Raw genomic sequence first — 115,343 nt, forward strand, 5'->3', positions numbered from 1 at the left:
TGTCTATCAGTGTCGGCGTATTGGCTAACTGTTTCAGCACGGTACCGCGCGTGGGATCCAGCAACGCCAGCTCGCCTTTTGGCAGTGCTGCTAACTTCGCTGAGTTCAAACCGTCTTTTTCCACCACAGGCAATTGGTTGGCTTGCTGCCGCGCGCTGTCCCATTCCAGATAGCCTTGTCCGTTGACCAGACCCATATTGCCCAGCCGCACAACAGTCTGGTTTGAGACAACGCCCTCAGCATCACGCACACTGACCGACTCGGCACGGATGTCGCCACTGTTTTTCAGCTCGTCTCGCATGCCCTGCCAGAAAGCTGTCAATGTCGGCAGTGAAGGAAGGGATTTCGCATCTGAGATAGCTTCAAGCGCGGTATCCATGTCCGCCTGGTTTATGGTTGCCGGTGCATTAAAGCGCTCTGCATTGATTTCGCGCCCTGCCTGACGTACCACACCAAACACCTCTCCCAGACTGCCAGCCTCCAGCCGGAGGGTTTCCTCCAGCTCAGCCAATGTTTTCTCGTTGTCACTGAACATCTGGTTCAGTTGTTCTGCCTCTGCTTCCAACGCCTGTTGCTGTGCCTTGAGCTCAGACAAACGGGCTTTCAACACCTGTTCGGTCTGGGTGAACGTTGCCTCACGCACAATGTTGTGCTGCGCTGATTCAGATTGCGCAGCCTTGGTCTTAGACACCAAATCTGCGTTCACGGGTAATGCTGTCAGTAAAGATAGAGAAATCGCCAGGGGAAAAAATGACCTCATGTTCATTGTGCGACCTCCCCGCTCATTGAAATAGACAAGGGAAGTGCCATCAGTGTCGGCGGCTGTTTTTTATTGGCGACGTCATACGCCTGCTGTAATGCCTCATGCGAATGCTCGTCAATGGCTGACCACTGGTCTGTCGGCTGGTCATAGAACCAGAATTGCTCACCATTCAGGCTCCTGGCGACCAATGACAGACGGCCAAGGTGGAGAATATCCACATCCCGCTCAACACCATCAAGAGCCAGTGTTTCCTGATACGTACTCAGCTTGGCACCGTAATCCAGTTCGATTTGATACGCTTCAAGTATCCGCCGGAATTTCTCAGCATCCGCTACATCTGCACGGGTCATCAGGATTTTCAGGCTGTCAATCCGCGCCTGACGCTGTGCCCGTTTAATAGGAAGATCGGTTTCCACCCAGACTGAGAGGTCATCAATCATGCGGTACATCAGAGGCACAATCCCCTGCCGCGTTTGTGCAATCTCCGCGAGTTGCTGTTTCAGACTTGCCTGTTCTTGCTGCTGACTCTGCACCAGAGATTGGAGGTGACTACGGTAAAGCGTAAGGTTTTCAATTTCACGCACTAACCGCTCAATATCAGCTTTGGTGATTTGCGATTGCTCGTCACTGGCATCAATACGCTGTTGCGATACCGCAGCGGCGGTAACCGTTTGCGTTTCTATCGTTGCGGCTTTATCGATATCTGTCGCGTGAACAAACAAAGGCAGACTTAATAAGGTAGCCATACCATAGCGCTTAACAGCATTCATGAAATTGCGTCTCTCTGAAGCATTTACATTGTAAAATAGAACACACTTTCGTGGTTATTGGCACAGGTAGCTGATTGTCATTAACGCTACGCATTATGCCAACACCCTGTGTATTAACTGAACGATCTGACCGTGTCATAAACAGTTTTGGTTTCTTCCCACAACGCGTGTCGCGGTATAGAAATATTAATCAGTTTGTTGACGCCTGCGACCAGAAGGCTGGTTTCATCAATCGCACAGGTTTGTGGCAATACGACGATCACTGGCAAGTCGGTCGCCACCCGCAACCGTTTTACATCCGTCAAACATGGTAAGACACCTTCACCAGCAAGGAGGATAAGATCGAAATGTGCTTGTCTCAACGCCCTTTCTGCCTGTTTAACATGCAACACCCGCGTGACGTTGCAACCGTAGTCTGAAAGGGTGCTTTTTATCCATCCGCAAGGAGAAGTCACTGTCTCGATAAGCAGTAGCTCACGCATTGACTCTAACACCAATAATGATATTGATTCTCATTACTATCTCATAGCTCATGCATTGAACACAACTGCATTTATGAATGTAAATACGCCCGGGCATGTGAGCTTCCAGCTTTGAAAAAGAGCCATTACCGGTTTTTAGATCCTTGTATCATATTCTCTTTCTTTATGACGTTGAAATTATTGCCATGTCCATGCTCAGAATCTGCACAATAAATCTTGATAAATCAGTAGAATATCAATGTTACCGATTGGTTGACCTTGCTGGCATCTGTGAAGACATCCGTTTTCGCCTTACCCTGTCAATGTGTCGCTAACTGCAACAAAGATGAAATATGAACAGGCACTTTTCGCGCCCGTTTTTCATTGAACCGCCTCCTGTATTGTGGCAAAGTCGCTGCTGTCTTCATCCAATCACTCGTTAATCATGATCCATCAACCAAACAACCCGTTACATGGCGTCAAACTAGAACAGATCATCCATGCGCTTGTGGCACATTATGGCTGGCAATCGCTGGGTAACCAAATTGCGATTAACTGTTTTCGCAGTGACCCTTCGGTGAAATCCAGCCTGAAATTCCTGCGCAAAACGCCTTGGGCGAGAGAAAAAGTTGAGCAACTCTATCTCGATACGTTTTGCGAAAAGCCAAACACAGAAAAAACGGATCCGTGGGCGAGTGCCTTAAAAAAAATTCGGGACTGAACGCCTCTTTATGACCCAAACTGCCTAACTGCAAAGGCGGTTTGGGGCCTGCTCCCAGCCTTTCCTCCAATATGCTTCTAACAAGGGATTCAGCACCTAACATTTTCATCGGTTGTCGCACTGCGTATTCCGGCCGGATCTGAACAGTAATTCCGGAAACACTTGAACACCTATTCTGGAATCATTTGAACTCTGATTCCGGATTTATTTAGTACAGTTTTGTGCTCATTTCCGGAATCGGTGTTCAAGTACACCGGAATTTTCTCAACGCATTGAAATAACAATTAATTTGATAACTTAACCACTGACTTTTCGTTGGCGAGTGAGGGGTAGGTTTGAAAAGGATCACAATGCGTAAAATCAGAGAGGTTTTAAGGCTGCATTTCTCGGCAGGATTGAGTATCCGAGAGATCCACCGCAGCACCAAAGTCAGTGTCGGTAGTATTCAAACACTGCTCAGCAAAGCCAAGAGCATGAACTTATCCTGGCCACTGCCGGGTGAACTGGATGATGCGCAGTTGGCCCGCTGCTTTTATCCGCAAGCCGATACCCGCCATGCCAAGCGATTCCAAGAGCCGGATTGGGCAGACTTACGTAAGCAACTAAGCCGTAAGGGCGTGACGAAGCTGCTGTTGTGGGAGGAATACACTCAGCAATACCCCAACCGCTGTTACAGTTATTCCCAGTTCTGCGACCGCTATCTGCACTGGCTGAAGAAACAGCGCCGCTCCATGCGTCAGCATCACCGGGCAGGTGACGTCTTGTTCGTCGATTACGCAGGGCAAACCATGCCTGTTGTGAATCCACAGACTGGCGAGATCCGGCACGCCCAAATCTTCGTGGCGGCCATGGGAGCGAGCAGCTATTACTTCGCCGAAGCGACCTGGACGCAAGGTATACAAGACTGGCTGGGCAGCCACGTTCGGGCCTTTGACTATCTCGGTGGCGTCCCCACTATGGTGGTGCCGGACAACTTAAAAAGTGCCGTCACCAAAGCCTGTAAAAGCGACCCAGATATCAACCCGGCCTATCAGCAACTGGCGGCTCACTATGATACGGCCATCGTGCCGGCCAGACCGTATAAGCCGAAGGATAAAGCCAAGGCCGAAGTGGGTGTACAAATCATTGAGCGCTGGATATTAGCCCGGCTTCGCCATCACACTTTCTTCTCACTGTATGAGCTGAATCAGTGCATCAGCGCGTTACTGATAGAAGTAAACAGTAAGCCCTTCAAACAAATGGCTGGAACCCGTCAGCAGTGGTTCGACGAACTGGATAAACCCGCCTTAAAACCGCTACCGTGTCATGCCTATGAATACACTGACATCCGCCAGGCTAAAGTGAACATTGATTACCATGTGCAGTATGAGAGCCATCTTTACTCAGTACCGCATCAACTGGTTGGTGAGCGGGTTGAGCTTCACGCGAAGCCGCGCTTAGTGCAAATCTACTTCCAGGGTAAATGCGTTGCCAGCCACCCCCGTAATGACCGCTACGGGTTTACCACTACACCGCAGCACATGCCTGTACAGCACCAGCATTACCACAAAGTCAGTGAGGGCAGTCTGATGAACTGGGCGAAGGACATCGGCGATGACGTGCTTGTCTGGGTAAAAGCGCAGCTTAAACGCAAACCGCATCCACAGCAGGCGTTCCGCGTCTGTCTGGGCGCATTGCGATTAGCCAGCCAGTATCCACCGCAGCGGCTCAATACCGCCTGTAAACTGGCTAATCAACATCAGCTCTATCGCCTGCAACAGCTCAAAGACATCTTAAACAGTAATCAGGACAAGCTCATCAGTGAATCCAGCCAGGAAACACTGACACTCCCTCAGCACCACGAAAATATCCGTGGCCCACAGAGCTTCCATTAAGGAGAAAACCCATGGTAAACACCACACTCTCCCAACTGCACCAACTCAAACTGAGTGGCATGGCAAAAGCATTGAGCCAGCAACTCGAACAACCGGGCCAGTATCAGGACCTCTGCTTCGCTGAGCGGCTGCAACTGCTGGCCGACCAGGAAATCCATGAACGGGATAACCGTAAACAACAGCGCCTGCTCAGACAGGCCCAACTAAAACTTGCGGCAACCGCCCAGGACATCGATTATCAGCACCCGCGCGGCCTGCAAAAAAGTGTCATGACAGGGTTGCTTCAATGCGACTGGCTACAGCGGCAGCAAAACCTGTTACTGACCGGGCCATGCGGCACCGGGAAAACCTATATCGCCTGTGCGCTTGCTAACACCGCCTGCCTGAAAGGCTACACGGTGAAATACTACCGGGTGAGTCGTCTGCTCATGGAACTCACCCAGGCCAAAGCCGATGGCACTTACAGCAAGAAGCTGAAAAGCCTGGCTAAACTCAACCTGCTCATCCTGGACGACTGGGGACTAGAACCGCTAAAAGCCGCGCAGCGCAACGACCTGATGGAGATCATGGATGACCGCCATGGCAGTAGCTCAACCCTCCTCATCAGCCAACTCCCCACCGACCAATGGTATCAATCCATCGGTGATAACACGTTGGCCGATGCCATCCTCGATCGCCTGATGCACAATGCACACCGGATAAAACTGAAAGGAGAGTCAATGAGGAAAATACTGGCGACCGTTGACGCCACTTGAACACTTAAGTTAAAAATCGGTTAGCCAACGATGCGTTGATCTGAGGTGTTCAAATAAAACCGGAATGGCTGTTCAAGTAAATCGGAATACGCAGTCGCACGAATGATTTAGTGAATTTCAGTGTCGTCTAAGACAATTTGCTAATCTTTTATGTGTCGGCATGCGGCCCCATTTCACTCAATACATTGTGGTTAGGCGTCTTCTTGCAGCCCAATCAGGCGTGAATTTAGCAGCATCCGTTTGACCAGGGGTTGACAGTTTATCGTTCAGATAATCGTAACAAGGATTCAACTATGAGATTGAACATCCGATTTTTCGCGCTCATTACTGCCATCATTAGCCAGTTTTCAACAGCACAGGAAGAAATAGTTCAAGTACAAAGCCAATATGATGTACGAACCACCGCAAACCGCCTTATAGCAGCAGTAAGAGTACAGGGTTTGAATGTCATTAGCCGCATTGATCATGGTGAGAAGATGCAGGAAAAAGGCAAAGACTTTCACCTCGCCGAAATGGTGATTTTCGATTATCCCAAACAGGGAACGCCGTTAATCTCATGCAGCCAAACAACGAAGATTGAACTGCCACATAAAGCCCTTATCTGGGAAGATGACGAAAGAAATGTCTGGCTGGAGTACAATAATCCCGCCGACGTAGCAGAACACCATAGACTGGACAAGTGCGATTTCGAAATCAAGAAAGTGGAAAAGACCCTGGCGTCTCTGGCAACACTGGCCACACAACCAACGCCCCAAAAGTAATGACTCATTCCAATCATTCATTCAACAAAAAACCCCGCAGGCTCTCGCACGCGGGGTTTTCTCTTTAACGTCTTAAGAATTACTTCTTAGCGTTACGTTCTTTAACTTCTGCGATAACTTTCTCAGCAACGTTTGCTGGGCAAGGTGCGTAGTGTGAGAACTCCATAGAGAACTGACCACGACCAGAAGTCATCGTACGCAGGGTACCGATGTAACCGAACATTTCAGACAGTGGTACGTCACCCTTGATGCGAACACCTGTTACGCCTGCTTGCTGGTCTTTGATCATACCACGACGACGGTTCAGGTCACCAATTACGTCACCTACATGATCTTCTGGTGTGAACACGTCAACTTTCATGATTGGCTCAAGAAGTTGTGGACCCGCTTTAGGCATAGATTGACGGAACGCACCTTTCGCTGCGATTTCAAATGCGATTGCTGATGAGTCAACAGCGTGGAACGCACCATCAAACAGCTCAATTTCAACATCCAGCGTTGGGAAGCCAGCCAGAACACCGCTTTCCATCATGCCAGCGAAGCCTTTCTCTATTGCTGGCCAGAATTCCTTAGGAACGTTACCACCAACAACAGTAGAAGAGAACTTGAAGCCTGAACCTGGTTCACCTGGCTTGATGCGGTAATCGATCTTACCAAACTGACCAGAACCACCAGACTGTTTCTTGTGCGTGTAACTGTCTTCAACTGCCTGAGTAATTGTTTCGCGGTAAGCAACCTGCGGAGCACCAACAGTCAGCTCAACACCGTGAGTACGCTTCAGGATGTCAACTTTGATATCCAGGTGCAGCTCACCCATACCTTTCAGGATGGTTTCGCCAGAATCTTCGTCAGTTTCCACTTGGAAAGATGGATCTTCTGCAACCATTTTACCCAGTGCAACACCCAGTTTCTCAGATGCGCCTTTGTCTTTAGGCGTAACAGCGATAGAGATTACTGGATCTGGGAAGATCATTGGTTCCAGCGTACATTCATTCTTAGGATCACACAGGGTGTGACCAGTCTGAACGTTCTTCATGCCCACAACCGCGATGATGTCACCTGCTTGTGCAGAGTCGATCTCGGTACGGTCGTTTGCGTGCATCTCAACCATACGGCCGATACGCTCAGTTTTACCGGTTGCACTGTTCAGAACAGTGTCACCTTTCTTCATCTTACCTGAGTAGATACGGATGAAGGTCAGTGCACCGAAACGGTCGTCCATGATCTTGAACGCCAGCGCGCGCAGAGGTTCGTCTGGAGAAACCGTTGCCACTTCACCTGTTGGTTCACCAGTCTCTGGGTTAGTCAGAGGCTGAGGATCAACTTCAGTTGGCGCAGGCAGATAGTCAACAACGCCATCTAGAACCAGTTGCATACCTTTGTTTTTGTACGCAGAACCACAGTAGGTTGGGAAGAATGCCAGGTCGCGGGTACCTTTACGGATACAACGCTTGATGTCTTCAACAGAAGGCTCTTCACCTTCCATGTATGCCATCATCAGGTCGTCATCCTGCTCAACCGCAGTTTCGATCAGCATTTCACGGTATTCTTCAACTTTTTCTACCATGTCTGCTGGAACATCTTTGATTTCGTAGTTTTCTGGCAGACCTGAGTCATCCCAAACGTACGCTTGACGGTTCAGGATATCAACAACACCAACAAAATCTTCTTCAATACCGATTGGCAGAGTCATTATCAATGGTGTCGCGCCCAGCACGTTCTTCACTTGCTCACAAACGCGATAGAAGTCTGCACCCATACGGTCCAGTTTGTTTACGAAGATCAGACGAGATACGCGAGATTCGTCTGCGTAGCGCCAGTTGGTCTCAGACTGAGGTTCAACGCCACCAGAACCACAGAATACACCGATACCGCCGTCCAGTACTTTAAGAGAACGATAAACTTCGATCGTGAAGTCAACGTGTCCAGGGGTGTCGATGATGTTCAGGCGGTGATCCTTCCAGAAACAGGTCGTTGCTGCTGACTGGATGGTAATACCACGCTCAGCTTCCTGCTCCATGAAGTCAGTCGTTGTTGAACCGTCGTGAGTGTCGCCGATTTTGTGGATTTTACCGGTCAGCTTCAGGATACGCTCGGTAGAGGTAGTCTTACCCGCGTCAACGTGAGCAAAAATACCGATGTTTCTGTATTTAGTTAGATCTGTCATTGTTCGTCTCTATAAACAATTACTGGCTTATATCAGGGCGGGGAGTATAGCAGGCGTTGTCGCTTAAAGAAACATGTAGAACACCGTGTTATTAGATAAGTTTTCTCTAATAGCTTTTTAGACACATTTCTGCACATTTTGATGCGACTTTTTCTTCACAGCTACCATCCACATCCCACGTTATGTGTCCCTCATAACAGTTTGATTCGACCAACCTAAGACAGTGCGAAAATCCTGATCTTTATGCTGGCTCAGTGACACCGGAGTAGGATAGACCCGATCGCATGACAAAGTTTGGCTTTTATCACCATACCCCAACGATACTTTTCTAACCATGCAGCGTGGGGAATGCTGCTGCGCTGGCAGGCTTAAGCTGGCGCCAGTCGCTGGTGTTGGACTGAAACGTCATCCTCAAACTTCCTGGAAGATATTGAACGTCAACGTATTGCTGTATTTTTCTTTTTTTGCCTTGTACATAGCTTCATCCGCTTTTTTCATCAGTTCATCCAGTTTCCTGCCGTGTTCAGGAAACAGTGCCACACCGACACTGAGCTTGATAGAAATAGGCTCCCCATGAAACAGGATTGGGCTATCGATAATGGCCCGGATCCGTGACACGGCTGTATCCACATTGCCGTTGTCACCCAGCAGATTCAGCCAGACTATAAACTCATCACCACCCAACCTGGCAACAAGATCCGTCGCCCGTACCACCTGTCTCAGTCTGTCAGCCACCGCATTCAACAGCAAATCTCCGGCTTCGTGGCCAAAGGTGTCATTCACCGCTTTAAAGTCATTGAGATCGATAAACAGCAATGCAGCGTGATTCCCAGATACTTCAGCCCGTGTCATCGCCAGGGTCACCTGAGATTCAAACGCCCGGCGGTTCAATAAGCCTGTCAGACCATCAGTATTGGCAACGCGCCTCAATTCGTCATGCTGCGCTTTCAATTGCCGGGTCTGTTCATCAACTTCCCGCTGCAATGCATCACGCGACACCATGGTTTCGCTCAGTTTCAGCTTCATGTCGGAAAGCTCTCCGGCAATGATTTGCAGTTCATCGTCATATTTGGCTTTCACCTCACCATCCAATGCCCCTTGCTGAACTTTTCGAATACCGGCAATCAGCGTATTCAGTCCCCCTTGCAGGCGATGCCTGAAAAGCAACATCAAAAAAACCAGACTTAAAGAAAGCAGCACCATCACCACGCCAGCCCATATGGTTAACTGCGCCTGTATTTCGTTTACATGCGCCTGAACCCGCTGGTGCAAAACTAAAACCTCTTCAGACATCGAGAGCAGGATCATATTCAGGCGGGAAGCGATCAGACGATGGCTCGGATCTGATGATGGGTGTTCAGATTGCGAAAGATTGTTCTCCGCCAACATCAGTAAGCGGTCAACGGCTTTTTGCATGTGGCGTAAATTAGGCACAGCACCTTGTGATACATCCGAAAGCGTGTTTGCTTCTAGCGTGTTGCGAAGTTGCTGGCTGGCCCGTCGGCCTTCAGTCAGCGAGGTTTCATCACCTTGTTGCTGCAACAACCATAGCCGGCTGCGTAAAACATCAATCGAGGTTTGCACGTTCATAATGCTATTCAACTGGCCCCTGGCTTCATTCTGGGCGCGGCTTTGATAAACCTGCAGCACCAAAATCGTGGCAGAAAGCACAAGGCTGGAGATAACCAGAACAGAGAGAAGTCGATTTAATGTCATTCAGAAGCCCTTACGGTGACGACTGGAGCAACGACGCTGAAGGAAGCAGCGGCGAATGAACAAACAACCCCCGGTAATCGGGCATCACATCCTTTGACACTTTGCCGGACGCAATGGCCCAGTTAGCCTGCATACTCAGGCTCAGGTACATTGCATCACTGAGAGAGAGCCTGAATGTATAATCAGGCCAGAGCGCCGTGAGTTGCTCATTAGGCAAGTTGAGGAAGCCAGCCACAATCTCTCGGGCCCGTTCGGGTTCACGGTGTATAAACTGATTAGCCAAATCTAGGGCATCAACAAGGTTATCTATCGTTTTGCTGGGGATTGTTATGTTCCCCTGATCATCGTTACGGTGAACCAGCAAAAAATGCAGGTTGTTGATTCCTTGAGTATCGAAGTGAAACACTCGTCCAGGATAATCACGGGATAAGGTATAACCGTAAGGCTCCCAAACTGAAATATAGTCAACCTTCTGGTTGAACAAGGCATTACCCAATTGTTGGGGCTGATACGCCACCTTCTCAACATATTGAGTATCGAGTCCCTCCATTTTCAAGTACGCATCCACAAAAAACTCACTCGCGCTGCTTTCTACAACACCAACCCGGCTGTTTTCAACGGCGGAAAGGGGGAGGGATTGTCGCTGTGCCAACGACATGATTTTGATGTCATTATCCGATTCAGCAAAACTTGCAAGCACCCCGAAGTCCTCTCTTTCAAACCGAGAAAACATCGCGACTGAATCTGATGTTGTCGCCAAATCGGCATCTCCCCGTAGCAGCATATTCATGCAGTTCACCCCACCATGGGCCAGGATAAGTTTAATGTTCAACCCTTGACCGACAAAGTAACCTTTTTCCTGGGCGATAATGAGAGGAGCAGATAATGGTGTGTTAGATGTCGCGATACGCAACGCTGGAGACGGGGCAGCCATTTTTCCTGTCTCCAATGAAACAATACCCACAACCAGCAGTGCAATAGCAATAAAAGCAACTGTTAATTTCATCAACAATTTGTCCATCTTTTTAGACAAGTATAGATTGCTTTCAAAAACTGGCAGGCTCAATACTGCGTCACATTTACAGAGTGGCCTTCACAGAGGGGGACGCAATACAATGCAGGGACTCGCTCAGGCCATCCGTTTTCATAGGAACGTCGTAAAGGTCTGGTGACATCGTTTTGGAAAAGAAAGTGACGTTGAGACCGTGATAAGAGGGGCGGTATCTTCGCTCATGACATAGCACGCTCATGACATAAAAAAGAAGAAAAGCGCATTTCAGCGTCTTGCCTGTGCAGATTACAACGATGATTTTTCTTGCCTCCGGCCTGACTTTGCCGGTTTTGTGTTTTCACCTTGAAGGTATGGGGGAAAATCTGCCAGCGAATTCAACACCACGCCAAGTGTAGAACAGCGGATATCTACCCCATAGATATAGCCATAGCTGACAGAAACGACTGGGCAACCTGCAGCCCTCGCAGAAATTGACGAGTATCACGGCTCTCATGTTCTCCCTCTTACAGCGACAATAAAGCCTGCAAAGCAGGCCAAAGTAAAAGACTCACAATGGCAGTAGAACACTGTCGGTATTACTCATCAAACAACCTGAATCCTGCATCTTCAGGTTGTTTTGGGTATATTCAGCGTCCGGATCACGGATGCATGACCATCGATAGGAAAAGGGTCGACACACTTGTCAGTATCAGCGTAAATATCGCCAACCTCTTTCCAATACGTACCACAAAGAGAAACCATGTAATAGCGATCGTTTTTAATGTCAGCAATCAGTCCGCGGCTGAAATTTATCAGTTCGCAGTGAACATCGTGAATAAATTCGCTTCGCAGTGCTTGTCTGCCGGTTATCTCAGTAATGTCACGCCTCGTGAGCCAAATGTTCGAATGTGTGTCAAAGCGATCCATTAACCAGGCCGCAAACTCTTTGGCACTTTTCATAACGTCCTCCTTTCCAACAGGATTGAAGCCCAAAGCCTATGGCATAACTAAAGGATAATTTGCTCCCCATCATGACATGTACCATTCATGCAACATCACCTATAAAGATTCACGACAACTACATAAGATATTGATTTATCTGTTGAGTCTCTCCCTCACATCCCCGAAGGCTCATCGGCATCCTGACCCTTTGGCTATTTTTCATCTACAGTTTATTACTCGGCTTCCAGCCCCCAAGGCAAGTTGGAAACCACACCGCTTTCCTGCCCTACCATCGGCACTGCATTGGCCCCTTTCCAGTCCAGCAACATGATAGCAAGCACATTACGGTGTTCACCTTTTGCCAGATCGGTGCTGCCAGAGACCGACGGCACCATGCCTTTTTCACGATCAATCACTTGCTGGATGATTGTCTGGCTTCTCGCTACCACAGGATCATCATCCAATCCGGCTAACAGAAAAGTAATGCCAATTTCCGCTATCACATCTTCTTTGGAACGTGCCGCAATAGTCTCGAAGTTGTCGCGGAAATAATCATAAATCCACTGGAAGTCTGTCTCTTTGACGGGCTTTCTGTAGTATTCCGAGGCTGCCAGAATGATATGCGTCATTCCATACAGTTTATTGTTGTACTGCTGGGTAGACAGCAATGCATCTTTGCTGTCCGGATACGTGGCTTTGAACGCCTTTTCGAATGCAGCTGTATGATCTTTCTCGCCCAGTTGTTTGAGCCAGTAAACCTGATTGGCCAGCTGCGCCGCCCACGCACGGATCATTTGGGGATCCGTAACATAAGATTCAAAATCATACCAACTGAGGATTTCACGGAGCTTTTCATCTTTGACGTGCTCCACGCCATACTCGTTTGCCCGCGCCATGCTGCTGATAAGCCCGGCCCCCAGCACCAGATATTCTTCCCGTCCGAGGGCAGCTGCATGACGAAGCGCATCTCGTTCTGAATCGCCGGAACCATAAAACCTGAGCTGCGCTTTTCCCATCTCAAGCACATCCTCTGGCGTTTCAATCTTTTCTGCATATTCATTCAACCGACTGGCTACGCGGGCCAGGTCAGTCCAAACAGCGGCTTTGTATTTTTCATCCTGCGTTTGGCGATACATACGAAGGCCATAGTGTCCCAGCTGGTAAGCAGAAAGTTCGGCAAGATTGCTGTCATAGGTGTGTTTGATCATCGCAGCATCTTGCTTTTCCGTCACAGGTATTGCATATGCCCCCAGTAACAAGGCGACACTTAGCATACCAACCACAATGTTAACAATTTGTTTTTTCAATTTATTTTCTCTTTTCTTTTACCTTGCCATGTGCATCCTTCTTGGCCGGAAAACACAGGTTAATACGTCTGTGATACTTATCCCTATATATGGGGATACACTAATGTCCTTACGTCATTAAACAACCAAGGCACTGCAAAGTTTCCTGACATGACGGGGCTGTTGATGTGACCAATACGGCAGATCTCATAAGCCTCGGTATAACAATTCCAACACATTGATCCAGGTCAATTTACTTTAAGACTCCTTTCTCAGTCCGTTTCTATACTGGTTGCATATCAAACTGTTCAAGGGATGCCACCATGACCATAAAAAGGAATGAGGCTGGGTTTTTAGCCCGCGTTTACTCTGTCACCTACCAATTAAAAGCGATCGTCGTACTGGTTGCACTGACACTTTGTTTTATCGGCTATAAGGGCATATCCGGTATGAATTCAGCCGCAGACTCGCTGAATGATCTTTATTCTCAGGGCATGCAACACGCCATTCGTGCTGGCAATATTCTGGATAAATTAGGCGATGCGCGTAGCCATTTACTGCTTGCCATGCAGCACGATCCTGCCACGAAGTTTGCAACTCTCCACAATCACCCCATTGACTTTCACTATGCACAAGTCAATGAGTCATTGGATCGTCTGCACTACATTGTTGATAAAGAAATCCTATCTTCCGAACTGAGCGATGTGGAACGCCGGGCAGTAGGCCGAATGGTCGAGGTATTGGACAATATTACAAACAAAGGCTTTACTCCCACAGTCAATGCGCTGAAAGCCGGTCAGTTTGAGGCCGCCAACCTTATTTTGCTCAATACGATTAACCCACTTTTTAGCGATATATCCACCGAAGCAGAAGCATTCCTCAAGTTGCAAATCCAAGATGGGCGGGAAAATCACCAAGCAGCGCTGTCCACTGTCAACCACTTTCTCTGGGTTGTCAGCAGCACTATCGTCTTGTCTCTCATCGCGCTTGGCGCGCTGTTCTCTAAAATCATCCTCCGCATGAACAAAGCGATCTCAGAGCTGGAATCAACTTCTGAATCAATCACCCGGGGAGACCTGACCCGTCGGGTTGATCTCGATGGTAAGGATGAATTCGCCCGTATTGCCGAATATGTGAACCGATTGGTACACAACTTCCAGGCGGTAGTGAAGGCTACCCTGGATTCCACAGGGCAAATTGCCAACTCTGCGTCAGAAAGTGCCGTTGTCACCAACCAGACGCAAAAAAACGTGCTGGACCAACAGGCGCAAACCCAGATGATTGCCGCAGCCATTCACCAGTTCACTGCTACCGTGCATGAAGTAGCCAATAACACCGCTTCTGCGGCCACTGCATCACAACAAGCGGATGCTGCTGCATCAGAAGGGCAACAGGTTGTGCTCAAGAGCATCGAAATGATTGAGCACTTGTCACAGGATCTCGACATCACCGTGAACTCGATGCAGGCACTGCAAAAACACACCGACGCCATCGGCAGTGTGGTAGACACTATTCAGGACATCTCAGAGCAAACTAACCTGCTAGCACTAAACGCGGCGATTGAAGCGGCGCGTGCTGGCGACCAAGGCCGCGGTTTTGCCGTCGTGGCTGACGAGGTACGCTCACTGGCACAACGTACCCAATCCTCTACCATCGAAATACAACGTACAATCCAGCAGCTTCAGGATGGCAGCCGGGATGCAATGTCACGGATGGAGAAAGGAAATGAACAAGCGCAGGAAACAGTGAAAATGGCCCAGGAAGCAGGCGAAGCGCTGACCCGAATATTACAGAGCGTGGATGAAATCAGCGCCATGAATACCCAAATTGCAACAGCAGCTGAACAACAAAGTTCCGTCACGGAAGAGATCAATAAGAACATTACAGTCATTAGCAGTATCTCAGATCAAACGGCGACAGGTGCAGAACAGAGCCGGCTCGCGGCAACCTCATTGCAGACATTGTCCGACGATATGAAATCGCAAATCCAAAAATACACGGTATGAGCGATTAAGACAGGAAAAAGAAACCACCCGCGCTGAACCTGTATTCGTAGGGAGAAAGTGTTCAGGCGGGTGCTCGCCAAATTTCGACGAAACCTCCTTTGCGCAACTGGGCAATATCGCCATGGCAAAGGAGTTATCAGCAAACAAAAGGCAGTGGATAGCTGATAGTTAAAAACACCCAACGCATAGTGCTATTGAGATGCGCATTATTTATGACACAAAAAAAGTGTGATCGACAAGATCTCGTTTTTTTGTGCGGCACACTTCTAACTCGCCCTCGCCTTTTTCCAGCGTTCTGCGACCTGCTCCCCTGAATAGGTGCCTGAGCCTACATCACGCGGTCACCAAAAACCGAAATAATGATGACAAAATCAATTAATCGCAATCAAGCGCTCACTACTAAATGAGTCAGTACTTATAATTGAGCCCTAACGCTGCTCAAGACTGAAAAATTGAACGATGACAAAAAAGATAATTCTTGATACCGACCCAGGGATTGATGATGCAATGGCTATCCTGTTTGCCGAGGCCAGCCCAGAGATTGATTTAGTTGGCCTGACAACGGTTTACGGGAACGCCGACATCGACACCAGCACCCGCAATGCCCTGTACCTAAAACAACGTTTTGGCTTTCAGTGCGATGTCGCCAAAGGGGCCGACAAACCACTGAAACGGCCACCGGTAGACGCCAGCTCTGCTGTACATGGCGAGAATGGCTTTGGTGATGTTGTCATTGATGCACCGACCATTACCACCGATCCCCGTCCCGCTTATCAATACATCATAGACACCATAAAAGCATCGCCAGGTGACATCACCCTGGTTGCTGTTGGCCCCCTCACCAACCTGGCACTGGCACTGGAACACGCACCGGAAATTACCGGGCTGGTGAAAGAAGTGGTGATCATGGGTGGGGCGTTTGGTACTCATGGCCACATCGGAAACGTGACCCCGTATGCCGAAGCCAATATTCATGATGACCCACACGCAGCCGATATTGTATTGACTGCTCATTGGCCCGTAACAGTGATCGGTCTGGATGTGACCGAAGAGTGCCTTTTCTCTCTCGATTACATCGATACATTGCGCGATACCTGTGGTGATGTCGGTGAGTTTATCTGGAATATCAGCCGCTTTTATCTTGATTTTTATAAGCAGCGCTTAAATATAAGTGGCTGTTATGTACACGATCCTTCCGCCATTGCTTATGTGATCAATCCCAGTTTATTTGAACTGCGCAAAGGTCCGATCCGCGTTGTGTGCGAAGGGCCAGCTGAAGGGCTGACCTTGCAAAAGTACCAGGATACGAAACACAAAACCGATGACTGGGCGGACTATCCGCCACAGAATGTAGCGGTGAAAGTGAATGATCAAGCGCTGTTAGATATGTATCTCGACGCCATCTCTCGCTACACCGACTGACCTGTCTGGCTGCGGCTGCATTTCCGCTCGCAATAATGCAGCCATGTTGAAAGTACCTTTAAGGAAAGTACCGCGGCACGCCCATGCCGCGGTCATTAACAGTCAGTATCCGCTTGGATTCTCCCGCTGCCAACGCCATGTATCTGCGGCCATTTCGGCCACGGTACGTGTCGCTTTCCAGCCAAGCTCTTTTTCTGCTTTTTCTGTGCTCGCCCAACATTCAGCAATATCACCCGGCCTGCGTGGACAGATTTGATACGGAATCTCTTTCCCGCATGCTTCACCAAATGCTTTCACCATTTCCAGCACACTTGAGCCTTTGCCAGTGCCGAGGTTGAAAACATGCAATCCCTGTTTATCGCCAACGGCTTTCAACGCGGCAATGTGGCCATCAGCCAAATCCATCACATGAATATAATCACGCACGCCCGTGCCATCCGGTGTAGGGTAATCGTTACCAAACACAGAAAGCTGTTCGCGTCGTCCCACAGCGACTTGCGCAATAAATGGCATCAGGTTGTTTGGGATACCTTTAGGGTCTTCCCCCATGGTACCTGATGGGTGCGCCCCAACCGGATTGAAATAACGAAGCAGTGTAATACTCCATTCAGGCGATGCGGTGACCAGATCAGCCAGGCAACGCTCAACCATATATTTGCTGGTGCCATAAGGATTGGTTGTTCCCCCGACCGGGCTTTGCTCGGTGATGGGTACCGTATCCGGATCGCCATAAACCGTTGCGGAAGAACTGAATACCAAAGTAGACACCTTCGCGCGCTGCATGGCACGCACAAGCACAAGAGTGCCATTCACATTGTTGTCGTAGTATTCGATTGGCTTTTCGACTGACTCCCCTACCGCTTTCAAACCCGCAAAATGGATCACAGCGTCGATCGGTTCTTGTTCGAACACACGATCCAGGAACATTTCGTCTCTCACGTCGCCTTGGTAAAAAACGGGCTTCACGCCCGTCAGCGAATAAATGCGATTCAGCACTTCTTCGCTGGCATTGCAGAGGTTGTCAACAATAACCGGCGTCATACCTGCTTCAATCATCTGCACACAGGTGTGACTGCCGATATAGCCCATTCCGCCGGTGACCAGCACTTTCATTAGATGTCCCTCATACCATTTTCTCAATGTGTTAGTACAAGGATTTTGCCTGAAATTGGCCTTAAATATCGACTTATTTGTGTGATCGCCGCACATCCCTTTGAGGAGGCATACTTTCCCAATCGCTATCACACTAAAAAGACATGACGAAAGTAGGTTGATATGTTGAAAACGTGGATGACCGCACTGCTGGTATTGCCTTAATAAATTAAGCAAAATGAACGATCAAATAACACTCTGCCCAAAGGCACTCAGCACAAGAGACACCGCCCGTTCAGCGGAGATATTGCCTTTGTCCAAAAAGGGATTGAGTTCGACCAAATCCATCGATGTCATCAGTTTGGTTTCGGCACATTTTTCCAGTAACAGGTGCGCTTCACGATACGTCACACCACCGGGTACCAATGTCCCAGAGCCCGGCATAACATCAGGATCACATCCATCCACATCAAAGCTGACATGAAAGCCCACTGTGTTTTTGGTCACAATGTCGATCACTTCATCCGCCACCTTGCTCATACCCAGCTCATCAATGTCACGCATGCTATAGACTTTCACGCCCGATTGTTTAATCAGCGCTTTCTCTTTTTCATCGATGTCCCTGACCCCCACCAGCGCTACGTTTTCAGGTCGAATTTTTGGGGTTGCACTCAGAATACTGGTGAAATCTTGGTCGCCGTATCCCAGCAAGTGAGAAAGTGGCATGCCATGGATATTGCCTGAAGGAGAAATTCCGGGAATGTTCATATCTGCATGGGCATCAAACCAAACCAGTCCCAGTTGTTGGTTTTGTTGCTGATAATAATCGGCAATACCTGAAACAGAGCCAATCGCAAGGGAGTGATCCCCGCCCACGACCATAGGGATATGGCCTTGTTGAAGCGCATCCCTTGTCGCCACCGCCAACTCGCGACAAACCTGAAGGATTTCGCGTCGAAAGCGCATGTTTCCTTCGGTTTCTGTCGATCTGGACGCTCTGGAAGGCACCGCCACATCCACCTCATCTGCGATTCGGTAACCTAATTTTTTCAGTTTCTCTCCCAGTCTTGCAATACGGACAGCAGAAACGCCCCCATCTGTTCCTCTGCGTGATGCACCCAAATCAACGGGCACCCCGATGATCTTGATTGATGTAGATTGTCCATTTTCTTTCATAAAAGAGATCCTCGAAGCGATCGCATTAGTATGAGGAGCTTTTTCATCACTCCTTCGTAGCATTTTTGATTCCCGGCACTGAAGGCTTTCTGGCATTCTAAACCCCACCAACACAGAAACATTTATTTAACACAATCCTGTCCTGAATATAAACATGTGGATAGAAAGAAAGCGAAAAAGTCAGAAATTAGAAAGAGTTTGCAGGGGAAAAAATGCCTCTATTCGTCCGGATTCTTATCCTCGGTACTGTTAACCACCGGAAAATAGCGACACACTATTCCAAGTGGAGGGTTTGAAAGAGTCTAGGCTTTCCGGCAGTCCCGTCTTTGCACCATATTGATTGCGGCCCGAATTTTGATATGCATGCAAAATACCATCACTCACCGCCAACCAAGGACAGAATCCATGAAAAAGACTGCAATATTACTTTCTACATTTGCCACGGCCCCGGCTGTTCAGGCGGCGGGAGAAACCTATATTCTGAACGGCAATATTTACACCAAACAAAACTCTTGGATTGCAGAAGCGGGCGCGGCGATAACCAATGATTTATACAAAGAGCAAAAACACTCAGTTGTGCCATTTATTAATTTTGGTTATCACGGTGAAGATATTAATATTGATTTCAGCGGCATAAACTACCGTTTCTACAAGACAACCAATGAAACCATCAATCTCGGCGCATACCTAACAAGTGCAGGCATCAGCTATGATCATAGCACTTCAGACTTTCTAAAAGGGATGGATGACAGGCACTTGAGTGTGGATCTGGGCCTTAACGCAGATTTTCATTTGAATGACGGCGTGGTATCGACCTATTTCCAACATGATATCTCCGGCACCTACCAAGGCTATCTGGCTGGCGTGGAATATTTTCATATGTTGTCTGTTGGCATTGCTGATCTGGTTCCCTACGCGGGCGTGACATTCCAGAGTAAAGACTTTATCGATTACTATTTTGGCGTTCAACCCTATGAGGCCCGGGTTAATCGACCAAAATATAGCGGCAGCAGCAGCATCTCATATGATCTTGGTTACAAGCTTATCTACCCTATCAATCAAAGATGGAACCTAACTCAATCAGCCCAGTACACACGGATAGGTGATGAGTCGGCAGATTCTCCCATTGTGGACAGTGCCAACCAATGGCTGGTGGGTGCAGCGGTTTCTTACCACTTCTGATCACAACCGTCTCATTCTGATCGTAACAGCCTGACATCAAGATCAGACGTTATGCTTTTCCTTTTACCCTCTCAACAACTGCTTCAGCCAGGATCTGCGCCGCATCAAAAACCGGAAGCGTCGATGTCAGTTTATCTGAAATGACCGAAAGCTCTGTGCAGGCAATCAACAAACACCCTGCCCCTTGCTCCTTGAGATTGACCGCAGCATCATTGAAATCAGCAATCATTTCATCCGTTTGCGTCTTCGCTTTTACCGCTTTAATCAGCGCCATTACCTTTTGCTGAAAGATGTATTCAGGAAACACCGGTGTTATCCCAAAGCCTTCCATTGCCGGGGAATAAAGCTGTGTCATCTGCACTGCCGTTGATGCCAACAGTCCCACTTTTTTAACGTCAGGGTGACGCTGATAAATGGTATCGGCAGCCAGCTCCAGAAGGTTCAGGACAGGCACCGCCACCGCCTTTTCCACATCCGGATAAAACTTATGGGCGGTATTGCATGGTATCACCAGAAAATCTGCCCCGCCCTTTGCCAATCCCTGTGCCATTTTCGCCATGTACGGGCCGGGACTTTCGCCCGTTCCTTCAATCAGGGCTTTGATGCGCGAAGGCACTTTAGGATCGTTGTCCACCAGCATACGGATATGGTCAACATCATCGTTTGCTGGGGTGGCAGCAATGACCCGCTGCATCAAATCCACCGTTGCTTCCGGCCCCATCCCACCGAGAATGCCGACCGTCAATTCCTTCTGACTCATTCGCTAATACCCTATTAAGTTTGGTAACCAAAGCACAGTTTGTGGGAAGTAACTCATCAGGAACACCACCAGTATTTCCACCAGCACAAACGGCAGGGCTTTCACGGAAATTTCCTCTATCGTGACCTTGGCGATACTCGAACTGATAAACATGTTTTCACCCAACGGCGGCGTTGAGAATCCAATTTCGCAGCAACATACCAGCACCACACCAAAATGGATTGGATCAACACCAAACTGCACCATCACCGGCAACAGCACAGGCGTGACAATCATGATGGTAGCCAGTGTTTCCATAAACATGCCAATCAGGATCAGAAACAGGATCACCACCAGCCAAATCAGGGCGAGATTGTCTGTCATCGCCAACATGGCATTGGCAATCATGATCGGAGTGTCGTTTTCCACCAGAATACGGCCAAAGGCAGTCGCGGCGAACATAATGATAAGGACACGTCCGGTCAGCCAGGTGGTGGAACTGAGTGACTCCTTAAGCCCATCCAGCGTCAGTTCTTTATAGATAAACTTACCCACCAGCAGAGTGTAAAAGACGGACACCACTGCGGCTTCTGTCGGGGTAAACAGGCCTGAATAAATCCCGCCAAGGATCACGATAGGTGCCAGAATCGCCCAGATGCCATCAATGCACGCCGCTTTCAGCTCGCCGGGTTCATGGCTTTCAACACCGACATAGCCGTTTTTCTTGCTGATGATATAGTTCACCACCATCAGGCCGCCCGCCAGCATAATGCCGGGGATCACGCCTGCGATAAACAGTGAACCGATTGACTCACTGGCCGTAACGCCATAGATCACCATCGGAATACTGGGCGGTATCACCACGCCCAGACCGCCCGAGGACGCTGTCAGTGCGGCGGCATAGCCTTTGTTGTAGCCTTTGTCAGCAAGCGCAGGGATCATCAACATACCAACAGCAGCTGTGGTTGCGGGCCCCGAGCCAGAAATCGCACCAAAGAACATACTGGCGAGAATGGCCGAAAAACCCAGTCCCCCAGCCATAGGGCCCGCCATCAGTTCGGCAATATGCACCAAACGGCGGGAAATGCCAGACGCCTGCATCAACGCGCCGGAAAGAATAAACGCGGGCAGCGCCATAATGGGAAAAGAATCGACAGCATTCCATGCGGTTTGCACCAGCGATACGTAATCGTCGCCAGAAAGCAGGTACACCAGCATGGCAGAGCCACCAAGGGCGATCACGATGGGTGCGCCAATCAGCAAAAGACCGAAAAAAGAACTGAACAATACGAGGGATGCCGCCATGGCAAACTCCTTTTCGTTTCAAGCGACACTCCGTGTCACTTAGACCTTGGTTTCTTCTATCTCAATGTCATCAACATCTTTAAATTTCACACCCTTAACCAGTTTGAGGTAATTCACCTGCAGGATACGGATAGAAGTGAGCGTGAAAGAAATAGGAAAAATGAAGTAGAGAATAGCCATCGACCAATCCAGTGCCGGAGAAAGGAATGGAAACTCCATCAGGCTTTCGATGACGTCAATACTTTTGATTGTCATCAGGGTGTTGAAAGCAACCCAAAGCATATCGGCAACAAATTCGATGCCGTAACGCATTTTCTCCGGCAACAGTTTGAGGTGAAACGTTACCCTGTTATGTGCCGACAGCCTTGCTGCATACGATGCGCCAAGAAACACAAACCAGACAAACGCAAAACGGGATAACTCTTCACTCCAGGGAATACCGTAATTAAACACGACACGCAGAATAACCTGAATAAACAACAGGGTAACAAACAGGCAGAGCAATGCCTGACAGGCATAACTTTCAAATTCATCAAGCGTTAACAGGATTTTTCGCATACTGAGATCCTTCACTGTAAACATCTGCGCGCCATCCGGTGCGCAAGAAGGGCTGGCACCCGAAGGCACCAGCACTCAGCATTACTGCATTTTGTTCAACACGTTATCGAAGGCTTCTTTGCCGCCAATATCGTCATAGAACGCTGGCCAGACTTTCTCTTTCGCCAGTTTGATCCATTTGTCTTCATCTTCCAGCGTGAACACCTCTACACCATTGGCAATCATGTTCTGCTTGGCGTTTTCCGCTTCCGTCATCTGGAACACCAGCGCATATTGCTGCGCTTCCAGACCCGCACGGCGCAAGATCTCCTGCTGCTCTTCATTCAGTTTGCTCATGGTGCGGTTACCAATCAGTAAAGGCTGCAGAGAATACTGGTGATGGACTTCTGTCAGATAAGGCTGTACTTCGTAGAACTTCATCGTGTTGTTCACGATGTAAGGGTTATCCTGACCATCAACCACTTTTTGTTGCAGTGCAGTAAAGGTTTCTGTCCACGCCATCGCGATAGGGTTGGCACCAAAGGTTTCCCATGACTTTAGCATGATGGAGTTTTGCGGCACGCGGATTTTAAGACCTTTCACATCGGCGAGGTTTTTCACCGGACGTTTGGAGTTAGTGAGATGGCGGAAGTTAGAGTAAGTCCACCCCAGAATGTTCATGCCCGCTTCGTCTTTCGCCAGAGTATTCCAGTAATCACCCAGTTCGCCGGTAGTGATTTTCACGGCATCAGACGAATTGGTGATGAGGTAAGGCATGGTCAGCGCGCCCAGTTTTTTCGAAAATGGCGTGACGTTACCGATACCGACCAGCGCCATGTCCAGCGAGCCGAGACGGGCGTTTTGCACCATTTCGGTTTCGCTGCCCAGTGCGCCGCCCGGATACAGTTTCACTTTAATGTCGCCTTCTGAGTAATACTCAACCAGTTCTTTAAAGCGCGTTGCGTAAGCCCCCTGATCGGAATCAATCGGATCACCCATACCGACTTTCATGGTTTTCGCTCCTGCCAGCACAGGCAGTGCTAAACAGGAAATCGCCAGATACTTTGCCACTTGGTTGAACGTCATATCCTTCTACCTCTTTGTTGAATTACATCCGTGAATTTCAGCGCCTAGGCGCTCTTTAGGGGATAGCCGAGCCCTTCCAGTACCTCAGTGATCACCGAAGCAATCAGGGCACCGTCAGACTCCTCAAACGTCAGTGGGATGCGCATGTCCAATAGCGCGCCCAGCACACGTTCGGTTTGGGGAAGTTCACCGGGCGAATCGAGATACGCCCAATGATCATACTTACTGCTGTAACCGGAAGGTGATACATCACCGAGCCACTTCATGGTCACGCCGCGTTGTTCACATTCCCGGATAAGCGTTGGAAAATCGGCTTTCGCTAATTGCGGCAACGCAAACTGGATAGAACTGCCGACAAACTGTTCTGCATCGGGACGAACCGTTAAACGTATGCCGAGGACCTCTGTCAGCGCAGATTCAAACGCGCGATAGAGTGCGTTCCAGCGTTCACATTGTTGGTCCAGTGACGAGAGTTGCGGGCGGAGAATCGCCGCGCGCAGGTTGTCCATTCTCCCACTGTAGTTGGGCGTTGCCGTTGCGATTTCTTTAAAGGTGTCCAGCGGCGGCAGGGTTGGGTGGCGATCAAACAGCATGTAGGAGCCTGAGTAGATGATCGCCTTTGCCATCACTTCGTCATCACTGGTCACCAGAAAGCCACCTTCGCCCGAGTTGATATGCTTGTAGGTCTGGGTGCTGAAACAGGAAACCCGCCCGAACGTACCGCTCTTCTTGCCGTTCCAGCTGGCCCCCATGGTGTGGGCACAATCTTCAATCACCACGATGCCTCTGTCGTTGCACAGTGCCATCAGGGCATCCATATCAACAAGATGGCCACGCATGTGGGAAAGGAGCAGAAAGCGCGCACCTGACATGGCCGCTTTATCTGCAAGGTCAGCCAAATCAATGGTCAGATCGTCCGTGGTTTCAACCAGAACCGGCTTCCCTCCCGCGTTATTAATCGCTCCCGGCACCGGTGCAAGGGTAAAGGCGTTACAAAGCACTGCATCACCCGGTTTCACGCCCGCACAAAGCAGCGCAATGTAGAGCGCATAACCGCCAGAAGCACAACTCAGGCAATACTTCATGCCAAGGTACTGGGCGAACTGCACATCCAGCAAATCCGCCTCACTCGGCTCACCATGCAAGGTGTTGTAACGGTGCAGACGGCCTGTCCGCATGACATCCACGGCGCTTTCGATAGCCTGTTCCGGTATCGGTAACTGCTGTGTAAATGGTTTGGTAAACCGCTTCATTCTGCTTTCCTTCACAATCCGTGTGAGTGTCTGACCATCAGTCATACCGCTTCTGGTGATAAACCTCGAAATCCCATTCGGTGTCAGGGAAGTACTTGGTCAGTCGCCAGTCACAGGCACGGGCATGCCCTTCCATTCCTTCAGTACGGGATATACGGGATCCTGCGGTGCTGAATGTCAGGCTGGCGTCGCGATCCAGTTCCTGAGTGGTCAGAATTTTGAGGAATTTCTGCATATTCAGGCCACCGCTGTATCTCGCCGCTTTTTTGGTTGGCAGGATATGATTAGTGCCGGAGCACTTGTCACCGTGTGTGACTGTGCTGCCTTCACCAAGAAACAGCGAACCATAGTTGCGAAGGCGTCCTTTCCACCATGCAAGGTCTTCAGCCTGAACCTGAACATGTTCACAGGCCCATTCATCGCTGACCTGCGCGGCTTCTTCGCGATCTTCACAGACGATAACCACACCATAATCACGCCATGCCGCTTCACACACATCAGCGTTTGGCATATCGGCAATCACACTTGGCATCAGTTCGATGACTTTTTCACCGAGTGCCTTGCTGGTTGTGAATAACCAGACCGGCGAATTTGGCCCATGTTCCGCCTGAGATACCAAATCAACCGCGATGGTCATCGGATCGGCCGTGTCATCGGCAATCACCGCAGACTCTGTCGGGCCCGCAAACACATCAATGCCGACTTCACCAAACAGCAAACGCTTGGCTTCCGCAACGTACGCATTGCCCGGCCCCACAAGAATGTCGGCCTGTTTTCCGGTAAAAAGCCCGAAGGCCATTGTCGCAATGGCATGGACACCGCCCATTTCAAGAATGATGTCTGCGCCAGCCAGATCCATGGCATACACCACCGCCGGATTGATGCTGTCACCACGGGGTGGCGAACAGGCAATAACAGTAGGAACACCCGCTGCTTTTGCTGTGGCGACACTCATCAATGCCGACGCAGCATGCGCATAACGTCCACCCGGTACATAACAGCCGGCACAATCAACGGGAATCACACGCTGGCTGAGCTTCACGCCAGCTTCGGTTTCGATTTCAAACTCCGTCAGGCTGGCACGCTGCGCTTCGGCAAAACGGCGTACCTGACGGTGGGCGAAATCAATGTCGTCTTTTACCTGTTGGGGCACGGAAGCAATTAACGCGGCTTTCTTTTCCTCTGACAAAATGAAGTCACCCTGCCAGTTATCGAACTGCTTGGCGTATTCTTCTACCGCGGCTGTACCATCGCGGCGGATGTGGGCAAGGATCTCTTTCACCACCTGTTGAATACGTTCATCTTCGGTTTGCACATCGGCTTCACGCGCAGCACGCTTGAGGTATTCCATCTCGTTATCTCCCTTCAATCCCTTGATAGGCGTTCAGCGGGTATTAGCAGTAGCTTTCGAAATCAAATGCATCACGATAACCGGGCAATGCCTGAGCACCACCGGTGTGCAGGAATACGATGTTGTCGCAGTCGTTGAATTCCCCCTTGCGGATCAGGTCAATAAGGCCCGCCGCGCCCTTACCGGAATAGACCGGATCAAGCAGGATTCCTTCGTAACGGGCGAAAAGCTCAATCGCTTCAAGCGTGCTGTCAGCCGGAATACCGTAGCCTTCGCCGACGTAATCACAGTTAGCCCGCACATCTTCACGCTTGACCGCTCCCGGAATACCCAGCAGTTCACAGGTTTTTTCAGCCAGGTTAAACACGTTACCTTCCTGCTGTGGCTGCGGAACACGAACGCCCACACCCAGCAGGGGAATTTGACTGTTCGTTGCAATAAGCCCTGTCACCAGACCCGCCTGCGTACCCGCCGAACCGGTGGCGTGAACCAGATGATCGATTTTCAGGCCCATCTCGTTGGCCTGATTCACCAGCTCCAGCGCACAGTTCGCATAACCCAACGCACCAATGGCATTCGAGCCACCGCCCGGAATGATGTATGGCTTTTTGCCCTCAGCACGCAGAGTAGCCGCGACATCTTCCATGGCGGCATTCATGTCTGTACCACCCGGATATTTGCTGAGTGATGCACCAAACAACTGATCCAACATCACGTTGCCGTTGTGCACGTAGTCTGGGTCGTCAGAGCCGGTACGGTCTTCCAGAAGGATGTAACACGCCAGCCCGCACTTCGCAGCAATCGCTGCGGTCTGGCGGCCATGGTTAGTCTGGGTCGCACCCTGAGTGATGATGGTATCAGCGCCTTGCTGAAGGGCATAAGCCATCAGAAATTCAAGTTTACGGGTTTTATTACCGCCACCGGCTAGACCGGTGCAATCGTCCCGTTTGATCCAGATAGTCGGGCCACCCAGCGCTTCAGAAAGACGCGTAAGAGGCTCAAGAGGAGTTGGCAAGTGTGCGAAGCGTAATCTTGGAAAGCGTGATAGGTGCATGTCATCGTCCCTAATATTTCTGAAAAGTAAAAAGATTATTGCAAATTCAGACTGTGAGACATTTTTCGTGCGCGCCAATACTTATATTGTAGGGATACCGGTTACTTTTCGGCATACCGTTTTTGAAGGGACACTAAAAGGCTGTATTTATGGAATTAAAGTGGTTAAAAGATTTCATCGCACTCAGTGATTTCGGAAGTTTCTCCAAAGCAGCAGACGCACGCTTTGTGACGCAACCCGCATTTAGCCGGCGCATCCGCTCACTGGAAAACTGGCTTGGCGTGGCATTGGTGAACCGGGACAGTCTGCCCACCACCCTCACCAACGAAGGCAGAAGCTTTGTTGACGAAGCACAGCGTTTGTGTCATGAAATGGAAGATATACGCACCCGCCTGCAATCACAAAAGAGTGGACGGTCACTGGTTTTTCTGGCGCAACATTCCACTGCAGTTTCTTTTTTCCCGGCGTGGATAAATACCCTTGGACCGCTGGTTGGCGACACGCTGGTAAAACTTGTGCCCGGCAACGTGCATGCCTTGAACGAGTCCTTTCTGGCAGGCGCTGGGGATTTTATGCTGACCTTTGGCTCACAGACCATCGAGAGCCCGCAACTGAAACGAAACAGCCAGTGTATACAGGTAGGCACAGACACCCTGGTTCCGGTCTCAGCCCCGGATGACAAGGGATATCCCCTGCACCATTTCAAAGAAGGAAAACCTTGCCGGTTGTTGGCATACCCGGAAGAAACCTACCTTGGCAATCTGATCAAACAATCAGCGATCGCCAATATTCCCAGCCATTACCGTTTTGACATTGTCTGTGAAAATGAAATGGCAGAGGGATTGAAAGCTATGGCGAAACAGGGGTTTGGTGCCACATGGCTCCCGTCCAGTCTGATCAAACAGGAACTGGCAGAGCAAAAGCTGGTGATACTGAATGCACCCTTCCCTTCCCTCGATTTACGCATTCTGCCTTACCGCAACCGCCACAGTTCAAAACCTGAAACCGAGCAGTTCTGGGATTACCTGATGGAGTTATACGGGCAGGAGTAGGCGTTTATCAGGGCGAAACGAAACCGCCTGAAGGGTAGCACCCAAGCAAGGCTTTCCCTTGTAGACAACACGGGTATTTTGTGCCACTTTTCAAAAACGTTCCGGCCTGTTCTTACATCACTTGAGGAGACAGGTCTGGCTATCACAAAATGAGCGATCACGGATGTTTGTTTTATTAGATGGCGGTATGGGCAGGGAGCTTCAGCGCATTGGCGCCCCCTTTTCCCAACCCTTATGGAGTGCACAGGCACTGATTGAAGCGCCGGAATTTGTTTATCAGGCGCACCAGAACTTTATTGATGCGGGGTGCGATGTCATCACGGTAAACAGCTATGCCTGTGTGCCCTTCCACCTGGGTGAACAACGTTACACCGAGCAGGGCTTTACTCTGGCAGAACGTGCCGCACAAATTGCTCGCCGGGCTCGCCGACGACAGCGAGCAGGAAGTGAAAGTTGCAGGCTGTATTCCTCCCGCTTTAGGTTCTTACCGTCCAGATCTATTCAATGCCAGACAGGCAAAGCCTATCCTCCAGACCCTTGTTGAAGCACAGGTCGGGTATTGTGATTTCTGGCTGGCAGAAACCATCAGTTCTATCGAAGAATTCCAGACTATCCATGGCGTGCTGAAAACGACTAATCAGCCTGCGTACTATGCGTTTTCCCTGATGGATACCGAAGTCGACCAACCCCGACTCCGCTCCGGGGAGTCCGTCATTGATGCCATTCATGCCGTCTGTAAAGCTGGGGTTGATGGCGTGCTGTTTAACTGCTCGCAGCCGGAAGTCATGCTGGATGCCATTGGCGTATCAAAAGGCATTATTGATGATGAAGGCAAAGCCATTTCCCTTGGTGCATACGCCAACGGGTTTACGGTGATTCATCAGGATCATGAAGCCAATGATGCACTCACGACCATGCGGGATTTACCCGCTGACGAGTACGCGGCCTTTGTGCGGGCATGGCTGGATGCAGGCTCGAACATTGTCGGCGGTTGCTGCGCCATATTCCCTGAGCACATCGCGTATCTGGATGCGCTCCGCAAACATCCCAAAAACGACAGGTAATTGTATCCAAGCAGCCTGAAGATACAGGATTTCGCGTCACTTCTTCGCCGGTCTGCGTTTCGCCGCAGCGGGTGATCCTTTTCTTTTTTCCACCGGCGCTTTCCCTGCATCCATGTTCGCTTTGGGACTTCCTGGCGAGCGGGGTTTAGGCTTATCGTCCGATTTTGGCGGCGTTGGCGCTTCAATCAATTTCTCCAGCCGTTCGATTTCCGCCCGTTGTTTCTTCTCCCTCGCTATGGCTTCGTCCATTTTTTTATTGAACGCAGCGCGTTGCTCCAACTCGGCGATCCGGCTTTCCACACTGGCTTTTTTCTTTGCCGCTTCTGTTTTTGTTTTCAGCTGCGGATTTTTCACTGTGTCAGGTTGAGCTGCCTTTTCCATTTCGCTGATGAGCGAAAGGTGTTTTTTCAGGATGGTGCTTGCCTTTGCCATGGTTTCGCTCCTTGGTTATGCCTGTGAATTAAAGCCAGATTCAGGTACTGGGAATTCGGGGTGGTTAACGATTGAACCGCGCACCACATTGCCAATAAATGGCCCTTCCATGCCGTTAAAATCAAAAGATGGCAGAAAGAAGGTACCGGATTTCACGTGGTTGCCCATCACTGATGCCTGACTGCCGTTCAGGATCACTGTCGCGCCGTTGGCAATGATGTCGTCATTGCTACCGACATGTTCAATAAAGTTATTGTTGAAAAGAACCCGTTCAAAGCGCAGTCGGATATTGTCGTTAATCCGTCGGGAGAGGATTTCAACCAGAGTATCTGCACCCCGACCGAGAAATTTGTTGTCGGCAACCTGACAGGCATAACCGAGCAGCACAAACCGTCTGTCGCTAAACGGGAAAGAGAACTCCATCAATCCCTGCATCAGCAAAGCGCGGTCCTCTAACACCCGCTCGCGGGTCAGTAAATCAGAATATGAAACCAGATTGCTTTCCACACGGGCTTCCAACACAAATAATGTGCCAATCCCGACGGTGCGCTGCGGGTTTATTCCTTCATCCATACCTACGCCGGTATTCAAGACTTCGTTGGATTCGATGTGGCATTCGCCCAAATGGAACACACTCATGATGGAAGAGGCAAAAACTCCCGATCCAGAAACGCCAACATGGTTCAGGCGGTTGCCAACAATGCCGACCCGTGCAAGGCAAAGCAGGGTAACAATGCCGCCATGGGTGCAGTTGTAAATTTGGTTGTTGGTGATATCAACACGCAAGCATTGCATGCAGGCAATGGCCACCGCATCGTCACGAATTTGGTTGCTGCTGATTTGCACGTCTTCACACTCACTGGCAAACACCGCCAGCGTCACTCCCACCATATTGTTATTTTCTATGCTGACCAGAGTACATTCTGCTGCCGACACAGCCAGCTCTATTCCCCTGTCGCCAGAAATGTCATTGTTATCAATCCGAAGCCCAGCCACTTTTTCGGCGATCACTCCCCCGCTGCAACCGTTGATCCAGTTTTGGGCGGCGGTGATGCCACCGGTAAACATCTCTTCATCGCCACCAACCAGAATGGCAACCTGAGTTTCAATCTGCGCTTCTGTTTCTATCCGGTTACGTTCAATCAAGGTGCCTGTTCCACGCACCATCACACCTGTGCTCTCTTCTGCCAGCAACAGGATCTGGTTTTCGGACACGGTGCCAAAGGCACAATTGCATTCCACGGCAATTGCCTCAAGGTCACTGGGTGTGCGCCGTAATGTAATGCGGTTGCCTTTCACTTCACTGTGTGACGCCGTTGAAAACGCCGCGCCGGAAGGCTGGTTATTGATCACCACACCACGGGCAAATCCATCAATATCATTGTCGAGAACCCTCGCCCGGCCAGCCATTCTGGTCACTGCCACTCCCACCAGCCCCGGCAGCTGTTCCGCATTAAAATTCATCACATTATTGTTAATGGTCAGGTCTTCGCCACCATCGCCAATCCAGACGCCTATGGGTGAGCCTTCCAGCTTGCAATGGCTGACCCTAACCCGCTGGCAGTCAAACTGCCCTACCGCCGGATTATCAATCGATTGCACGCTGCCATCGAGCGCCTGCACCCGGCAATCTTCAACCCGGCTGTCCTCAACGGCCCTGAGAACAATAATCCCGGCAGGCTTTTCAATCGAACCCCGGTTCAGGATGGTAAGTGTTGACAGATGAATGCCAGTGAGGGGACTGCTATCGTCAGATCTCACCACGATGGCCGATTCGCCGGAAAGATTCCTGATTTGCGCACCGTGGCTTTCACCATGCAGGGTCACATTCGGATAGCGGATACGCAGTGGCCGGCGAATCGTATGCATACCCACTTTCAGGCACACACAGCCACCAAACTGGGGAGAAAGGCTGTCCAGCGCGGTTTGGATATCTTCACCGGGGCGGACAACCACGGTGCAGCATCCGGCAGTTCCGATGGGATCACGACAATCCTGAAATACAGGTTCAACAAACTCGCCCCCGGACACATCCACTATCGCCAGTCGGCTGTAATGATGATGAAAAGCGTGCGGCGGCGCGTCAGTCAGTGTTTCAACCGAACTGTTGGCGTAACGGGTAACAAAGCTCCAGTTATCGCTGACGTGGTATTCACCCGTGCCGTCTTTGAGGGAGATGGCGGCCTCTACACCGTCTTCCAGCGCAATGAATATCCCCTCTGGCGCCGGGATCAAACCGTCACTTCCGGGTGCATCCAGATTGACGATCTCATTGCCATCGGTATCAAGCACCACACCAGACTGGTCCCAACGGCGCAATATCGGGTGGAGAGACTGATTGGCTGCGGTAGATGCAGGCTCAAGGATGATTTCCCCCACATTCAAGGGAGCCGTCAATTCTATCTGGTTTTTCGCATCGTACACTTTCTGGATTTTCACCATGGTGCCGGGGTTGCCTTCCAGCACCCGCACATCATCAGTGATCTCAACCCAGTCACCATCGTTGAACCGCATGTAATCATCTTTGGCTACCTGATCCAAAGTCAGCATATTGTTCGCAGGTCGGGCAAGAATTCTGCCTGCAAATGCACCATTGACTCGCGACCACTTAAGCAGCGGTACGCCATCTTCGTTCACGTCATGTACCGCGACCATATAAGTGCGGTTTTGGCATGTTGCAAAAACAAGATATCGTCTGCCTTTCACTGGGAAGGCGCAAAAAAGCACGCTTGTTTTAAACCCGGCTTTTCATAGTGTTAATTCCGATGTAATCGTTCTTACTGACAGACCGATTTTTTTGACAAAAAATATGTAACCACACATTAATTGAACAGATTTCAATACACAAAAAACACAATCATAGACAGAAAGGCAGCCTCTCTGGTTTTAGATATTCATTGCCCTCTCACAAGGAAAAGCGCAGAATAGCGCTCCCTATCCCATTTTCGGCATATTTGCCGATTATCGCCCTTATAGGGCAATCACTTATCGAGAAATTAATTTATGGGTTTTACCGAGCTAGGCCTTTCTGCGCCAATCCTTCGTGCTATTCAGGAAAAAGGCTACGACACACCTTCCCCTATCCAGATGCAGGCGATTCCTGCCGTGTTGGAAGGCAAGGATGTCATGGCTGCCGCGCAGACAGGTACCGGTAAAACGGCAGGCTTTGTACTGCCGATTTTAGAACGCTTGAGTAACGGCGGCCGCACCCGCCCTAACCATGTGCGCGCACTCATCCTGACACCCACCCGTGAGCTGGCGGCACAAATTCATGAAAATGTGGTGGTGTATAGCCGTCACCTCCCCCTGCGCTCAAGCGTGGTTTTTGGTGGTGTCAAAATTAATCCGCAGATGATGGCGCTGAGAAAAGGAACTGACATTCTGGTCGCAACGCCGGGCCGCCTGCTGGATTTGTATCAGCAGAACGCAGTGAGGTTCTCACAACTGGACGTTCTGGTGTTGGACGAAGCCGATCGCATGCTGGACATGGGCTTTTTCCGAGACATTAAAAAGATTCTGGATTTGCTGCCGAAAAACCGTCAGAACCTGCTGTTCTCTGCCACGTTTTCGGATGAGATCCGAAATCTGGCGAAGGGTCTGGTTAACAATCCGGTAGAAATCTCCGTCACTCCGGCCAACTCAACGGCACGCACCGTTGAGCAATGCATTTACCCGGCAGACAAGAAAAAGAAACCGGCGATGCTTTCCACGCTGATCAAAGACGGTGACTGGAAGCAGGTTTTGGTCTTTACCCGCACCAAGCATGGCGCCAACAAGCTTGCGCGCTTCCTCAACGAGGAAGGCATCACAGCAGCGCCTATTCACGGTAACAAAAGCCAGAGTGCGCGTACCAAAGCGCTGGCTGATTTTAAAACCGGAGATGTGCGTGTTCTGGTCGCGACCGACATTGCCGCCCGTGGTATCGATATTCCCCAGCTTCCACAGGTGGTGAATTTTGAAATCCCCCATGTGGCAGAAGATTATGTGCACCGCATTGGCCGTACCGGTCGTGCTGGTGAACCCGGTAAAGCGATTTCTTTAGTGTGTGCAGATGAAGCTGACGATCTGTTTGGTATTGAGCGCCTGATCCAGCAACTGCTGCCCCGTCAGGAACTGGCAGGTTTCAAACCGGCTAATCCCCTGCCGGAGAAAGCGTTGGATACGCGCCCCATCAAACCAAAAAAGCCAAAGAAAGCCAAAAAACCACAACCGAAAAACGGTGAACGGGGCCAAGGAAACAAACCAACCACTAACAAGCCAACACCTAGACGAAAACCCGGTGCGGGCAAGTACCGCGAGCGTGACGCTGGCTAACCTTACATCCATCAGGATCCGGCGGGTGATACGCCTGCCTGGTTCAAAACCGCTGGGAAGACCCGCTGTCCGGCATCACTGACAGTTCCATAAACTCACAAAATGCTTTAACCGCACTGCTGCGTTCACGCTTTCTGGACCAGACCACACCAACATCCATGGCAGGCACATGATCTGCAAGGGGACGCACTTCTACTCGTCTTCCTTCCAGTGACCAAGGGCGATACACCATATCTGACAGTATGGTGATGCCATAATCATTTGCCACCAGGCTACGTACCGACTCAACAGACGTCGTCCTGAAGACAGTGTTTGGCTGATATGGTGTTTGGTTCCAGTACCGCTGGGCCGTATTGCTTGCCTCATCAACGGTTAACATGATGTAAGGATATTGGGCGACATCGTGCAAGGTCACCATTTTTCTTTCGAGAAGAGGGTGACTGGAACTTAGCCACAACCGACGCTGCGAGCTCAACAAGGTCTGGAAACTGATATCTTCCTGGTTGAGCAGGTTAGATGTCAGCATAAAAGCCACGTCAAACTCTCCTGACACCACACCTTCCTCAATATTGCTCCGGGTCGCCTCCACCAGCTTCACATTCACATTGGGATAGCTGCGCTGAAAGCGGGTCAGGTAGGGTGGCACAAAATATCCCGCCAGCGTGTAGGACATCGACAGCGTGATCGTACCTGATACCTGGTTGGCGCGGCGGTGTGACAGCAGCATCGCTTCTTCCAGCTCCTTCACGATGTGTGTGGCATGCTGATAAAACTGCTCATCGCCAACCGGGGTGAGATAGCGGTGCGTATTATCCGTGCGGCTAAGGAAATGGGGATCCATACCGTGCAGGTTTACAGTGAAGCGGATAAAGACTCCCTTGCTGTGATGCTTGCCGATGACGCCATTTGTATTGGTGCGCCCATGGCCAGCCAATCTTACCTTTGTGGCGACAAAGTTATTCAGGCAGCAAAGGCGTCTGGCGCCGATGCGATTCATCCCGGCTACGGGTTTCTCTCTGAAAACGCCCGCTTCTCCGATGACGTGCGCGCTGCAGACATCATCTTTGTTGGCCCTTCAGGCCAAACCATGACCAAGATGGCGGACAAAGCCCGTGCCCGTGAAACCGCCGTGGCGGCAGGTGTGCCTGTGGTTCCCGGCAATGCGCCTGCCGCGAATCCTGACGCGGCGCTCAAGCAGGCCAGACAAATCGGTTTCCCGGTGATGATCAAAGCCTCGGCGGGTGGTGGAGGCCGCGGTATCCGGGTGATTGAGGAAGAAAGCGAGTTCTTAACCCAATACCATCAGGCCTCGGCCGAAGCGCAGTCTGCATTTGGTGACGGTACACTTTATCTCGAGAAATTTATCCGCCAGTCCCGCCATGTTGAAGTGCAGATCCTCGCTGATGGCGAAAACGCGGTCCACCTGTTTGAACGCGAGTGTTCACTGCAACGCCGCCGCCAGAAAGTCTGGGAAGAAGCCCCCTGTGCCGTCTTGCCGGATCGGGTACGTGAAGCCATGTGCCAGTCTGCGGTGTCGCTGGCGAAAAGCGTTAATTACAAAGGTGCGGGCACCATTGAGTTTCTCTATGACGAGGAATCTGAATCCTTCTATTTCATCGAAATGAATACCCGCATTCAGGTCGAGCACCCCATTACGGAAGCCATCACAGGTGTCGACCTGATCAGAGAAATGATTCACATCGCGGCAGGCCAGCCCCTTTCTTTCAAACAGGAAGACATTCAGCGTCGCGGCCATGCTATACCCGTGATCATTGAAGATGCTTGATTTTCATCGGTATGAGGATCATGCTACGCCCCATGAAAGTGACTCTGACCTACAAGCAAAAACATGAACTCGAAAACCAGCACGATAAAACGCGTGATGGTCGAGTGCGTGACCGTATTAAAGCGGTACTGCTTGCTTCTGAAGGTTGGAGTACTGCCATGATTTCTCAAGCCTTGCGTATTCACGAAACCACCGTTCTCCGTCACCTTCACGATTACGCGCAGTCCGAGAAACTCAAACCTGAAAATGGTGGGTCCAGCAGTCGCTTATCGGCTTCACAGACGATGGCGCTCATCGAGCACTTAACAGAGGTGACCTATCACCATACTCACCAGATTGTTGCCTATGTTCTGGCGCAATTCGGCGTCTGCTATACCGTCGCTGGCATGAACAAGTGGCTGCATCACCACGGTTTTAGCTATAAAAAGCCTAAAGGTGTCCCTCACAGGTTTGATGAGGCTAAACAGCAAGAATTTGTCGAAGCCTACAAGGCACTTAAGTCCAGTTGCGGCAAAGAGGAAACTATCCTGTTCATGGATGCGGTTCATCCCACTCAGGCCACCAAACTCTCTCATGGCTGGATACGTACTGGGCAGGACAAAGCGATTGAAACCACGGGAAGCCGCAGTCGCCTCAACATTGTGGGGGCATTAAATCTCTCTGAGATTGGCCGCACTGTTATCGATAATTACGAGAGCATCAACAGCGAAAACATCGTTAGGTTTTTGTGCAAGCTGAGAGAAAGCTACCCACTGACGCATAAGCTCCACCTCATTCTGGATGGTGCAGGGTATCACCGAAGCGACTTAGTAAAAGACGCCGGCTTTGGAAAGTGATGAACGAGCAGGTAAGGAACAATGTCTACTTCAAAAGTAAACGGGATTTTGAAGCGGCTATTGGCCGATTTTTCACTGTGATCCTTCCACAAATCGCAGGCTCTTTAGCGTCTCGTATAAATGATAATTTTCAAGTGCTCAATCCTGCATCTTCAAGTTGAATGGGTATATTAACAAGGTATTTACCATGATCACTTTTCCTTCCAAAGACCTCGTCGAAAAGCAAACCACAAAATGGCTGGAAGACGTTGTCATTGGCTTGAACCTTTGCCCTTTTGCCGCAAAGCCACAACGCAACAAACAGATCAAAATCGAAGTGTGTGAAGCACAGGACGATCACGCGGTGATGGAATGTATCCTGACAGAGCTGACCCTGCTGGATAACAGCAACGCGGCAGAGCTAGAAACCACCATCGTAGTGACGCCCAACCACTTTCAGGATTTTGATGACTATAACCAGTTCCTGGATGTCGCAGATATGCTGATTGACCAGTTTGGCTGGCGTGGCACTTTTCAAATCGCGAGCTTTCACCCCGATTACTGTTTCGCTGACGCTTCTCCTGACGATGACAGTAACCTGACCAACCGCTCCCCTTTCCCTATGTTTCACCTCATACGGGAAGCCAGTATTGAGAAAGCACTGAAGCATTATGGCGGGAACGCGGAAGACATCCCCCAAATCAATATCGACCGCGTTTGTGGCTTATCTGCAGACCAGAAAAAAGTGCTGTTCCCTTACCTGTTCAGGGCGCACCCACACAGCTAAACCTTGCCAGCTCCTCACCGGAAAGGGTCAGCCTTAACACATCCCCCGGAGCAAGTTGCCCCACCCCTTTTGGTGTGCCGGTAAGCACAATATCCCCCGGCACCAGGGTAAAGTATTGGGTTAGGTGACAAATCAGCGCGACCACGGGGTTAATCATCAGCCGGGTATCCCCACGCTGGCGCGGCTCGCCATTAATGTCCAGGCCGTATTCTGTTGCGGCCAAATCAATATGCTTAAAGGGAACAAACGGGCTCTGCACACAACTGCCATCAAACGCTTTCGCTAGCTCCCATGGCAAGCCTTTTTCTTTCAGTTTATTTTGTGCTTCGCGACGGGTGAGATCCAGCGCCACTCCTATACCCGCAATGGCATCCAGCACCGCCTCGGGTTTGGCACAGGTCAGGGGCTTACCGATCAGCACAGACAGTTCGGCTTCATAGTGAATAGGCGCTAACCGCTCACTGAGCACAAGCGCTGAACCCGTACCTACGAAGGACGTAGCAGGTTTGATGAAAAGCACCGGCTCATCAGGGACAGGGTTATCGAGCTCTTTGGCATGTTCTGCATAGTTACGGCCAATACACACAGCCTTACCCGCCGTTAACCCGATTTTCGTCCCGTCTGTCCACACATGTGTATACATTTATTTCTCCTAACCCTTGGTAATATCGCTCACTGTAACAGACACTTAGCATAACCATAAAAAGCTAACCAAATTTAGGTAGCCGGACCTCTACCTCAACGCCTGCAAACCGGCTCCACAGATATTGTTGGGCCGCGTCTGGTTCCTCATCTGTGCAGCATGTTTCACTCCTGAAAAAACACGATCTTAGATGGATTTTTCCGCCTGTTCTTGCCATTTGGTAAGACCTCGCTTGCAATTTATTAAATGGCACGTTGTTGGATTTGTCGGTCAGGTTAAGGCTTAGAGTATCAATACTACTGTGAAGCCATTGACCGGAACCAAATGAATTCCTTTGATTTTGATGTCCCCGTTTCATGCGTGATCTTCGACTGTGATGGCACACTGGTCGACAGTGAAGTCTTGTCACACCAAGCCATCGTCGAGATATTTACACAATATGGCGTAACACTGGATTTGCAGGAGTGTCTGGACAATTTCCAGGGCGGAAAACTGGCAGATGTCCTCATCCAGACTTGTGAACGGTATGGGCTATTTATCTCTATTGATGAATTAGAGCGACTTTATCGCAAGAAATGCAAAGTCCTGTTCAGTGAGCATCTCAATCCGATTGAAGGTGTGCCGGAATTGCTCGACACGCTGAAAAAAGTAGGGATTGATATGTGTGTGGCTTCTAACGGCCCGGTCAGCAAAATGGCATTGTCACTTGAAATGACAGGCTTGCTGCACTACTTCCGCGATCATTTATACAGCGCCTTTGATGCTAACAGTTGGAAACCTGCGCCGGATTTGCTTCATTATACAGCGATGAATATGGCGGTATTAACGCAGGAATGTCTGTTTGTGGATGATACGGTATTGGGTGTACAGGCTGGCATCAATGCAGGTATGCGCACTGTCTATTTTAACCCTCTCCAGAAAGCACCGATTGATGACCCTTTAGTGATTTCAGTGTCCTCAATGAAAGAGCTGCAGGTGCTGATGGAACGTCTGCCCCTGTCTGACTGTTGGGCCTAGCTCCCCCGGAAACCGGATCTTGTATTGACAACGTCATGGATGGAGATTGTCAGCAGCTGTCACATAAGGATGCACAAAAAGGGACGCGATGCGTCCCTTTCAATGTGGCTTCTAAGCGTCAGGATTACGGCAGAGTTTTCAGGCTCTGCGCATAATCATCAAATTTCTGCATCACCGTCTCTTTGGCACCGCCCGTCATTTTACTCACCACAATGATAGAGATTGCAGCAAGGATAAAGCCAGGGACAATTTCATACAGATCAAAAATACCGCCAGTCAGTTGCTTCCAGACCACGACAGTCACACCACCGATGATCACCCCCGCCAGCGCACCATTACGATTCATGTCTTTCCAGAAAAGGCTCAACAACAAAGCCGGACCAAATGCCGCACCAAAACCTGCCCAGGCATACGAAACCAGACCCAGTACAGAACTTTCAGGGTTCATCGCCAGCATCAGTGCAATGATGGAAATACCAATCACGGCGAGACGGCCTACCATGACGACTTCTTTGGCTGTCGCATTGGGGCGGAACACTTGCTTGTAGAAATCTTCTGCCAGCGCAGAGGAAGAAACCAGCAGTTGGGAGTCTGCGGTACTCATGACTGCCGCCAGAATCGCTGCCAGCAGAATACCGGCAATCACTGGGTGGAAAACGGCATTCACCAAATACATAAAGATGGTTTCACCATCCGCCAGCTCACCACCCAAGTGTTGGTCAACATACAGAATGCCAACCAGGCCAATCAGGACTGCACCGGCCATTGAGACCGCACTCCAACCCACCGCGATACGACGTGCAGTGGTGATATCCGCATTGCTGCGGGTTGCCTGAAAACGAGCCAGAATATGCGGCTGGCCAAAATAGCCTAGCCCCCATGCGACCAGCGATAAAATAGCTACCGCCGTCAGCGGTTCACCGCTTACATCACGCCACAACGTCAAAAGTTCAGGGTTTTTGTTCTCCAGCGCACCCGTTAATCCGGTAAATGCACCATCCATTGTAGCAATGGGGACAATCATCAATGCCGCCGCCATCAGCAGCCCCTGCACCAAATCCGTCCATGATACCGCAAGAAAACCACCAAACAGGGTATACGACACCACACAAGCAGTGCCAATGATCACCGCAGTGGTGTATTCAATGCCAAATACCGTTTCAAACAGTTTACCGCCTGCCACCAAACCAGAGCTGGTGTAGAAAAGGAAGAACAGCAAAATGAAGAAGGCAGAAATTGTCTGGAGCAGCTTGGAATTGTCTTCAAAACGGCGGGACAGAAATTCCGGAATAGTCAGTGCATTATCAACCTCGATACTGTAAGTACGAAGACGCTTGGCGCAGACCAGCCAGTTTAAGTAAGTACCCACCAACAAACCACCGGCCAACCACAGGGATTCAACACCCGCAGCATAGGCATACCCCGGCAAACCCAGCAGCAGCCAGCCGCTCATGTCTGACGCACCGGCTGACAAAGCTGCTGGCCAGGGGCCCAATGAACGCCCGCCGAGGAAGTAGTCTTCAGAGTTGGATGTGCGCTTGTAGGCATACACGCCAATCGCAAGCATGAGAATCAGGTACACGATAAACGTGGCGCTGATTGCAAAGCTGTTTTCAATCATATTTTTTCCCTCAATAACAAGACACAAAAAGTGGGGCCAAAGGCCCCGTGTGCCTAATTCCGATTGATGAATACCCTCAAGAGCACCTACCCAATAGTCTTTGCCACGTAAGCAAAGCACCGATGGCGTTGTTCCGTCAGGTTACTTGGATTTAATGTTCTCCACTGCCAAGTTCCAGCAAGGTAGCATTGCCTCCTATCGCAGTGACGTTGATGGTTCTTGTCCGCTCGGTGATGAAGCGGAGCAAATAAGTTGGTGACGCGACCAAGGGCAGGAGTGCCGCGCTCTCTTCAGCGACAACCTGCACCAGAACCCCATCACGGGCCGCCAGTTTCCGGTTAATAGCAATCAGGTTTTCAGACGCTGCAACCGCAGCCACACCACTAATGGGTGCAATTTCAATGGCGTCGTTTTGCTGTGCCTCGTTCAACACACAGACCAGACGGTTTGGTGCGCCGGTTTTGATCAGATCGCCTATCAAAGCGTCAGTTTCATGGGCCAGCGTTTCCGGTACCGCCAGCATGACGCAGTTGCCAGCCACCAATGCAGCAGCCAGTTGACCGGCCAGAGATGTCACTGACAGGGACGCATCGCCGGTCACCAGGAACAATCCGCGGCCTGCGGTGTAAAGCACATTACTCTCCCCTGTCGGCCCCGGCATGTCATGGACATTTGCCAGTAAGGTTTCTGCCTGCGCCAGCTGGAAGCGGATCAGCGCCGCTGCCGGCTGGAACGCTTCCCCGCGCTGCGCGACGTTGTCCGCCCAGGTATCCAGCAACGCTTTGCGTGCCATCACTCCTAGACCATTCCACTCTTCCCACACCGCCAGACTCTGGGCTGCCAGATGATTGACCTCATTCATTGTCTGCTTTCCTTTTGCCATGCTCATGCCACTACCTCCTCTTTGGTGAACCGGTAGAGGTAGTGCGGACCGCCTGCTTTTGGCCCGGTGCCGGACAGTCCCTGCCCGCCAAACGGCTGGACACCAACGACTGCCCCCACCTGATCACGGTTGATGTAGCAATTACCAACCCTGGCACGGGCTTCGATATGGTGGTAGGTCGTTTCGTTACGGCTGTGTACACCCAGCGTCAAGCCAAAACCTGCGTTGTTGATGTCATCAATCACACTGTCGAGTTGGTCAGCGTGGTAACGCACCACATGCAGGATTGGTCCAAAGTGCTCTTCGGAAAGCTGGGAAATGCTGTCAATTTCAAACGCAACCGGTGCGATGTAAGTACCAACACGGGTTTCGCTGCGCATCGGCGCCTTGGCGATAAATTTGCTGGTTTTGAACAGTTCGTTGATATGGTTTTGCAGTTTCGCCTGCGCAGTTTCATCAATGACCGGGCCGACATCCGTCGAATGCAGGTACGGCAAACCAATACGCATTTCCGCCATCGCGCCCTTGATTAAGTTAATGATGCGATCGGCCACGTCTTCCTGTACATAAAGCACACGAAGCGCCGAACAGCGCTGCCCGGCGGATGCAAATGCAGAACGGAGGACGTCACGCACTACCTGTTCCGGGAGTGCGGTACTGTCAACAATCATGGCATTCTGACCACCGGTTTCGGCAATAAACGGTACCGGCAGGGCATCACGGGAGGCTAATGTGCGGTTAATGCGTTGCGCGGTGGGTGTCGAGCCGGTAAAAGCGACACCGGCGATGCTGTCATCACCGGTTAATAGGCTGCCAATGTCTGCACCGCTGCCCGGTAACAGTTGGATAACACCCGCGGGAATACTGGTTTCAAGCAACAGCTCAATGGTACGGAACGCAATCAGGGATGTTTGTTCTGCCGGCTTGGCAACCACGGTATTCCCGGTAACCAATGCGGCGGCAACCTGACCGATAAAAATCGCCAGCGGGAAGTTCCACGGACTGATACAGGTGAAAACGCCCCGCCCTTCACGGCGCAGCGTGACGCGCTGGTCATCAAAGCGGGTAAAAGTTTGCAGATCGTTCTCAATTTTTTCAGCCTGCAGTGGGTAATAACGCAGGAAATCAACCGCTTCACGCACTTCATCAATGCTGTCGTGAATGGTCTTGCCCGCTTCACGGTGACAAAGCGCCACCAGCTCACCTAGGTTCTCTTCCAGCTTGTCTGCCAGCTTAAGTAAGTACTCACCGCGTTTCCTGGCAGACAATACCCGCCATGCATCAACATTATCCGATGCCACTTTTAATGCAGTTTTCGCCTGTTCCTGTGTCGTCCAGTTTAGCTCCCCCACTTTCAGGCGGTGATCATAAGGTGCAACAACAGTGTGCTGGCTGCCGGTAAAGCGCTCACCATTGATGATCGGCCCCGCCTGCCAGATCGTTTCCATAAACGCCTGTACTTTGGCGTGATAAACCTGCCATTCACTTTCAATATCCACCGCTACACCTTTTGAATTGGTGCGCTCTTCACCGAAAATGGCTTCCGGCATCGGAATACGTGCATTGTGCAGGGTTGGGCGTGATGTCAGGGTATCGACCGGATGCTGGGTCAGGTCGCTGACCGGGCAGGCAGCGTCGACAAGACGGTGGACAAATGAACTGTTGGCACCGTTTTCAAGCAGGCGACGCACCAGATAAGGCAGCAGGTCTTTATGACTACCCACCGGCGCGTAAATACGTACGGGCTGACTAAACATGTCTTTGGCGTGGTTATAAAGCGCATCACCCATGCCATGCAAGCGCTGGAATTCATAGTTGTCGTGGCAGGCCATGGCTTTTACAGCAGACACCGTGTGAGCATTGTGGCTGGCAAACTGCGGATAGATCAGGCCGTTGACGTGTTCTGAAAGAAGAAAACGGGCACAGGCAAGGTACGCTACGTCAGTCCCCTCTTTACGGGTATAAACAGGATAACCGGGTAATCCTCCCTGCTGCGCAAGTTTGATTTCACTGTCCCAGTACGCGCCTTTGACCAGCCGCATCGGGATAACCGTGCTGTTTTCTTTTGCCAGTGCCGCCAGCCAGACAATCACTGGCAACGCGCGCTTGGAGTACGCCTGCACCACTAAACCAAACTGCCCCCACCCTTTGATGTCTTCATGGGTAAACAACTTTTCAAAAAGCTTAAGGGAGAGTTCAAGGCGGTCTGCTTCTTCCGCATCAATGGTGATCACGACGTTCAGTTCCCGGGCCCGTTTTAAAAGGCGCAGCACAATATTGAACAGCTCATCCATAACGCGATCTTCGTTCGCTACTTCATAGCGGGGATGCAGGGCAGACAGCTTGATAGACACAGAAGGGGAAGGCCCTGTACCGATATTAAGTTGCGTTGAGACGATTTCGATCGCCTGCATGTAGTCGTCGAAGTATTTTTTTGCATCCTGCATGGTCAACGCAGCTTCACCCAGCATATCGAACGAATAGGTAAACCCTTTCTTACGCTGCGATTCACCGTTTTTCAGTGCTTCATTGATTGAACGGCCCAGCACAAACTGGTGCCCCATGACTTTCATTGCCTGATGCATTGCCTGGCGGATCACCGGTTCAGACATCTTATTGACCAGACGGTTTAGCACCCTGACTGAGCTACCTTCCTTGCGTTCATCGATGCTCACCACTTTCCCGGTCAATAACAATCCCCAGGTTGAGGCATTCACAAACAGAGAATCAGAGTTTTTCAGGTGGGCTTTCCAATCCGCCACCGAGAGTTTATCGCGGATCAGTGCGTCTGCCGTTCTGGCATCAGGAATTCGCATTAATGCTTCTGCCAGACACATCAGCAAAATCCCTTCGCGGGTATCCAGGCTGTATTCCAGCAGCAAGGCATCAATCATCTGTACTGCGGTTTTATCGGCGCGAACGCGCTCAATCAACTCTGCCGCTTCACGCTCAGTCACTGCACGTTCCTGATCCGTTGGGGTGGCGAGCGGTAACAGTGATTCCAATAACGCACTTTCGTCCACGCAGTAGTGGGCAGAAATATGCGGCCACAGAGCAGACACCGGTTGCTCAAGGTAGCTTGGCACCAGTACATCGGTCGCTTTGAACATAAGCAAATTCCTCTCTCCATTAACCACGAGGCAGTGGCATATGTTACTAATATGTTAGATTAACGACCGATTCTAGGTATGAGGTGGCAGGGCGTCTTTCAAAACCCTGCGGCATTATTGCAAAAAACTCCGATGATTAACAAACAGAGAACCGAGATTGGCATACAACCTTAACATTTTTTGCCTCAGTTAATGGTTCAGATCAGTGCTGTTGCCGAAAACGGGAAGGAGAAATCCCGACATATCGGGTAAACGCAGTGGTAAAACCGCTTTGGGATGAAAAACCACAACTATCAGAGACCTGGGCAAGGTTCAGTTCACTGGCGACCAAAAGATCCTGTGCCAGTTCAAACCGTTTCTTCAACACATATTGATGTGGCGTCATACCCATCTGCGCTTTAAACAGTTGATGGAACTGGCTTTCCGCCAAAAAAACTGAACCCGCCAGTTGCGCCACCGTGATCTTGCGGCTGATATGCTGGCGGATGTAAAGATCGATAATATCCATGTTAAGGCGGTGCCCATGGCGACGTGGTGCAACTTGCTCTCGGAAGTGACGCGCCATTACACACAGTAACGTATCCGCACAAGCACGTCCCAATACGGCATCATCCGGGTTGGCAACCATTTCTGCAGTCAATGCTTTCACCAGTGTCTGGGCCTGGCTGTCCAGCTGAAAGTAAGCGTCGCGGGAAAAAAGACGCTCGACTTTCTCCTTCATGCTGGGCTCACCATGCAAAACAGATTCAGGCAAATTGATCACCAGAATTTCATTCTGGCCAACACCGGAAAACGCATGGAGCTCAGACTCAGAAACCAAGCATCCCTGCCCCGGCCCGACAAGACTGCCACGTCCGGAAAGTTCGAACTCTGTCTGGCCTTGCAACCCGATCACCACTTGTCTGTACTCGTGCGCATGCAGCGAAGGGTGATTGGGTAACACAATAACCTGCGAATGCTTTAACTCGGATGCCATAGTTAACAATGATATCAATGAAATTGGTGCCATTGTGCCACGCAAACACAAAATCCGAGAATAAAAAGTGTATCGGAAAGATGATCAAGAGAGGGCTAAACTACGGAACATGTCATTTCGACTTCAAAACTGTGCAAGATCTCAACAAACACAGACTTGCTCCTAGGCTGAAATTCTGCATTCACTAGGCTCCCGTTCATTACATTTACTGTAACTTCATGTTTTAAAACAATTGTCTCCCTTCCACTTCCGGATGCACATCATCGCTTCTTACTTGATCATGCTTTCGATGAAACCCGTGATTGATCTTTCCATGATCATCGTTCCGATGCAAAAGATCCTCTTTGTTTCAAAGCAATTGATACCTTGTTCGTATTATTACCTGCAAATTAACCCAACCGTCAAAATAATGACGAGCTGTAATTAAAGGTGTCAATAATACGTTATTTTTATCGAGTAACCACTTTTACTACAAAATATTTTCTAAAACAGAGAAAGCAGCTAAAATTTATTGAGTTATCAATCAAATGATATACGTTGAATAATGACGATAAACGTCAAATAATTAGTATTATAAGCAAGATAATTGGCATTTACGTGTTAATCTAGCAAACTGGGACAAAGCAAATAAATACCGAGTTTGTCATGACGTTGCAAACTGTATAAATATCTTGGCACAAGGCCGGTGTTTATGATTTCTGAAAATAAGCAAGGGACATATGAAAAGTAATCGCATCACCGCGTTGGTACTCGCGTTATCGCCGATACTTCTTAGTAGTCAATCGCTTGCCAATGAAGCCAATGCTGCAACTGACGATCCTGTCATTGCACTGGAACAGAAGCTAGCCGATAAACGAAGTGAAATTAGCGTTCACGCTGAAAACCTCCAAACGCAACGAAATAAGCTGGATGCTTTATTATCAGAGCGTGAAACGCTGGCAACCAAAGCCATTGAGTTAGAGAAAAAGCGGAACATGGCACAAGAACGCCTAGATGAACAATTCCGCCGCTTACTCGACAATCCAGACATCGACCTTACCCAATATAAAGATGATTACCAAGCTGCCTGGAATGCAGTGAAAGAAAATCAGTCTATCTCACTGGAAAATGATCAGGCTATTGCTGAGCAGCAACGTATTGTAGAAGGCGAGAATCGCCAGAAACAACAGTTGGTGAGTGTACTGGAAAACCTGCAAGAAGCAAAAAAAGAGGCACGAGTTAAACGCCTTCGTCAGGAGCTGACGTTTGCAGACACCATTGAAGTGGTACACACCATTACCTGTAGTGACTCGATGACGCTGGCTGCTTGTGCAAACCAGGGTAAAACCCTGACGATGCAAAAAGCGGTAAATACCTTCCAATCCCAGATCCTGGATAAAGTCACCGAGTCAACCACGGCGAAACTGCATGCCAACCGTGTATCATTCAACATTCATGTGATGAACAGCAACATCGTTGACAGTGGCTTTAGCGGCAGCAATCGTTACATCACCCGTATGCAGGCGGAAATGCGCAGTAAGCCTGATGAGAACGCAGCATGTAAATTGCTGGATTTCGCAGAGCGTTATTGTGTCGACAACTCTTTTAATGCAGCCAAAGCAGCACCTAAACAAAAAGCTAAACGCTGGGTAAACGTAAAAATACGCTCCAACCGTTATGAAGACAATGTCACCATCAACGGCGTAACTTACGGTTCAACACCGGTTGAAATTATGTTACCAGCAGGTCAGCACCAATTAACGGTTGAAAAACACGGCTTTGAGCCATACAGCCGCCAGATGTACATGAATAAAGACTCGGTTATCTGGGCAAACCTTCGTGAACAGGAGAACCGCCCAAAGCCGGGAAAGCAATTCGCTGACAAACTTGCTAATAACCGTCAGGCCCCTCAAATGGTGGTGATTGGCGCAGGTCAGTACCGAGTAGGATTTGAAGCAAAAAAACCTGTCATGGTCAACCAACCCTATTCTATTGCTGCAACGCCGGTAACAGTGAAGCAATTTAGCGAGTTTGTCGCGGCAACCGGTTACGTGACTGATGCGGAAGAAGGCCAAGGCTGTATATCACTGATCAATGGCGAACCTAAACAATTGCTGAACCACCACTGGCGCAACCCTGGTTTTAAACAGTCTGACAATGCACCAGTGGTATGTATCACTAAAGACGATGCTCAGGCTTATTCCAAATGGCTGAGTACCCAAACGGGCTTTGATTACACCCTGCCTACCGAAGTACAGTGGGAAGTCGCTGCCCGTGCAGGTAGCGAGTCTGATTTTTGGTGGGGAAACGACATCGGTGTCGGCAATGCAAATACCGGCTGGAGCGGTACTGCCTGGTCAAACAAAAGCACCTCACCCGTCGCCAGCTTTCCTGCAAACCCTTATGGTATCTATGACACCGCAGGAAATGTCTGGGAGTGGGCAGAAAGCCAGACACCTGTAGCACGTGGCGGTGCCTGGAGTTTCTCTCCCAGCAGTGCACGTGTGGCCGAACGCCTTGAACTACAATCGGACCTCAGCGCCAATTATCTCGGCTTCCGCGTCGTCCGAAATATCTAGACTTACGCCTTTGCTTATCCCTAAAAGCCCGCTTTGCGGGTTTTTTCATACCTATAACAGCGTCCTTTATCACCATGGTGGCAAAAAACCCGGTCATGCAGGGAAAACGCGAGCGAGTTCGCTTTTAACAAACAAAATTGTCAATTAACACTGAACTAGTGCATTTCCCCCCTGCCCGAATTTCTAGTCTCTGGTTATAGTGGGGCCTGAACAGTGTGTATTGCAATATACCTCTGTTTAATCACTGATAATTTACCTCGGTGACACCATCCGGTGCTGTGTTACTACCCTCAGATACAGCATCAGGTGGCCTCTTCTACACGTCGTACAGGAAACTACTCTATACGAGTGAGATCTTGTTTTCACCGGCTCCTGAGTGAGCCGGTTTTTTTTCATATCCTTGCATAAGGTCCCCACAAACTGATGAAAAAAACCATCACCAAAAATCAACTTACCCTAGTATATCCCTATGATTAATATGCTTTTAATCTCATATTAGTTTACTTACAATACAATGTAATTTAAGTATCGTATCGCCACAGAAATGAATCATATATCCCTCCCGCCCCCTATATTGATCTCCCTGTTTGAACAATTGCCAGGCTGCTGGGGATGTAAAGATACCGAATCACGTTTTGTTTACCTCAACTACGCCTATGCCAAACTGCTTGGCGCCCAAACCCCAGAAGAACTCATCGGTAAATCCGATGAACATATGCCGGGAAAACTGGCTGAATACGCGATACAGTTCCGTCAGCAGGACAAAAGGGTGATGGAAAGTGGCCGGTATATGCGGGTGCTCAATATCCACCCCTATCCCGATGGACGTTGGCAGGCACATGTGTTTACGAAAGTACCTTGGTATGGAGAGAAAGGGGAAGTATTGGGAACGATCTTTCATGGTCAGCCCCTGGATCAAAACCCGCTGCTCGAAGTCGGTCAGTGGATATGTAAAGCAGCAGGGACATTTTCAGCGATGCCTTTCATCACCGACGGGGAAAAAGGAGAAATATCACTTTCACCCCGCGAGTCAGAGGTGTTGTTTTTCCATCTCTTTGGCAAGAAACCCCAATTTATCGCCCATGCACTGGGTGTGTCAGTAAAAACCGTAGAAAACCATTTCGCCAATCTCCGTATCAAGCTCGGAGCAGCAACAAAAACGGAACTGGTTGATAAGGCGCTGGAAAGCGGTGTTGGCTGCAAGATACCGGCTTCCCTACTTAAACAGCAACTTACCCTGATCTTGTCAGACTAACGCCTGCAGGGACAAAGACAAAAAAGCAGCGCACGAACCGCTGCTTATCTTGTCCAGCCAGATGCCATTCAAGGTGCCAGACGTTCGATATCCCATTTGCCGTTTTGTTCATTCTGGAATACAAATCGGTCATGCAGACGGTGCTCACCACCTTGCCAGAATTCAAACGTGTCAGGCTTAACGCGAAAGCCTCCCCAGAACGTCGGCACAGGTACTTCCCCTTTATCAAACTGCTGCTTCAATTCCATATATTTACTTTCCAGCGCTGAACGTGCGGTAATCCGTTCACTCTGGCGGCTCGCCCATGCGGCAAGCTGGCTTTCTTTGGGGCGGGACAGGAAGTATTTTATCACTTCCATTTTACTAAGCTTTTCCGCTTTACCTGTAATGTGCACCTGACGCTCCAGTGAGTGCCAGGGGAAATGAAGACTGACACAGGCATTATGGGCAAGTTGTCTGGCCTTACGGCTCCCCAGATTGGTGTAAAAAACAAACCCATCATTATCGACGTGCTTTAACAACACGATGCGCTGAAAAGGCTGGCCTTTTTCATCCACCGTCGCTACCGTCATCGCGGTGGGGTCTGGCAGCTTTGCCTCAATGGCTTGTTTGAGCCAATGTTCAAAGAATTGAACCGGGTTTTCAGGCAGGTCTTTGCGTCTCAAACCGCCTTGGTTATATTCTCTGCGAATATCATACAAATCCATTGTGGTGCTCCGAATACGTTTTTACGCCATTGTGATGTGGCGTGCGTCTTTTCTCAAGCGAATTTCCAGACTCTAGGAACGGTTGCTGTGATACGCATCAATCGGTTATGTCTGAATGCTATCCCGGATCAGCACGATACCTTTTAACAGGGAAGCTATGCGCCGACGTCATTTTGTTTTAACTGTCACCGCTATCGGTCTGTTGCTGACAACCCTGATCACGACCTTTACTTACTCTTCGGTTGAACAACGGCTTACCGCAGACATTGAATCAGATGTCTACCAATTGCAGGAAAAGCTTTCCGCAGAACTTGGCCGCTACAGTGAAATTCCTGTGGTGCTCTCTGCCGACCCCCGTCTCAAACGCCTTTTACGCGTGCCGGAAAGTGAGCGGTTACAGCAAGAAACTAACCAGCTTTTAGTGAACTGGAATACCCGTCTGAACAGCGATGTCTTGTACTTGATGGACAAAAATGGGCTTACCCTCGCAGCCAGTAATGCCGATGATCCACAAAGCTTTGCTGGTCACAGCTACCATTATCGTCCGTACTTCCAGCAAGCAATGGAAGGGAAAAAAGGACGTTACTACGCATTGGGGGTAGTGTCTGATAAACGGGGTTATTACTTTTCCTACCCGGTGTGGGATGACAACGCGATTTCTGGGGTACTGGCTTTAAAAGTGGATCTGTCGATCATCGACCGTATCTGGGATCAACAAACGTTCGACTACCTGATTGCCGATCCACTTGGTGTGGTGTTTTACAGCTCACGAGATGAATGGCTCTACCAGTCGCTCTCTATTCTCTCAGACCTTCAAAAAGACACCATCCGTGCATCCCGTCGCTATGGCGATTCCTCGCTAAGCAGCCTGACTGCATACCGTTCGCTGGATGCGATCGAATCGCAGGAAGCCCTTGACCTTGGATTATCGGACAAGGGCCGGGAGCATATGCTGGTCTCCAACACCGATTTGGAGGATGCTGGCTGGCGTATTTACGGCTTTACCCCTACTCGGCAGGCATGGCCAGTGGTGGTGCAATCTATGCTACTTTTTGCCACATTTTATGCCCTGCTGGTGTTGGTGATCACAGCATGGCTACAAACCTTGAAAACCCAGCGCAAACTGGCACGCCTGAATGATGAACTTGAGCAGAAAGTGGCCTCCCGCACTGCCAGCCTTGAAGACACCAACACCAAACTGCGCCAGAGTATCCAGCAATATGAAGAAACGCAAAAAGCACTTCGCCAAACAGAAAGTGAACTGATACAGGCGGCTAAGCTCGCTATGCTTGGCGAGCTCTCTGCCAGCATCAACCATGAAATTAACCAGCCGTTAGCAGCAATGCGGACCTATACCGAAAACAGCATTAAGTTGATGGAGAAGGAACGATATGACGCTGTCAGCGCAAACCTGACCACCCTCAATGACCTCATTAGCATGATTGCCGATATTGTCGCACGGTTTAAAATCTTTGCCAGAAAACAGAACCTCGAAGGTAAAACCCGGGCATCCGTCGATGACGCAATCACCGCGTCTTTGAAACTGTCGGCTGCCAGCTTTATCAAGAAAGGGATTCAGGTCGCCTGCTACATGCCCGAAAAAGGCTTGGTGGTTAACATCGATACGGTACAGCTTGAACAGGTGATCCTCAACCTTCTCAACAACGCCGCACAAGCAGTAGCCAATACCCCGTCCCCTGAGATTGGCATCAAGGTAGAAACCTTCCTCGACCGCGTCTCTATCCATGTCTGGGATAACGGCCCGGGGATTGATAACGATACCAAAAAGCAGATATTTTCGCCCTTCTACACCACCAAAAAAGAAGGCCTGGGATTAGGTCTGACCATTTGCCGCCGGATTGTGGAAGGGTTCGACGGCAGCCTTCAAATCAGTGACCACTCAACAGGCGGTGCTGAATTCACTGTCACGCTAAAACGCCTTTACAATGGAGATATCTCACAATGATGCCTGAAATCTGGATCATTGACGACGAACGCACTATCCGGGATGCGCTGAGCCAGACCCTTGATATTGAAGGCTTTCAATCCCGCGCTTTTGCATCCGCGATAGACGCGCTGGATCAGCTCAGCAATGCCTTTGAGGGCGTTATTATTTCAGATATCAACATGCCGCAAATGGACGGCATGACTTTTTTACAAAAGGCGCTGGTCGTGGATCCTGAACTTTCCATTGTGATGCTGACCGGTCATGGCGACATTTCGACCGCCGTCACCGCAATACGACAGGGCGCATACGATTTTTTAGAAAAGCCCTTCTCGACAGACAACCTTCTTGACGTTCTCAGACGCGGTGTGGAAAAGCGGCAGCTAGTGATGGAAAACCGTGAACTGAAGCGCCAGCTTGAAACCCAAAGTGCTCCGGGGCCGCGTATTCTGGGCAATGCTGACGCTGTAAAACAGCTCAGGCGTACTCTGTTTCATCTCAAAGATCTGAATGATGATGTCCTGTTTCAAGGTGAACGTGGAACAGGCAAAGAAATGGCAGCCCGCTTTCTCCACGATCAAGGCTCCCGACAGGATGAACCTTTCGTCGCCATCAAGTGCCGTCGAGTCCCTGAAGCCCTCATCGCGATGGAACTGTTTGGCTCCGAGCAGCACACCTATGCCTCTTTACCCAGTTACAAAAACAGCAAGATTGCTGCAGCAGGGAAAGGCACATTGTTTATTGATGGCATTGAAGCACTCCCCCCGGCAGTGCAAGAAAAGCTAGCTACACTGATTGGAACAGAAAACCGCCCCAGAATTATTGCCTCAACACGGGTGGATTTGGCCGCCAGTGTCCGTCTTGGCCGCTTTGACTGCGCGCTTTACCAAGCGCTGTCTGGAACGACACTCTTGTTTCCCCCGCTGCGGGAGCGCAATGACGATGTGATCACCTTGTGCCAGAATTTCGTTCGCACCACCGCATCACGATTTGGTGTTGCTCCCCCCGTGATGAACAAAGATCACAAAGAAAGACTACTACAGCATCCTTGGAAAGGTAATATCCGTGAGCTTCGCGCCTATGCCGAGCGATGGGTACTGATGGGTGAACAAAGCCTGACCGGTGACGATGGTGAATCCCACGAAAAAAACCACGATACCTTAGCTGAACGGATCCAAAAGGTAGAAAGGGCCATTCTGTTTGATGCGCTCAACCGCCACAATGGCATGTTAAAGGAAGTACAGGCAGAATTGGGGCTCGCCCGAAAGACCCTGTATGAAAAACTAAAAAAACACCATTTAGATAAAGAAAGTTTCAAAGGGTAGCCATCCAGCTTCTTCTTCCTCCCTCCGGCGCTGAAGCGCATTGAAAACGGGCCAAATCACTTTTTGAGTTGTTGGCACCACATTTTTATACGTTTTGCTTCAGCGCTGCTTTACCGTCAACCCGCATCACACCTAACCGCCAGAATAATCACGGTTTCTCTTTCTTGAGAAACAGGCGCTGGCTCACCCTTATACACTGCTTCCGATTAGTGAAAATCTCATAGATAAACTACTCTTTTATTTGAGGCTGTACCCATTTTTTCCTGCAACCTCTTTTGTCTGACTTTTATTTTTCAATCGGCATAACAATTAACAATGATAAAAACCAATAAACCGAGCTCAACACTGCCCGCCAGTGAGCACCTTGATTATATCGATGATAAAACTGCTGCACTGCTGCTCTCTACGCCGAAAAGCGCCCGGATCCTGCTGTGGGTGATAGCCCTGTTCATCATAGTAACTGCGGTTTGGGCTGCCTTTGCTGAGCTCGACAAGGTCACGGTAGGCCAGGGAAAAGTTATCCCTTCATCCCAATTACAGGTCGTTCAAAATCTTGAGGGGGGTCTGATCAAGAAACTTCTCGTACATGAAGGCGATACCGTAGAAGAAGGCCAGCAATTGCTGCTGATAGATGACACCATGTTCCGCTCTGATTTCCGTGAACGGGTACAGGAACTGACCAGTCTGCAGGGCGATGCAGTCAAACTCCAATCACTGGTAGAGTCTGTGGTAGTCAACCCAGAAACCGGCGTGGGAAACTGGCAAGAGGCCGTAACCATTCAACGCAATGAACTGGTCTTTACGCCGGAATTCCAAGAGGAACACCGCGCAGTGGTCGCTCGCCAGCGCGCTGAGTACCGAGACAAACTCAACAACCTGCAAAACCAGCTCTCTGTCACCGCCCAGCAAATCCGCCAAAAAGAACAGGAGCTTATCGAGGTGGAGGCAAGAGTTCAAAACCTTCGCCAGAGTTATAGGTTTGCCCATGAGGAATATAGCATCACCAAACCCCTAGCTGATGAGGGCGTGGTGCCACAGATTGACCTGCTCAAACTACAGCGTCAGGTTAACGATACCCAGCGAGAACTTTCTTCCGCCGAGCTTTCCCTTCCTTCTATCACTTCCTCGCTGCAAGAGGTGGTATTCAAACACATCGATGTGGCCCTGAAGTTCCGAGCTGAGCAGCAAGAACGCCTCAGTGATGTCGAAGACAAACTGTTGGCCATGACAGAAACCCGCGTCACGCTGGCAGACCGTGTAGAGCGTACTGTCGTTGTCAGTCCGGTAAACGGCACCATCAAAAAACTGCACGTCAATACGGTAGGGGGCGTTATCCAGCCGGGAATGGATCTGGTCGAAATTGTGCCGAGTGAAGACAACCTGCTCATTGAGGCAAAAATTGCTCCACAGGACATCGCTTTCCTGCGCCCTGGTCTTGAAGCCATCGTCAAGTTCAGTGCCTATGATTTTACGGTATATGGCGGCCTGACAGGCATTCTGGAAACCATCAGTGCCGATACTATTCAGGACGAAGAAGGAAATAGCTTCTATCTTGTAAAAATACGCACCGAATCCAACAACTTGGGTGAAGGAGAGGAACTGCCGATTATTCCGGGAATGACGGCATCCACCGACATCATTACCGGAAAGCGGAGTGTATTAGATTATTTGTTAAAACCGATATTGCAGGCGCAAAAATCTGCACTCAGGGAATAAAGCACCCAATAAAAGCCACGTCATCAGGCTGAATATAAAAATAATGGCGCTCACTACAGCCTTTTAAAGGGGAAATGTGTTTTGAACTGGAAAAAGCTCTTAATCGCTTCAACAATAAGCTCACTTTGCACGCCAGCGTGGTCCATGTCTGTCGAACAGGCGGTAATGACAACCATTGCTACCGATCCTGAACTGAAAAGTGCCTTTAATGATTTCATGAGCAACCGTGAAGACATTGAAGCTGCCGTGGGTGATTACCTGCCCGACGTGAACCTGAATGCAGGTGTAGGTTTCGACCACATCGACAACAGCGCCACACAGGCGAGCGGTGACAAGGAATTCAATCCCCGCGAAGCCAGTATCAGCCTGACACAGCTTATCTGGGATGGCAAAACCGGTGACAATATCGACCGTACCGAGTTTGAAGCCGAAGCCCAGCGCTATCAGTTACTCGCAGATGCACAAAACAAATCCCTGGCAGTGACCGAAGCCTACGTTGCAGTGTTGCTGGCCCAGCAACTACTGTCACTCTCAGAAGCCAATGTCGAAATACACGAAAAGATACTGGCTGACATTACCCGTCGTGCTGAATCTGGCATTGGTTCAACCGCCGATCTGTCACAGGTGCAGGCACGTGTTGCCCGGGCAGTGAGTAACATGTTAGCCGCACATAGCAACCTGGATGACGCAAAGACGGCATTTATGCGACTTGTCGGTGTCGACATCAAGGATCCGGTCGACCCTGAGGTGGACGCGCTATATCTGCCACAAACTCAGGCAGAAGCAATGGAAGTGGCCTTTTCCACCAACCCAGTACTCAAGCTTGCCACCTATGATATTGATGCAGCGCGAGCCCAGTATCGCCAGAACAAAGGAAATATGTACCCCACCCTGTCTTTTGAAGCGAGCCAGAACTGGCGAGATGAATCAGGGGGGATCAATGAAGAGGTAAACGAATTCAATGCCATGTTACACCTTCGTTTCAACCTCTATAATGGCGGCACAGATGCTGCCAATACCCGTCGCAGCGCCCACCAACTCAGTAAGTCGAAAGAGATATTCGACAACGCTTCTCGCCTTTTAGGGGAAAGTACGCGCCTTTCATGGAGCGCGTACCAGCTAACCGAGCAACAAAAGACATACCTTGCACAACATGTAGATGCCGCATCTGAAACTGTGATTGCCTACGAAAAACAGTTCAGGATCGGGCGCCGCACCCTGTTAGACCTGCTCAATACCGAAAACGAGCTGTTCGAAGCAAGGCGAGCATTCCTTGATGCCTACTACGCTAATATCACGGCCAAATATCGAGTACTCAACAGCATGGGCACCCTGTTGGATGCCCTGCGGGTTGATATACCTGATGAATGGCTACACCCTGTCATTAAGAAAGAAGGTTAACCCATGAAACACGTTTTGCTTATCAGCAGCATTCTTATTGTGCTTGGCGGCTGCTCCCTCTCCGCTGACGAGCCTCCCCTGGCTGAGCAACGTTCCGATCTGTTTGACGCTGACAGCGATGGCGTGATCAACGCCCGCGACTTGTGTGATAACACACCGCAAGAAGCCGTTATCGATAATGATGGATGTCCAACCTACCTTTTACTTGAAAGTAACAACTCACTGAGGATCCAGTTTGCAAACGACTCTGCAATTGTGGAACCTGCTTACCGTGAAGCACTGGACAAAATGGCTGGATTCCTTAAGCTTTATCCCGAAACCTTTCTAGAGCTTCAAGGACATACAAGCTCTCCGGGGTCAGATGATTACAACCAGAACTTGTCCATCCAACGTGCCAAAGCAGTCCAGGCACACCTGATAGAGAAAGGCGTTCCAATCGACCGTCTCACCCTAATAGGTCTGGGTGAAGGCGATCTCATGCTGGCCGACAACACGGAAACCACGCAGTTTGTGAATCGCCGCGTGGTCGGCCGCGTCAAAGGATTTAAAGGGGATATCAAGGAAGCATGGACCATCTTTACCCAGCGGGAACAATGATGACTGAGGTCGCCTGATGCGCAAGCGGGCTGCCTTGTTTTTCATCTTCCTGTTGCCATCGATTGTCACGCTTGCACTGAACAAAGCAGACACCCAGTGGGTGAATAAAGTCGCGACCTTTTATGGCGAGAGAGCGGGGAAACGCGTCACAGCATGGCGAAACCTTGTTGCACAATCGGCGGCTTTACCTGAACGGGAAAAGCTTGCTGTAGTTAACAACTTTTTCAATCAGCTCTACTTTGTCGATGATATCGACTTATGGGGAAAGAAGGACTACTGGGCCACACCGCTGGAGTTTCTTGGCAGCGCGGCAGGGGATTGTGAAGATTTTAGCATCGCGAAATACTTCACCCTGCGCGAGCTTGGCATCGACGATAAAAAGCTGCGGCTTGTCTACGTCAAGGCCATCAAACTCAACCAGTTCCATATGGTCGTGGCCTATTACCCCACCCCTTCCTCCGAACCTGTACTGCTGGACAACTTGGATCCTGAGATAAAAAAGGCCTCAAAACGGCAAGACCTGCTCCCTGTATACAGCTTTAACGGTAGCAGGCTATGGCTTATGAAAGAACGCGGTAAAGGTGAACTTGCAGGTAAATCTTCGCGTCTGGGATTGTGGAACGATCTCCGGACACGAATGGGAACTGTGAAGCTGAACAAACCGATCAAAAACTATGATGGGTAAACGTCTATGACTTTATACCGGCAATTATTTACATGGATGTTAGCAATATTCTTCCTGCTGATACTGGCAGTGACAGGCATTGAGCTAAACACCACACGTAATTTTCTGCTGACTCAGCAATCGGCTGAGGTGAACAACACAATCAACTCGATGGGTCTTGCTCTCGCACCTTATCTTGAGGATGACGATAAAGTGGCTGTTGAGTCGGTTATCAATGCCCTGTTTGATGGCGGCTTTTACCAGGAAGTGCGCCTGAGAATGCTCTCGGATGGCAGCGAGATTATTCGCAAATACCCAATACACGTAGAAGGTGTGCCCGATTGGTACACCCGCCTTGATCTGTTTCCTTCCATCGAAGAAGAGCGCACTTTCACCAGTGGTTGGCTACAGCTGGCTGAAGTCCACGTTGTTTCTCATCCAGGATATGCCTATCAACAGATGTGGCGATCCACCATCCAGCTCAGTGTCTGGATTGGTATTCTTTTTGTCATCGCTATGTTTGTGATTGCGTTGCAACTTAGTCGATCTCTGCGTCCCCTAAAAACCATCACCAGCCGTGCCAAAGACATCGCCCGCAACAAATTTGGCGAACCGATTCCACTGCCTCCGACCACTGAGCTAAAAACAGTCGTCCGGGCCATTAACCAAATGAGCAGCCAGCTTGAAGCCTATTTTGAGCAGCAAGCCAAAGAAGCCGACAGGCTTCGTGAACATGCGTACCGCGATACCGTCTCAGGCCTCGGAAACCGTAGTTTTTTTATTGGCCAACTCAAATCCTGGTTGTCGGAGTCCGGTATCGGCGGCCTGGTGATGGTGAAAGTCGACCTGATCACCGATACCTATCGCAACCAGGGCTTTGCTCAGGGTGATGCATTGGTAGGCCAGTTTGCCAAGAAACTCAACACTACGCTGACCGATGCCGATTGCACGGCTTCTCGGATCTCTAAAGACGAATTCGTGATTCTCGCCCCCAACAGTACCGGGGAAGATCTGCAAATCATTGGTGAGAGTGTGATGGCCATTGTCAATGACATGCAACATGACCCCATGGGGATCAGCCCGCCCAAAGTCGCCATTGGACTTGCCGTGAACAGTGTTGACAACCGCGACGCAAGTGCTTTGTTGTCACAGGCAGACAATGCGCTGACCCAGGCACGCAATACGCCAAATCATCCTATCTTCCTGATTGACCAGACCGAGAATGATGCATCAATGGGCAAACAACAGTGGAAGGCGCTGATTCTGGATGCCATGGCACACGACTGGTTCACGTTCAAGTTTCAGTCCGCATCAAATAGCGACAAAGTGGTGATCCATCAGGAAGTATTTTCTGCCATTGAGAAAGACGGTCAGTATTATGGCGCTGCACATTTCCTTGGCGCTGTAGAACAACTGGAACTGGGTGAATCGTTCGATCGCTATGTTGTCAGCAATATGATTGAGCGCCTGAATGACGATCCGGACCTTGGCCCATTAGCCATTAACCTGACCCAAAACAGTGTCACCAACCCCTCTTTTATCCGCTGGTTGACCACCACGATGCAAAAACACCGCAACATGGCAGGTCGTCTATTTTTCGAAATCCCGGAAGGTATCTTTGTCCGCTTCCCAGACCACGTCAGCCTGCTGACCGAGCAGGCACACCGCTTTCGCTTTGGTTTTGGTGTTGATAACTATGGCCGCAACTTCCAGTCGCTTGATTATCTCAATAAATTCAAGCCTTCCTATGTCAAGATCGATTTTGCTTACACCAGCAATCTAAACGACGAGTCGCAAAGCCATGTGCTAGCCTCAATATGTCGTACGGCACATAACCTGAATATCACGACTATCGCAACACGCGTAGAAACGGAAGCGCAGCTAAACAAGCTTTCAGAGTTGTTTGTGAATGGCTTCCAAGGCTTTATCTTCGAAAAGAAATCAGATAATCATGGTTAAAGACCCCTTGCTGCAATCTCTGGTGTATGTCAGCCGATACTTCGGTCAATCCAACTCGCCAGATGCTTTGATCTCCGGCCTGCCGATTTCTGATGGTTATCTCTCCCCGTTTCTGTTCCGGCGAGCGGCGGAAAGGGCTGGTATCGATGCCAAAGAGAGTCGCCAAACGTTAGGCTCCCTGTCACCGATGCTTTGCCCCTGCATTTTGTTGCTGAAAGACAACCAGGCTTGCGTGTTGCTAAGCATTGACCATGAGACCGGTGAAGCAGAAGTTGTCGAGCCACTGACAGATACCTCGCCAGTGGTGCGTAAGATTGATGAGCTTGACGATGATTATCAGGGCCGCGTTTTTCTGCTTAAAAAGCAGTTCCGCTATGATGAACGCTCGCCGGAAATTCTTAAAGAACGTCAGGGCCACTGGTTTTGGAGCACACTCTGGGAGTCACGTTCTATTTATCGCGACGTGCTGATTGCCTCAATTTTTATCAACGCATTTGCGATTGCCACTCCCCTTTTTTCCCGGATTGTTTACGACAAAATTGTGCCAAACCTGGCGTTCGATTCACTCTGGGTGCTCGCCACCGGGGTGTTCGTTATCTTTGTTTTCGATTTAGTGCTCAAGATGCTGCGAAGCTACTTTATCGATATCTCGGGAAAAAAATCCGATCTTCTGATCTCTTCCCGTATTTTTGAAAAAGTGATGGGCATTCGCATGGAAGCCCGGCCACCGTCCGTGGGGGCCTTTGCCCGCCACATGCAGGAATTCGAGTCGATACGCGACTTCTTTACTTCAGCCTCTGTTTCCACGCTGATTGACCTGCCCTTTGCCTTCTTTTTCCTGCTTATTATCTGGATTGTCGCTGGACCTTTGGTGATTGTTCCTATTATGGCGGTACTGCTTCTGATGCTCCATGCCGCCCTTATCCAAAAACCATTGCGTCATACCATCGAAGAAGGCTCGCGGCTTTCTTCGCAGAAAAATGCCAACCTGATTGAAAGCCTTGCTGGCCTTGAAACCATCAAACTGTTCGGCGCTGAAAGCCAGTTCCAGTACCGCTGGGAGGAAGCTGTGGCCCATATGGCCAACTGGGGGATCAAAACCCGTCGCCTGACAGACTCCGTCCAAAATGCTGCTGGCTTTATCCAGCAGTTTGTTAATGTTTCAATGATTGTCTTTGGGGTGTACCTGATTTCTGCCGGTGACTTATCAATGGGCGGCCTGATTGCCGCCACCATGTTAAGCTCACGTGCGGTAGGCCCCATGGTTCAGTTGTCGTTGCTATCAACCCGCTATAACCAAGCCAAATCAGCGATGACGATCATCAGCCAGCTGATGGATATGCCTTCCGAGCAGGAAGAAGGAAAGCGCTACATTCACCGGCCGATTATCCGTGGGAAAATTGAATTTGACCGCGTTAATTTTCATTATCCCAATTCAGATATCGCCGCGTTGCGTGATATCTCTTTCACCATCCTTCCGGGAGAGAAAGTTGCTATCATCGGCCGGATTGGTTCAGGGAAAACAACGCTCAGTCGCTTGTTAATGGGCTTGTATCGCCCCACTGAGGGCTCGGTACGTATCGATGATACCGATATCAGCCAAATCCATAACATCGATATACGGCGTAGTATAGGCTGCGTACCGCAAGACCCCGTGCTTTTCTTCGGCTCGATTCGCGACAACATTACCCTAGGACGACCGTTGGCGGATGATAGAGATATCCTGGATGCGGCCAACCGTTCAGGTGTTACGACCTTCACTCAGCGCGACCCAGCGGGTCTTGAACGTCAGGTTGGTGAAGGAGGAAATCAGCTTTCCGGTGGTCAGCGCCAATCTATCGCGATTGCACGCGCTATGCTGGGCCGTCCTCCTGTCTTACTGTTGGATGAACCAACCAGTGCGATGGACAACCGTTCTGAACAATACATTAAACAACAACTGTCCTCCCTGCGCCGGGATGAAACCCTGATCATTAACACCCATAAAACTGGCATGTTGGATGTCGTGGACAGAATTATCGTGGTGGAACAAGGCAGTATAGTGGCAGATGGACCTAAACTTGCGGTACTTCAGGCATTGAAAGATGGCAAGATCCAGAAAGTGGGTTAAAAGCGAAAAGACACCACCAAGCGCTTTTCAGACTACACAATTTTACAGTGTAAATAGTGCTAAAACGTTAGGCGGTAAAAATGGGATGTCAGTGCGTCTGAGGTACCGATTTATGACAACTCAATTTTAATTTCCTTGCCATTGGTGACCAGCTTGCAAGGACCGTACTCATCCACCAGGTTGATTGATGTCTCCCCTATCTGGCAGTACACCCCCGGAAAACTGTTTTTATAGACTTCAATAAAATAACGCCCATAAAGGGTGCTAAGCTCTGACGAACTGTTTTCTATCTTGGCTTTGATGTCAGCAATACGTTCAAAGTGGTGCGTTTTCGTCCAGGCTAGACGTTCTATCAGTTCATCTGGACGTTTGTTTGCTGGCTGTTGTAACAGCTTCATTTCAGCATCTTTAACTTTCATCAGCTGTTCATGCTCGTGATCCAGCTCCTTGGACAGGCTTAATGTCTGCGACATCAAATCACTTAGCCCGGTAAATGCGTGAACGTAAGTATGAACGCCAGACGCCGCCCCCAGGGTTAACACTTTCACACCACAATGCGCCACATGAGTTCCGCCGGTCAACGCACCAGTGCGTTTGTTGTCATCACACACTATCAGGTTGCTTTCAGTAAAAGTGCGGCAATGCATCGCATGCTGACTGATGGTGATATCCCCTTTGGCTTCTATTTTTGCATATTGGGCAAACTTCGCGACCACAGACCCATTTGACTTCAGGCTGGTGGTGATTTCTTTCTCGCTCTGTACCTGCCTGCCAAGAATACCGTTATGAATAATAATGTCGCCGCCCGCTACCAAATTGGCAGACTCGACGACACCGCCGACAGTGATAGATCCCGTGGCATTGACTTTCATTCCCGCATTTACATCGCCGTTGATAATGACACTGCCTTCAAAATCCACATGCCCTGTCGCTACCGTTACTGACTTCATACACAGTGCATTGTCTACTTCAACACCGTCAGGATGAAGGATAGGTAACCCCGCAACTTCTGCAACAATCACATTCTCATCGTTATTGCTGAACTTACTCCCCGGATACAGCTTCAAAGGAAGGTCATTGCCGGGCGTCGTTGGCAGGATTTCGCCGCTTACACGAAACCCCTCAATGCCTTTGGTAGGAGGAATTCGTTTTGCAATGGGTTGGCCTTCCTGTACCGTGATCATTTTACCGAGATCGCGCATATCGACGGTACCATCTTCCCTTTCCTGCGGGCGTAATATGCGAGATTTACTGTCTTGAACCAGATAAGCAAGCTTGGAGTCATCACCCGGGACGGGCCATTTACCGCTTGCTATAGGTACTTCCAGGTATTCACCAGGCTTGAGACGCGCAGACGCAGTCAGTAGCTTCTGCAAGGTTTGTTTCTTTACACCACGTACGATTTGCGCACTTTTGAGCGCCGAGAGAAGATCATTGCCTTTAATAGGCTCACCGCCACATGCACCATTAACCCGAAGGAATGCCGTCATTTTTTCGTCATCAAAGCGTGCGCTGACACTGGCGTCACGACGCTCGGCGACAACGACATCATCAGGCTCCCCCTTCCATTCATCGCTGGAAGCATTGATCTTATCAAGCACTGCTTCAATGGTTTCTTCAAAGCGAAGAAAGCTAGCAACCTTATGTCCTACCAGCCAATCAACAATGTGCTTTTTTTCAATGTTGGGGGCATCTTGGTCTGCCTTAGGTACCACAGTCATGTATACCCTACGACCATCATTTGACAGCCGCAAAAGCTGTTGCAGCATGTAATCCCCTAAACAAATACACTAAAAATACGAACGAACGTCACACTCGTATTCTACCTAGATGAAACACGTTGACAGAAATACCTCGACACCCAAGTTAGAATCAGATCGCATTAAATTACTGACTTTTGACTCATTTAAGATACTTGTGTCATATAAATGAATTATAGAGAGTTTTGGCTGATATGCTGCCTTGTCATGAAAGAATCATCGACGTTTGGCGAGAACAAAAATGCACATCAAGACAGTGCGCTTTTAAATCAGGAGGTTACCTATATCAAGGTTAAACAGATAACTTGTTGTGGCTTTCGTCTGATAGCCATTCATTAAGGCTGAAGCCGTATCTTAACTTGCCATCAGGCTCAACATTCCGATAGATAAGAGAGCCTTTAAGTAAGGGAAGATCAACCACTTTTAAGCTGTAGCTGACATCGAGATCAATCTCTTCTGTGGCTAACAACCCCATTCCACTGCGGCTAATATCACGAATAATGACAGGAAAACCAAAATCATTGTCTTCGCAGTCATGATCTAAAGGTGGCGTCACCACATAGAGACGGGCGAGAATACCGCCGCTGCCTAATTCAACGCGCTCCTGAAAACGTTGGCACTGACTCTCCCCCCCTGACTTTTCGATCAGGATGTCGCAGAGTTTCTCATAATCATTCATTTTACCGCCTCCCGCACTGCTAGGGTTCCTTCCCGAAGTGACGCTTTGATAATCTTTAGCCAGCCCCATTATTAATGTTACGCATGATGGCGAAACCGGAATACTGGCGTTTAATAACTGGCTACTTTTATCTGAAATTAGCGAACACCAGTACCAGTAAAAATGCAAACGTAACCATGAAGTATATTTATGTTTCAATGCATTGGCTGTATTGAATGTTAGATAAAAGCACATGAATTTGAGGCTGGCGCCCCGCCACATTTACAGTGTAAATCTAAACGTCTCCCATCAGTTCAGCAACACGTTTACAACGAATACCAAAACGCTTCTTTTGAAAAGCGTCAAACAAGGATGAATCGCTGGTAATGACCTGATCTTGAGAGAGCCCCACATGCTTGATCAAGTTTGCCACGCTGGCAAAATTACCAATATCATGGCAAAAATGCGCATCCGAGCCTGTTGTTATCCAAGCCCCCTTTTCTTTGGCTAATACCGCGATTTTCTCGCAATAATATTCGCTCCCTTGTCTGGAACCGTTCAATGAAGAATTGTTCAGCTCTATGGCAACACCATGCGTGACTGCCGCATCAACCACTGCCTCAGCATCAATAGGATAGGAAGGGTTTCCAGGATGGGCGATAGCATCGACAAGTTGAGAGGCAATCGCGCCAATCATCGCTCGGGTATGAATGTCTTTGTTTTCCGGGCGAAAGACGGCTTCATGCAAACTCGCGTTAACCCACTCCATCTTGGCGTAAACATAGTAGGGCATATCAAGCTCACCTTGTACATCCATGATATTTGCCTCAACCCCACGTAAAATATGCACGCCGAACAAGGTATCAGGAATCACCTTCTGATTAACAAAGTGCCAATAGTGCGGCGCACCAGGCATGGTACTGGCGTGATCAGTGACACAGAGGTGGCTCAAACCAACTGACTTAGCCACCTGGGCATTTTCGATGATAGTACTGTAAGCATGACCACTGGCCACAGTATGAGTATGTGTATCGACGACAAATTTCATCTGTTATCCTTATTTTGTCAGTTGATGTTGGATCCAATTCCTTATTGCCATTTCTGTATCTTTTCTTCCCCGAAAACCAAAATGCTTTGCGACACACTCCCAGGATTGACGTTGCAGCAACTTGGCAACCATAAGTGTACACACATTATCAGTTTCATCTTGGATAGGAACTGTGGCAAGCAGATGAATAAACCATTGCCACAAACTGCCTGTGACTAAATCGTAACCCAGCTTTCCGTCAGCAAAAAGGGACACTTGGTTCATAGCATTTTCATCGATGGAAACAGCCTTGAGATTTCCTGCCAGCAACAAAGCGACCAGATCACTGTCCATATCGGCAAATTGTTCTGGAAGTTGATGCTCAAAATTAAGATAAAAAAGAGCACGTAAGGCTTCAAACCAATCCGGAGCTGTCGATATGGCCTTTGCCAACTGCAGAGAATAAGTCCCGCTGGCTGCATCTCGTTGAACGCCGAGGCGCAATGGCAGGTATCCCAATTTCGACCAGAATTGCCACAATGTGGGCGTGATACCAAAACTGGTTCCTGTGACAGTAATACCTTGTTTCAACGCAGTTTCTTCAAAGTATTTGACCAGCGAACGGGCAATCCCTTGGCGACGGAACTCAGGCAGCACTGCAAGCCGAACAATTCGAAGCATAGGTTCAGCCAATACTTCTGCCAAGCCAGTATGAGTAGCCAGACTCTGAGCAAGTAAGTGCCCTCTTAGCCGGCGCTCACCGCGTGCTACAGCCTGCGCGAGTGACGGTTCAAACCCGCCCTCCATACTCGCCAACAAAGCACCAATAAGCACGCCGTCGCAGTAGGCCCCCAGTATCACCAGACGCTCTCCATCAAGCAGTTGTACCAAATCATTGGGTGATGTCTGGTAATGGGCGGTGACCAGAAGTGAAAACAACTGTCGTAACTCGGCCTCGTCTTGCGCAAGCGCAGTCTGACTTAATGTCTGGTATGAAACAGAGGCTTGGGTATTTGCGGGGAGAGCAGGCTCGGCATCAAACAAAAAGGCCTCGAAGAGCCAACGTTCAAGCGGATCTTGTTGCGCCCACCTGACTGGCTCTGTGAGCCTGATTTCCCGCCAACCTTTGGCTTCTGTGTCAAGCAGTGTACGAAAGCGCGTGCTGAATGAGCGCCCCGTTCCTTCATAGCCATGTTCAGTCGATGAAAACACAACACGACTATATTGCTTTAAGATATCGCCGAGCATAGGAAGAGGGATCGCCGCCGCTTCATCAACCAACAGCAAGTCGCATGCTGGCTTTTCACGTAGCAAGGCGTCTGGCGCGATAAACTCCAGCCTTCCTCCGTTTTCATCAACCAGTGATAACTTGCCTTGTGCTTGCAGCTCTCCACGCTGTCTCGCATGAGAGAAAAGGGTGTCAACATTAGCAAAACGCGGGGAAGTGACGAGAATTTTTTGGGCCCCGTGACGAAGAATCTCCACCGCCGCAATGCCCATGGCTGACGACTTCCCCCTTCCCCGATCAGCCACTAATAGTACAGGGCGGCGTCGATGTCCACGCAATACCCGCCCAATCGCTTCCACTGCCCGCTGTTGTGATACGGTTTTCCCTGTTGTTGGATCAAGTTGACGGCCTTGATGCAGACACACATCATCCAACGGAAATTCGTGGTCGCCGTTCTGGCGACAGATAGCAACAGCGGGGTGTTTAGCCAGTTGCATCAGACGGTTATCGAAGCGACGCAGATCGGTACGATGTTCCTCACCGGCAATCAGCACCAGCAACCCACCACCACGAATACACCCGGCTGCCGCACACAATTTTTCTATATCCCACACGTGACGAATATCCACCGCCAACGAACCCGTTTCTTGTCCCAGCATTTGCTTTGCGCGCGACCAGGGTATCGCCCCAACAAACTCAGAATCATCGCTGATCACCGTTATCTCATTGATCATCGCCAACGTTTGCATGATGAATACATCGTCACCGAAAAGAAAAACAGGAAAGCGGACAAAACCATCTCGGGCTTTGTCAGTAAGCATTTGCAGAAAGCTGAAAGATTCGTGTATCACAGTGTGGCCGTTTATCAATAAGTCCCCAATCATCATAACGGAAAGCAGGGTGGGGCAGCCACTAATCAGGTAGTTTGCAAGCAGAGCATAAAAAACGCGCCCGAACAGGGCGCGCTTAGCGTGCTTTTGCGTTCACTGACTCAAACGCGATTTGATAAAAGAAAAGATCGCATCGGCATCCTCATCGCTCAGCTTTTTAAGGTTTATTGCCACAGTGTCGCCTTTGCGGCGATAGCTGGCGCGTCCTTTAACCAAGTCAATTGCAGGAATTTCAGGCCTTAGAGCTGCTGGCTTGAGGGCATCACACCATTGTTCCAAAAGTAAAGTCACTTCCCGGGTAATACGGCTGACACCGGTAGCGTCTACCGATTGCCAAACGGGTGCATCTTTCAGCTTTGCCAGCAATGCTTCTTTTTGCTCATCCGTGAGTGAAAAGTAGAGTCTATTGAGCTTAACGATAGTCGGACGACCTAACTCAGCAACACTCGGGTAAGCCTGCAGCAAGGGCAGGGGCAACGCGGCCGCTTTCAGTGCGCCACTGACCAAGGCTTCACTACACTGACACACTTTTGCCAGTTCTTTTTGATCAGCAACATCGCCACGATCCAACATGGCCTGCATTTCCTTTCCGCGCTCGTAAAGCGATAGCGGTTTATGGGCATTTGCCACATCTGACAGGAACTTCGCATGCTTGCTGTTAATGCCCCTCGCGACATATACCAGAAAATCCTGGCCGGCAAGAATACAGGACATACGGCGACGGCTACCGTCGAGTACTTCAATGTTGTCATCTTCCCGCCAGCGGCCAACCGCCGGATACTGTTGCCCACGATCTTTTAATGTGGTGAGGATGTCCTGGAGCGCCAATTCGTTGAGGAACGATTGCTCACGGGCGTTTTCGGCGAAAACGGAAGTCCGTTTCTCAACGTCTGCTGCAGGTACGCGCACCAATTCAAATTCAACCGTCGCTTCACCTGCGACGGAAAGTTCAATCACCGCCGCTTTTTCAGACGCAGCTTTTTGTGCTTCTTGCGCGGTGGTCGCCCGTCGTTTGTCTGCTTTACCAAAAAGACGGGCATTCAATTCTGAAGTCTTAATCGCCATTTATCACTCCTGGTTTCGCTGCGACCAATGGCTATGGAGCACACGTTCAAGCTCCAGCCCGGCACGATGTACCGCTTCCTGCGCTGTTGAAAGGGTTTTCTTACCACCTTCGAAGTCCTGGGCGGTGAGATCAAAAACAGTACTGTAGGTATCAGCACACGTTTCAAATGCGCGGCTGCGGGGAATGGTCGCCATCATCACCTGATCACCCAACAGGTAATTCATTTCTGTCAGCACCGACACCTGTTTTTTGTTGTCATCTTCAAACATAGTAGGTACCAGTCGGACAAACTCCAAGCCCGGCCAGTCCTCCGGGAACATTTCATAAACGGTTGGAAGATGCTGGAAAAAGTTAACCGTAGATGCCCAGTCGAGCCGTTTCGCGGCACACGGGATCAACAAGGCATTGGATGCGTACATGGCATTCCACACCAAGGGGTCAATGTGCGGGCCAGTGTCTATCATGATGATATCAAACTCATCCGCAATCACATCAATAACCTTCTCTTTCAGCAATTGCACGATGTCCAGGGAACCATTCGTCGCTAGGCTCTGCCACGCTTCAGCGTTAAACATCGCGTCTTCCGGGAATGCCGCAATCGTTTTCAGGTTGGGGTACTGTGTCGGCAACAGTACATTTTTCATCATGAATTCTTTGTCAGGCGTTTGCGGCGTATTATCAAGCATGACATCCACTGCGGAATAGATACCTTCTTGCTCGGTAATACTAATCTGCGGGTTCAGAAAAAGGCGAAGTGAGCCTTGGGGATCAAGGTCAATCAAACAGATGCGATAACGTTTTTCCAAGTTCAACGCCATACAGGCCGCCATATGAACCGCACTCATTGATTTCCCCGTTCCCCCTTTTTGGTTCTGGATATTAATCACCCAAGGCTTATAACCCGCACCTTTACCTTCATGAAAGGCAGGGATATTCGCCGCTTCCATAATTTGATGGGCTTCCTCAAGGGTAATAGAGTAGTGGTTCGCGTTGTTCTTGGTGAACTGGTGGCCAGCATCTTCCATGCGGCTGATAGCTTCATCCAGTTTTCGACGGGTAAGGCCAGAGCGGGTTTCCATCAAGGCTTTCGACATGGGTGGAAACAATTGGTCATGACGTTCCTCCATCACGATCTCAATACGGTCAGCCTGAACCTGCTTGGTTTGCTCTGCAATAGTTTGCAGGTTTTCTATTGTCTTTTCCCTATTCATTTTTCTTTTCGCCTTAGAAGAAAATTAAAACAAATTGTACAGCAAAATACATCACACACAATAAAAAGCTGAACATACTGCAAAATAATTAAGATCTTGCTCACTTTATGTCAAGATGGTGAAAAATAGTGCAATTTTTCTGTGTTATATGCTGTGTAAAATATCTCAGATTTAAACTGTTACAACGTCACTTTTTTACAATGTAAACCTTATAACTAGATGTTTTTACCCGGAACACTGAAAAGCGATGTACAAATTACGGGTTGTGTAATTCCAAATTACTGTTATCTGACTTTTACGCCTGATCCGAACCAGAGAACATCAGTGCCACATAAAAAGAAGCTCACTTGATCATCCTTTCGGAAACATGATCAAGGAAAGAAAGGTTACCTGCTGAAACGATGTAAATGCCATGACCATCCTTGATCATGTTTGCGGAACATCGCGACGGATAAGGAAAAATGATCAAGGCGTATTTTTGATGAGGATTTGGGCAGCTATCCTGTAAATTGGATCCTAAAATTCCGAAAAAATGATCAAGAGATGAGTCTGCATGAGTAGAAAGGCAAGATAGCTTCGGAACGATGATGTGAGACGTATAAATTACGGCTAATGCCTTTTGAATACTGACTTGAATATAAATATCATGCCTCTTTCGCACAATAGAAAGCAGTAAAAGCGCCTTAAAAAAACCAATCCAAATGCACAAATGCAAAGCTTGATCATCGTTTCGATGGCCGGACACATACTCAGGGTTGGCTAAAATACGTGAGTTGTCATTTCAACTGAATGCATTTCGATAAATCTTTGACCACAACCAGGACTAAAACAGCGAAAGAAAGTGACCAAACCGTTGAAATACGATTTCCCTGATCATCTTTCCAACTAAGATTGGGCTGTTTTTTGAGAAATAGAGCGGGGTTTCCATGATATTACCAGTATGGCTGTGGATAACCTGTGTAACAACCATGATCATGCTTTTGTGCCTTTGATGATCACGTTTTCGGGCACCTGATGATCATTGATTCAGCGTTACAATGATCATGCTTTCAATGTGTTATTGATCATCTTTCCAAGCACGCCCTGATCATCGTTTCAGTAATCAACAAAAACTTATTCTTTTTTATCAAATACTTATACTAGTTTATTTCGTCAGATCATAAGATCATATCATCAATAAGATCTCTTAAAATCAAAGAGATCAGTTTAAAAAGCCCAATAAAAAGATCTTTCTTTATTTTATTTTTTCTATTACTCTTTCCGGAAAGATGGCGTAATTACGGTCATCTGTATTTTGAAGTCATATTGATATAACAAGGAGCTGTGGCGAATGGCCTCAAATCCCTCTGAAAAAATATTGATCACAGCCCCACGTTCCCACAAAGATGGTCACCTGTTTGAGGTTCATACACATCTCGTGGATTGGCTTCCCCAGTATGAGCATTTCAGGGGGGTCACTAAAAGCATTCTCGAGCTGCTAAATCTGATTTCACTGCGTGCTTTTTCATCAAAAGATGGATTGGTGTCTACCACAGAATTGGTTGAAGCCACTGACGGACAGCTGACCCGTGCTGCAATTCAGCAGCGCCTGCGTGCTGCGGTTCAAATCGGCCTTTTTACCCAACAAGGTGTGCGCTTTGAAGAAGGATTAGCTGGTAAAACCATGCTGCACCGGTTTGTTAATCCCAGTCAGCTAATTTCGGTACTGGGCTCAGCAGGGCTCCAGTCAGAGAAAACCAAAGTTATTGCTAAACAAAAACGGTCCAAAGCTCTCGCTCAGAATCATGTCAATAAGCAGCTGTTGCATGAACATGGCCTGGGAACGCCACCTACAATGCCAGATGAAAAGGATCAGATTCTGATCTCTCCTACTAGCTGGGCGGGTATTATTGATCAGGCCTTGGCTCCGCCACGGACCAAGAAAAGTTACCAGAAGTCGATGGTGGCGATCAGCGGCACGAAAGCGATCATTGAAACCCGATCGTCTAAATCGATCATGACGGTGGACGATTTGATGACGTTATTTGCCCTGTTCACCCTAACCGTGCAGTACCATGATCACCATCTGCCAAATTACGAGCTGCAAACCCAGAAAGTGGGCAACAAAACGCCGGTTTATATTACGGATATCTTGTCTCTGCGTGGTAAGAAGGACAGTGGTCCTGCGCGTGATTCTATTCGGGAAAGTATTGATCGTATTGAGTTTACCGATTTCCAACTCCATGAGCTCACTGGCCGCTGGCTTAGTGAAAATATGCCGGAAGGGTTCAAAAGTGATCGTTTCCGGTTTATTGCACGCACGATCACGGCGTCTGAAGAAGCGCCAAGGGAAGGCGAAGATGGAGAAATCCGGATCAAACCGAATCTCTACATCATGGTGTGGGAGCCGTCTTTTTTTGAAGAGTTGATGACCCGGGATTACTTCTTCCTGTTCCCGCCAGAAATTTTGCGCCAACATACACTGGTATTCCAGCTCTATAGCCTCTTCAGAAGCCGTATGTCACGTCGTCTTGAAGATTCGATGACATTGAGCGATCTGAACCAGAAAATGGCGAGAAACATCGAATGGCGGCGTTTTTCGAGTGATCTTATCCGTGAACTGCGTAAGATGGCGAAAAAGGAAACGATCACTGACGGGGTGTTTGCTGTCAATTTGTATGGTTATCATCTGACGCTGTATCGCTTGGATGATGATAAAAAGCACCCTGATTATCGCATAGACATCAAGTGCAATGTCGACGAAGTGATCCGTTTTTCCCGTGCGAAAACGTACAACGAGGGTAAACGATCTTTGGCGCCGACGATGCCAAACCCACTTCGCAACGAGATCTTGCCAAAGAGAGACCTTGATCAGCTTTCCGAGATTATTGATGGTGAGTTTGAGCCTATTCAGAGGAAAGAGAAACGCGGAGGCCGGTTAGGGCGTCGTGTAAAACTGCGTAAGCACTTGGTGGAGATCAATGCCGATGAGCTGACGATCACCTTGTCTAAATATACCTCTCCGGAAGCGATGCAGCGTGGTATTACTGCGTTGTCTGCGATGACGGGTCATCCAGCAGCGACGATTGCTGAAGAGTGCCAGTCTTACATGGATAAACTGGACTATCTGCGTGTTGATGGGGAGATTCTCTCTTATGAAACATTGAGTAAAACAATCGAGTTTTACAACAGCCAACAACAGGAAAAACACCTGTCAATTGAGCGTCTGATCTCTGGTTTAGCCGTGCGGCGTAAGGTTTGCCGGCAGGTTTATGACGGTCATTTAGACAGTTCAGTGCTGTCTATCTTGGATGAAGTTGCATCGGGTGGATAATAAACCTCACCCGATATTGACAAAGTTCTGACATGGTAACCCCAGATATTGACTAAGATTATTAACGAATAGATACCTTTGTCCTATTGGCATCCGGGTTCGCCCGATGCATTGATTTGCTAACCCTTTGACGAGCCAGATGGCTCGTTTTTTTTGTCTATTAAATCGGCAGGCATAAAGAATGCTTACCAATCTTTTTTAGGATATTGCAAAAATGTAAACGTAGTGATAGCGTTTAAACATCAGCCGCGGATATCGGCTGGCCGCCCACGATGGCAAAGCTAACGCAATATCTGCTTCCTTACATATCTCTTAGAAATTGGTTGTCACCCGGAAGGGATGCGGGCTGCGAGTGGGCCGTTGCGTGCGTATTTTCACCGGTCAATGATCCTAAGGGAACACAGTGACATCCACTATCCTGACTGACTCAGACATCAAAGCCTTTAAACGCCAGGCCAAATTGCAAAAGCGCCAGTTGCGGTGCTCGCACATGCAAGCGCTGGATGTGGTTGCGCGTCTGCATGGCTTTGATAGCTGGCACCAGGTGCTGAAAATTGCCGAACGATCCGCGGTTATCCTTTCTGAGGCTGAACTGGCGACTACCCAGCGTGTTCTGCTCGACAATTCACTGTATACCTCTGTCCCTGTCGGATGGTTGATCGGCCGAAAATCCTACCCGGATTTTTCGTCGTCCAATGATGCCGCACCTTCAACAAGCGCAACCGAACTGGAAGTGCCGACCTCTCGCTGGCAAGGAGAAAAACACGGGTAAATACCGGGATGACGCGACAGGGAGTTATCCATGAAACGTGCTATTTTCGGAGCTGTAATGGCTTCTGGTTTGCTCAGTATCAGTGCATACGCCGAAACCATCGCCATCTCTTGTGGTGCTGTTGGGCAGGAGTTGGAGCTGTGCCAGCAGGGGGTCTCTGCATGGGAGCAGGAAACTGGCCACACCGCCAAAATTGTCACTACACCGAACTCTACCACTGAACGCCTGGCTCTTTACCAACAGCTGTTAGCGGCAGGCGCTAAAGACATTGATGTGTTCCAGATTGACGTCATCTGGCCGGGGATTCTTGGTAACCATTTTATTGATTTAAAAGAGTATTCTGATGGTGTACAGGATGATCACTTCCCGGCGATCGTCGCGAACAATACTGTGAAGGATCGGCTGGTGGCGATGCCGTGGTTTACCGATGCGGGCGTGCTTTACTACCGCGCTGATCTGTTAGAGAAATATGGTGAAGTGCCGCCCACTACCTGGGAACAACTGACGGCAACGGCTAAAAAGATCCAGAAAGGGGAGCGTGACGCCGGTAACGACAAAATGTGGGGCTTTGTATGGCAGGGTCGTGCGTATGAAGGCCTCACCTGCGATGCACTGGAGTGGGTGGCTTCTTACAATGGTGGCACCATTGTTGATGAAGATGGCAAGATCACCATCCACAATGACAATGCCAAAATGGCACTGACTACCGCTGCAGGGTGGATTAACACCATTTCTCCACCGGGCGTGCTGAATTATGGTGAAGAAGAAGCACGGGGCGTGTTCCAGACAGGGAATGCGGTTTTTATGCGTAACTGGCCTTATGCCTGGTCTCTCGGTAACAGTGATGATTCTCCAGTGAAAGGGAAAATTGGCGTTGTCGCCTTGCCAAAAGGCGGAGACGACGGCAACCATACAGGCACGCTCGGAGGCTGGCAACTGGCGGTGTCCAAATACTCTGCCAATCCTGAAGTGGCTGCAAGTCTTGTCATGTTCCTGACTTCATTTGAGGAGCAAAAACGCCGAGCGATCGAAGGTTCGTACAACCCCACCATTGAAGCGCTTTATGACGATGAAGACGTGCTGGCGGCAGTGCCTTTCTTTGGCAGCCTCTACAATACCTTTGCAAACGGGACACCGCGTCCGTCCACTGCTACCGGGGCTAAATATAATCAAGTATCTAACGCCTTCTGGAATGCAACACACAGCGTGCTCTCTGGCAATGTTTCTGCCGATAAGGCGCTGACAAAACTCAATAAAGATCTTAAGCGCATCAGCCGCGGCGGTCGTTGGTAAGTGTTGATCAGGCTGTCTGGGCTCCTGTATGCCTGACAGCCGCTTTCAGAAGGATATTGCATGGAACAGACCAGCGTACTCACGCGTAAGCGTGTCCGCGCCGCTTGGTGGTTTCTGGCCCCCATGATGATTACCCTGGCCATGGTAGCCGGGTGGCCATTACTGAGAACATTCTGGTTCAGTATGACCAATGCCACCTTAGATGGCAGTGGGGCCGCAGAATTCATCGGGCTTGATAACTACGTCATCTACGAAGACGGCGAATTTTACGGCATCTTGTTTGATCCCACCTGGTGGCAGGCAGTATGGAACACTCTGTATTTCGCTATTGTTTCTGTGAGCCTGGAAACCGTGTTCGGGATCGTGGTTGCCCTGGTGCTCAATACAAAGTTCAAAGGGCAGGGATTGGTTCGCGCAGCGGTACTTGTGCCCTGGGCTATCCCCACCATAGTCTCCGCAAAAATGTGGGGCTGGATGCTTCATGATCAGTTCGGGATCATCAATGATTTCCTGATAACTCTGGGGGTGATCGCCTCGCCTCTCGCCTGGACAGCTGATTCGGATCTCTCGCTTAATGTGGTGATCGCGGTGGATGTGTGGAAAACCACCCCGTTTATGGCACTGCTGGTGCTTGCCGCCTTGCAGATGCTGCCATCCGATTGCTACGAGGCAGCCAAGATTGACGGTATCCATCCAGTCAGCGTCTTTTTCAGGGTCACTTTGCCCCTCATCATGCCAGCCGTGATGGTTGCGGTGGTGTTCCGCGCGCTGGATGCGCTCAGGGTGTTTGACCTTATTTATGTGCTTACGCCTTCTAACGAAGCCACTATGTCGATGTCGGTGTATGCGCGGCAGAATCTGGTGGATTTCCAGGACGTTGGTTATGGTTCAGCCGCTTCCACGCTGCTGTTTCTCATTGTGGCGTTATGTACCGTTGCCTACCTCTACCTGGGGCGTAAAAGCATGAACGAGGGCCATTGATATGTCGAAAAAATGGTATTTGCAGGTAGGTTTCTACCTCTTGGTGGCTGTGATCGTGGTGTTTTCGGTCTTCCCGTTTTATTACGCTATCGTCACCTCTTTTAAATCTGGCTCGGCGCTGTTTCAGGTGGAATACCTGCCTTCCTCATTGGATTGGGGGAATTATGCATCGGTGTTCTCCGGCGGGGTGTTTGAGCGTAACCTGCTCAACTCTGTGCTGGTTTCCACCGTGGTTGTGGCGATTTCTCTATTGCTGGGGGTTACCGCCTCGTACGCGTTGGGGCGTATCCGCTTTCGTGGCCGTAATATTGTGTTGCTTACGATCCTCGGAGTCTCTATGTTTCCGCAGGTCGCAGTGCTGTCTGGGTTGTTTGAATTGATCCGCGCATTTGGGCTTTACAACTCTATACCCGGGCTGGCGCTTGCCTACATGATTTTCACCTTGCCGTTTACGGTCTGGGTGCTCACCACTTTCATGAAACAACTTCCGCTCGAACTCGAAGAAGCGGCGATTGTGGATGGCGCGACCCCATGGCAGATCATCACAAAAGTATTGATGCCACTTCTGTGGCCGGCGTTGGTGACAACTGGTCTGCTGGCTTTCATCGCAGCGTGGAATGAATTCCTCTTTGCTCTTACTTTCACCCTGACAAATGAGCAACGTACGGTTCCCGTGGCGATCGCGCTGATTTCCGGTGCAGGTCAATACGAATTGCCGTGGGGCACCATCATGGCGGCGTCTGTCATCGTCACTGTGCCGCTTATTGTCCTGGTATTGGTTTTCCAACGTCGAATCGTCTCCGGCCTCACCGCTGGCGCAGTTAAGGGATAAACAGACACATGAAACAACAACAATTCGCCTGGTGGCGTGGGGCGGTGATTTACCAAATCTATCCACGCAGTTTCTACGATGCTAACCAGGATGGGATCGGCGATTTGCCCGGGATCACCCAGCAATTGCCCTATGTGGCTGCACTGGGGGTGGATGCCATCTGGCTGTCGCCTTTTTTTACATCGCCTATGAAAGACTTTGGCTATGATGTTGCTGATTACCGGGACGTGGATCCGCTGTTTGGCACATTGGATGACTTTAAACACCTGGTAAAGGTCGCGCACGATCTGGGGCTGAAAGTGATGATTGATCAGGTGCTCAGCCATACCTCTGATGAGCACCCCTGGTTTGAGGAAAGCCGTGCCAGCCGTGATAACCCGAAAGCCGACTGGTATGTGTGGGCCGATCCCAAACCGGACGGAACACCGCCAAACAACTGGCTCTCCATTTTCGGAGGCTGTGCCTGGCAGTGGGAAAGTCGGCGTCAGCAGTACTATCTACACAACTTCCTTGTCAGCCAGCCTGACCTGAACTTCCATAACCCAGAGGTCGTGGAACAGCTTTTAGATAGTGTGACGTTCTGGCTCGATTTGGGTGTCGACGGGTTCCGTCTCGATACGGTTAACTTTTACACCCACGACCGTCAATTGCGTGACAACCCACCGTTGTCAGCCGGGGACAGCAAATCGCTTGGTGTGCCGGGAACCAACCCGTACTCAATGCAAAAACACCGGTACGACATTTCACAGCCAGAAAACCTCATCTTCTTGAAAAAGCTGCGCGCAGTGCTTGACCAATATGATGGCATCACCACAGTCGGGGAGATTGGTGATGATAATCCACTGGCACTGATGGCACAGTACACCGCAGATAATGACAAACTGCATATGGCCTACACCTTTGATTTGCTCAACGTGCACCGTTCGCCAGATTACCTGGCTTCAGTGATCGGCAAAATTGAAGGAGCCATTAACGATGGTTGGGCCTGTTGGGCGCTTTCTAACCATGACGTGGTACGCTGTATTACCCGCTGGGGGGCAGGGGAGCCAGATCAGACCGCTTATGGCAAAGTGTTACTGGCGCTAGTGACATCTTTGCGTGGCAGTGTGTGTTTATATCAGGGAGAAGAGCTTGGCCTGCCGGAAGCAGACATCCCATTTGATAAAATCCAGGATCCTTACGGCATTCCTTTCTGGCCGGAATACAAAGGCCGGGACGGATGCCGCACGCCAATTCCCTGGCATGCGGGCGAAGAGCACGCTGGATTCAGTACGGCTGAACCCTGGTTACCTGTCGACCCGCGTCACCTCGCGCTGGCAGTGGATAAGCAGGAGCAGAAAAGTGACAGCATGTTAGCGCATTACCGCACTTACCTTCGGTGGCGAAAGCAACACCGGGTGCTGATCGACGGCGGACTCAGTGATGTGACTTCCCATGCCCAGGGACTGGCTTTTATCCGTTACAACGACGAACAGCGTCTGCTGGTGGCGTTCAATCTGTCCGGGTCTGACATGACACTTTCATTGCCAGAAGGAAACTGGCAGCCATTGGACGGCCATGGGTTTACATTTGGGCTGGAAAATGGATCGGTCACTCTCCCGCCATATCAGGCGGCATTTGCAACGATTTAACAGGGAAAGGAATATGGCTGAGGTCATTTTAAATAAGGTCAATAAGACGTTTGGGAAAGTTCATGTCACCAAGGAAGTGGATTTGCACATTAGCAAGGGGGATTTCGTGGTGTTTGTTGGTCCTTCCGGATGCGGTAAATCCACCCTGCTCAGGCTGATTGCAGGTCTTGAGGATATTACGTCCGGAGACCTGAAAATTGATGGTAAAGTCTGCAACGACCTACCGCCGCCAGAGCGTGGCATCGGCATGGTGTTCCAGTCTTATGCCCTGTATCCGCACATGACGGTATACGACAACATGGCATTTGGCCTGCAACTGGCGAAAGCTGAAGCCAAAACCGTGGATGAAAAGGTGCGTGAAGTCGCCGCAGCACTGCAACTTGATACCTTGCTGGCACGTAAGCCAAAAGCGCTTTCCGGCGGTCAGCGCCAGCGTGTAGCTATTGGCCGCGCTATTGTGCGTGAGCCAAAAGTGTTCCTGTTTGATGAACCCCTGTCGAACCTGGATGCCTCCTTGCGTGTACAAATGCGCATGGAGATCGCCCGCTTGCATGAGCGCCTTGGTGCAACCATGATCTACGTTACCCATGATCAGGTGGAAGCGATGACGCTAGCCACTAAAATTGTGGTACTGGATGCAGGACGTGTAGAGCAGGTAGGTTCGCCGCTTGATCTTTATAATCATCCTGCGAACACCTTTGTGGCGGGTTTTATTGGCTCACCGAAAATGAATTTTCTGACGGCTGATATTGTGGAAACCGGTGAAGTGACCACCAAAGTGCAAATCCACCGTGGACAGGCGATTGTGGTGTCAGCGAATACCATCGGCGCCAAGGTGGGAGATCCTTGTGTGGTGGGTATCCGTCCGGAGCACATCCGTTTTGGCGAAAAAGATGCAATTCAGGAAGGCGGTGTGGCGTTGAGTGTGGTGGAGCAGTTAGGTAATGAGTGTCTGATGTACTTCAACACGCCGCAAAGTGCTGAGCCTGTGGTGATCCGGACAGAGGGACAGACCAACATACGTGCCGGAGACAAACGTTGTATCGAGTTTCCGGCAGATTATTGTCACCTGTTCGATCGCGACGGAAAGGCGTTCAAACGATCAGTGGCGGGCGAGACCAAGCCATTCTTGAGCGTTACGCCATAAGCCTCCGATAAACGCTGAAAATACCCAAGAGGCAGGATGTCAGTCCTGCCTTCTTTAGGATTAGCGTGGGGGCTGAGCCAATGAACGCTGAGATGTCGTGCGTTTCATGCTCCGGGGGAATGACGTTGCAGCTCGCCTACCCAAGCCTGCCAAGGTGGTAATTTCAACACACCGTCAACCCGTGATGAGGCGGTATTCATGTGAGGAAGGGAAAGCAACGTGGCCGGGGCAGGTAAATTCAACTTTACCGTCGCATCGCTGTTAGAGGCATTGAGTGCGATGATCAGCGTTTGGTCGGCATGATGCCGCTCTAACACCATGAGTGCGGAGTTAAATGCTAATACCCGACAGGTGCCCTCTAGCATGGCAATTTGCTGTTTACGCCATGCAAGCAATTCCCGGGTGAAGTGAAGCACGGATTGTGTATCCGCCTGTTGGATATCTACCGCCAATGCTGCATGGCTGGGATCGGGGGGAAGCCAGGGAGACACGCAGCTAAAACCGAAATGCATTGCCTTGCTTTGCCAAGGGAGTGGAGTGCGGCAGCCATCGCGACCGACATAATTGGCAATCACCTGCTGGCCGAATAAATCTTTCCTCTGCGAGGGAGGCACATTGGCCTCTGTGAGTCCCAATTCTTCGCCTTGAAACAGACTGATCACCCCTTGCAGGGACACCAACAGGGTTAACAGCAACTTGGCTGCCTCCGGTTGGTTTTTTCCGTTTTGCCAACGTGAAACGGTACGGGCGATGTCATGATTACCGGTGCTCCAACAGCCAATACCGGGATGAACCGCACTGAAAAAGGCATTGAGTTGGTTGCCGACCTGCTCAACGTTTTGGCAAAGGCTCAGAGACTCAAACACATTGGCAGCATCCAGTGCATCCCCTTCGCTGGTATAGCGGTCAATCACTGCATAGGGGGAGGGGTCGCTCAGTGAGCCGAGAAGCCATTTTTTCTCATCATAGCTATCGGCAATTACCCGTAATTGTTTGAGCAGGTGGATGTTTTCGGGACGACTTATGTTGTAGCGCTGGCTTTGGTATCGATAAGGATCGGTACGCGCTTCTTCTTGCCACCCGAGGTGGCGTGGCGGGTTATTGCGAAGTTTGTCGTCATGAAGGAATAAATTCACTGAATCCAGACGCAAGCCATCAATGCCGGTATCAAACCAGAAACGAACACTTTTCATGAGCTGGCGCACAACGTCTGGATGACGGTAGTTGAGGTCTGGCTGATTGCTGAGGGTGTTGTGTAAATAGTATTTCCCCCGGGTGGGGTGCCAGCGCCAAGCGGATTCACCGAAAATGGTGAGCCAGTTATTCGGCGGCGTGCCATCCGGTTTGGCACAGGCCCACACATACCAATCAGCTTTTGGTGAGTTTTCGCCTTCGCTGCTTTCGATAAACCAGGAGTGCTGGGTTGAAGTATGGTTAGCGACAAAATCAAGCATCACTGCGAGATGACGTTTCTTGGCTTCTTGTATCAGTCTGGAAAAGGTTTCCAGATCACCGTATTCGTCATTGATGGCACATAAGTTAGTGATATCGTAACCAAAGTCGCTCAATGGTGATGCGAAAACCGGTGACAGTAAAAGACCGTCGACGCCTAACCAGCGAAAATAGTCAAGTTTGTCGATCACGCCTTGCAGGTCACCCACACCGTCGTCATTGCTGTCTTTAAAGCTGCGGATATACACATGATAAAGAATGGGGGAAGTACTCAAGGTCATTGTTTTTTTTATCTTTTAGCTGGCTGGGTATAGAAAGCGTAGTGCATAAATGGGTGTGAACGCGTCTTTATTCCGCTTTACAGTGTAAATAGATATCTTCGATTAACATTTAAAAATCACTATGTTGCAAAAGGTCATTGAGAGGTTTGCTCGTTGAGCTCTGGCCGAATAAATGAACCTTCAATGTCTTGTCTTGTGGCTGGTTCAGCTTAGGACAAAAGCTGCTTTTCGTGGTAGTTAGTTGATAAAAACTATAAAAGTGTTTCCCTTCTTCAGATATATTCAATGCGGTATACCCAAACGACCTGACTCCTTCTTCCACAGTCCATCTGCGGCCTGTATCTAAAAATTCCCTTTTATCGTTGCGTCAATATAGAGACACCGAATGCATATTCCTCTTTCTAGACTAGTGAGGCATACATTTTTTATTCCGTATAAACCCAGTGAAAAGAGGTCGGAGAAGTGAGGGCAACGTCATGGAAAAAAACGAAGCAGATATTGATATTGTGAGAGAAGGGGAAAAGGGAACGTTTGAATGGCGAGCATTTTTCTTTATTGCTGTGTTTCTGTTTCCCATTCTTAGTGTCGTCCTGATAGGGGGATACGGCTTTCTCATTTGGATGAGTCAAGTGTTCTTTTTTGGCCCTCCGGGGCACGGCTAACAGCGGTTCATATTCACTGATCCAACCAAGAGCACATGACCATGAAAAATTTTATTCGAAAACTTTGGGCGACCATGCGGCGTCCGGCCACCAAAATTAGTCTTGGGGTTCTGACCCTTGGCGGGTTTATCGCCGGTGTTATTTTCTGGGGGGGATTCAACACTGCGCTGGAACTTACCAACACCGAACAATTCTGCATTTCTTGTCATACCATGCGTGACAATGTATATCCGGAGCTGAAAAAAACTATTCACTGGTCAAACCGGACCGGTGTTCGGGCAACGTGCCCTGACTGCCATGTCCCTCATGACTGGACGGATAAAATTGCAAGGAAAATGCAGGCCAGTAAAGAGGTGTTTGCTCAGGTCTTCGGGATAATTGATACCCGTGAAAAATTCCTTGCAAAACGGCTGGAACTTGCGCAACACGAATGGGCGAGGTTCAGTGCCAATGGTTCAAAGGAATGCAAAGCCTGCCATCAATACGTAAGCATGCAGTTTGAGAAGATGAGGCCCACTTCGCGTTTTCAAATGCAGCATGCGGCGGAGAAAAATCAAAGTTGTTTAGACTGCCACAAAGGGATAGCCCATGAGCTTCCCGCAGAAATGGATTCTACCGGCGGTATGCTCAGTAAGCTGATTTCTCAGTCTCAAAGCACGGATTATGCGCAAGGTGCCCCGATTTACAGCGTAAATTTCCTGGAAATGTATGTGGACTCAGGACTGACACAGGATGGAGGTACGCTAGAACCGGCCTCTATGGTGACGATTCTGGAAGAAAACGATCAGGCGGCAAAAGTCACCCTGACCGGTTGGCGCAAGATGAAAGGATTTGGCCGGGTGATATATGAAGGTTTCGGCCTGAATATCGCTTCTGCTGCTCTGACAAAAGAGTTGGCACAGAGTCAGGATGACATCCGCACGTTTGAAACCCAGGAAGACGAGCTGACCGGCTTGACCTGGCAGCGTGTTGAAGTGGATCTTTGGGTGAAAAAAGCGGACTTTCTGGGGAGCATCGATCCTATCTGGACTGAAGCGAAACAGGCGTATAACACCAATTGTAGCCTATGCCACACCCAACCGGATGTAGCCCACTTTGATGCCAATACCTGGCCGGGTATGTTCGACGGCATGATGGGATTTGTTAACTTTGATCAAGCCACCCGAGCCTTGGTGCTTAAGTACCTGCAAAAACACTCCAGCACCTTTGTAGAACACTGAGAGGGATAGCAGCATGACAATTAATCGGCGTACTTTCCTGAAAGGCATCTTGTCTGTCAGCGCAACGGCTGCCATTGGGCCCAGCCTTCTCGTCGCGACAGATGCTTATGCAAATCCAGAATTGTTGGAGGGGGTATGGCGCACCTCCGGCTCCCATTGGGGCGCATTTCGTGCCCGCATTGTCGGTGGAGAAGTGGCAGACGTGGTGGCATTTACTCACGACAAACACCCGACAGCCATGTTGGAGGGAATTAAGGGGTTAATTTATAACCCTTCCCGCGTGCGCTACCCTATGGTGCGCCTTGACTGGTTGAAACGTTCAGAGGGCTGGAATACTACCCGGGGAGACAACCGTTTTGTCCGTGTCACCTGGGATCAGGCACTTGATTTGTTTTACAGTGAACTGGAGCGGGTACAGAAAACCTACGGGCCATCAGGCCTGCTGGCCGGTCAAACCGGCTGGCGCCAGACCGGGCAGTTTCACAGTTGCACCACTCACATGCAGCGTGCGTTGGCGATGCACGGCTTTTTTGTGAAGAAAATCGGGGATTACTCCACCGGTGCTGGGCAAACCATCATGCCTTATGTACTCGGTTCAACCGAAGTTTATGCGCAGCAAACTTCTTGGCAACTGTTGCTGGATAACGCCAAACAAATTGTTATCTGGGCCAATGATCCGGTGAAAAATGCCCAGGTGGGCTGGCAATGTCCCACGCATGATGTGTATGGCTACTTCGATCAGTTGAAAGACAAAGTGGCGAAGGGTGAAATCAAGGTGATTTCTGTTGACCCCGTGGTCAGTAAAACTCAGGCGTTTCTCGGCTGTGAACATCAATACATTAACCCACAAACCGATGTGCCTTTTATGCTGGCATTGGCGCACACTTTGTACACGGAAGATCTTTACGACAAAGAGTTTATCAAAATTTATTGCATCGGCTTTGAGCCTTTTATCGGTTACGTGATGGGCAAAACCAAAGACAAAGTCGAAAAAACGCCAGAATGGGCATCGAAAATCTGCGGTATTGCACCTGATCGTATCCGTGAATTCGCCCGCATGCAGGCCAGAGAACGTACTCAGCTAATGTTTGGCTGGTGTGTACAGCGCCAGCAACACGGTGAACAGCCGTACTGGATGGGGGCTGTGCTTGCCAGTATGCTCGGCAGTATTGGCTTGCCGGGCGGTGGCGTTTCTTATGCCCACCATTACAGCGGTATCGGTGAACCGGCAACGGGGGCTTCCGGCCCCGGTGGTTTCCCGCGCAACCTCGATCCGGGCATGGAGCCTAAATATAACAACAGCGATTTCAAAGGCTACGCCAGCACCATTCCGGTGGCTCGCTGGGTTGAAGCCATTGAAGCGCCCGGTACAGTGATCAACCACAACGGTAACAAGGTGAAGCTGCCACCCATTAAGATGGTAGTGGTAAGTGGTAACAACCCCTGGCATCACCATCAGGATCACAATCGGATGAAAAAGGCCTATCACAACATAGAAACTGCCATAGCCATCGATTATGCGTGGAGTGCGACCTGTCGGTTCTCTGATATTGTGTTACCGGCCTGTACCCAGTTTGAACGGAATGATATCGATCTTTATGGAGCTTACTCAGCAACTGGCGTTCTTGCTATGCACAAGCTGGTGGATCCGCTCTATCATTCCCGCACGGACTTTGACATTTTTAAAGGGCTGACTGCGCGTTTTGGCCTGAACAAAGACAAAGAATACGCGCAGCATATGACCGAAATGCAATGGGTAGAGAAGCTCTACAACGAGTGTGCTGCTGCCAACAAGGGCAAATTTGACATGCCGGATTTTGATACCTTCTGGCGTGATGGGTATGTCAGCTTTGGCAAAGGAAACACCTTTGTCCGCCATGCTGCGTTCCGTGAAGATCCTGAGCTCAACCCGCTGGGGACGCCCTCGGGCTTTATTGAGATCACCAGTCGAAAGATCGGCAGTTATGGTTACGAATACTGCCAGGAACATCCGATGTGGTTTGAAAAAGCCGAACGTTCCCACGGTGGGCCGGGATCAGACAAATTCCCGGTGTGGTTGCAATCCTGCCACCCTGACAAGCGCTTGCATTCACAGATGTGTGAATCGCCTGGACTGCGTGACACCTACACAGTACAGGGACGTGAACCTGCGTATGTCAACCCGGAAGATGCCAAAGCGCGTGGTATCGCAGACGGTGATCTTATCCGAGTTTATAACGATAGGGGACAGCTGATTGCCGGCGCTGTAGTGTCAGACAATTATCCACCGGGCATCATCCGGATCCAGGAGGGGGCCTGGTACGGTCCAACAGGGGCGGAAATAGGGGCGCTCGATACCTATGGCGACCCGAATACAGTCACGCTGGATATCGGTACTTCAGAGCTTGCTCAAGCGTGCAGTGCCTATACCTGTCTGGTGGAATATGAGAAATTTGAAGGCGAAGCGCCGGTGGTAAACGCCTTCTCGGGCCCTGAAATTGTCTCGCTGTAACATAACCTGCTGAACGGTGTGGAGGGGCACAGATGCGGTCCTCCACATGATTCCCATCTTACCTATCTCCCCACCGGTGATCTGTTACCCTTGATCGTTTGATGAAACGGAATACGTATTTGAGGAAAACGTTCAATAATGATTCGAAGATAACGTTTTCTGTTGGCTATCTTTTCTGAGCTGCTATAGCTTAGGAATAAAGAAGACCGTGATGACACGGCGACATGACAAGGAGAACCATGTTAAAGCTTGACGATATTGGCTTGCGGCCGGCCAGAAACGATGAAAGGGATCATCTCTGGCACTTTATCTACGTACAGAACGAGTGGAAGGCCCATGATGCGCCTTATTTTCCGCTTGAATACCAATCCCGTTTCCAGTTCCGGCGCCACCTGTTCAAGCGCCTGAAAGAGGCTGAAACCGCCATGGTGATTGATTATCAGGGCGAAGCGATTGGGTATCTTTCCTGTTACTGGGAGGACCAGTCTACCCGTTGGCTGGAGGTGGGTATCACCCTGTTTACGTCCCGCTATTGGGGGCGGAAACTTGGGCGTAAAGCGCTGACTCTCTGGATCTCCCATCTTTTCGAGCGCTATGACGTTGCCCGTATTGGCCTGACAACCTGGTCTGGCAATCCCCGGATGATGAAATGTGCAGAAGCGCTCGGTATGCAGGAAGAAGGGCGGATCCGCCGGGTGCGCTTCTGGGAAGGCCAATATTATGATTCACTGCGATATGGTGTATTACGGGAAGAATGGCAAGCATTGCAATCGGCAGGGCTGACACTGCGCTGCGCCGGATAACGGATTTTCCTTTGTGCGGCGGATCCTAATTTTGCACAACTAATTATTGGCATATGCCAATAATTAGTTGTATAGTAGCCTCCTTACTCAGATAAAGGAGAATACTATGTTGTTTGCTATTCCCTGCTGCGAATCCTCTCTTTCCAATCACTTTGCAAAAGCCCCTCAAATTATGCTGTGGGATAACCAAACCAATACCAAAAGAATCCTTGAACGACCTGAGTCATCATCGTGTTGTGGTCATAAGCACTTTTGGCGCAAGGTATTGCAAGACAATCAGGTGGATGCTGTTGTCGTTCGTTCAATCGGTTCGAATATGCTGAGTACACTGTTTAAGCTCAATGTTCGCGTTTTTAGTGCACCACGTGGATTCTCTGTGGAGAGCTTTGATGAAAACCACTTAACGCCAGTCACTAAAATTGAATTTGCTCGGCCTTCGGCTAAGAAAAATAAAGCACGCTGTTCAAGTCAGAGTGAAACACACTGTTCCGCGATTGGTCTGCGAGAAGCATTCAATGGTGGGGGAGTTACAGGCCAACGAACACTGACTAATAAGCTTTCACCACGAGCGATAAATCACTTGGCAAAAGCGTTCAAGTTGTCTAATCAATCTGAGAAAAAACAATGATATATCTAATCAGTTTTGCGATGTTTTTGGTTGTTGTGGTCTTGATGGCGATAGGTGTGATGTTAAAACGTCAAACGATACAAGGCAGTTGTGGTGGGCTTGCTAGGATCAACATAGAAAGAGAGTGCAACTGCGTCGACATGTGTGATGAATACGCTAGTGGGCTTTACCAAATTAAGGAACCGCAAGCACCAGACTGTTAGGTAATGGCTATGGTTCGCGACTAAACATGAGTGCCTGACCATGAACTAAGCTTTGAGCCACTTTGGCACGAGCACGTTTTACGATATTGCCAAACGTCTGCCTAGAGACCCCCATACTAGCCGCCGCTTCTGCTTGACTGAGATCTTCGAGATCGGCCAAGCGCAGAGCCTCGAGTTCCTCGTCCAGCAGCTCAACTTTATCGAGTTGGGAAAGCGGCACCCCATTGGGTTTAAAGCACTCGTATGGCGCTCTTCTGCATATATTTCGTTCTTTTTTTGGTCTTGCCACTTTGTTTCCGTCTTAAGTTTTTGTTTAGGCTTATCGTTTTTTAACCGAGTGGTATTTTATGTCTATCCATATCCCAAAATCACCAACAATCGACGTCATCATCATGGTTTGTTATGCGCGAACTTCCGATTGCCAGTAATCATAAAGGCTTTCAATATCAGAAGAGCAAAGCAGTTTCATGCAGCCTTTAAGCTTTGATTCTGGCCAGTCCCACCATTTCATTTCAAGTAACATCGCTATTTGTGATTCTGAGAAGCGATATTTAATATGTTTGGCTGGATTAGAACCAACAACTTCGTATGGCGCAACATCTTTGGTTACTACTGCGCGGCTCGCTATGATTGCACCATGACCTATGTGCATCATCAATCCTCTTAAATGCCTTTCTCTCCATCGCCCTTAGCCGATGAAGATGTATTTCAACGCTGCGACAAGCACCGCGACACCAACACCAAACATAAACTTCTTAATCCATGTCAGGTCAGTTTTGATTTCAGCCAAGTCCGTTTTCAAATCTTTGTGCAACAATTCGATGTCGCTTTTGGTAGCGGCTTCGTTTGCAAAGATCTCACCGAACAAGCTGACCATTTCCTCGGCCTGCTTCTCGTTCCAGCCAGCGTTTTGCAAGCGTTTAATGGCTTTGTGTGTATCTAATGGAATTGCTGCCATGGTTCAGCCCTCAATCTCGCATCAATGACTCTATTGTGTGTGAATACCGCTCATAACTCAACTTGTATGCGCGAATATCGCTCACACATTTTGTTCTTGCCTGTGTTTGATACCTTCAATGATCAATTCAACTGCCGTTCGACGGGTTCGCCACCAATCATAAAATGTTCGGCGCGGTACATTTGCCAGATCGGCTACTTCCTTAGCATCCAGTCCAACGCTTTCGCGGCAATAGGCAGAAAATGCCTCTTTCTCTGTTACCTGTGTCATGATTCCTCGGTGTGCGAATACCACTCACATTTATTTAGTGTGCGCTATTCGCTCATAAAGAGCAACAGCCCCTAGGGGAATTGCGAAGGAGTGTTTTAATATGTCGATTCAGCGCGTCACAAGTGTAACTATCTGCCCCGTTATTGTTTTCTTTCGCACGATCGAGAACGGCCTGTTCTGGCGTGAAATGAATAGCCCTTCGTCTGGATCTAGACCGAGATAGTGGTCAGGATGATTGCCAAGACAGATTTTGTTTTTCACTCTGTATTGGAGGTAATCAGTAAGATAAGAGCATAGCCTTGAGTTCGATAGAAACACTTCACGTTCATTACCTCTGACAGTAAAGCTTTTTGCCAGCTTGCCTGATTTCATCGTCACATCACGTATCTGGATGCGGTTGAGTTCCAAGCTTGTGCAAGCCGAGCCAAAGAAGAAGGCCAGCAAACACAGATCGCGCTCTGGCTGTTTGCTGTTTTGCGCAGTCACTTTAAATAACCAATCCCACGATTTTTTCTCTATCAAAGTTGGTAAGGCCAATGTCGTTATCTCCCGCTTTAAAGCTGATTTAACGACAATAGCTGGTCTGATAATGCATTTGGTAAACGAAGTAGCCGGTGTTGTTCGTCGGGAGTATTGGCTGCTGGCGCAGCCAAGAGAAGGCTATTGTCTATTGACCGGAGAAGGGCTCATATGTGTTAGCCTCTCATTCTCAGAGGTTATTGCTTACTCAACAGGAACTTACGCAAATCTCTTTCGGTACGCATAACAAACAGAATAAATACTTTGTCTGCGTCTTGTTTATAGAATACACGACATGGATTAACAACAACCTCACGGCAACTTAAATGTTCTAGTTCAGGTGGAATACGCCCTGATTCCGGAAAACTCTCTAGACGCTCAACTTTAGAGAAAATCGTTTGAACCAATTGCTTTGCTGCAACGACATTTTCAAGTGCGATATATTCAGCGATGTCATTGAGGTCGGATAACGCTGGCTCAGTCCAGATTATTTCAACCATTTTGACATTTTGTCCTTGGCTTCTTCGTGACTAACCACTTTACCATCAGCTAGTGCACGTTCGCCTCGCGCAATACCCTCAAGAATTGACAAACGGTTTTGCATAAACTCGTAATCATCAACATCGATCAAATATGCAGATGGCTTACCGTGCTCGGTAATTAATACTGGTTCTTTAGTATCGTGGAGATCAGCGAGGATCTTAGTTGCTTGACGCTTGAGTGATGTGACTAATTCTACTTTCATGAGAGCAGCTCCAAAGGAATACATAAAGTGATACTATTCTATCACTTTATGTATAGCAAGCTCCATGGCGGCTAACAATTTATTAGATCCCAAAGTGGGGTAATTAAACACCCCTCACGTTTGGCATTAGGAAATCTATCGAAAACTCTCGATATGAGATTGATGACGCTAGCTTGCGTCAACAAGAAAAGGGGCATCAGCGTGCCAGAACAGATCACAAAGCCAGAACAGATCGGTCTGACACGAGGCTGGACAGAAACGGGTTAGAACTAAAGCTCTAAAGCGTCCACTTCGGATAACTTCAGATTGAGCAAAACGGAGAGCATTGGCTGCTAACGCAGCCAAAAAGAATGCTATTGCCTACTGACCGGAGAAGGGCTCATATGTGTTAGCCGTTGCCCACCGAATCTAAGATAAATTCAGCCCTTTCTCGGACTGAAATCTTTGGAACCTCAATCAGTTCATAACCAAACTTTTTGTATGCTTTCACCATTTCATGGTATGTCGCAACAGCCTCATTAAAATCTTGTTTACGCTCGATGTCATTTTCATAGATCGTTTCCCACGGTGGGAAAATGAATACTTTTCTGTGATAGGTTAATTCAGTGCAACTTCTTAATATACCCGTGATCATTGAAGATGCTTGATTTTCATCGATATGAGGATCATGCTACGCCCCATGAAAGTGACTCTGACCTACAAGCAAAAACATGAACTCGAAAACCAGCACGATAAAACGCGTGATGGTCGAGTGCGTGACCGTATTAAAGCGGTACTGCTTGCTTCTGAAGGTTGGAGTACTGCCATGATTTCTCAAGCCTTGCGTATTCACGAAACCACCGTTCTCCGTCACCTTCACGATTACGCGCAGTCCGAGAAACTCAAACCTGAAAATGGTGGGTCCAGCAGTGGCTTATCGGCTTCACAGACGATGGCGCTCATCGAGCACTTAACAGAGGTGACCTATCACCATACTCACCAGATTGTTGCCTATGTTCTGGCGCAATTCGGCGTCTGCTATACCGTCGCTGGCATGAACAAGTGGCTGCATCACCACGGTTTTAGCTATAAAAAGCCTAAAGGTGTCCCTCACAGGTTTGATGAGGCTAAACAGCAAGAATTTGTCGAAGCCTACAAGGCACTTAAGTCGAGCTGCGGCAAAGAGGAAACTATCCTGTTCATGGATGCGGTTCATCCCACTCAGGCCACCAAACTCTCTCATGGCTGGATACGTACTGGGCAGGACAAAGCGATTGAAACCACGGGAAGCCGCAGTCGCCTCAACATTGTGGGGGCATTAAATCTCTCTGAGATTGGCCGCACTGTTATCGATAATTACGAGAGCATCAACAGCGAAAACATCGTTAGGTTTTTGTGCAAGCTGAGAGAAAGCTACCCACTGACGCATAAGCTCCACCTCATTCTGGATGGTGCAGGGTATCACCGAAGCGACTTAGTAAAAGACGCCGCCTTTGTGCTGAATATCGAGCTTCACTATTTACCGTGCGTATTCCGGCCGGATCTGAACAGTAATTCCGGAAACACTTGAACACCTATTCTGGAATCATTTGAACTCTGATTCCGGATTTATTTAGTACAGTTTTGTGCTCATTTCCGGAATCGGTGTTCAAGTACACCGGAATTTTCTCAACGCATTGAAATAACAATTAATTTGATAACTTAACCACTGACTTTTCGTTGGCGAGTGAGGGGTAGGTTTGAAAAGGATCACAATGCGTAAAATCAGAGAGGTTTTAAGGCTGCATTTCTCGGCAGGATTGAGTATCCGAGAGATCCACCGCAGCACCAAAGTCAGTGTCGGTAGTATTCAAACACTGCTCAGCAAAGCCAAGAGCATGAACTTATCCTGGCCACTGCCGGGTGAACTGGATGATGCGCAGTTGGCCCGCTGCTTTTATCCGCAAGCCGATACCCGCCATGCCAAGCGATTCCAAGAGCCGGATTGGGCAGACTTACGTAAGCAACTAAGCCGTAAGGGCGTGACGAAGCTGCTGTTGTGGGAGGAATACACTCAGCAATACCCCAACCGCTGTTACAGTTATTCCCAGTTCTGCGACCGCTATCTGCACTGGCTGAAGAAACAGCGCCGCTCCATGCGTCAGCATCACCGGGCAGGTGACGTCTTGTTCGTCGATTACGCAGGGCAAACCATGCCTGTTGTGAATCCACAGACTGGCGAGATCCGGCACGCCCAAATCTTCGTGGCGGCCATGGGAGCGAGCAGCTATTACTTCGCCGAAGCGACCTGGACGCAAGGTATACAAGACTGGCTGGGCAGCCACGTTCGGGCCTTTGACTATCTCGGTGGCGTCCCCACTATGGTGGTGCCGGACAACTTAAAAAGTGCCGTCACCAAAGCCTGTAAAAGCGACCCAGATATCAACCCGGCCTATCAGCAACTGGCGGCTCACTATGATACGGCCATCGTGCCGGCCAGACCGTATAAGCCGAAGGATAAAGCCAAGGCCGAAGTGGGTGTACAAATCATTGAGCGCTGGATATTAGCCCGGCTTCGCCATCACACTTTCTTCTCACTGTATGAGCTGAATCAGTGCATCAGCGCGTTACTGATAGAAGTAAACAGTAAGCCCTTCAAACAAATGGCTGGAACCCGTCAGCAGTGGTTCGACGAACTGGATAAACCCGCCTTAAAACCGCTACCGTGTCATGCCTATGAATACACTGACATCCGCCAGGCTAAAGTGAACATTGATTACCATGTGCAGTATGAGAGCCATCTTTACTCAGTACCGCATCAACTGGTTGGTGAGCGGGTTGAGCTTCACGCGAAGCCGCGCTTAGTGCAAATCTACTTCCAGGGTAAATGCGTTGCCAGCCACCCCCGTAATGACCGCTACGGGTTTACCACTACACCGCAGCACATGCCTGTACAGCACCAGCATTACCACAAAGTCAGTGAGGGCAGTCTGATGAACTGGGCGAAGGACATCGGCGATGACGTGCTTGTCTGGGTAAAAGCGCAGCTTAAACGCAAACCGCATCCACAGCAGGCGTTCCGCGTCTGTCTGGGCGCATTGCGATTAGCCAGCCAGTATCCACCGCAGCGGCTCAATACCGCCTGTAAACTGGCTAATCAACATCAGCTCTATCGCCTGCAACAGCTCAAAGACATCTTAAACAGTAATCAGGACAAGCTCATCAGTGAATCCAGCCAGGAAACACTGACACTCCCTCAGCACCACGAAAATATCCGTGGCCCACAGAGCTTCCATTAAGGAGAAAACCCATGGTAAACACCACACTCTCCCAACTGCACCAACTCAAACTGAGTGGCATGGCAAAAGCATTGAGCCAGCAACTCGAACAACCGGGCCAGTATCAGGACCTCTGCTTCGCTGAGCGGCTGCAACTGCTGGCCGACCAGGAAATCCATGAACGGGATAACCGTAAACAACAGCGCCTGCTCAGACAGGCCCAACTAAAACTTGCGGCAACCGCCCAGGACATCGATTATCAGCACCCGCGCGGCCTGCAAAAAAGTGTCATGACAGGGTTGCTTCAATGCGACTGGCTACAGCGGCAGCAAAACCTGTTACTGACCGGGCCATGCGGCACCGGGAAAACCTATATCGCCTGTGCGCTTGCTAACACCGCCTGCCTGAAAGGCTACACGGTGAAATACTACCGGGTGAGTCGTCTGCTCATGGAACTCACCCAGGCCAAAGCCGATGGCACTTACAGCAAGAAGCTGAAAAGCCTGGCTAAACTCAACCTGCTCATCCTGGACGACTGGGGACTAGAACCGCTAAAAGCCGCGCAGCGCAACGACCTGATGGAGATCATGGATGACCGCCATGGCAGTAGCTCAACCCTCCTCATCAGCCAACTCCCCACCGACCAATGGTATCAATCCATCGGTGATAACACGTTGGCCGATGCCATCCTCGATCGCCTGATGCACAATGCACACCGGATAAAACTGAAAGGAGAGTCAATGAGGAAAATACTGGCGACCGTTGACGCCACTTGAACACTTAAGTTAAAAATCGGTTAGCCAACGATGCGTTGATCTGAGGTGTTCAAATAAAACCGGAATGGCTGTTCAAGTAAATCGGAATACGCATTTACCGCCCTACAGTCCCAACCTCAATCCGATAGAACGGCTTTGGAAAGTGATGAACGAGCAGGTAAGGAACAATGTCTACTTCAAAAGTAAACGGGATTTTGAAGCGGCTATTGGCCGATTTTTCACTGTGATCCTTCCACAAATCGCAGGCTCTTTAGCGTCTCGTATAAATGATAATTTTCAAGTGCTCAATCCTGCATCTTCAAGTTGAATGGGTATATATCAACTTCAAACTAGGATTTATACTGACCTTATATTCCGATACGGAGCCGAATAAAATGAAAAAAACAATTATGCTAGTCGCATGCCTCAGTGCAGGTTTGATTCAAAGTAATATACTATTTGCCCAGACTCAAAATTCTGAAAGCTCAAGGGTAGTAAGCATTAAGTCTGGTAAACTTATGGGAATCAACCATGATGGCGTGAGTACATTTTATGACGTTCCGTATGCCAAAAACCCTTTTACGGCAGATCGCCGATTTCAAGCACCGCAAGCATACGAAACTTGGAACGGAGTATTAGATGCAACAAAAGCAGGTCAACCTGTCCCACAGCCTAGCCGAGATAAGAACACCACCTTGGTGGGGGCTCCCGATGCTCTAACTCTGAACATTTGGACACCTACGAGCGCCGTTGCTACCAACAACAAGCTATCAAATAAAAAGCTGCCAGTCATGGTGTGGATCCCTGGCGGCGCATTCATCCGAGAAGATGCAGCAGAGTTAGCCTACGACGGAACGAGCTTTGCTCAGAATGATGTGATTGTTGTAACGGTCAATTATCGAGTAGGCGTTGATGGTTTTATGCACCTTGAGGGCGCACCGGATAATCGCGGCATTCTTGATCAAATCATGGCTCTTAAATGGGTACAAAATAACATCGAAGATTTTGGTGGAGACCCTAGCCAAGTGACAGTCGCAGGTCAATCAGCCGGGGCAGAAAGTGTTGCCATTTTATTAGGTACCGAAAAAGCAGAAGGCCTATTCCAGAAAGCCATTATGCAAAGTCCTCCAATGGCATTTTTAACTCAGAAAGAAGCTCAGAAAATAACACAAAGCTATGCCAAAAAACTGAATATTCCAGCCACCGTTGAAGGCTTATCGACCATTCCATTTCCTGAATTAGTTAAGAACGTTATTGATATGAGTCATACTATACAAGATCGCAATGAATGGGGAATGATATCATGGGGAGGCACCGCATTTTTGCCCGTTGTTGATGGCGATATCATTGTCGAGTCTCCAATGAAAGATCTCGCTAAAGCTTCTCCTTCTATTCCGGTTATCGTTGGTAGCACCGATCAAGAGTCACGACTGTACCTAGTACCAAGTGGTGCCGTTAATAATACATCCGAAGAAACCAAGTCGCTATTATTGTCTGACTTGTCATTGAAAGGTAGCCCTGCTGATGTGTATTCAACAAAAGGCAATGGAAAATCTATTGGCGACACTTTTGCCGACATCCAATCTGACTTTACGTTTAGAATGCCAGCACTGCACATTGCTCAACAGTTAACTAAAAACGACAACAAAGTTTGGCATTATAACTTTTCTTGGATGTCACCTGCATTTGATGGTCATTTAGGAGCCGCACACTTTGTTGACGTGCCTTTTGTATTTAATACCACTGACAATGAACAAGCAAAAAGATTTGTCGGCTCACAACCTCCGATTGAACTTATTAACACCATGCATAACCAATGGCTTACATTCATCAAGACAAGCAAAGCTGATTGGTCTCCATACAACTTAGCGGAACGACCAACAATGCAATTTGATGTTAAATCGAAACAGGTCAATGACCCTAATAGCCTAGTTCGAAAATTGTGGGAAGATTTTGAGTTCTAAGTAAAACGATTCAAATATTGGACGGTGACTGCTGACATAATTCAGATTAGAAAAAGTGTAGGGCAAACCTATAATAACAAGGCGTTCATTAACGATATTTCTAACTTGAAAGGGGGCGTGCGACGTGAAGTCGTATGAAGCGCTGTTCACCGCTTAACGAGTGAACCATCTGTATCACCAGATGAACCTAGGAGCCTGAATAAAGTAGCGGCTCTGACAATGTAACGAAGAGTGGTCATAGACCAATCGGGATAGGAACCGCGAGGGGATGATCCTCCTGATAACCACAAATTGGGTGAGTGCTAGGTAGTCAGTATGATGAATGTAAGTGAATCCGCGCAAGGTGCGTTATTCGATGAAACAGCGGAAGTGGTTAACACGCTGTAGCCAAAAGGCACGAGAGTCGGAAAGAGATTGCCCCATGCTCTTTCGTGATCATTGCACTCTCCGCACTATAGCGGGCATCTAACCTGACATTGCGCGACATACGGAACACGGTAAGCCTGTATCACTCCCTCTGGGAAAGCCTACATAGCCGATAGTGATGCAGGTAGAGGAGGTCGGAAAAAGCCAAAGCTGCATTGTAATGATGCAGATACAGACTCATGTCTGAGCACGAAAGTGCGCCCACTTCCGACTGGTCTCCCGTTGCGAGAGAATTCGAAGAACTTTATTCAAGGAGAAACGCAAATGATGATTTCAAAAGAGATTAGTGCCTCTCCTGACAGTGCTCAATGGCAGTCAATCGACTGGAAATCCGTTGAAGCGCACGTATTAAAGCTTCAGATGCGTATTGCAAAGGCAATGAGGGAAGGTAAGCACGGCAAGGCGAAAGCCCTGCAATGGTTACTGACGCACTCTCGTTCAGCAAAACTCCTTGCTGTGAAAAGAGTGTCGAAAAACAAAGGCAGCAAAACGCCTGGAATAGACGGCATCATCTGGAACACAGATGCTCGCCGCATGAAAGCCGTCAATCAGTTAAGCAGAAAGGCATACACAGCTAAGCCGCTCAAGCGTATCTACATCCCCAAAAAGAACGGTAAACTTCGACCGCTGGTGATAGACAGAGCGCAGCAAGCACTCCACCTAACTTGCACTGGAGCCCGTGTCAGAAACACTTGCCGACCCCAACAGCTATGGATTTAGACCAAACCGCAGCACGACTGACGCTGTCGATCAGTGCTTCAAGTGTCTGGCGCTAAAGAGATCAGCCCAATGGGTGCTCGAAGGCGATATCAAAGCCTGTTTTGACAAAATCGGTCATCAGTGGCTTCTTGATAACATCGCCGTAGACAAGCGGATGTTGGAACAATGGCTAAAGTCTGGCTTTATGGATAAAGGGCTGTTTTATCGTACCGACGAGGGCACACCGCAAGGCGGGATCATCTCCCCCACCCTGATGTTAATGACGCTCGCAGGTCTTGAGCAGCTCATCAAATCCACTGCCCTTAAAAGGGGAGCTAGAGCCAACTTTATTGGGTACGCCGACGATTTTGTCGTCACTTGCGCTTCAAAGGAAGTGCTGGAGAACGATATAAAACCGTTGATTGCTGACTTCTTGGCGGCAAGGGGCTTAACGCTATCCGAAGAGAAAACGCACATCACTCACATCAACGATGGCTTTGACTTCTTGGGTTTTAACCATCGGAAGTACAAAGGAAAACTGCTCATTAAACCGAGCAAATCCAATACGCTGTTGTTCTTAAGTAATCTGCGCGAACTCATCAAAACGCACGTAACTCTACCTGTGAATAATCTTATCAAACTGATAAATCCGAAGCTCAGGGGGTGGTCGAATTACTATCGGCACTGCGTCGCGAAACAGGTGTTCGGATATGTAGGCTGTAAACTATTCTGTAACCCTCCCCGAAAAGCGGGTCATTAGCAATTAGAGTTTTTCCGTTTACACTGAAACGAACGGAGAACGTCTGATGAAAAAATCACGCTACACGGAATCGCAAATCGTCAAGATCCTCAAAGAAGTGGAAGCGGGTCGAAAAGTGAACGAAGTCTGCCGTGAATACGGCATTTCCGATGCAACTTACTACAACTGGAAATCCAAGTACGGCGGCATGGAAGCTTCTGATGTTAAACGACTGAAAGAGCTAGAGGACGAAAATCGAAGGCTCAAACAGATGTTTGCAGATCTCAGCCTCGAGCATCGTATTGTCAAAGATATCTTAGAAAAAAAGCTGTAACGCCAGCGGTTAAACGTGAACTTGTGGAATACGTTCGGCAACACTTTCAGGCCAGCTTAAGGATGGCCTGCCGCGTGGTTGGCATCAGTGATTCAGTGTATCGGTATCGTCCTGACCCGCATCGTGATGATGAAGTCATTGCCAAGCTGCAGGAAGCAGTAGAACGTTACCCTGCGTATGGCTTTGGAAAACTCTTTAAAGTCCTTAAACGTTGGGGGCACGCATGGAACCATAAACGGGTATATCGCGTGTATTGTTCGCTAAAACTCAATTTGAGGCGAAAGGGTAAGAAACGCCTCCCTAAGCGAGAACCAGTGCCGCTTTGTTGTCCTGATTGGGCGAACAGTTGTTGGTCTATCGACTTTATGAGCGATGCCCTTGTCTGTGGCCGGCGTTTTCGCACCTTCAACGTTGTTGATGACTTCAATCGAGAAGTGTTGGCCATTGAAGTGGACTTGAACCTCCCCGCACCGAGAGTTATCCGAGTCCTAGAGCGTATTATTGCTTGGCGCGGTGCGCCTCAAAAACTACGCATGGACAACGGCCCTGAGTTTGTCTCAACGGCATTGGCCGAGTGGGCGGAAGAGAACCGCGTTGAGCTTGAATTTATCCGACCAGGCAAGCCAACAGAAAATTCATACATTGAACGCTTTAACCGAACCTATCGAACTGAAGTTCTCGACATGTATGTTTTTAAAACGCTGTCCGAAGTCCGAGAAATCACCGAAAACTGGATGAAGGAATACAACAACGAGAGACCGCATGACTCTCTCAATGACCTAACCCCTTGGGAATATCTGGCTAAGTATGAAAGCAGGAAAAGCTCTAATTTAGACTGTCACTAAAATGGGGAGGGTTACAATTCCATGCGCTATGGCACTGGGCAAAAAGGCGTCATCCAACAAAATCTAAAACGTGGATCGCGCTTAAATACTTCATCAATCGGAAAGGCCAGTGGCAATTTCACGGTTGGCAGAAGATCTCAGGTATGGATTGCCAGTTCAATCTCTTCCAAATAGCCAAAGTGCCTATCGAGAGACATGTGAAAATCCGAAGTGCAGCAACACCTTTTGACCCTGAATACCAAGAATACTTGGCAAAGAGAAAGTCCAAAAGGCTAGTTCGCAACACTTGGAACGATCCTGCTCTGGCTGCGTTATAAGTTGCTGGGTATCAAACGATGCCTTTGTGGAGGCTTGAGCCGTATGCAGTGAAAGTTGCACGTACGGTTCTTAGGGAGACGACACTTGGCAACAAGTGTCGTCCACCCGACAGAAACGTGCCAGAGCAGAGCGGCCCGATACGTTTTGGTATGAGGCTTTATTCCTCCCCCCTAAAGCAACCCTTCTATAGGCAAAATACCGGCAAGCCATGCACCCATCCGTTTCCAAATGCTGGCTTCGGGTTCACTGTCGTAGATACTGCCTGTCGCGGGGTCACGCCAAACCAGCTCGCCGTTTTGAAGCTCAACCTTTAATGCGCCACCAGGCAATATAGCATTTAACCTGTCGACAACTTGTGCGGAGTACTCTGGCGTCTCTATTACAACGGCCATCTCTGTGTTGAGGTTTACTGAGCGGGGATCCCAGTTCATTGAGCCTACGATGATGTCTGTGTTATCTATCGCAATAAACTTTGCATGCAGGCTGGCGCGCTTGCTGCCAATTAAACTCCATTGCCGTTTGAGTTCAGCGCTGGCTTTCATCTCCCACAGCGTAATACCATTTTCCAGTAATTCTTTGCGGTATTTGGCATACCATCCATGCACGGCGAAGACATCGTTTGATGCCAGGCTATTGGTCACTATGGTGATATCGACCCCTCTCCTTGCAGCGTCTATCAGGGCTTGTGTACCGGCCTTCGTGGGAACGAAGTAGGGGGAGACTAACACAATGGAGTCACTGGCATTGAAAAGACGATTCGCCAATTTTTCCGCCAGGTCACTTTTGCGGGTATCTACCTTTTCCGGCAAATCAAACCAGAGCGTGGCGTTTCCCCAGTGAAGGGTCAATGTGCCCTGTTTCAGGTGTTCAAACAAGGCAAGCTGGGTGATGTCGTAGTCGCCATTTTTAAAGGGGACTGCCAACGCATCAGTATCGAAGAGGGTGGAGAGTGGGGCTTGTCGCTCTTTGTCTGATAGAGAGACCAATGCGTTGACAGGCACCGTGTGCTCGCTGTTCCAGTACAAATCAAACTGAGAGGCAGTTTGTGTCACCACTGGCCCAACGAGCAAAAGATCAAAATCACCAAACTCGACTTGGTTAGCGAACGAAAAATATTCATTGCCAATGTTCCTGCCACCCACGATAGCCGCTACGCCGTCTGCCGTAATGGATTTATTGTGCATGCGGTGGTTCAGGCGTGAAAAACTGTGAAGGAAAGAAAGCGGACGGGATATTCTGAGCAGGTGGGGATTGAAGAGGCGAATTTCGATATTGGGATGCATGCTGAGGCGGGCCATCACCGTATCATCTCTGCGCTGCATATCATCCAGCAGCAACCGTATCCGGACACCACGCTGCGCGGCTTCGTATAGACGCCATGTCACGATTTGGCTGGTTTCATCATCACCGAAAATATAGTACTGCAAGTCCAGTGTATGTGTGGCGCTTTCAATCAAAGCGATGCGTGCCAACAGCGCATCATCACCACTACCGAGTGAGTGAAATCCGGTCAACGTCTCATGGTTCCCCTCTTTGCGCAGGCGTTCAAAATAGGTTGCAAGGGGGGAGCTTGCCTGATAACCGAGTTGGTAGCTCGCGTGTTTGGACTCGGCCAGGTTTTTGGGGGAACCACTGCATGACATTAAACCAATGCTGCCAAACAGAAGTGCGAAATGTACCAGTTTCAATATGACATCCTTTTCAAGTCGTTGCACAAATTGCCCCCCTGGGTGCACTCCGAGTGTTCTGGTTAACCAATATAAAGTAGTATGAGGCATTAATGCCTGTTTCAGTTTAGACGCATCTAACAAATTGCCTGGGGATAACTGCCTGTTTCAGAATGTGACAACGTTGCCTTGCCTATACAATGGGAAGGGGCGGAACTGGTATGTCAGAATGCCGCCTCATCTGCTGCTGCGATTTGCTGCAACCAGCGGCCCAGTTTCAGGATTTCTGGCTGTCTGGCACGGTGCTTTTTATACACAAAATACAGGCTGTCGCCGGTTGGGATCTCATGGAGAGGAATACGGACGAGTTGTTCACGGTCAATTTCGTTCATGAAATAGTGATTCAAAAGGGTGATACCGTGGGAATAGCGTGCGGCTTCCGTCGCCAGCAGCATATGGCTGAAGGTATGGATTTTTACATTGTCTGGCATGTCAAACCCACCTGCTTTACACCACTGCTCCCAGTCATTTTCCATCAATGACCTAACCGATAACAACGGGTATTCCCAAAAGGCGTCTGGTAAAGGTTTATCTTTAATTTGTTGCCATATTTTGGTGCTGCATACCGGGTAAATGTACTCGTTATACAAAAGATCGTATTGGTAGTTTCTTCCCGGCGCAAAGTCAGTGATAAAACAATCGCCCATCTTGTCTGAAAGATCCGGCTGGTGAGCGTACATCTCTAGCGAGAGGTCAATCTCCGGATGCTTGTCACGAAAGTCTGACAGTTGCGGCATCAGCCATTTCACCGCCAGTGAACTGAATACCGCCAGGCGAAGGTTCCCTGCGACCCCTTCCCGAACTTGCAGGCTGGCACGGGCAATGGCCTGCAAAGGTTCACTGATATCGTCATAATAACGTTGACCAACCGCCGTTAGATGCAGGTTACGGCCTTGCCGCTCAAACAAGGATTCCCCCAGAAAATCTTCCAATACACGGATTTGGTGGCTGACAGCACTTTGCGTCACATTCAGCGATTCTGCGGCTCGTGAAAAGCTGTTCAGCCGGGCGGTCGCCTCAAAATAGTGTACTGCGCGAAGTGGGGGAAGCTTCATTATCTAAAAAACTCATGAATAACTAATAATCATCATTATACGTCATGGAAATGTGTCGCTACCATGAGTGTTCTGTGAGCTATGTAGCTTTTTTCAAGAGGGAGGTCGTTAGTATGCGCAACATTTCTGTCGGGATCGCGATGACCCTATTGGTGATCGGGAATCTCAGCGCCACGTTTTCTGATGCGTTGGTAAAAACAATGGAGGGTGGCCCTGACGGTGCACTGTTCCAGTTTGCGCTGTTTCGCCAGGTATCTGCTGTGCTTATCTTGCTTCCTTTTTGTTTAACGGCACCGGCAAAAAACCTGACGCTAGGACTTAAATGGCATGCATTGCGTGCACATATCTGGCTGTTGGGCGTGTTTTTTGCCATTGTGGCATTAACAACCATGCCGCTAGCAACCGCCAATGCGATCTTTTATGCAGCTCCCTTGATCATGCTTCCATTGGCTGCGATCTTTTTGCGTGAAAAGCTCTCTGCATCGTCCATTATGGCGGCGGTAGTGGGGTTTGTCGGTGTGCTTATTTTGGTGCGCCCAACGGAATTTAACTGGGCTGCGATGTCGGCACTGATAGTGGCAGTAACCCTGGCGGTCAACAACTTGTTGATCCCAAAAATCCCACGGGTTCAGACCGTACCGCAAACCTTGCTGCTGCATAATCTGATAGGTATTCCTGTGGCCTTTGCCCTGGCGTTGTATGAAGGGATGCCTTTCAGCCTGGATTTATTTTGGCGCGCCGCTGGCTCGACCGCCTTTATTCTGGTGTATGCCGCGACTTGCGTAATTGCTTATCGCGCGGCGGAAAGCAATAAGATTGCCAGTGCAGAGTACAGCGGTCTTGTGTGTGCCGTAGCGGTTGGGCTGGTCTTTTTTGGGGAGGTACCGGACATGCTCATGGTTGTCGGCACAACATTGATTGTGGTTCCCCTTCTGTGGCTGGCGGGCCGTGAGAAACATAAATCCCGTAAGGCGGAGAAAGCGGCTGCGCTGGCCAGTGTACAGGAAGATGCTGCAGAACCGGCGTAACTGGCCAAAAATATCACCTTCTATCACACGCTCTCCTGATGCTTTACAGGAGAGCGTTTTTTATTGTGTGCCGTAAATAACCCCCGAAATCAAAAGACAGCTCCTCGGTTTAGCTTAAAATGTCCACCACAATAAAAATTTAATATCAATTACTTAGTTGAATTCTGGTTGCGCAGGTTATTCTTATTGTCGTGCTGTCCACTTTTTCTCCACTGTCCATGCCAATTAAGCTGAAAGCTCGATGTTTCTGACGGGTTATCGCTTTGGGTTTTCCTGAGGATGGAACTTGTGGCATGCTCAAGGTTTCACCAATACGTGGTAATGGATAACCCGAATGGATAACAGCACCCCCATACTGTCACTCAGAACCATAGAGCCAACCGATTATGACGAATTGGCGGAATTGATGGATCTGGTTTTTCATGATGTTGGCGGCTCGTGGCCGAGAATGACCATTATGGATCTGATCCATCAGTTCCCGGACGGACAAATCTGCATTGAAGACAACGGAAAAATTGTCGGGGCCGCATTGACCATCAAAGTTGATTACAACCGCTTTTCCCTGCCCCATCTCTATTCTGACATCATCGATGAAAATAACGTTATTCAAAACCAGGTTACTGGTGATGCCATGTACGGGCTGGATGTGTTTGTTCACCCCGATTACCGTGGGCTCCGTCTTGGCAGGCGACTCTATGATGCGCGTAAAGAGCTTTGCCGCACCCACAACTACAAAGCGATCCTCGCCGGGGGACGTATACCCAATTTCCACCAGCATGCCGGTGAGCTTACGGTGGCGGAATACATCGACAAAGTGAAACGCCGAGAGCTGCACGATCCTATCCTGTCCTTCCAGTTGGCGAATGATTTTGATGTGAAGCGCATTATGCGTGGGTATCTTCCTGAAGACAGTGCCTCCGATGGTTACGGTACCTTACTGGAGTGGGACAACTTCTTTTATGAGGAAGACATCCACTCTGTCCACGATGTGGAGAAGACCTTGGTGCGGATAGGTGTTGTCCAGTGGCAAATGCGTGCCATGCGCGATCTTGAAGACTTTCTCGATCAGGCGGAGTTTTTTGTCTCTTCGTTATCGAACTATAAAGCTGATTTTGCCTTGTTCCCCGAGTTTTTTAATGCCCCATTGATGGGGCTCAAAAATGACCAGAACTCTGTGGAAGCGATCCGCTTTCTGGCCGGGTTTAGTGAAGAAATCAAAAAGCGGTTTTCCCAGCTGGCACTGACATACAACATCAACATTATTGCCGGCAGTGTGCCCGTTATCGAAGAGGAGAAGCTCTATAACGTTTCCTACCTGTTGCAGCGGGATGGTTCTGTCAACACCCAGTACAAAATCCATATCACCCCGCATGAAGAAAAAGACTGGGTGATTGACGGTGGCAACCATGTTGAGGTGTTCGACACCGATGCAGGGCGGGTAGGGATCCTCATCTGTTATGACAGTGAGTTTCCTGAGTTGGGCCGTATGTTGGCCGAAAAAGGAGTTCAGATTATATTCGTGCCATTCTGGACCGATACCAAAAACGGTTACCAGCGTGTTCGCCTGTGCTCGCAGGCAAGGGCCATTGAAAATGAATGCTATGTGGCCATCGGTGGCAGTGTTGGAAACCTTCCAAGGGTCGACAACGTGGATATCCAGTACGCGCAGTCGGCCGTTTTCTCGCCGTCAGACATCTATTTCCCGCACGACGCCACTTTAACGGAAGCCAACGCCAACACCGAAATGATCATTTTTGCCGACGTTGACCTGACCAAGCTTAAACAGCTGAATACGGAAGGGTCAGTGACCAACCTCCGTCACCGCCGACTTGATTTATACGGCGGCTTTACTGAGCCGGGAGAATAAGCCGGCGGCGCTTTGCAATGTGGCTTGCCTTTACCTCGAAAAATGCGGTGGTGAACGCGGGCCGCTGCCTGTCAGTGTGGATCAGATTGCCTTCGTTAACGGTTAAACCAAACACAGTGACCGGTAAGGCGTCGATATCCTGGCAAGAAACCGCCAGTTGAGTGCAGACAACCAAAGCAACCTATCGAACCGATGTTATTGATACTCCTGTCTTCTCACGCTGGTTGAGCGGTATTTGCACGGTGTGTAACGTTCAAAACAGCTTCTCATTGCGCTCCTGGATTGATTGGGGAAAACAAAAAATTCCACCTCTTAAGCTTCTCTTAAGACAACTTCCATAGCCTGTTTATAACGCTGGTATTTGGGGTAAGCGCGATGAACAAGGTTATCAATGGAATTGAGTTTGTACTCGTGGGGGAGCATCATCCTCTCCGGGAAAACGTCGAACACTATGTCAGGGAACGTTATGCCCTGGCGTTTGATGCCACCTTGTTGGTATTTATGCCGACATTTGCCTGCATCCTTGATGGTGATGGAGTGCTTCTTTCTGTGTGTGGCTTTCGCGCCGCAGATTCGGGGACCCTGTTTCTAGAACAATATCTCGACTCTCCTGCTGAAACGGTGCTTTCCCAGCAATTCGGCACTGTCATCCCCCGTGGTGCAGTGATTGAATTTGGGCAACTGGCATCATTCTCCCGTGGCGTCTCTCTCACCCTGTTTGCACATCTTTCGCAATATCTGGTCTCTTGTGGTTACCAATGGGGTATTTTCACCGCCACCGGCCCGCTGCAAGCACTGATGCACCGTTTTGGGCTTCAGCCTGTGACCTTGCAACGTGCAGATGCTTGCCGGGTTGAGAATGCGGCAAGTCTCTGGGGAAGGTACTACTCATTCCTGCCTCATGTCTCTGCCGGCAACCTTGTTGGGGGAGCCACACAGCTCTCGAGATTGCTGAATCAATCTACGGCTGTTCCGGGTCAGGGGAGAAAAAACGGAGGTATGCATGGATAGCGTATTACAACGAATCCAGCACTATGCGCAAAGCACGCCAGACCGCATCGCCCTGATTGGTCGGCGTGTGGACGGGAAACGTGCTGACGTGACTTACTCGTCATTGTGGCAGGACATTGAACACCTCAGCAACACACTGACATCATGGGGAGTGACATGTATTGCGCTTTATGCGGAAAACAGCCTCGCCTGGGCGAAGGTCGATCTTGCAGCGATGCTTGCCGGTGTGACAGTCGTGCCTGTGCCGACGTTTTTCTCGAGAGCTCAGCAGGCTCACCTGCTAGCGGCGTCCGGTGCAGAGATGTGGGTGGGGCACGGGGGCAGCCCGGACGTTGTTCCCTGTCACGAACTGGCGGGACTTCCCTGTTATTTTCTAACGCCTTCGTCATCCCATGTATCGCATAGGGGGGCGGCAAAAATCACCTTTACGTCCGGTTCGACGGGAACCCCTAAAGGCGTTGCTTTGTCAGCTGGGTTGCTGAATGCGGTGACAGCATCTCTGGCGTCCTCTTTTTGCCTTGAAGGCAAGTTTACAGACAGCATTCCTTCAAAGCATCTTGTCGCACTGCCGCTGACCACCCTACTTGAAAATATTACCGGACTTTACGTGCCTTTGTATCTTGGCGTGCAGTCAATCGTGCTGGGTGGAGAGGATGTCGGGCTACACGGCTCCAGCCAGTTTGATCCGGAACGCTTTGCTACCGCAGTCAGCACGTATCAGGCGGAGAGCCTCGTTGTTACACCTGCGCTGCTCCTTGCGTTGGTAGCACTGGCGCAGCGTTCACCGGGCTCCCTTTCTTCGCTCAAGTTTATTGCTGTCGGCGGTGCCAAAGTACCGGAGGCCTTGCTCACTTCTGCCAGACAACGGGGGCTTCCCATATACGAGGGATATGGTCTTTCAGAGTGTGGCTCGGTGGTGAGCATGAATACGCCGGAGCAACAAAGGCCGGGTAGTGTGGGTAAGCCTTTGCCGCATTGCCAGGTTGCTATCTCACGTCAGGGAGAAATCATGGTTTCCGGTGCATCCATGCTTGGGTATCTCGGTGAAATGCCGCTGACAGGTGCCGTACATACGGGCGATTTGGGGTATCTCGATGATGAGGGGTTTCTCTATATCACCGGCCGTAAAAAGAACCTGCTTATTACTGCTTTTGGCAGAAATATCAGCCCTGAATGGATTGAAGCGGAAGCCATGACCTTTCCCCATTTACGCCAGATCGTGGTATTGGGTGATGGGTGTGCTGCGCTCTCAGCCGTTGTTGCAACCGACAATCCGGAAGCGGCGATATCGGAACTGGAAAGTCTCAATGCGAAGCTGCCCGATTATGCAGCGGTCAGTCACCTCATCTTTACCCGTCCATTTTATTCCCAACCAGCGTTGCTGACGGAAAATGGGCGTCCCAAACGCGGCGAGTTTGCCCATCGTTTTTCAAAGTACATCCCAACAAACGTGCGCGCTGGTACAGGTAACAACCGTGTGACCAGCTGTTTTGAGTAAACAGGAACACAGAAAGAAGGTAACAGACTATGACTCAGGGACAATTTTTTCAACAGCTGGAACTGCAAACCTGCGACGCCAGAGAAGCGATGTTACAAGCCCCTATTTTTGAGGCCTGTCGCCAGGGGCATGTTGGCAAGAATACCTACACCGCTTTTTTGGTTCAGGCCTACCACCATGTAAAGCACACTGTGCCCTTGCTGATGGCGTGTGGTGCCCGGTTGCCTGAAAAGTATGAATGGCTTCGCCAGGATATCGGTGAATACATCGAAGAGGAAAAGGGGCATCACGAATGGATCCTCAGTGATCTCAAGCAGTGTGGTTTTGATGCAGGGCTGGCAAGGGCAAACATCGAGGAAGGTGCGGTAGGGTTATCAATTGAGATGATGGTGGCCTATTTGTACCACCAGATTGATCGCCGCAACCCGATGGCCTTTTTCGGCATGGTCTGGGTGCTGGAAGGCACCAGTGTCACTGTGGGTGGTGATATGGCGGTACGGGTGAAAAGCCTGCTTGGGTTGCCGGATTCTGCCATGACTTACCTCACGTCCCACAGCACACTGGATGTTGAGCATATCGGATTCTTTGAAACCCTGATGAACAACGTCACTGACCCGGATGATCAAGCCGCGATTGTTGACAGTGCAAACCGTGTGTTTGCGCTCTATGGCCAAATGTTGCGTGAGTTACCCATCCAGCAGAATGTCCGGGTGGCGTAGGAGGCAATGATGGATTTGATGGATAAACGCATCCTGTTGACTGGTGCCACCGGTGGGATTGGCAGCGAAATCGCCAGGGTTTTATCAGAAAAAGGCGCTGAGCTGGTCTTGGTTGGGCGTCAACGTGCTGGGCTGGAAAATCTAGTGCAATCCCTTCTCCACCCTGAACGCCATCAATGCCTGGTCGCCGATATCACGACTCTCCAGGGGATGGAGGCGATTGAGCGTCACTGTATGGGTATGCAACGTCAGGGTAAGCCAGTGGATGTGCTTATTAATAATGCAGGCTGTAACACGTTTCGGTATCTCAAAGACCGCGACGCAGATTCGCTCCGCCGCGAAGTGGACGTGAACCTGATGACCCCGATCCTGCTTTGCCAACAAGCCATGCACTGGCTAAGTGGCGAGGGCATCATCCTGAATATCGGCTCAACCTTTGGTGCTATTGGTTACCCGGGATATACCAGCTACTGTGCTGCCAAAGCCGGCTTGCAGCGCTTCAGCGAGGCGCTAGACCGGGAACTTGGCAGGGAAGGGCAGCGGGTTTTGTTTCTGGCCCCGCGGGCAACCAATACTGCGCTGAATGACAGCCGCGTACAAGCTATGAACCAAAAACTCGGCAATAAGACCGATGACGTGTCGTTTGTTGTGGCACAGATAATAAAGGCATTGGCGAATGAAAAACCAACAACCTGGTTAGGTTGGCCGGAAAAACTGTTTGTGAAAATCAATCAGATTCTCCCTTCGGTCGTGGCGTCTGCCATCCAAAAACAGCACGACGTGATTACCGAATATGCCACCACCAAACACGCTGTAACGAAACGTTAATTTGTCGAGGGAATTGCTATGAAAATCATCAACACACCACTGTTTACCCTGCTCTGTTTCTGTGGGGCATTACTGTCTAGCCTGACTGTGAATGCGGATGAAACACTCACAAAGGTACAAAACCAGTGGGCAAAGTGCCAATATGACACCTTTAATAAAGACAACAAAATCAACTGTCTGAACGCATTGATTGCTGAAAATGAATCTGCTGTGTCTGCGACACCATCACGTAACGACCTGAAGGTATGGCTTGCCATCAACAAGAGTTCACTGGCGGGTGTTGAAGGTGGATTGGGTGCGCTCTCTTTGGTGGAGGAGGCCAAATCCCTGTTGGAAGACGTGATTGCGACAGAGCCGGAAGTGTTGGATGGTTCTGCGTACACCAGCCTGGGTACGCTATATTATCAGGTGCCGGGGTGGCCAATTGGGTTTGGGAATGACGATGAAGCCCAGGTTCTGCTGCAAAAAGCCCTTGCCATTAATCCGTCAGGTATCGATCCAAATTTCTTTTACGGTGACTTTCTAGCGGAACAGGGCAAAAAAGTGGAAGCCATGGCCTACCTGCAGCGCGCCCAAAAAGCCACACCGCGGAAAGGGCGAGAGCTGGCAGACGTGGGACGCCAGCGCGAAATCGCCAGAAAATTGGAGGAACTGCAGTAATAATGCGCATTTTATTGGTTGAAGATGACCAAATGTTAGGTGAGTCCATGGTGGTGTCATTAAGCCGTCAAGGGTTCACCGTTGATTGGGTTCAGCTTGGAAACGGAGTAGATACTTTAGTCAAAACGGAAAGTTTTACCGCCGTGATACTGGATCTCACCCTGCCGGACACGGATGGGTTGCAGGTGCTCAAGCAAGTACGCAGGGTCAATGCGACATTGCCTATCATGATATTGACCGCGAGGGATGAAATTGGCGATCGGGTGAAGGGGCTTGATGGCGGCGCTGATGATTACATGATCAAACCTTTTGCACTGGAAGAATTGATGGCAAGGCTGCGGGTCATGATCCGCCGTATTTCCGGGTTTTCAGATACCAATATCTCACTTCACGGTGTTTCCCTTTCCCTTGCCAATAACTGTGTGACGGTGAATGGCGAGGCGATAAAACTGACGCCTAATGAATTTAAATTGCTTTCTACCTTGATGTCCCATGCGGGCAGGGTCATGAGCAAAGATCAATTACAGCAGAGCTTGCATGGCTGGGATGATATGGCCAGCGACAATGCGATTGAAGTGCATATTCACAACCTTCGGAAAAAAATGGGAGGTGAATTAATCAAAAACATCCGTGGCGTGGGATATATCATTGAGCGATAAAAAGCCTTTTTCTATGAAACGCAATCTGATTGTGAGTGCGGTGTTACTGTGCTCGCTTTTGATCTGCGTTTCACTTTATTTTGTCCATAAGGAAAGCCGGCACGAGGTTAACGAAGTGTACGATGCGCACCTTGGGCAGTCAGCCAAGACACTGGCACTTGCCGTGATGAACTGGGGAGGGTCTACCTCCAGTGAGATCAATGAGATTTATCGCCAGTGGCAGGCGCAGATCAACGTTGTTGCCATCGGCAGTGATGATTTTCCGACGCCATATGGCCACCCGTATGAGAACAACATCCTGTTCCAATATGTAGAAGGCCATAAAGTGAAACTGAAAAGTCCCAATGCGCCTGACACATTTCTGGGGAAACCCGGCATGCCAGGGTTTGCGAATGTCGAATTTGATGGAATGACATGGCGTGTTTTCCAGCTTCCCTTTAATGGTGGGGAGCAAGGGAAAGAAAAAGTCATTTTGGTGGCAGAAAAAGAAGCAATTAGGCAGGAATTTATTGAGGAAGTGTCGCTATCCATTGGCTTGCCGCTTTTAGTACTGATCCCGCTTTTAATGGTCCTGCTGACGCTCTCCATATTGATAGCATTTCGCCCGATTTCTGAGCTTCGTGCCATCATTTCAGAAAAACACATCAACAACCTTGAGCGGATTAAGGTGGCGCATCCCACCACAGAGCTTGCCCCTCTGGTTGATCAAATCAACTATTTATTTCAGGAAGTAGAGCAGGTTTGGAAGCGGGAAAAAAGGCTCATCAGTACCGCCGCGCACGAATTGAAAACGCCGTTGGCTGTGATCAGGCTGGACACAGAAAATGCTTTGCTCTCTCCGTTGCCAGCAGACAGCGAGGCTGATCTTCGCAACATTCTCAAGGGTATTGACCGTGCGGATCGGCTAATCCAGCAATTGCTGATGTTCTCCCGTGTTGAGCAGGAAAGAGAAGTCTCACTGGAAACGTTCGATGTGGTGCCTGTGATCCGTGATTGTGTGGCGAACCTAGTTCCTATGGCGCTGACCCATTCGCAATCCATTTCTTTGAACGGTGAACATGTCGCCATGCTCACCGGTCATCCGGCTATGCTGTCGATATTGGTGGCAAACCTCATTGATAATGCCATCCGCTATTCGGGAGATGGCGCTGACATTGCGGTAGATATAAATCGTGGTGCTAAAGAGCTCGTGGTTTCAGTCACGGACAGTGGCATACCGATGCGTGAAGATGTGAAGGCACGCCTGTTTGAAAAGTTCTATCGAGGTAATACTGAAACCGGTGATGGGGCTGGGCTTGGGATGTCGATAGTGGAAGACATCGCCATGCTTCATCATGCAAAGGTGTTCGTTGAATCGCCTGTATGGGAAGGGAGCGGCAACCGCTTTCGTGTTGTTTTCCCTGTTTAAAGCCGCCGCCCGGAGGCGGCAGGCATTATGCGTAAGGCATCAATAGGTGGGCTGGGCGCGGTAGAAGTTTTCATTGAACGCCAGGCTCCCCCACATGGCGTGGGCATGGGCGCGCTCTACTGTTTTCGTATCAACCAGCGTATCAGTCAGTGTGTCGGTATCCGGGTGGTAGCGATAGGTCGATATTGCCATTTCAGGCCTCAGGATCACCACGTTATTGTCTGCGGTCATCCAGCCGAAGTTTTTGTCCCGCTGCATGATGGCACGCTGTTTTTGCTCTGGAACGTCTTGGGTTAAGTCATGACCAATCATAGGGTGTGTACTGCTGACACCGGCCAGTGACAACAACGTAGGGGGCAAGTCCAGCTGACTGGTGAGCCGGGTATCAAATTTAGGCTCGATACCGCCACCAAGAAAGATTGCCGGGATTTTGAAATGGCCGATAGGAACGGGTAAGTCGCCAGTTGTACGGGCATCATGATCCGCCACAATCAGGAATACCGTGTTATCCCAATAGCTTGATTTTTTGGCTTTTTCGATAAACTTCCCGACCGCATAGTCCGCATATTTCACCGCGTTCTCGACAGTGTTTTTCGGGCTGTTAAATGGCGTGATTTTGCCGTCCGGGTATTCAAAAGGACTGTGGTTTGATGAAGAAAAAACCAGACTGAAAAAAGGCTTCTCCTGCTTATCTAACGAGGTAAAAAGCGCATCCGCCTTGTTATACAAATCTTCATCAGATGCTCCCCAGGAACCCACAAACTCCGGTGATTCAAATGTCTGGAAATCTTGAATGTCAGTAAAGCCATTGCCCAGGAAGAAACTCTTCATGTTGTCAAAATGACTCTCGCCACCATACACAAATTGCGTGTGATAGCCTTTGGATTTCAGCAGATCTGCGATCGTAAAGAAGTTGTTCTGGCTTTTACCTAACTTCACGACAGAACGCGCTGGGGTTGGAGAAAAGCCGGTTGTCACTGCTTCAATTCCCCGTACAGAGCGGGTTCCTGTCGCATACATACGGCTGAATGCCCAACCTTCATCAATCAGCTTATCAAGATTTGGCGAGGTATCGATGCCACCTAAACGGCTGACATACCGTGCGCCATGGCTTTCAAGCAACAGGATAACGATGTTTTTGGGTTTACCTTGATAGGACGCAGTATGTTTGGCGAGGGTAGGGGAATCTGTTGACACAAAATCAGTCTCATCCACCAGCATCGTCTCCCGGACTTCATGAATGATTTTTTCTTTGTCCATGGCGGGGTAAAACTCGAATGCACTCGATTCTGAGCCCATCTGCTTGGCCGCGAAAATAACAGAGTACGATGAATTGAGCACTAGGTCGTTAACCAAAGGATCGCTGGAAAAAGCGACCATCGCGGGGTTCAGAGGGCGATGCCCCAGACTGGAGCGTGCTCCCATCACTCCCAGGGCAACAACCAGTAGGGCAATCACGGGACGCCAGTACCATTTAGGGTAGGAGAGTCCACTGACCCACTTTCTTGACCATCGCCAGCCAAGCACGAGGGTACTGACAGAAACTAACAGCCCAATGAAAAGCTCCAGCTTGTAACCACTCCAGAGCATACTGAACACTTCTTTCGGGTAAACCAGATATTCGATAAAGAGTCGGTTAGGGCGCAGGTCATATTCAAGAATAAAGGGGACAGTAGCGGTTTCCATATACACCACCAGCCAAAGACCTGCGATGATCCAGAGTCGCAATATGACATGCCAGAGGCGTCCAAGTTTGTGTTCACCGGAAATGAAAGAAGACAATAAGGCGGGTAAAATGAGCAAATAGCAGACGCTGGCGATGTCAATACGCAGTCCGCTTAAAAGCAAATGACCCCACCCTTGGGCGGCATCCACGCGTTCTATCTGCCAGAGTGCTAACGCCATTCTCGAAACAAACATCAACAGCAGTAATGTTGCCGCCGCCGCCGCGATAGGGAAAAGTGGGCCCAACCATTTTCTTACGTTATTCAAAAACACATCTCCATGATTTTTTTAGACTAGTGCACGTGAGAAGAGAGGTTTACAAAGTAAACTTAAGAAAAGCTTAAGATGATGAGTTTAAAGTGATATTGGGTTGGGGGTTGTTGCAGGTATCTGTGAGACAGCCCCTAGAAAAGGGGCTATCTTTCGTTAGCGTAATAAGAGCAACACGTTTTCTATTATCTCAACGGCTTCATCAACAATAGGGTCTTCCACCGTGAGTGGGGGTAACAGTCTGATCGCATTGCCAAATTGCCCGCAAGGCAACAAGATGAGCCCTTTGTTTCGACAGGCGCTGACAAAGGGCTGCACATGGCTGGGTTCGGGATTTCCATCAGAGACAAAATCAAACGCCACCATGGCGCCTTTATGGCGGATATGGTCGATAGGCAAGTCAGGATGACGCGTTTTTATGTCGAACAAAGCTTTATGAAGATGGTGTCCTATGACTTCAGCGCGTTCGTTCAGACACTTTGATTCGAGCTCATCCAACACTGCCAGTGCGGCTGCACACCCTACTGGACTGCCGCCATAGGTGCCGCCAAGGCCGCCGGGGGCGGGGCTATCCATGATTTCCCGTTTGCCGATAATACCGGAAAGTGGGTATCCACCTGCCAGTGCTTTTGCCTCTGTGATCAAATCCGGCTTTACATCAAAATGCTCGCTCGCGAAGGTTTTCCCTGTGCGACCGAAACCTGTCTGCACTTCATCGAAAATCAGCACAATACCGTGTTCATCGCAAAGGGTACGAAGGTGTGTCATAAGCTCATTTGGCGCTGTATAAAATCCACCTTCACCCTGAACCGGTTCCAGCACAATGGCGGCGACGGATGAAGGAGAAATATCGGTCTTGAACAGTTTCTCCAACTGTTGCAGCGAGTAGTCGGTATCGATACCCGGATAAGGTACTGGAAACGGAATGTGGTAGATCTCATTAGGGAAAGGACCAAACCCGTCTTTGTAGGGTGTGATCTTCCCGGTCATCCCCATGGTCAAAAGCGTGCGGCCATGGAATCCCCCCTGAAAGGCAATCACACCGCTGCGTTTGGTGTAATGACGGGCGATTTTTACCGCGTTTTCCAGTGCCTCTGCACCTGTGGTCATCAAAAGGGTTTTGGCGTCATCGATCGGGGCGAGGGCGTTTAACCGTTCGGCAAGTTCGATGTAATTCTCATAACCTGCGACCTGAAAAGCAGTATGGCTGAATTTCCCGATTTGCGCCGTGACTGCCTGTGTGACGGCGTGGTTGCAATGGCCGGTATTGACCACGGCAATCCCTGCGGCGAAATCGATATAGCGGTTGTTTTCCACGTCCCAAAACTCGGCGTTTTTGGCGTGTTTTACAAACAGGGGGGTAGCCGATGCCACGCCCCTGGGC

Annotated in this window: 90 protein-coding genes and 9 pseudogenes (2 of these 99 cut by a window edge); 54 read left to right on the forward strand and 45 right to left on the reverse strand. The window is 49.5% G+C overall.

The features are described from left to right. The 3 genes from AC6IB1_RS02720 to AC6IB1_RS02730 form a co-directional block, all read right to left on the reverse strand. Positions 1 to 766, reverse strand: the 5' portion of a protein-coding gene (locus AC6IB1_RS02720; RefSeq protein WP_497566249.1) for a MotA/TolQ/ExbB proton channel family protein. 581 nt of this gene lie to the left of the window's left edge; 766 of the gene's 1,347 nt are visible here — the first part of the coding sequence; its start codon is at positions 764 to 766; its stop codon lies beyond the left edge, outside the window. Beyond that, positions 763 to 1,533: a DUF3450 domain-containing protein gene (locus tag AC6IB1_RS02725; protein ID WP_497566250.1), complete on the reverse strand. Its 771-nt coding sequence runs from the start codon at positions 1,531 to 1,533 to the stop codon at positions 763 to 765. The genes AC6IB1_RS02720 and AC6IB1_RS02725 overlap by 4 nt, the downstream gene beginning before the upstream one ends. A gap of 113 nt (positions 1,534 to 1,646) precedes the next feature. Then, positions 1,647 to 2,015 (reverse strand): hypothetical protein, encoded by a 369-nt coding sequence (locus AC6IB1_RS02730; protein ID WP_040528867.1) that lies wholly within the window; start codon positions 2,013 to 2,015, stop codon positions 1,647 to 1,649. A 424-nt stretch (positions 2,016 to 2,439) separates the two neighbouring features. Between AC6IB1_RS02730 and AC6IB1_RS02735 the strand changes: the two genes are divergently transcribed. The 4 genes from AC6IB1_RS02735 (at position 2,440) to AC6IB1_RS02750 (ending at position 6,105) form a co-directional block, all read left to right on the forward strand. Further along, positions 2,440 to 2,715: a VF530 family protein gene (locus AC6IB1_RS02735; RefSeq protein WP_005504805.1), complete on the forward strand. Its 276-nt coding sequence runs from the start codon at positions 2,440 to 2,442 to the stop codon at positions 2,713 to 2,715. A 350-nt stretch (positions 2,716 to 3,065) separates the two neighbouring features. After that, positions 3,066 to 4,589 (forward strand): IS21 family transposase, encoded by a 1,524-nt coding sequence (gene istA, locus AC6IB1_RS02740; protein ID WP_497566251.1) that lies wholly within the window; start codon positions 3,066 to 3,068, stop codon positions 4,587 to 4,589. Positions 4,590 to 4,600: 11 nt separating this feature from the next. Beyond that, positions 4,601 to 5,344 carry an IS21-like element helper ATPase IstB gene (gene istB, locus AC6IB1_RS02745; protein WP_497566252.1) on the forward strand — a complete coding sequence of 248 codons (744 nt, stop codon included), beginning with the start codon at positions 4,601 to 4,603 and terminating at the stop codon, positions 5,342 to 5,344. Between the two features lie 293 nt (positions 5,345 to 5,637). Beyond that, positions 5,638 to 6,105, forward strand: a complete 468-nt coding sequence (locus AC6IB1_RS02750; protein ID WP_497566253.1) for a DUF302 domain-containing protein — start codon at positions 5,638 to 5,640, stop codon at positions 6,103 to 6,105. 79 nt (positions 6,106 to 6,184) lie between these two features. On the opposite strand, the gene fusA is transcribed toward AC6IB1_RS02750, so the two are convergent. The 5 genes from fusA to AC6IB1_RS02775 all read right to left on the reverse strand — a co-directional run bounded on the left by fusA (position 6,185) and on the right by AC6IB1_RS02775 (position 13,195). Next, positions 6,185 to 8,272: an elongation factor G gene (gene fusA / locus AC6IB1_RS02755; protein WP_005504794.1), complete on the reverse strand. Its 2,088-nt coding sequence runs from the start codon at positions 8,270 to 8,272 to the stop codon at positions 6,185 to 6,187. A 411-nt stretch (positions 8,273 to 8,683) separates the two neighbouring features. Beyond that, complete coding sequence (locus AC6IB1_RS02760; protein ID WP_497566254.1) at positions 8,684 to 9,988, reverse strand: diguanylate cyclase domain-containing protein; 1,305 nt, start codon at positions 9,986 to 9,988, stop codon at positions 8,684 to 8,686. Positions 9,989 to 9,998: 10 nt separating this feature from the next. Continuing rightward, complete coding sequence (locus AC6IB1_RS02765) at positions 9,999 to 10,994, reverse strand: ABC transporter substrate-binding protein (RefSeq protein WP_497566255.1); 996 nt, start codon at positions 10,992 to 10,994, stop codon at positions 9,999 to 10,001. Between the two features lie 612 nt (positions 10,995 to 11,606). After that, the gene (locus AC6IB1_RS02770; protein ID WP_005504786.1) at positions 11,607 to 11,939 is read right to left on the reverse strand and encodes a hypothetical protein; all 333 of its coding nucleotides are present in this window, start codon (positions 11,937 to 11,939) and stop codon (positions 11,607 to 11,609) included. A 215-nt stretch (positions 11,940 to 12,154) separates the two neighbouring features. Beyond that, positions 12,155 to 13,195, reverse strand: a complete 1,041-nt coding sequence (locus AC6IB1_RS02775; protein ID WP_497566691.1) for a DUF3541 domain-containing protein — start codon at positions 13,193 to 13,195, stop codon at positions 12,155 to 12,157. Between the two features lie 335 nt (positions 13,196 to 13,530). Between AC6IB1_RS02775 and AC6IB1_RS02780 the strand changes: the two genes are divergently transcribed. Further along, positions 13,531 to 15,213, forward strand: a complete 1,683-nt coding sequence (locus tag AC6IB1_RS02780; RefSeq protein ID WP_497566256.1) for a methyl-accepting chemotaxis protein — start codon at positions 13,531 to 13,533, stop codon at positions 15,211 to 15,213. 459 nt (positions 15,214 to 15,672) lie between these two features. Then, on the forward strand, positions 15,673 to 16,635 hold the full coding sequence (locus tag AC6IB1_RS02785) for a nucleoside hydrolase (protein ID WP_497566257.1): 963 nt from the start codon (positions 15,673 to 15,675) through the stop codon (positions 16,633 to 16,635). 102 nt (positions 16,636 to 16,737) lie between these two features. Here AC6IB1_RS02785 and galE read toward each other — a convergent pair whose 3' ends face one another. Next, positions 16,738 to 17,748 (reverse strand): UDP-glucose 4-epimerase GalE, encoded by a 1,011-nt coding sequence (gene galE, locus AC6IB1_RS02790; protein WP_497566258.1) that lies wholly within the window; start codon positions 17,746 to 17,748, stop codon positions 16,738 to 16,740. 225 nt (positions 17,749 to 17,973) lie between these two features. Beyond that, positions 17,974 to 18,903, reverse strand: coding sequence for an arginase (rocF, locus tag AC6IB1_RS02795; protein ID WP_497566259.1), 930 nt, complete (start codon positions 18,901 to 18,903; stop codon positions 17,974 to 17,976). 405 nt (positions 18,904 to 19,308) lie between these two features. Between rocF and ompV the strand changes: the two genes are divergently transcribed. Further along, the gene (ompV, locus tag AC6IB1_RS02800; protein ID WP_497566260.1) at positions 19,309 to 20,085 is read left to right on the forward strand and encodes an outer membrane protein OmpV; all 777 of its coding nucleotides are present in this window, start codon (positions 19,309 to 19,311) and stop codon (positions 20,083 to 20,085) included. 49 nt (positions 20,086 to 20,134) lie between these two features. On the opposite strand, the gene cuyB is transcribed toward ompV, so the two are convergent. From cuyB to cuyA, 7 genes are all read right to left on the reverse strand, one after another. After that, entirely contained in the window at positions 20,135 to 20,845 is a 711-nt protein-coding gene (gene cuyB / locus AC6IB1_RS02805) for a cysteate racemase (protein ID WP_497566261.1), read from the reverse strand. 3 nt (positions 20,846 to 20,848) lie between these two features. Beyond that, on the reverse strand, positions 20,849 to 22,129 hold the full coding sequence (locus AC6IB1_RS02810) for a TRAP transporter large permease (protein WP_497566262.1): 1,281 nt from the start codon (positions 22,127 to 22,129) through the stop codon (positions 20,849 to 20,851). A 39-nt stretch (positions 22,130 to 22,168) separates the two neighbouring features. Next, positions 22,169 to 22,687, reverse strand: coding sequence for a TRAP transporter small permease subunit (locus tag AC6IB1_RS02815; RefSeq protein ID WP_497566263.1), 519 nt, complete (start codon positions 22,685 to 22,687; stop codon positions 22,169 to 22,171). An 81-nt stretch (positions 22,688 to 22,768) separates the two neighbouring features. Beyond that, positions 22,769 to 23,752, reverse strand: a complete 984-nt coding sequence (locus tag AC6IB1_RS02820) for a TRAP transporter substrate-binding protein (RefSeq protein WP_497566264.1) — start codon at positions 23,750 to 23,752, stop codon at positions 22,769 to 22,771. Positions 23,753 to 23,796: 44 nt separating this feature from the next. Further along, positions 23,797 to 25,005, reverse strand: coding sequence for a DegT/DnrJ/EryC1/StrS family aminotransferase (locus tag AC6IB1_RS02825; RefSeq protein ID WP_497566265.1), 1,209 nt, complete (start codon positions 25,003 to 25,005; stop codon positions 23,797 to 23,799). A 37-nt stretch (positions 25,006 to 25,042) separates the two neighbouring features. Continuing rightward, on the reverse strand, positions 25,043 to 26,356 hold the full coding sequence (hisD, locus tag AC6IB1_RS02830; protein WP_497566266.1) for a histidinol dehydrogenase: 1,314 nt from the start codon (positions 26,354 to 26,356) through the stop codon (positions 25,043 to 25,045). 43 nt (positions 26,357 to 26,399) lie between these two features. After that, positions 26,400 to 27,410, reverse strand: coding sequence for a D-cysteate sulfo-lyase (gene cuyA / locus AC6IB1_RS02835; protein ID WP_497566267.1), 1,011 nt, complete (start codon positions 27,408 to 27,410; stop codon positions 26,400 to 26,402). A 149-nt stretch (positions 27,411 to 27,559) separates the two neighbouring features. Between cuyA and AC6IB1_RS02840 the strand changes: the two genes are divergently transcribed. Further along, positions 27,560 to 28,462 (forward strand): LysR family transcriptional regulator, encoded by a 903-nt coding sequence (locus AC6IB1_RS02840; protein ID WP_497566268.1) that lies wholly within the window; start codon positions 27,560 to 27,562, stop codon positions 28,460 to 28,462. Positions 28,463 to 28,625: 163 nt separating this feature from the next. Beyond that, positions 28,626 to 29,526 (forward strand): annotated as a pseudogene (locus AC6IB1_RS02845) (homocysteine S-methyltransferase family protein). Between the two features lie 36 nt (positions 29,527 to 29,562). On the opposite strand, the gene AC6IB1_RS02850 reads toward AC6IB1_RS02845, so the two are convergent. After that, on the reverse strand, positions 29,563 to 29,958 hold the full coding sequence (locus tag AC6IB1_RS02850) for a hypothetical protein (protein WP_497566269.1): 396 nt from the start codon (positions 29,956 to 29,958) through the stop codon (positions 29,563 to 29,565). Positions 29,959 to 29,973: 15 nt separating this feature from the next. Continuing rightward, positions 29,974 to 32,595, reverse strand: coding sequence for a right-handed parallel beta-helix repeat-containing protein (locus AC6IB1_RS02855; RefSeq protein WP_497566270.1), 2,622 nt, complete (start codon positions 32,593 to 32,595; stop codon positions 29,974 to 29,976). 366 nt (positions 32,596 to 32,961) lie between these two features. Here AC6IB1_RS02855 and AC6IB1_RS02860 point away from each other — a divergent pair, with 366 nt between their 5' ends. Further along, complete coding sequence (locus tag AC6IB1_RS02860) at positions 32,962 to 34,272, forward strand: DEAD/DEAH box helicase (protein ID WP_497566271.1); 1,311 nt, start codon at positions 32,962 to 32,964, stop codon at positions 34,270 to 34,272. Positions 34,273 to 34,315: 43 nt separating this feature from the next. On the opposite strand, the gene AC6IB1_RS02865 is transcribed toward AC6IB1_RS02860, so the two are convergent. After that, positions 34,316 to 34,999, reverse strand: coding sequence for a LysR substrate-binding domain-containing protein (locus AC6IB1_RS02865; protein WP_497566272.1), 684 nt, complete (start codon positions 34,997 to 34,999; stop codon positions 34,316 to 34,318). Between the two features lie 33 nt (positions 35,000 to 35,032). On the opposite strand from AC6IB1_RS02865, the pseudogene AC6IB1_RS02870 reads away from it, so the two are divergent. From AC6IB1_RS02870 to AC6IB1_RS02880, 3 genes and pseudogenes are all read left to right on the forward strand, one after another. Further along, positions 35,033 to 36,040: pseudogene (locus AC6IB1_RS02870) on the forward strand (acetyl-CoA carboxylase biotin carboxylase subunit); the annotation flags it as partial. A 50-nt stretch (positions 36,041 to 36,090) separates the two neighbouring features. Further along, positions 36,091 to 37,055 (forward strand): annotated as a pseudogene (locus AC6IB1_RS02875) (IS630 family transposase). A gap of 26 nt (positions 37,056 to 37,081) precedes the next feature. After that, the gene (locus AC6IB1_RS02880; RefSeq protein ID WP_497566274.1) at positions 37,082 to 37,660 is read left to right on the forward strand and encodes a DUF1415 domain-containing protein; all 579 of its coding nucleotides are present in this window, start codon (positions 37,082 to 37,084) and stop codon (positions 37,658 to 37,660) included. On the opposite strand, the gene AC6IB1_RS02885 is transcribed toward AC6IB1_RS02880, so the two are convergent. Then, the gene (locus tag AC6IB1_RS02885; protein ID WP_497566275.1) at positions 37,638 to 38,303 is read right to left on the reverse strand and encodes a fumarylacetoacetate hydrolase family protein; all 666 of its coding nucleotides are present in this window, start codon (positions 38,301 to 38,303) and stop codon (positions 37,638 to 37,640) included. The genes AC6IB1_RS02880 and AC6IB1_RS02885 overlap by 23 nt on opposite strands. A gap of 324 nt (positions 38,304 to 38,627) precedes the next feature. Here AC6IB1_RS02885 and yieH point away from each other — a divergent pair, with 324 nt between their 5' ends. Continuing rightward, positions 38,628 to 39,320 carry a 6-phosphogluconate phosphatase gene (gene yieH / locus AC6IB1_RS02890; protein ID WP_497566276.1) on the forward strand — a complete coding sequence of 231 codons (693 nt, stop codon included), beginning with the start codon at positions 38,628 to 38,630 and terminating at the stop codon, positions 39,318 to 39,320. 124 nt (positions 39,321 to 39,444) lie between these two features. Here yieH and putP read toward each other — a convergent pair whose 3' ends face one another. From putP to AC6IB1_RS02910, 4 genes are all read right to left on the reverse strand, one after another. Next, positions 39,445 to 40,941 carry a sodium/proline symporter PutP gene (gene putP, locus AC6IB1_RS02895; protein ID WP_497566277.1) on the reverse strand — a complete coding sequence of 499 codons (1,497 nt, stop codon included), beginning with the start codon at positions 40,939 to 40,941 and terminating at the stop codon, positions 39,445 to 39,447. Between the two features lie 151 nt (positions 40,942 to 41,092). Further along, positions 41,093 to 41,830 (reverse strand): delta 1-pyrroline-5-carboxylate dehydrogenase, encoded by a 738-nt coding sequence (locus tag AC6IB1_RS02900; protein ID WP_497566278.1) that lies wholly within the window; start codon positions 41,828 to 41,830, stop codon positions 41,093 to 41,095. After that, positions 41,827 to 44,934 (reverse strand): bifunctional proline dehydrogenase/L-glutamate gamma-semialdehyde dehydrogenase PutA, encoded by a 3,108-nt coding sequence (gene putA / locus AC6IB1_RS02905; protein WP_497566279.1) that lies wholly within the window; start codon positions 44,932 to 44,934, stop codon positions 41,827 to 41,829. Before putA ends, AC6IB1_RS02900 begins: the two co-directional genes overlap by 4 nt. 202 nt (positions 44,935 to 45,136) lie before the next feature. Next, the gene (locus AC6IB1_RS02910; protein WP_497566280.1) at positions 45,137 to 45,910 is read right to left on the reverse strand and encodes a helix-turn-helix domain-containing protein; all 774 of its coding nucleotides are present in this window, start codon (positions 45,908 to 45,910) and stop codon (positions 45,137 to 45,139) included. Positions 45,911 to 46,629: 719 nt separating this feature from the next. Between AC6IB1_RS02910 and AC6IB1_RS02915 the strand changes: the two genes are divergently transcribed. Together AC6IB1_RS02915 and AC6IB1_RS02920 are read left to right on the forward strand one after the other, a co-directional pair. Next, a complete protein-coding gene (locus AC6IB1_RS02915) occupies positions 46,630 to 48,468 on the forward strand; it encodes an SUMF1/EgtB/PvdO family nonheme iron enzyme (protein ID WP_497566281.1) in 1,839 nt (612 codons plus the stop codon). Between the two features lie 544 nt (positions 48,469 to 49,012). After that, the gene (locus AC6IB1_RS02920) at positions 49,013 to 49,723 is read left to right on the forward strand and encodes a helix-turn-helix transcriptional regulator (protein WP_497566282.1); all 711 of its coding nucleotides are present in this window, start codon (positions 49,013 to 49,015) and stop codon (positions 49,721 to 49,723) included. 68 nt (positions 49,724 to 49,791) lie between these two features. Here the strand turns inward: AC6IB1_RS02920 and pdxH are convergent, their stop codons facing one another. Beyond that, positions 49,792 to 50,430, reverse strand: coding sequence for a pyridoxamine 5'-phosphate oxidase (gene pdxH / locus AC6IB1_RS02925; RefSeq protein WP_497566283.1), 639 nt, complete (start codon positions 50,428 to 50,430; stop codon positions 49,792 to 49,794). A gap of 157 nt (positions 50,431 to 50,587) precedes the next feature. Between pdxH and AC6IB1_RS02930 the strand changes: the two genes are divergently transcribed. The 8 genes from AC6IB1_RS02930 (at position 50,588) to AC6IB1_RS02965 (ending at position 62,147) form a co-directional block, all read left to right on the forward strand. Beyond that, positions 50,588 to 52,396: a sensor histidine kinase gene (locus tag AC6IB1_RS02930; protein WP_497566284.1), complete on the forward strand. Its 1,809-nt coding sequence runs from the start codon at positions 50,588 to 50,590 to the stop codon at positions 52,394 to 52,396. Next, positions 52,393 to 53,700, forward strand: a complete 1,308-nt coding sequence (locus AC6IB1_RS02935; RefSeq protein ID WP_497566285.1) for a sigma-54-dependent transcriptional regulator — start codon at positions 52,393 to 52,395, stop codon at positions 53,698 to 53,700. Before AC6IB1_RS02930 ends, AC6IB1_RS02935 begins: the two co-directional genes overlap by 4 nt. Before the next feature lie 315 nt (positions 53,701 to 54,015). Then, positions 54,016 to 55,416 carry an HlyD family type I secretion periplasmic adaptor subunit gene (locus AC6IB1_RS02940; RefSeq protein WP_497566286.1) on the forward strand — a complete coding sequence of 467 codons (1,401 nt, stop codon included), beginning with the start codon at positions 54,016 to 54,018 and terminating at the stop codon, positions 55,414 to 55,416. Between the two features lie 81 nt (positions 55,417 to 55,497). Further along, positions 55,498 to 56,817 carry a TolC family outer membrane protein gene (locus AC6IB1_RS02945; protein ID WP_497566287.1) on the forward strand — a complete coding sequence of 440 codons (1,320 nt, stop codon included), beginning with the start codon at positions 55,498 to 55,500 and terminating at the stop codon, positions 56,815 to 56,817. A gap of 3 nt (positions 56,818 to 56,820) precedes the next feature. Next, positions 56,821 to 57,414, forward strand: a complete 594-nt coding sequence (locus tag AC6IB1_RS02950) for an OmpA family protein (protein WP_005504629.1) — start codon at positions 56,821 to 56,823, stop codon at positions 57,412 to 57,414. 16 nt (positions 57,415 to 57,430) lie between these two features. Beyond that, positions 57,431 to 58,099, forward strand: a complete 669-nt coding sequence (locus tag AC6IB1_RS02955) for a transglutaminase-like cysteine peptidase (RefSeq protein ID WP_497566288.1) — start codon at positions 57,431 to 57,433, stop codon at positions 58,097 to 58,099. A gap of 6 nt (positions 58,100 to 58,105) precedes the next feature. Continuing rightward, the gene (locus AC6IB1_RS02960; protein ID WP_497566289.1) at positions 58,106 to 60,037 is read left to right on the forward strand and encodes an EAL domain-containing protein; all 1,932 of its coding nucleotides are present in this window, start codon (positions 58,106 to 58,108) and stop codon (positions 60,035 to 60,037) included. Beyond that, a complete protein-coding gene (locus AC6IB1_RS02965) occupies positions 60,030 to 62,147 on the forward strand; it encodes a type I secretion system permease/ATPase (protein ID WP_497566290.1) in 2,118 nt (705 codons plus the stop codon). The genes AC6IB1_RS02960 and AC6IB1_RS02965 overlap by 8 nt, the downstream gene beginning before the upstream one ends. A gap of 110 nt (positions 62,148 to 62,257) precedes the next feature. On the opposite strand, the gene AC6IB1_RS02970 is transcribed toward AC6IB1_RS02965, so the two are convergent. The 6 genes from AC6IB1_RS02970 to AC6IB1_RS02995 all read right to left on the reverse strand — a co-directional run bounded on the left by AC6IB1_RS02970 (position 62,258) and on the right by AC6IB1_RS02995 (position 69,987). After that, positions 62,258 to 63,916 (reverse strand): flagellar assembly protein A, encoded by a 1,659-nt coding sequence (locus AC6IB1_RS02970; RefSeq protein ID WP_497566291.1) that lies wholly within the window; start codon positions 63,914 to 63,916, stop codon positions 62,258 to 62,260. Positions 63,917 to 64,199: 283 nt separating this feature from the next. Continuing rightward, positions 64,200 to 64,586 carry a PilZ domain-containing protein gene (locus tag AC6IB1_RS02975; protein ID WP_497566292.1) on the reverse strand — a complete coding sequence of 129 codons (387 nt, stop codon included), beginning with the start codon at positions 64,584 to 64,586 and terminating at the stop codon, positions 64,200 to 64,202. A 274-nt stretch (positions 64,587 to 64,860) separates the two neighbouring features. Further along, positions 64,861 to 65,613: a phosphatase gene (locus AC6IB1_RS02980; RefSeq protein WP_497566293.1), complete on the reverse strand. Its 753-nt coding sequence runs from the start codon at positions 65,611 to 65,613 to the stop codon at positions 64,861 to 64,863. 9 nt (positions 65,614 to 65,622) lie between these two features. Continuing rightward, positions 65,623 to 67,641: a GNAT family N-acetyltransferase gene (locus tag AC6IB1_RS02985; protein WP_497566294.1), complete on the reverse strand. Its 2,019-nt coding sequence runs from the start codon at positions 67,639 to 67,641 to the stop codon at positions 65,623 to 65,625. Positions 67,642 to 67,803: 162 nt separating this feature from the next. After that, entirely contained in the window at positions 67,804 to 68,775 is a 972-nt protein-coding gene (locus AC6IB1_RS02990) for a ParB/RepB/Spo0J family partition protein (RefSeq protein WP_497566295.1), read from the reverse strand. A 3-nt stretch (positions 68,776 to 68,778) separates the two neighbouring features. After that, complete coding sequence (locus AC6IB1_RS02995) at positions 68,779 to 69,987, reverse strand: AAA family ATPase (protein ID WP_497566296.1); 1,209 nt, start codon at positions 69,985 to 69,987, stop codon at positions 68,779 to 68,781. A gap of 1,330 nt (positions 69,988 to 71,317) precedes the next feature. Here AC6IB1_RS02995 and AC6IB1_RS03000 point away from each other — a divergent pair. The 7 genes from AC6IB1_RS03000 to AC6IB1_RS03030 all read left to right on the forward strand — a co-directional run bounded on the left by AC6IB1_RS03000 (position 71,318) and on the right by AC6IB1_RS03030 (position 79,956). Further along, on the forward strand, positions 71,318 to 73,300 hold the full coding sequence (locus AC6IB1_RS03000; protein WP_497566297.1) for a replication initiator protein RctB domain-containing protein: 1,983 nt from the start codon (positions 71,318 to 71,320) through the stop codon (positions 73,298 to 73,300). A 403-nt stretch (positions 73,301 to 73,703) separates the two neighbouring features. After that, complete coding sequence (locus AC6IB1_RS03005; RefSeq protein WP_497566298.1) at positions 73,704 to 74,072, forward strand: hypothetical protein; 369 nt, start codon at positions 73,704 to 73,706, stop codon at positions 74,070 to 74,072. 30 nt (positions 74,073 to 74,102) lie between these two features. Further along, on the forward strand, positions 74,103 to 75,365 hold the full coding sequence (locus AC6IB1_RS03010) for an ABC transporter substrate-binding protein (protein WP_497566299.1): 1,263 nt from the start codon (positions 74,103 to 74,105) through the stop codon (positions 75,363 to 75,365). A gap of 60 nt (positions 75,366 to 75,425) precedes the next feature. Further along, positions 75,426 to 76,346: a carbohydrate ABC transporter permease gene (locus AC6IB1_RS03015; protein WP_497566300.1), complete on the forward strand. Its 921-nt coding sequence runs from the start codon at positions 75,426 to 75,428 to the stop codon at positions 76,344 to 76,346. A 1-nt stretch (position 76,347) separates the two neighbouring features. After that, positions 76,348 to 77,178, forward strand: a complete 831-nt coding sequence (locus AC6IB1_RS03020; RefSeq protein WP_497566301.1) for a carbohydrate ABC transporter permease — start codon at positions 76,348 to 76,350, stop codon at positions 77,176 to 77,178. An 8-nt stretch (positions 77,179 to 77,186) separates the two neighbouring features. Beyond that, complete coding sequence (locus AC6IB1_RS03025; RefSeq protein WP_497566302.1) at positions 77,187 to 78,809, forward strand: alpha-glucosidase; 1,623 nt, start codon at positions 77,187 to 77,189, stop codon at positions 78,807 to 78,809. A gap of 13 nt (positions 78,810 to 78,822) precedes the next feature. Continuing rightward, positions 78,823 to 79,956 (forward strand): ABC transporter ATP-binding protein, encoded by a 1,134-nt coding sequence (locus tag AC6IB1_RS03030; RefSeq protein WP_497566303.1) that lies wholly within the window; start codon positions 78,823 to 78,825, stop codon positions 79,954 to 79,956. A 104-nt stretch (positions 79,957 to 80,060) separates the two neighbouring features. Here AC6IB1_RS03030 and AC6IB1_RS03035 read toward each other — a convergent pair whose 3' ends face one another. Continuing rightward, positions 80,061 to 81,689: an alpha-amylase family glycosyl hydrolase gene (locus AC6IB1_RS03035; RefSeq protein ID WP_497566304.1), complete on the reverse strand. Its 1,629-nt coding sequence runs from the start codon at positions 81,687 to 81,689 to the stop codon at positions 80,061 to 80,063. Between the two features lie 476 nt (positions 81,690 to 82,165). Between AC6IB1_RS03035 and AC6IB1_RS03040 the strand changes: the two genes are divergently transcribed. The 6 genes from AC6IB1_RS03040 (at position 82,166) to nqrM (ending at position 87,696) form a co-directional block, all read left to right on the forward strand. Beyond that, positions 82,166 to 82,351 carry a periplasmic nitrate reductase, NapE protein gene (locus tag AC6IB1_RS03040; RefSeq protein WP_005504666.1) on the forward strand — a complete coding sequence of 62 codons (186 nt, stop codon included), beginning with the start codon at positions 82,166 to 82,168 and terminating at the stop codon, positions 82,349 to 82,351. 41 nt (positions 82,352 to 82,392) lie between these two features. Then, entirely contained in the window at positions 82,393 to 83,571 is a 1,179-nt protein-coding gene (gene torC / locus AC6IB1_RS03045; RefSeq protein ID WP_497566305.1) for a pentaheme c-type cytochrome TorC, read from the forward strand. 13 nt (positions 83,572 to 83,584) lie between these two features. Further along, positions 83,585 to 86,062: a trimethylamine-N-oxide reductase TorA gene (torA, locus tag AC6IB1_RS03050; protein ID WP_497566306.1), complete on the forward strand. Its 2,478-nt coding sequence runs from the start codon at positions 83,585 to 83,587 to the stop codon at positions 86,060 to 86,062. Between the two features lie 239 nt (positions 86,063 to 86,301). Further along, the gene (locus AC6IB1_RS03055) at positions 86,302 to 86,865 is read left to right on the forward strand and encodes a GNAT family N-acetyltransferase (protein ID WP_497566307.1); all 564 of its coding nucleotides are present in this window, start codon (positions 86,302 to 86,304) and stop codon (positions 86,863 to 86,865) included. A gap of 106 nt (positions 86,866 to 86,971) precedes the next feature. Beyond that, complete coding sequence (locus AC6IB1_RS03060) at positions 86,972 to 87,493, forward strand: NifB/NifX family molybdenum-iron cluster-binding protein (protein WP_497566308.1); 522 nt, start codon at positions 86,972 to 86,974, stop codon at positions 87,491 to 87,493. Beyond that, positions 87,490 to 87,696, forward strand: coding sequence for a (Na+)-NQR maturation NqrM (gene nqrM / locus AC6IB1_RS03065; RefSeq protein WP_497566309.1), 207 nt, complete (start codon positions 87,490 to 87,492; stop codon positions 87,694 to 87,696). The genes AC6IB1_RS03060 and nqrM overlap by 4 nt, the downstream gene beginning before the upstream one ends. Before the next feature lie 7 nt (positions 87,697 to 87,703). Here the strand turns inward: nqrM and AC6IB1_RS03070 are convergent, their stop codons facing one another. From AC6IB1_RS03070 to AC6IB1_RS03105, 8 genes and pseudogenes are all read right to left on the reverse strand, one after another. Then, positions 87,704 to 87,985 carry a DUF134 domain-containing protein gene (locus tag AC6IB1_RS03070; protein ID WP_497566310.1) on the reverse strand — a complete coding sequence of 94 codons (282 nt, stop codon included), beginning with the start codon at positions 87,983 to 87,985 and terminating at the stop codon, positions 87,704 to 87,706. A 111-nt stretch (positions 87,986 to 88,096) separates the two neighbouring features. Further along, positions 88,097 to 88,342, reverse strand: a pseudogene (locus tag AC6IB1_RS03075) (LbetaH domain-containing protein); the annotation flags it as partial. 42 nt (positions 88,343 to 88,384) lie between these two features. Continuing rightward, on the reverse strand, positions 88,385 to 88,654 hold the full coding sequence (locus AC6IB1_RS03080; protein WP_497566311.1) for a CCDC90 family protein: 270 nt from the start codon (positions 88,652 to 88,654) through the stop codon (positions 88,385 to 88,387). A gap of 81 nt (positions 88,655 to 88,735) precedes the next feature. Beyond that, positions 88,736 to 88,924 (reverse strand): hypothetical protein, encoded by a 189-nt coding sequence (locus AC6IB1_RS03085; RefSeq protein ID WP_497566312.1) that lies wholly within the window; start codon positions 88,922 to 88,924, stop codon positions 88,736 to 88,738. A 108-nt stretch (positions 88,925 to 89,032) separates the two neighbouring features. Further along, positions 89,033 to 89,461: a site-specific integrase gene (locus AC6IB1_RS03090; RefSeq protein ID WP_497566313.1), complete on the reverse strand. Its 429-nt coding sequence runs from the start codon at positions 89,459 to 89,461 to the stop codon at positions 89,033 to 89,035. A gap of 179 nt (positions 89,462 to 89,640) precedes the next feature. Continuing rightward, positions 89,641 to 89,943 (reverse strand): type II toxin-antitoxin system RelE/ParE family toxin, encoded by a 303-nt coding sequence (locus AC6IB1_RS03095; RefSeq protein WP_005503214.1) that lies wholly within the window; start codon positions 89,941 to 89,943, stop codon positions 89,641 to 89,643. Beyond that, the gene (locus AC6IB1_RS03100) at positions 89,931 to 90,188 is read right to left on the reverse strand and encodes a type II toxin-antitoxin system Phd/YefM family antitoxin (RefSeq protein ID WP_098415741.1); all 258 of its coding nucleotides are present in this window, start codon (positions 90,186 to 90,188) and stop codon (positions 89,931 to 89,933) included. Before AC6IB1_RS03100 ends, AC6IB1_RS03095 begins: the two co-directional genes overlap by 13 nt. A gap of 388 nt (positions 90,189 to 90,576) precedes the next feature. Then, positions 90,577 to 90,798 (reverse strand): annotated as a pseudogene (locus AC6IB1_RS03105) (AAA family ATPase); the annotation flags it as partial. Positions 90,799 to 90,867: 69 nt separating this feature from the next. Here AC6IB1_RS03105 and AC6IB1_RS03110 point away from each other — a divergent pair. The 8 genes and pseudogenes from AC6IB1_RS03110 to AC6IB1_RS03145 all read left to right on the forward strand — a co-directional run. Then, positions 90,868 to 91,716: pseudogene (locus AC6IB1_RS03110) on the forward strand (IS630 family transposase); the annotation flags it as partial. A 205-nt stretch (positions 91,717 to 91,921) separates the two neighbouring features. After that, entirely contained in the window at positions 91,922 to 93,445 is a 1,524-nt protein-coding gene (gene istA / locus AC6IB1_RS03115; protein ID WP_497566251.1) for an IS21 family transposase, read from the forward strand. Between the two features lie 11 nt (positions 93,446 to 93,456). Then, on the forward strand, positions 93,457 to 94,200 hold the full coding sequence (gene istB / locus AC6IB1_RS03120) for an IS21-like element helper ATPase IstB (RefSeq protein WP_497566252.1): 744 nt from the start codon (positions 93,457 to 93,459) through the stop codon (positions 94,198 to 94,200). Positions 94,201 to 94,291: 91 nt separating this feature from the next. Beyond that, a pseudogene (locus tag AC6IB1_RS03125) lies at positions 94,292 to 94,507 on the forward strand (transposase); the annotation flags it as partial. A gap of 79 nt (positions 94,508 to 94,586) precedes the next feature. Continuing rightward, positions 94,587 to 96,143: a carboxylesterase family protein gene (locus AC6IB1_RS03130; protein ID WP_497566692.1), complete on the forward strand. Its 1,557-nt coding sequence runs from the start codon at positions 94,587 to 94,589 to the stop codon at positions 96,141 to 96,143. A 690-nt stretch (positions 96,144 to 96,833) separates the two neighbouring features. After that, a pseudogene (gene ltrA / locus AC6IB1_RS03135) lies at positions 96,834 to 97,998 on the forward strand (group II intron reverse transcriptase/maturase); the annotation flags it as partial. A gap of 76 nt (positions 97,999 to 98,074) precedes the next feature. Continuing rightward, positions 98,075 to 99,186 (forward strand): IS3 family transposase gene (locus AC6IB1_RS03140; protein WP_497566314.1). Its coding sequence is split into 2 segments (ribosomal slippage): positions 98,075 to 98,327 and positions 98,327 to 99,186, totalling 1,113 coding nucleotides; the frame shifts between segments, so codons are not numbered across the junction. Between the two features lie 17 nt (positions 99,187 to 99,203). Further along, positions 99,204 to 99,503 (forward strand): annotated as a pseudogene (locus tag AC6IB1_RS03145) (group II intron reverse transcriptase/maturase); the annotation flags it as partial. A gap of 171 nt (positions 99,504 to 99,674) precedes the next feature. Here the strand turns inward: AC6IB1_RS03145 and AC6IB1_RS03150 are convergent. Continuing rightward, on the reverse strand, positions 99,675 to 101,147 hold the full coding sequence (locus tag AC6IB1_RS03150; RefSeq protein ID WP_497566693.1) for a phospholipase D-like domain-containing protein: 1,473 nt from the start codon (positions 101,145 to 101,147) through the stop codon (positions 99,675 to 99,677). A 248-nt stretch (positions 101,148 to 101,395) separates the two neighbouring features. Then, complete coding sequence (locus AC6IB1_RS03155) at positions 101,396 to 102,286, reverse strand: LysR substrate-binding domain-containing protein (RefSeq protein WP_497566315.1); 891 nt, start codon at positions 102,284 to 102,286, stop codon at positions 101,396 to 101,398. A gap of 113 nt (positions 102,287 to 102,399) precedes the next feature. Here AC6IB1_RS03155 and AC6IB1_RS03160 point away from each other — a divergent pair, with 113 nt between their 5' ends. The 9 genes from AC6IB1_RS03160 to AC6IB1_RS03200 all read left to right on the forward strand — a co-directional run bounded on the left by AC6IB1_RS03160 (position 102,400) and on the right by AC6IB1_RS03200 (position 111,964). Further along, a complete protein-coding gene (locus AC6IB1_RS03160) occupies positions 102,400 to 103,314 on the forward strand; it encodes a DMT family transporter (protein WP_497566316.1) in 915 nt (304 codons plus the stop codon). A gap of 334 nt (positions 103,315 to 103,648) precedes the next feature. Then, on the forward strand, positions 103,649 to 105,181 hold the full coding sequence (locus AC6IB1_RS03165; RefSeq protein ID WP_497566317.1) for a GNAT family N-acetyltransferase: 1,533 nt from the start codon (positions 103,649 to 103,651) through the stop codon (positions 105,179 to 105,181). 375 nt (positions 105,182 to 105,556) lie between these two features. Beyond that, on the forward strand, positions 105,557 to 106,192 hold the full coding sequence (locus AC6IB1_RS03170; RefSeq protein ID WP_497566318.1) for a thermostable hemolysin: 636 nt from the start codon (positions 105,557 to 105,559) through the stop codon (positions 106,190 to 106,192). Further along, a complete protein-coding gene (locus AC6IB1_RS03175; RefSeq protein ID WP_497566319.1) occupies positions 106,185 to 107,690 on the forward strand; it encodes an AMP-binding protein in 1,506 nt (501 codons plus the stop codon). The genes AC6IB1_RS03170 and AC6IB1_RS03175 overlap by 8 nt, the downstream gene beginning before the upstream one ends. A 29-nt stretch (positions 107,691 to 107,719) precedes the next feature. Next, complete coding sequence (locus AC6IB1_RS03180; RefSeq protein WP_497566320.1) at positions 107,720 to 108,409, forward strand: iron-containing redox enzyme family protein; 690 nt, start codon at positions 107,720 to 107,722, stop codon at positions 108,407 to 108,409. A gap of 9 nt (positions 108,410 to 108,418) precedes the next feature. Then, positions 108,419 to 109,237, forward strand: coding sequence for an SDR family oxidoreductase (locus tag AC6IB1_RS03185; protein ID WP_497566694.1), 819 nt, complete (start codon positions 108,419 to 108,421; stop codon positions 109,235 to 109,237). 18 nt (positions 109,238 to 109,255) lie between these two features. Next, entirely contained in the window at positions 109,256 to 109,897 is a 642-nt protein-coding gene (locus tag AC6IB1_RS03190; protein WP_497566321.1) for a tetratricopeptide repeat protein, read from the forward strand. Between the two features lie 2 nt (positions 109,898 to 109,899). Further along, positions 109,900 to 110,556: a response regulator gene (locus AC6IB1_RS03195; RefSeq protein ID WP_005504722.1), complete on the forward strand. Its 657-nt coding sequence runs from the start codon at positions 109,900 to 109,902 to the stop codon at positions 110,554 to 110,556. 13 nt (positions 110,557 to 110,569) lie between these two features. Further along, positions 110,570 to 111,964: a sensor histidine kinase gene (locus tag AC6IB1_RS03200; RefSeq protein ID WP_497566322.1), complete on the forward strand. Its 1,395-nt coding sequence runs from the start codon at positions 110,570 to 110,572 to the stop codon at positions 111,962 to 111,964. Between the two features lie 39 nt (positions 111,965 to 112,003). Here AC6IB1_RS03200 and AC6IB1_RS03205 read toward each other — a convergent pair whose 3' ends face one another. Together AC6IB1_RS03205 and gabT are read right to left on the reverse strand one after the other, a co-directional pair. Next, entirely contained in the window at positions 112,004 to 113,884 is a 1,881-nt protein-coding gene (locus AC6IB1_RS03205) for a sulfatase-like hydrolase/transferase (RefSeq protein ID WP_497566695.1), read from the reverse strand. Positions 113,885 to 114,115: 231 nt separating this feature from the next. Next, positions 114,116 to 115,343, reverse strand: partial view of a 4-aminobutyrate--2-oxoglutarate transaminase gene (gabT, locus tag AC6IB1_RS03210; protein WP_497566323.1) — the 3' portion only. The gene runs 41 nt beyond the window's last position; the window shows 1,228 of its 1,269 coding nt (coding positions 42–1,269); its start codon lies beyond the right edge, outside the window; the stop codon is at positions 114,116 to 114,118.

The organism is Grimontia sp. THUN1695 (assembly GCF_059704325.2).

Coding starts and splice junctions, on each gene's coding strand:
- AC6IB1_RS02725 (WP_497566250.1), bottom strand. CDS start 1,533: ATGAATGCTGTTAAGCGCTATGGTATGGCTACCTTATTAAGTCTGCCT.
- AC6IB1_RS02730 (WP_040528867.1), bottom strand. CDS start 2,015: ATGCGTGAGCTACTGCTTATCGAGACAGTGACTTCTCCTTGCGGATGG.
- AC6IB1_RS02735 (WP_005504805.1), top strand. CDS start 2,440: ATGATCCATCAACCAAACAACCCGTTACATGGCGTCAAACTAGAACAG.
- istA (WP_497566251.1), top strand. CDS start 3,066: ATGCGTAAAATCAGAGAGGTTTTAAGGCTGCATTTCTCGGCAGGATTG.
- istB (WP_497566252.1), top strand. CDS start 4,601: ATGGTAAACACCACACTCTCCCAACTGCACCAACTCAAACTGAGTGGC.
- AC6IB1_RS02750 (WP_497566253.1), top strand. CDS start 5,638: ATGAGATTGAACATCCGATTTTTCGCGCTCATTACTGCCATCATTAGC.
- fusA (WP_005504794.1), bottom strand. CDS start 8,272: ATGACAGATCTAACTAAATACAGAAACATCGGTATTTTTGCTCACGTT.
- AC6IB1_RS02760 (WP_497566254.1), bottom strand. CDS start 9,988: ATGACATTAAATCGACTTCTCTCTGTTCTGGTTATCTCCAGCCTTGTG.
- AC6IB1_RS02765 (WP_497566255.1), bottom strand. CDS start 10,994: ATGAAATTAACAGTTGCTTTTATTGCTATTGCACTGCTGGTTGTGGGT.
- AC6IB1_RS02770 (WP_005504786.1), bottom strand. CDS start 11,939: ATGAAAAGTGCCAAAGAGTTTGCGGCCTGGTTAATGGATCGCTTTGAC.
- AC6IB1_RS02775 (WP_497566691.1), bottom strand. CDS start 13,195: ATGCTAAGTGTCGCCTTGTTACTGGGGGCATATGCAATACCTGTGACG.
- AC6IB1_RS02780 (WP_497566256.1), top strand. CDS start 13,531: ATGACCATAAAAAGGAATGAGGCTGGGTTTTTAGCCCGCGTTTACTCT.
- AC6IB1_RS02785 (WP_497566257.1), top strand. CDS start 15,673: ATGACAAAAAAGATAATTCTTGATACCGACCCAGGGATTGATGATGCA.
- galE (WP_497566258.1), bottom strand. CDS start 17,748: ATGAAAGTGCTGGTCACCGGCGGAATGGGCTATATCGGCAGTCACACC.
- rocF (WP_497566259.1), bottom strand. CDS start 18,903: ATGAAAGAAAATGGACAATCTACATCAATCAAGATCATCGGGGTGCCC.
- ompV (WP_497566260.1), top strand. CDS start 19,309: ATGAAAAAGACTGCAATATTACTTTCTACATTTGCCACGGCCCCGGCT.
- cuyB (WP_497566261.1), bottom strand. CDS start 20,845: ATGAGTCAGAAGGAATTGACGGTCGGCATTCTCGGTGGGATGGGGCCG.
- AC6IB1_RS02810 (WP_497566262.1), bottom strand. CDS start 22,129: ATGGCGGCATCCCTCGTATTGTTCAGTTCTTTTTTCGGTCTTTTGCTG.
- AC6IB1_RS02815 (WP_497566263.1), bottom strand. CDS start 22,687: ATGCGAAAAATCCTGTTAACGCTTGATGAATTTGAAAGTTATGCCTGT.
- AC6IB1_RS02820 (WP_497566264.1), bottom strand. CDS start 23,752: ATGACGTTCAACCAAGTGGCAAAGTATCTGGCGATTTCCTGTTTAGCA.
- AC6IB1_RS02825 (WP_497566265.1), bottom strand. CDS start 25,005: ATGAAGCGGTTTACCAAACCATTTACACAGCAGTTACCGATACCGGAA.
- hisD (WP_497566266.1), bottom strand. CDS start 26,356: ATGGAATACCTCAAGCGTGCTGCGCGTGAAGCCGATGTGCAAACCGAA.
- cuyA (WP_497566267.1), bottom strand. CDS start 27,410: ATGCACCTATCACGCTTTCCAAGATTACGCTTCGCACACTTGCCAACT.
- AC6IB1_RS02840 (WP_497566268.1), top strand. CDS start 27,560: ATGGAATTAAAGTGGTTAAAAGATTTCATCGCACTCAGTGATTTCGGA.
- AC6IB1_RS02850 (WP_497566269.1), bottom strand. CDS start 29,958: ATGGCAAAGGCAAGCACCATCCTGAAAAAACACCTTTCGCTCATCAGC.
- AC6IB1_RS02860 (WP_497566271.1), top strand. CDS start 32,962: ATGGGTTTTACCGAGCTAGGCCTTTCTGCGCCAATCCTTCGTGCTATT.
- AC6IB1_RS02865 (WP_497566272.1), bottom strand. CDS start 34,999: ATGCTGCTGTCACACCGCCGCGCCAACCAGGTATCAGGTACGATCACG.
- AC6IB1_RS02880 (WP_497566274.1), top strand. CDS start 37,082: ATGATCACTTTTCCTTCCAAAGACCTCGTCGAAAAGCAAACCACAAAA.
- AC6IB1_RS02885 (WP_497566275.1), bottom strand. CDS start 38,303: ATGTATACACATGTGTGGACAGACGGGACGAAAATCGGGTTAACGGCG.
- yieH (WP_497566276.1), top strand. CDS start 38,628: ATGAATTCCTTTGATTTTGATGTCCCCGTTTCATGCGTGATCTTCGAC.
- putP (WP_497566277.1), bottom strand. CDS start 40,941: ATGATTGAAAACAGCTTTGCAATCAGCGCCACGTTTATCGTGTACCTG.
- AC6IB1_RS02900 (WP_497566278.1), bottom strand. CDS start 41,830: ATGAGCATGGCAAAAGGAAAGCAGACAATGAATGAGGTCAATCATCTG.
- putA (WP_497566279.1), bottom strand. CDS start 44,934: ATGTTCAAAGCGACCGATGTACTGGTGCCAAGCTACCTTGAGCAACCG.
- AC6IB1_RS02910 (WP_497566280.1), bottom strand. CDS start 45,910: ATGGCATCCGAGTTAAAGCATTCGCAGGTTATTGTGTTACCCAATCAC.
- AC6IB1_RS02915 (WP_497566281.1), top strand. CDS start 46,630: ATGAAAAGTAATCGCATCACCGCGTTGGTACTCGCGTTATCGCCGATA.
- AC6IB1_RS02920 (WP_497566282.1), top strand. CDS start 49,013: ATGAATCATATATCCCTCCCGCCCCCTATATTGATCTCCCTGTTTGAA.
- pdxH (WP_497566283.1), bottom strand. CDS start 50,430: ATGGATTTGTATGATATTCGCAGAGAATATAACCAAGGCGGTTTGAGA.
- AC6IB1_RS02930 (WP_497566284.1), top strand. CDS start 50,588: ATGCGCCGACGTCATTTTGTTTTAACTGTCACCGCTATCGGTCTGTTG.
- AC6IB1_RS02935 (WP_497566285.1), top strand. CDS start 52,393: ATGATGCCTGAAATCTGGATCATTGACGACGAACGCACTATCCGGGAT.
- AC6IB1_RS02940 (WP_497566286.1), top strand. CDS start 54,016: ATGATAAAAACCAATAAACCGAGCTCAACACTGCCCGCCAGTGAGCAC.
- AC6IB1_RS02950 (WP_005504629.1), top strand. CDS start 56,821: ATGAAACACGTTTTGCTTATCAGCAGCATTCTTATTGTGCTTGGCGGC.
- AC6IB1_RS02955 (WP_497566288.1), top strand. CDS start 57,431: ATGCGCAAGCGGGCTGCCTTGTTTTTCATCTTCCTGTTGCCATCGATT.
- AC6IB1_RS02960 (WP_497566289.1), top strand. CDS start 58,106: ATGACTTTATACCGGCAATTATTTACATGGATGTTAGCAATATTCTTC.
- AC6IB1_RS02965 (WP_497566290.1), top strand. CDS start 60,030: ATGGTTAAAGACCCCTTGCTGCAATCTCTGGTGTATGTCAGCCGATAC.
- AC6IB1_RS02970 (WP_497566291.1), bottom strand. CDS start 63,916: ATGCTGCAACAGCTTTTGCGGCTGTCAAATGATGGTCGTAGGGTATAC.
- AC6IB1_RS02975 (WP_497566292.1), bottom strand. CDS start 64,586: ATGAATGATTATGAGAAACTCTGCGACATCCTGATCGAAAAGTCAGGG.
- AC6IB1_RS02980 (WP_497566293.1), bottom strand. CDS start 65,613: ATGAAATTTGTCGTCGATACACATACTCATACTGTGGCCAGTGGTCAT.
- AC6IB1_RS02985 (WP_497566294.1), bottom strand. CDS start 67,641: ATGCTTACTGACAAAGCCCGAGATGGTTTTGTCCGCTTTCCTGTTTTT.
- AC6IB1_RS02990 (WP_497566295.1), bottom strand. CDS start 68,775: ATGGCGATTAAGACTTCAGAATTGAATGCCCGTCTTTTTGGTAAAGCA.
- AC6IB1_RS02995 (WP_497566296.1), bottom strand. CDS start 69,987: ATGAATAGGGAAAAGACAATAGAAAACCTGCAAACTATTGCAGAGCAA.
- AC6IB1_RS03000 (WP_497566297.1), top strand. CDS start 71,318: ATGGCCTCAAATCCCTCTGAAAAAATATTGATCACAGCCCCACGTTCC.
- AC6IB1_RS03010 (WP_497566299.1), top strand. CDS start 74,103: ATGAAACGTGCTATTTTCGGAGCTGTAATGGCTTCTGGTTTGCTCAGT.
- AC6IB1_RS03015 (WP_497566300.1), top strand. CDS start 75,426: ATGGAACAGACCAGCGTACTCACGCGTAAGCGTGTCCGCGCCGCTTGG.
- AC6IB1_RS03020 (WP_497566301.1), top strand. CDS start 76,348: ATGTCGAAAAAATGGTATTTGCAGGTAGGTTTCTACCTCTTGGTGGCT.
- AC6IB1_RS03025 (WP_497566302.1), top strand. CDS start 77,187: ATGAAACAACAACAATTCGCCTGGTGGCGTGGGGCGGTGATTTACCAA.
- AC6IB1_RS03030 (WP_497566303.1), top strand. CDS start 78,823: ATGGCTGAGGTCATTTTAAATAAGGTCAATAAGACGTTTGGGAAAGTT.
- AC6IB1_RS03035 (WP_497566304.1), bottom strand. CDS start 81,689: ATGACCTTGAGTACTTCCCCCATTCTTTATCATGTGTATATCCGCAGC.
- AC6IB1_RS03040 (WP_005504666.1), top strand. CDS start 82,166: ATGGAAAAAAACGAAGCAGATATTGATATTGTGAGAGAAGGGGAAAAG.
- torC (WP_497566305.1), top strand. CDS start 82,393: ATGAAAAATTTTATTCGAAAACTTTGGGCGACCATGCGGCGTCCGGCC.
- torA (WP_497566306.1), top strand. CDS start 83,585: ATGACAATTAATCGGCGTACTTTCCTGAAAGGCATCTTGTCTGTCAGC.
- AC6IB1_RS03055 (WP_497566307.1), top strand. CDS start 86,302: ATGTTAAAGCTTGACGATATTGGCTTGCGGCCGGCCAGAAACGATGAA.
- AC6IB1_RS03060 (WP_497566308.1), top strand. CDS start 86,972: ATGTTGTTTGCTATTCCCTGCTGCGAATCCTCTCTTTCCAATCACTTT.
- nqrM (WP_497566309.1), top strand. CDS start 87,490: ATGATATATCTAATCAGTTTTGCGATGTTTTTGGTTGTTGTGGTCTTG.
- AC6IB1_RS03080 (WP_497566311.1), bottom strand. CDS start 88,654: ATGGCAGCAATTCCATTAGATACACACAAAGCCATTAAACGCTTGCAA.
- AC6IB1_RS03085 (WP_497566312.1), bottom strand. CDS start 88,924: ATGACACAGGTAACAGAGAAAGAGGCATTTTCTGCCTATTGCCGCGAA.
- AC6IB1_RS03095 (WP_005503214.1), bottom strand. CDS start 89,943: ATGGTTGAAATAATCTGGACTGAGCCAGCGTTATCCGACCTCAATGAC.
- AC6IB1_RS03100 (WP_098415741.1), bottom strand. CDS start 90,188: ATGAAAGTAGAATTAGTCACATCACTCAAGCGTCAAGCAACTAAGATC.
- istA (WP_497566251.1), top strand. CDS start 91,922: ATGCGTAAAATCAGAGAGGTTTTAAGGCTGCATTTCTCGGCAGGATTG.
- istB (WP_497566252.1), top strand. CDS start 93,457: ATGGTAAACACCACACTCTCCCAACTGCACCAACTCAAACTGAGTGGC.
- AC6IB1_RS03150 (WP_497566693.1), bottom strand. CDS start 101,147: ATGTCATGCAGTGGTTCCCCCAAAAACCTGGCCGAGTCCAAACACGCG.
- AC6IB1_RS03155 (WP_497566315.1), bottom strand. CDS start 102,286: ATGAAGCTTCCCCCACTTCGCGCAGTACACTATTTTGAGGCGACCGCC.
- AC6IB1_RS03160 (WP_497566316.1), top strand. CDS start 102,400: ATGCGCAACATTTCTGTCGGGATCGCGATGACCCTATTGGTGATCGGG.
- AC6IB1_RS03165 (WP_497566317.1), top strand. CDS start 103,649: ATGGATAACAGCACCCCCATACTGTCACTCAGAACCATAGAGCCAACC.
- AC6IB1_RS03170 (WP_497566318.1), top strand. CDS start 105,557: ATGAACAAGGTTATCAATGGAATTGAGTTTGTACTCGTGGGGGAGCAT.
- AC6IB1_RS03175 (WP_497566319.1), top strand. CDS start 106,185: ATGGATAGCGTATTACAACGAATCCAGCACTATGCGCAAAGCACGCCA.
- AC6IB1_RS03180 (WP_497566320.1), top strand. CDS start 107,720: ATGACTCAGGGACAATTTTTTCAACAGCTGGAACTGCAAACCTGCGAC.
- AC6IB1_RS03185 (WP_497566694.1), top strand. CDS start 108,419: ATGGATTTGATGGATAAACGCATCCTGTTGACTGGTGCCACCGGTGGG.
- AC6IB1_RS03190 (WP_497566321.1), top strand. CDS start 109,256: ATGAAAATCATCAACACACCACTGTTTACCCTGCTCTGTTTCTGTGGG.
- AC6IB1_RS03195 (WP_005504722.1), top strand. CDS start 109,900: ATGCGCATTTTATTGGTTGAAGATGACCAAATGTTAGGTGAGTCCATG.
- AC6IB1_RS03200 (WP_497566322.1), top strand. CDS start 110,570: ATGAAACGCAATCTGATTGTGAGTGCGGTGTTACTGTGCTCGCTTTTG.
- AC6IB1_RS03205 (WP_497566695.1), bottom strand. CDS start 113,884: ATGTTTGTTTCGAGAATGGCGTTAGCACTCTGGCAGATAGAACGCGTG.